The sequence below is a fragment of the Pseudomonas sp. Irchel s3f10 genome (assembly GCF_900187515.1).
Lineage (GTDB): Bacteria > Pseudomonadota > Gammaproteobacteria > Pseudomonadales > Pseudomonadaceae > Aquipseudomonas > Aquipseudomonas tensinigenes.
The window spans coordinates 1-111,981 of record NZ_FYDZ01000003.1 but is presented as its reverse complement, the minus strand read 5'-3'; the positions used below and the strand labels follow the sequence as shown (position 1 = coordinate 111,981).

General features: G+C 59.5%; 110 protein-coding genes (1 of these 110 only partly in view). 50 read left to right on the top strand and 60 right to left on the bottom strand.

Annotated features, from left to right (window positions below; translation table 11 throughout):
• On the top strand, positions 1 to 658 hold the 3' portion of the coding sequence (locus tag CKW17_RS09670; protein ID WP_008084359.1) for a lysophospholipid acyltransferase. 230 nt of this gene lie to the left of the window's left edge; only the last 658 of its 888 coding nucleotides appear in the window; the start codon falls outside the window, past its left edge; the stop codon is at positions 656 to 658.
• Between the two features lie 73 nt (positions 659 to 731).
• Positions 732 to 971 carry a PilZ domain-containing protein gene (locus CKW17_RS09665; RefSeq protein ID WP_095119686.1) on the top strand — a complete coding sequence of 80 codons (240 nt, stop codon included), beginning with the start codon at positions 732 to 734 and terminating at the stop codon, positions 969 to 971.
• 1 nt (position 972) lies between these two features.
• Here the strand turns inward: CKW17_RS09665 and CKW17_RS09660 are convergent, their stop codons facing one another.
• The 5 genes from CKW17_RS09660 to def all read right to left on the bottom strand — a co-directional run bounded on the left by CKW17_RS09660 (position 973) and on the right by def (position 5,668).
• Positions 973 to 1,287: a tetratricopeptide repeat protein gene (locus CKW17_RS09660; RefSeq protein ID WP_095119685.1), complete on the bottom strand. Its 315-nt coding sequence runs from the start codon at positions 1,285 to 1,287 to the stop codon at positions 973 to 975.
• A 150-nt stretch (positions 1,288 to 1,437) separates the two neighbouring features.
• Positions 1,438 to 2,814, bottom strand: a complete 1,377-nt coding sequence (gene trkA, locus CKW17_RS09655; RefSeq protein ID WP_095119684.1) for a Trk system potassium transporter TrkA — start codon at positions 2,812 to 2,814, stop codon at positions 1,438 to 1,440.
• Between the two features lie 22 nt (positions 2,815 to 2,836).
• The gene (gene rsmB, locus CKW17_RS09650) at positions 2,837 to 4,147 is read right to left on the bottom strand and encodes a 16S rRNA (cytosine(967)-C(5))-methyltransferase RsmB (RefSeq protein ID WP_095119683.1); all 1,311 of its coding nucleotides are present in this window, start codon (positions 4,145 to 4,147) and stop codon (positions 2,837 to 2,839) included.
• Complete coding sequence (gene fmt / locus CKW17_RS09645) at positions 4,144 to 5,103, bottom strand: methionyl-tRNA formyltransferase (protein WP_095119682.1); 960 nt, start codon at positions 5,101 to 5,103, stop codon at positions 4,144 to 4,146. The genes rsmB and fmt overlap by 4 nt, the downstream gene beginning before the upstream one ends.
• A 58-nt stretch (positions 5,104 to 5,161) precedes the next feature.
• Complete coding sequence (def, locus tag CKW17_RS09640; protein ID WP_038359594.1) at positions 5,162 to 5,668, bottom strand: peptide deformylase; 507 nt, start codon at positions 5,666 to 5,668, stop codon at positions 5,162 to 5,164.
• Between the two features lie 160 nt (positions 5,669 to 5,828).
• Here def and CKW17_RS09635 point away from each other — a divergent pair, with 160 nt between their 5' ends.
• From CKW17_RS09635 to CKW17_RS09600, 8 genes are all read left to right on the top strand, one after another.
• Positions 5,829 to 6,854 (top strand): LysM peptidoglycan-binding domain-containing protein, encoded by a 1,026-nt coding sequence (locus CKW17_RS09635; RefSeq protein WP_095119681.1) that lies wholly within the window; start codon positions 5,829 to 5,831, stop codon positions 6,852 to 6,854.
• A gap of 80 nt (positions 6,855 to 6,934) precedes the next feature.
• Positions 6,935 to 8,035 (top strand): DNA-processing protein DprA, encoded by a 1,101-nt coding sequence (dprA, locus tag CKW17_RS09630; protein ID WP_095119680.1) that lies wholly within the window; start codon positions 6,935 to 6,937, stop codon positions 8,033 to 8,035.
• 55 nt (positions 8,036 to 8,090) lie between these two features.
• On the top strand, positions 8,091 to 8,648 hold the full coding sequence (locus CKW17_RS09625; RefSeq protein WP_095119679.1) for an L-threonylcarbamoyladenylate synthase: 558 nt from the start codon (positions 8,091 to 8,093) through the stop codon (positions 8,646 to 8,648).
• Between the two features lie 272 nt (positions 8,649 to 8,920).
• Positions 8,921 to 9,589 carry a hypothetical protein gene (locus tag CKW17_RS09620; RefSeq protein WP_095119678.1) on the top strand — a complete coding sequence of 223 codons (669 nt, stop codon included), beginning with the start codon at positions 8,921 to 8,923 and terminating at the stop codon, positions 9,587 to 9,589.
• On the top strand, positions 9,567 to 10,301 hold the full coding sequence (locus CKW17_RS09615; RefSeq protein ID WP_095119677.1) for an iron-containing redox enzyme family protein: 735 nt from the start codon (positions 9,567 to 9,569) through the stop codon (positions 10,299 to 10,301). The genes CKW17_RS09620 and CKW17_RS09615 overlap by 23 nt, the downstream gene beginning before the upstream one ends.
• A gap of 42 nt (positions 10,302 to 10,343) precedes the next feature.
• Complete coding sequence (locus tag CKW17_RS09610) at positions 10,344 to 11,438, top strand: DUF3419 family protein (protein ID WP_256586218.1); 1,095 nt, start codon at positions 10,344 to 10,346, stop codon at positions 11,436 to 11,438.
• Positions 11,435 to 12,703, top strand: a complete 1,269-nt coding sequence (locus tag CKW17_RS09605; RefSeq protein ID WP_095119675.1) for an aminotransferase class I/II-fold pyridoxal phosphate-dependent enzyme — start codon at positions 11,435 to 11,437, stop codon at positions 12,701 to 12,703. Before CKW17_RS09610 ends, CKW17_RS09605 begins: the two co-directional genes overlap by 4 nt.
• Entirely contained in the window at positions 12,693 to 14,015 is a 1,323-nt protein-coding gene (locus CKW17_RS09600) for a phenylacetate--CoA ligase family protein (RefSeq protein WP_256586217.1), read from the top strand. Before CKW17_RS09605 ends, CKW17_RS09600 begins: the two co-directional genes overlap by 11 nt.
• Positions 14,016 to 14,049: 34 nt before the next feature.
• Here CKW17_RS09600 and CKW17_RS09595 read toward each other — a convergent pair whose 3' ends face one another.
• Positions 14,050 to 15,027: an NADPH:quinone reductase gene (locus CKW17_RS09595; RefSeq protein WP_095119674.1), complete on the bottom strand. Its 978-nt coding sequence runs from the start codon at positions 15,025 to 15,027 to the stop codon at positions 14,050 to 14,052.
• A gap of 150 nt (positions 15,028 to 15,177) precedes the next feature.
• Here CKW17_RS09595 and hemF point away from each other — a divergent pair, with 150 nt between their 5' ends.
• Complete coding sequence (gene hemF / locus CKW17_RS09590; protein ID WP_095119673.1) at positions 15,178 to 16,092, top strand: oxygen-dependent coproporphyrinogen oxidase; 915 nt, start codon at positions 15,178 to 15,180, stop codon at positions 16,090 to 16,092.
• 9 nt (positions 16,093 to 16,101) lie between these two features.
• The gene (gene aroE / locus CKW17_RS09585; RefSeq protein WP_095119672.1) at positions 16,102 to 16,923 is read left to right on the top strand and encodes a shikimate dehydrogenase; all 822 of its coding nucleotides are present in this window, start codon (positions 16,102 to 16,104) and stop codon (positions 16,921 to 16,923) included.
• A gap of 115 nt (positions 16,924 to 17,038) precedes the next feature.
• On the opposite strand, the gene CKW17_RS09580 is transcribed toward aroE, so the two are convergent.
• The 3 genes from CKW17_RS09580 to betC form a co-directional block, all read right to left on the bottom strand.
• Positions 17,039 to 18,607 (bottom strand): SulP family inorganic anion transporter, encoded by a 1,569-nt coding sequence (locus CKW17_RS09580; RefSeq protein ID WP_095119671.1) that lies wholly within the window; start codon positions 18,605 to 18,607, stop codon positions 17,039 to 17,041.
• Positions 18,608 to 18,863: 256 nt separating this feature from the next.
• On the bottom strand, positions 18,864 to 19,784 hold the full coding sequence (gene choX / locus CKW17_RS09575; protein WP_095119670.1) for a choline ABC transporter substrate-binding protein: 921 nt from the start codon (positions 19,782 to 19,784) through the stop codon (positions 18,864 to 18,866).
• 16 nt (positions 19,785 to 19,800) lie between these two features.
• Entirely contained in the window at positions 19,801 to 21,315 is a 1,515-nt protein-coding gene (gene betC / locus CKW17_RS09570) for a choline-sulfatase (RefSeq protein ID WP_095119669.1), read from the bottom strand.
• A 114-nt stretch (positions 21,316 to 21,429) separates the two neighbouring features.
• On the opposite strand from betC, the gene CKW17_RS09565 reads away from it, so the two are divergent.
• Positions 21,430 to 22,380, top strand: coding sequence for a LysR family transcriptional regulator (locus tag CKW17_RS09565; RefSeq protein WP_095119668.1), 951 nt, complete (start codon positions 21,430 to 21,432; stop codon positions 22,378 to 22,380).
• 77 nt (positions 22,381 to 22,457) lie between these two features.
• Here CKW17_RS09565 and CKW17_RS09560 read toward each other — a convergent pair whose 3' ends face one another.
• On the bottom strand, positions 22,458 to 23,123 hold the full coding sequence (locus CKW17_RS09560; protein WP_095119667.1) for an NAD(P)-dependent oxidoreductase: 666 nt from the start codon (positions 23,121 to 23,123) through the stop codon (positions 22,458 to 22,460).
• 82 nt (positions 23,124 to 23,205) lie between these two features.
• On the opposite strand from CKW17_RS09560, the gene CKW17_RS09555 reads away from it, so the two are divergent.
• Positions 23,206 to 23,532 carry a DOPA 4,5-dioxygenase family protein gene (locus CKW17_RS09555; protein ID WP_095119666.1) on the top strand — a complete coding sequence of 109 codons (327 nt, stop codon included), beginning with the start codon at positions 23,206 to 23,208 and terminating at the stop codon, positions 23,530 to 23,532.
• On the opposite strand, the gene CKW17_RS09550 is transcribed toward CKW17_RS09555, so the two are convergent.
• Positions 23,533 to 23,934, bottom strand: coding sequence for a GFA family protein (locus CKW17_RS09550; protein ID WP_095119665.1), 402 nt, complete (start codon positions 23,932 to 23,934; stop codon positions 23,533 to 23,535).
• 321 nt (positions 23,935 to 24,255) lie between these two features.
• Between CKW17_RS09550 and CKW17_RS09545 the strand changes: the two genes are divergently transcribed.
• From CKW17_RS09545 to CKW17_RS09505, 9 genes are all read left to right on the top strand, one after another.
• Positions 24,256 to 25,563, top strand: coding sequence for a CitMHS family transporter (locus CKW17_RS09545; RefSeq protein WP_095119664.1), 1,308 nt, complete (start codon positions 24,256 to 24,258; stop codon positions 25,561 to 25,563).
• A gap of 85 nt (positions 25,564 to 25,648) precedes the next feature.
• Positions 25,649 to 26,416, top strand: coding sequence for a TerC family protein (locus CKW17_RS09540; protein ID WP_095119663.1), 768 nt, complete (start codon positions 25,649 to 25,651; stop codon positions 26,414 to 26,416).
• A gap of 305 nt (positions 26,417 to 26,721) precedes the next feature.
• A complete protein-coding gene (locus CKW17_RS09535; protein ID WP_095119662.1) occupies positions 26,722 to 28,380 on the top strand; it encodes a Na/Pi cotransporter family protein in 1,659 nt (552 codons plus the stop codon).
• A 166-nt stretch (positions 28,381 to 28,546) separates the two neighbouring features.
• On the top strand, positions 28,547 to 29,938 hold the full coding sequence (locus tag CKW17_RS09530) for a pitrilysin family protein (RefSeq protein WP_095119661.1): 1,392 nt from the start codon (positions 28,547 to 28,549) through the stop codon (positions 29,936 to 29,938).
• A 191-nt stretch (positions 29,939 to 30,129) separates the two neighbouring features.
• Positions 30,130 to 31,158 (top strand): DUF5924 family protein, encoded by a 1,029-nt coding sequence (locus tag CKW17_RS09525; protein ID WP_095119660.1) that lies wholly within the window; start codon positions 30,130 to 30,132, stop codon positions 31,156 to 31,158.
• Positions 31,159 to 31,212: 54 nt separating this feature from the next.
• Entirely contained in the window at positions 31,213 to 32,361 is a 1,149-nt protein-coding gene (locus tag CKW17_RS09520; RefSeq protein WP_095119659.1) for an ABC transporter permease, read from the top strand.
• On the top strand, positions 32,358 to 33,161 hold the full coding sequence (locus tag CKW17_RS09515) for an ABC transporter ATP-binding protein (RefSeq protein ID WP_095119658.1): 804 nt from the start codon (positions 32,358 to 32,360) through the stop codon (positions 33,159 to 33,161). Before CKW17_RS09520 ends, CKW17_RS09515 begins: the two co-directional genes overlap by 4 nt.
• 1 nt (position 33,162) lies before the next feature.
• Complete coding sequence (locus CKW17_RS09510; protein ID WP_016986431.1) at positions 33,163 to 34,101, top strand: MlaD family protein; 939 nt, start codon at positions 33,163 to 33,165, stop codon at positions 34,099 to 34,101.
• Positions 34,098 to 34,724 carry an ABC-type transport auxiliary lipoprotein family protein gene (locus CKW17_RS09505; protein WP_095119657.1) on the top strand — a complete coding sequence of 209 codons (627 nt, stop codon included), beginning with the start codon at positions 34,098 to 34,100 and terminating at the stop codon, positions 34,722 to 34,724. Before CKW17_RS09510 ends, CKW17_RS09505 begins: the two co-directional genes overlap by 4 nt.
• 120 nt (positions 34,725 to 34,844) lie before the next feature.
• Here CKW17_RS09505 and CKW17_RS09495 read toward each other — a convergent pair whose 3' ends face one another.
• From CKW17_RS09495 to CKW17_RS09475, 5 genes are all read right to left on the bottom strand, one after another.
• Entirely contained in the window at positions 34,845 to 36,074 is a 1,230-nt protein-coding gene (locus CKW17_RS09495) for a nucleoside recognition domain-containing protein (RefSeq protein WP_007911793.1), read from the bottom strand.
• Between the two features lie 198 nt (positions 36,075 to 36,272).
• Positions 36,273 to 37,604, bottom strand: coding sequence for a glutamate/aspartate:proton symporter GltP (gene gltP / locus CKW17_RS09490; RefSeq protein WP_095119655.1), 1,332 nt, complete (start codon positions 37,602 to 37,604; stop codon positions 36,273 to 36,275).
• 701 nt (positions 37,605 to 38,305) lie between these two features.
• Complete coding sequence (locus CKW17_RS09485) at positions 38,306 to 38,770, bottom strand: inhibitor of vertebrate lysozyme family protein (protein WP_095119654.1); 465 nt, start codon at positions 38,768 to 38,770, stop codon at positions 38,306 to 38,308.
• Positions 38,771 to 38,772: 2 nt separating this feature from the next.
• Positions 38,773 to 38,937, bottom strand: coding sequence for a DUF1328 domain-containing protein (locus tag CKW17_RS09480; protein ID WP_003177151.1), 165 nt, complete (start codon positions 38,935 to 38,937; stop codon positions 38,773 to 38,775).
• Positions 38,938 to 39,009: 72 nt separating this feature from the next.
• Positions 39,010 to 39,294 (bottom strand): hypothetical protein, encoded by a 285-nt coding sequence (locus CKW17_RS09475; protein ID WP_095119653.1) that lies wholly within the window; start codon positions 39,292 to 39,294, stop codon positions 39,010 to 39,012.
• Positions 39,295 to 39,721: 427 nt separating this feature from the next.
• Between CKW17_RS09475 and algB the strand changes: the two genes are divergently transcribed.
• Positions 39,722 to 41,068 carry a sigma-54-dependent response regulator transcription factor AlgB gene (gene algB, locus CKW17_RS09470; protein ID WP_025112294.1) on the top strand — a complete coding sequence of 449 codons (1,347 nt, stop codon included), beginning with the start codon at positions 39,722 to 39,724 and terminating at the stop codon, positions 41,066 to 41,068.
• A 10-nt stretch (positions 41,069 to 41,078) separates the two neighbouring features.
• Complete coding sequence (locus CKW17_RS09465) at positions 41,079 to 42,869, top strand: ATP-binding protein (RefSeq protein ID WP_095119652.1); 1,791 nt, start codon at positions 41,079 to 41,081, stop codon at positions 42,867 to 42,869.
• Here the strand turns inward: CKW17_RS09465 and CKW17_RS09460 are convergent.
• The 7 genes from CKW17_RS09460 to CKW17_RS09430 all read right to left on the bottom strand — a co-directional run bounded on the left by CKW17_RS09460 (position 42,866) and on the right by CKW17_RS09430 (position 50,170).
• Positions 42,866 to 44,479, bottom strand: a complete 1,614-nt coding sequence (locus CKW17_RS09460) for an EAL domain-containing protein (RefSeq protein WP_095119651.1) — start codon at positions 44,477 to 44,479, stop codon at positions 42,866 to 42,868. The genes CKW17_RS09465 and CKW17_RS09460 overlap by 4 nt on opposite strands.
• 76 nt (positions 44,480 to 44,555) lie before the next feature.
• Complete coding sequence (locus tag CKW17_RS09455) at positions 44,556 to 45,338, bottom strand: N-acetylmuramoyl-L-alanine amidase (protein WP_095119650.1); 783 nt, start codon at positions 45,336 to 45,338, stop codon at positions 44,556 to 44,558.
• A 101-nt stretch (positions 45,339 to 45,439) separates the two neighbouring features.
• Positions 45,440 to 47,506 (bottom strand): diguanylate cyclase, encoded by a 2,067-nt coding sequence (locus CKW17_RS09450; RefSeq protein WP_095119649.1) that lies wholly within the window; start codon positions 47,504 to 47,506, stop codon positions 45,440 to 45,442.
• The gene (locus CKW17_RS09445; protein WP_095119648.1) at positions 47,503 to 48,381 is read right to left on the bottom strand and encodes an endonuclease/exonuclease/phosphatase family protein; all 879 of its coding nucleotides are present in this window, start codon (positions 48,379 to 48,381) and stop codon (positions 47,503 to 47,505) included. Before CKW17_RS09445 ends, CKW17_RS09450 begins: the two co-directional genes overlap by 4 nt.
• A gap of 14 nt (positions 48,382 to 48,395) precedes the next feature.
• Positions 48,396 to 49,037, bottom strand: a complete 642-nt coding sequence (locus CKW17_RS09440) for a thiol:disulfide interchange protein DsbA/DsbL (protein ID WP_095119647.1) — start codon at positions 49,035 to 49,037, stop codon at positions 48,396 to 48,398.
• A gap of 187 nt (positions 49,038 to 49,224) precedes the next feature.
• Positions 49,225 to 49,836 (bottom strand): cytochrome c, encoded by a 612-nt coding sequence (locus CKW17_RS09435; RefSeq protein WP_095119646.1) that lies wholly within the window; start codon positions 49,834 to 49,836, stop codon positions 49,225 to 49,227.
• A 43-nt stretch (positions 49,837 to 49,879) separates the two neighbouring features.
• On the bottom strand, positions 49,880 to 50,170 hold the full coding sequence (locus tag CKW17_RS09430) for a cytochrome c5 family protein (RefSeq protein WP_038365005.1): 291 nt from the start codon (positions 50,168 to 50,170) through the stop codon (positions 49,880 to 49,882).
• A gap of 191 nt (positions 50,171 to 50,361) precedes the next feature.
• Here CKW17_RS09430 and yihA point away from each other — a divergent pair, with 191 nt between their 5' ends.
• A complete protein-coding gene (gene yihA, locus CKW17_RS09425; RefSeq protein ID WP_008081236.1) occupies positions 50,362 to 51,006 on the top strand; it encodes a ribosome biogenesis GTP-binding protein YihA/YsxC in 645 nt (214 codons plus the stop codon).
• A gap of 423 nt (positions 51,007 to 51,429) precedes the next feature.
• Here yihA and polA read toward each other — a convergent pair whose 3' ends face one another.
• On the bottom strand, positions 51,430 to 54,234 hold the full coding sequence (gene polA, locus CKW17_RS09420; RefSeq protein ID WP_095119645.1) for a DNA polymerase I: 2,805 nt from the start codon (positions 54,232 to 54,234) through the stop codon (positions 51,430 to 51,432).
• 74 nt (positions 54,235 to 54,308) lie between these two features.
• Here polA and CKW17_RS09415 point away from each other — a divergent pair, with 74 nt between their 5' ends.
• Entirely contained in the window at positions 54,309 to 54,605 is a 297-nt protein-coding gene (locus CKW17_RS09415) for a DUF2782 domain-containing protein (protein ID WP_095119644.1), read from the top strand.
• 61 nt (positions 54,606 to 54,666) lie between these two features.
• Complete coding sequence (locus CKW17_RS09410) at positions 54,667 to 55,620, top strand: homoserine kinase (protein WP_034152241.1); 954 nt, start codon at positions 54,667 to 54,669, stop codon at positions 55,618 to 55,620.
• 91 nt (positions 55,621 to 55,711) lie between these two features.
• Here the strand turns inward: CKW17_RS09410 and CKW17_RS09405 are convergent, their stop codons facing one another.
• Positions 55,712 to 56,641 (bottom strand): zinc ABC transporter substrate-binding protein ZnuA, encoded by a 930-nt coding sequence (locus CKW17_RS09405; RefSeq protein ID WP_095119643.1) that lies wholly within the window; start codon positions 56,639 to 56,641, stop codon positions 55,712 to 55,714.
• A 57-nt stretch (positions 56,642 to 56,698) separates the two neighbouring features.
• Here CKW17_RS09405 and CKW17_RS09400 point away from each other — a divergent pair, with 57 nt between their 5' ends.
• Genes CKW17_RS09400 through CKW17_RS09385 form a run of 4 tightly spaced genes read left to right on the top strand, consistent with a single transcriptional unit; the run spans position 56,699 to position 59,498 of the window.
• Complete coding sequence (locus CKW17_RS09400; protein ID WP_007911760.1) at positions 56,699 to 57,181, top strand: Fur family transcriptional regulator; 483 nt, start codon at positions 56,699 to 56,701, stop codon at positions 57,179 to 57,181.
• The gene (gene znuC / locus CKW17_RS09395; RefSeq protein WP_007911759.1) at positions 57,181 to 57,966 is read left to right on the top strand and encodes a zinc ABC transporter ATP-binding protein ZnuC; all 786 of its coding nucleotides are present in this window, start codon (positions 57,181 to 57,183) and stop codon (positions 57,964 to 57,966) included. Before CKW17_RS09400 ends, znuC begins: the two co-directional genes overlap by 1 nt.
• The gene (znuB, locus tag CKW17_RS09390; RefSeq protein ID WP_007911758.1) at positions 57,959 to 58,747 is read left to right on the top strand and encodes a zinc ABC transporter permease subunit ZnuB; all 789 of its coding nucleotides are present in this window, start codon (positions 57,959 to 57,961) and stop codon (positions 58,745 to 58,747) included. The genes znuC and znuB overlap by 8 nt, the downstream gene beginning before the upstream one ends.
• A 37-nt stretch (positions 58,748 to 58,784) precedes the next feature.
• Complete coding sequence (locus CKW17_RS09385) at positions 58,785 to 59,498, top strand: PA5502 family lipoprotein (RefSeq protein ID WP_095119642.1); 714 nt, start codon at positions 58,785 to 58,787, stop codon at positions 59,496 to 59,498.
• A gap of 82 nt (positions 59,499 to 59,580) precedes the next feature.
• On the opposite strand, the gene katE is transcribed toward CKW17_RS09385, so the two are convergent.
• On the bottom strand, positions 59,581 to 61,722 hold the full coding sequence (gene katE, locus CKW17_RS09380; protein ID WP_095119898.1) for a catalase HPII: 2,142 nt from the start codon (positions 61,720 to 61,722) through the stop codon (positions 59,581 to 59,583).
• 260 nt (positions 61,723 to 61,982) lie between these two features.
• Here katE and CKW17_RS09375 point away from each other — a divergent pair, with 260 nt between their 5' ends.
• The 3 genes from CKW17_RS09375 to CKW17_RS09365 all read left to right on the top strand — a co-directional run bounded on the left by CKW17_RS09375 (position 61,983) and on the right by CKW17_RS09365 (position 64,512).
• The gene (locus tag CKW17_RS09375; protein WP_095119641.1) at positions 61,983 to 62,990 is read left to right on the top strand and encodes a methionine ABC transporter ATP-binding protein; all 1,008 of its coding nucleotides are present in this window, start codon (positions 61,983 to 61,985) and stop codon (positions 62,988 to 62,990) included.
• A complete protein-coding gene (locus tag CKW17_RS09370) occupies positions 62,990 to 63,664 on the top strand; it encodes a methionine ABC transporter permease (RefSeq protein WP_016986455.1) in 675 nt (224 codons plus the stop codon). The genes CKW17_RS09375 and CKW17_RS09370 overlap by 1 nt, the downstream gene beginning before the upstream one ends.
• Positions 63,665 to 63,741: 77 nt before the next feature.
• Complete coding sequence (locus CKW17_RS09365; protein ID WP_095119640.1) at positions 63,742 to 64,512, top strand: MetQ/NlpA family ABC transporter substrate-binding protein; 771 nt, start codon at positions 63,742 to 63,744, stop codon at positions 64,510 to 64,512.
• A 325-nt stretch (positions 64,513 to 64,837) separates the two neighbouring features.
• On the opposite strand, the gene CKW17_RS09360 is transcribed toward CKW17_RS09365, so the two are convergent.
• The 5 genes from CKW17_RS09360 to CKW17_RS09340 are packed head-to-tail and all read right to left on the bottom strand — an operon-like array spanning position 64,838 to position 68,746.
• Positions 64,838 to 65,473: an SCO family protein gene (locus tag CKW17_RS09360; protein ID WP_008081211.1), complete on the bottom strand. Its 636-nt coding sequence runs from the start codon at positions 65,471 to 65,473 to the stop codon at positions 64,838 to 64,840.
• On the bottom strand, positions 65,470 to 66,369 hold the full coding sequence (cyoE, locus tag CKW17_RS09355) for a heme o synthase (RefSeq protein ID WP_077575206.1): 900 nt from the start codon (positions 66,367 to 66,369) through the stop codon (positions 65,470 to 65,472). The genes CKW17_RS09360 and cyoE overlap by 4 nt, the downstream gene beginning before the upstream one ends.
• Positions 66,357 to 67,436, bottom strand: a complete 1,080-nt coding sequence (locus tag CKW17_RS09350) for a heme A synthase (protein WP_095119639.1) — start codon at positions 67,434 to 67,436, stop codon at positions 66,357 to 66,359. The genes cyoE and CKW17_RS09350 overlap by 13 nt, the downstream gene beginning before the upstream one ends.
• Positions 67,437 to 67,446: 10 nt before the next feature.
• Positions 67,447 to 68,040: a hypothetical protein gene (locus tag CKW17_RS09345; RefSeq protein ID WP_095119897.1), complete on the bottom strand. Its 594-nt coding sequence runs from the start codon at positions 68,038 to 68,040 to the stop codon at positions 67,447 to 67,449.
• Entirely contained in the window at positions 68,006 to 68,746 is a 741-nt protein-coding gene (locus tag CKW17_RS09340; RefSeq protein ID WP_095119638.1) for an SURF1 family protein, read from the bottom strand. Before CKW17_RS09340 ends, CKW17_RS09345 begins: the two co-directional genes overlap by 35 nt.
• A gap of 71 nt (positions 68,747 to 68,817) precedes the next feature.
• Between CKW17_RS09340 and CKW17_RS09335 the strand changes: the two genes are divergently transcribed.
• Positions 68,818 to 69,021 (top strand): twin transmembrane helix small protein, encoded by a 204-nt coding sequence (locus CKW17_RS09335; RefSeq protein WP_034152251.1) that lies wholly within the window; start codon positions 68,818 to 68,820, stop codon positions 69,019 to 69,021.
• Between the two features lie 55 nt (positions 69,022 to 69,076).
• Here the strand turns inward: CKW17_RS09335 and CKW17_RS09330 are convergent, their stop codons facing one another.
• The 4 genes from CKW17_RS09330 to coxB form a co-directional block, all read right to left on the bottom strand.
• On the bottom strand, positions 69,077 to 69,964 hold the full coding sequence (locus CKW17_RS09330) for a cytochrome c oxidase subunit 3 (protein ID WP_095119637.1): 888 nt from the start codon (positions 69,962 to 69,964) through the stop codon (positions 69,077 to 69,079).
• 25 nt (positions 69,965 to 69,989) lie between these two features.
• Positions 69,990 to 70,541, bottom strand: a complete 552-nt coding sequence (locus CKW17_RS09325; protein ID WP_095119636.1) for a cytochrome c oxidase assembly protein — start codon at positions 70,539 to 70,541, stop codon at positions 69,990 to 69,992.
• 117 nt (positions 70,542 to 70,658) lie between these two features.
• Positions 70,659 to 72,245 (bottom strand): cytochrome c oxidase subunit I, encoded by a 1,587-nt coding sequence (gene ctaD, locus CKW17_RS09320; RefSeq protein WP_095119635.1) that lies wholly within the window; start codon positions 72,243 to 72,245, stop codon positions 70,659 to 70,661.
• Between the two features lie 82 nt (positions 72,246 to 72,327).
• A complete protein-coding gene (coxB, locus tag CKW17_RS09315; RefSeq protein WP_095119634.1) occupies positions 72,328 to 73,455 on the bottom strand; it encodes a cytochrome c oxidase subunit II in 1,128 nt (375 codons plus the stop codon).
• 369 nt (positions 73,456 to 73,824) lie between these two features.
• Between coxB and CKW17_RS09310 the strand changes: the two genes are divergently transcribed.
• Positions 73,825 to 74,475: a hypothetical protein gene (locus CKW17_RS09310; protein WP_095119633.1), complete on the top strand. Its 651-nt coding sequence runs from the start codon at positions 73,825 to 73,827 to the stop codon at positions 74,473 to 74,475.
• A 129-nt stretch (positions 74,476 to 74,604) separates the two neighbouring features.
• On the opposite strand, the gene CKW17_RS09305 is transcribed toward CKW17_RS09310, so the two are convergent.
• Both CKW17_RS09305 and CKW17_RS09300 read right to left on the bottom strand, forming a co-directional pair.
• Positions 74,605 to 76,131 (bottom strand): SulP family inorganic anion transporter, encoded by a 1,527-nt coding sequence (locus CKW17_RS09305; RefSeq protein ID WP_016983437.1) that lies wholly within the window; start codon positions 76,129 to 76,131, stop codon positions 74,605 to 74,607.
• A 90-nt stretch (positions 76,132 to 76,221) separates the two neighbouring features.
• A complete protein-coding gene (locus tag CKW17_RS09300; RefSeq protein WP_007911720.1) occupies positions 76,222 to 76,950 on the bottom strand; it encodes a carbonic anhydrase in 729 nt (242 codons plus the stop codon).
• Between the two features lie 473 nt (positions 76,951 to 77,423).
• On the opposite strand from CKW17_RS09300, the gene CKW17_RS09295 reads away from it, so the two are divergent.
• Positions 77,424 to 77,753 carry a hypothetical protein gene (locus CKW17_RS09295; protein WP_016983438.1) on the top strand — a complete coding sequence of 110 codons (330 nt, stop codon included), beginning with the start codon at positions 77,424 to 77,426 and terminating at the stop codon, positions 77,751 to 77,753.
• 102 nt (positions 77,754 to 77,855) lie between these two features.
• On the opposite strand, the gene CKW17_RS09290 is transcribed toward CKW17_RS09295, so the two are convergent.
• The 4 genes from CKW17_RS09290 to CKW17_RS09275 form a co-directional block, all read right to left on the bottom strand.
• A complete protein-coding gene (locus CKW17_RS09290) occupies positions 77,856 to 78,914 on the bottom strand; it encodes a PA0069 family radical SAM protein (protein ID WP_095119632.1) in 1,059 nt (352 codons plus the stop codon).
• 74 nt (positions 78,915 to 78,988) lie between these two features.
• Entirely contained in the window at positions 78,989 to 80,290 is a 1,302-nt protein-coding gene (locus CKW17_RS09285; protein ID WP_095119631.1) for a cytochrome c, read from the bottom strand.
• 12 nt (positions 80,291 to 80,302) lie between these two features.
• A complete protein-coding gene (locus CKW17_RS09280; protein ID WP_095119630.1) occupies positions 80,303 to 82,087 on the bottom strand; it encodes a GMC family oxidoreductase in 1,785 nt (594 codons plus the stop codon).
• 2 nt (positions 82,088 to 82,089) lie between these two features.
• Positions 82,090 to 82,836 carry a gluconate 2-dehydrogenase subunit 3 family protein gene (locus CKW17_RS09275; protein WP_095119629.1) on the bottom strand — a complete coding sequence of 249 codons (747 nt, stop codon included), beginning with the start codon at positions 82,834 to 82,836 and terminating at the stop codon, positions 82,090 to 82,092.
• A gap of 302 nt (positions 82,837 to 83,138) precedes the next feature.
• Here CKW17_RS09275 and CKW17_RS09270 point away from each other — a divergent pair, with 302 nt between their 5' ends.
• Positions 83,139 to 83,783 carry a dual specificity protein phosphatase family protein gene (locus CKW17_RS09270; RefSeq protein ID WP_095119628.1) on the top strand — a complete coding sequence of 215 codons (645 nt, stop codon included), beginning with the start codon at positions 83,139 to 83,141 and terminating at the stop codon, positions 83,781 to 83,783.
• Here the strand turns inward: CKW17_RS09270 and CKW17_RS09265 are convergent.
• The 3 genes from CKW17_RS09265 to prlC form a co-directional block, all read right to left on the bottom strand.
• Positions 83,770 to 85,815 carry a M3 family metallopeptidase gene (locus CKW17_RS09265; RefSeq protein WP_095119627.1) on the bottom strand — a complete coding sequence of 682 codons (2,046 nt, stop codon included), beginning with the start codon at positions 85,813 to 85,815 and terminating at the stop codon, positions 83,770 to 83,772. The genes CKW17_RS09270 and CKW17_RS09265 overlap by 14 nt on opposite strands.
• A 111-nt stretch (positions 85,816 to 85,926) precedes the next feature.
• Positions 85,927 to 86,217 (bottom strand): YheV family putative zinc ribbon protein, encoded by a 291-nt coding sequence (locus CKW17_RS09260; protein WP_016983445.1) that lies wholly within the window; start codon positions 86,215 to 86,217, stop codon positions 85,927 to 85,929.
• The gene (gene prlC / locus CKW17_RS09255; RefSeq protein WP_095119626.1) at positions 86,214 to 88,265 is read right to left on the bottom strand and encodes an oligopeptidase A; all 2,052 of its coding nucleotides are present in this window, start codon (positions 88,263 to 88,265) and stop codon (positions 86,214 to 86,216) included. Before prlC ends, CKW17_RS09260 begins: the two co-directional genes overlap by 4 nt.
• Before the next feature lie 88 nt (positions 88,266 to 88,353).
• Between prlC and CKW17_RS09250 the strand changes: the two genes are divergently transcribed.
• Both CKW17_RS09250 and CKW17_RS09245 read left to right on the top strand, forming a co-directional pair.
• Positions 88,354 to 88,899 (top strand): gamma carbonic anhydrase family protein, encoded by a 546-nt coding sequence (locus CKW17_RS09250; protein ID WP_095119625.1) that lies wholly within the window; start codon positions 88,354 to 88,356, stop codon positions 88,897 to 88,899.
• A gap of 29 nt (positions 88,900 to 88,928) precedes the next feature.
• Entirely contained in the window at positions 88,929 to 89,579 is a 651-nt protein-coding gene (locus CKW17_RS09245; RefSeq protein ID WP_095119624.1) for an HAD family hydrolase, read from the top strand.
• Between the two features lie 93 nt (positions 89,580 to 89,672).
• On the opposite strand, the gene CKW17_RS09240 is transcribed toward CKW17_RS09245, so the two are convergent.
• On the bottom strand, positions 89,673 to 90,755 hold the full coding sequence (locus tag CKW17_RS09240) for an aminopeptidase (RefSeq protein WP_095119623.1): 1,083 nt from the start codon (positions 90,753 to 90,755) through the stop codon (positions 89,673 to 89,675).
• Positions 90,756 to 90,814: 59 nt separating this feature from the next.
• Between CKW17_RS09240 and CKW17_RS09235 the strand changes: the two genes are divergently transcribed.
• Both CKW17_RS09235 and CKW17_RS09230 read left to right on the top strand, forming a co-directional pair.
• Positions 90,815 to 91,237 (top strand): hypothetical protein, encoded by a 423-nt coding sequence (locus CKW17_RS09235; protein WP_095119622.1) that lies wholly within the window; start codon positions 90,815 to 90,817, stop codon positions 91,235 to 91,237.
• Between the two features lie 40 nt (positions 91,238 to 91,277).
• Positions 91,278 to 91,697, top strand: a complete 420-nt coding sequence (locus CKW17_RS09230) for a hypothetical protein (RefSeq protein WP_095119621.1) — start codon at positions 91,278 to 91,280, stop codon at positions 91,695 to 91,697.
• Between the two features lie 6 nt (positions 91,698 to 91,703).
• Here the strand turns inward: CKW17_RS09230 and CKW17_RS09225 are convergent, their stop codons facing one another.
• Both CKW17_RS09225 and CKW17_RS09220 read right to left on the bottom strand, forming a co-directional pair.
• Positions 91,704 to 91,937 (bottom strand): DUF1161 domain-containing protein, encoded by a 234-nt coding sequence (locus tag CKW17_RS09225; RefSeq protein WP_095119620.1) that lies wholly within the window; start codon positions 91,935 to 91,937, stop codon positions 91,704 to 91,706.
• Positions 91,938 to 92,196: 259 nt separating this feature from the next.
• Entirely contained in the window at positions 92,197 to 92,628 is a 432-nt protein-coding gene (locus CKW17_RS09220; RefSeq protein WP_095119619.1) for an OsmC family protein, read from the bottom strand.
• Between the two features lie 241 nt (positions 92,629 to 92,869).
• On the opposite strand from CKW17_RS09220, the gene CKW17_RS09215 reads away from it, so the two are divergent.
• Positions 92,870 to 93,871, top strand: coding sequence for an LLM class flavin-dependent oxidoreductase (locus CKW17_RS09215; protein ID WP_034152274.1), 1,002 nt, complete (start codon positions 92,870 to 92,872; stop codon positions 93,869 to 93,871).
• 246 nt (positions 93,872 to 94,117) lie between these two features.
• Here CKW17_RS09215 and CKW17_RS09210 read toward each other — a convergent pair whose 3' ends face one another.
• Both CKW17_RS09210 and CKW17_RS09205 read right to left on the bottom strand, forming a co-directional pair.
• The gene (locus CKW17_RS09210; RefSeq protein WP_095119618.1) at positions 94,118 to 94,342 is read right to left on the bottom strand and encodes a DUF1161 domain-containing protein; all 225 of its coding nucleotides are present in this window, start codon (positions 94,340 to 94,342) and stop codon (positions 94,118 to 94,120) included.
• A 127-nt stretch (positions 94,343 to 94,469) separates the two neighbouring features.
• Positions 94,470 to 94,685, bottom strand: coding sequence for a dodecin (locus tag CKW17_RS09205; protein WP_016985551.1), 216 nt, complete (start codon positions 94,683 to 94,685; stop codon positions 94,470 to 94,472).
• Between the two features lie 157 nt (positions 94,686 to 94,842).
• On the opposite strand from CKW17_RS09205, the gene CKW17_RS09200 reads away from it, so the two are divergent.
• Complete coding sequence (locus CKW17_RS09200; RefSeq protein ID WP_007911686.1) at positions 94,843 to 95,169, top strand: YqjD family protein; 327 nt, start codon at positions 94,843 to 94,845, stop codon at positions 95,167 to 95,169.
• On the opposite strand, the gene CKW17_RS09195 is transcribed toward CKW17_RS09200, so the two are convergent.
• Positions 95,142 to 96,059, bottom strand: a complete 918-nt coding sequence (locus CKW17_RS09195) for a LysR family transcriptional regulator (protein WP_095119617.1) — start codon at positions 96,057 to 96,059, stop codon at positions 95,142 to 95,144. The genes CKW17_RS09200 and CKW17_RS09195 overlap by 28 nt on opposite strands.
• A gap of 114 nt (positions 96,060 to 96,173) precedes the next feature.
• On the opposite strand from CKW17_RS09195, the gene trpB reads away from it, so the two are divergent.
• The 3 genes from trpB to CKW17_RS09180 all read left to right on the top strand — a co-directional run bounded on the left by trpB (position 96,174) and on the right by CKW17_RS09180 (position 98,811).
• A complete protein-coding gene (gene trpB / locus CKW17_RS09190) occupies positions 96,174 to 97,421 on the top strand; it encodes a tryptophan synthase subunit beta (protein ID WP_095119616.1) in 1,248 nt (415 codons plus the stop codon).
• The gene (gene trpA, locus CKW17_RS09185) at positions 97,421 to 98,233 is read left to right on the top strand and encodes a tryptophan synthase subunit alpha (protein WP_095119615.1); all 813 of its coding nucleotides are present in this window, start codon (positions 97,421 to 97,423) and stop codon (positions 98,231 to 98,233) included. The genes trpB and trpA overlap by 1 nt, the downstream gene beginning before the upstream one ends.
• 122 nt (positions 98,234 to 98,355) lie before the next feature.
• Complete coding sequence (locus tag CKW17_RS09180; protein WP_095119614.1) at positions 98,356 to 98,811, top strand: anti-virulence regulator CigR family protein; 456 nt, start codon at positions 98,356 to 98,358, stop codon at positions 98,809 to 98,811.
• Between the two features lie 47 nt (positions 98,812 to 98,858).
• Here the strand turns inward: CKW17_RS09180 and CKW17_RS09175 are convergent, their stop codons facing one another.
• The 10 genes from CKW17_RS09175 to CKW17_RS09130 all read right to left on the bottom strand — a co-directional run bounded on the left by CKW17_RS09175 (position 98,859) and on the right by CKW17_RS09130 (position 108,770).
• On the bottom strand, positions 98,859 to 100,820 hold the full coding sequence (locus tag CKW17_RS09175; RefSeq protein WP_095119613.1) for a DUF4105 domain-containing protein: 1,962 nt from the start codon (positions 100,818 to 100,820) through the stop codon (positions 98,859 to 98,861).
• Complete coding sequence (locus CKW17_RS09170; protein ID WP_095119612.1) at positions 100,817 to 101,137, bottom strand: DUF2388 domain-containing protein; 321 nt, start codon at positions 101,135 to 101,137, stop codon at positions 100,817 to 100,819. Before CKW17_RS09170 ends, CKW17_RS09175 begins: the two co-directional genes overlap by 4 nt.
• Positions 101,138 to 101,180: 43 nt before the next feature.
• Positions 101,181 to 101,498 (bottom strand): DUF2388 domain-containing protein, encoded by a 318-nt coding sequence (locus CKW17_RS09165; protein ID WP_095119611.1) that lies wholly within the window; start codon positions 101,496 to 101,498, stop codon positions 101,181 to 101,183.
• Between the two features lie 107 nt (positions 101,499 to 101,605).
• Positions 101,606 to 101,923, bottom strand: a complete 318-nt coding sequence (locus CKW17_RS09160; RefSeq protein WP_007911658.1) for a DUF2388 domain-containing protein — start codon at positions 101,921 to 101,923, stop codon at positions 101,606 to 101,608.
• Between the two features lie 375 nt (positions 101,924 to 102,298).
• A complete protein-coding gene (locus tag CKW17_RS09155; protein WP_007911656.1) occupies positions 102,299 to 102,514 on the bottom strand; it encodes a DUF1127 domain-containing protein in 216 nt (71 codons plus the stop codon).
• A 322-nt stretch (positions 102,515 to 102,836) separates the two neighbouring features.
• Positions 102,837 to 104,330 (bottom strand): acetyl-CoA hydrolase/transferase family protein, encoded by a 1,494-nt coding sequence (locus tag CKW17_RS09150; RefSeq protein ID WP_095119610.1) that lies wholly within the window; start codon positions 104,328 to 104,330, stop codon positions 102,837 to 102,839.
• A gap of 215 nt (positions 104,331 to 104,545) precedes the next feature.
• Entirely contained in the window at positions 104,546 to 105,979 is a 1,434-nt protein-coding gene (locus tag CKW17_RS09145; protein ID WP_007911651.1) for an NAD(P)(+) transhydrogenase (Re/Si-specific) subunit beta, read from the bottom strand.
• On the bottom strand, positions 105,979 to 106,299 hold the full coding sequence (locus CKW17_RS09140) for an NAD(P) transhydrogenase subunit alpha (protein WP_003187417.1): 321 nt from the start codon (positions 106,297 to 106,299) through the stop codon (positions 105,979 to 105,981). The genes CKW17_RS09145 and CKW17_RS09140 overlap by 1 nt, the downstream gene beginning before the upstream one ends.
• A gap of 15 nt (positions 106,300 to 106,314) precedes the next feature.
• Positions 106,315 to 107,436 (bottom strand): Re/Si-specific NAD(P)(+) transhydrogenase subunit alpha, encoded by a 1,122-nt coding sequence (locus tag CKW17_RS09135; protein ID WP_095119609.1) that lies wholly within the window; start codon positions 107,434 to 107,436, stop codon positions 106,315 to 106,317.
• 434 nt (positions 107,437 to 107,870) lie between these two features.
• Positions 107,871 to 108,770: a LysR family transcriptional regulator gene (locus tag CKW17_RS09130; RefSeq protein ID WP_095119896.1), complete on the bottom strand. Its 900-nt coding sequence runs from the start codon at positions 108,768 to 108,770 to the stop codon at positions 107,871 to 107,873.
• Between the two features lie 158 nt (positions 108,771 to 108,928).
• Here CKW17_RS09130 and CKW17_RS09125 point away from each other — a divergent pair, with 158 nt between their 5' ends.
• Complete coding sequence (locus CKW17_RS09125; protein ID WP_007953903.1) at positions 108,929 to 110,110, top strand: acyl-CoA dehydrogenase; 1,182 nt, start codon at positions 108,929 to 108,931, stop codon at positions 110,108 to 110,110.
• 13 nt (positions 110,111 to 110,123) lie between these two features.
• Positions 110,124 to 111,344 (top strand): CaiB/BaiF CoA-transferase family protein, encoded by a 1,221-nt coding sequence (locus tag CKW17_RS09120; protein WP_095119608.1) that lies wholly within the window; start codon positions 110,124 to 110,126, stop codon positions 111,342 to 111,344.
• Positions 111,345 to 111,981 lie beyond the last annotated feature (637 nt).

Sequence of the window (111,981 nt, the reverse complement as noted above, 5' to 3'; positions counted from 1 at the left end):
GACCGAAAGCGCCTGCGCGTGGATCTGGCCGGCGCAGCGTTCGATCGATCTGGTGCGCGAAGTCGAGGGTCTCGATGTGCTGAAAGATGCCTTGGCCTCGGGCAAAGGCGTGGTCGGCATCACCAGCCACTTGGGCAACTGGGAAGTGCTCAACCACTTCTATTGCAGCCAGTGCAAACCGATCATTTTCTACCGTCCGCCGAAGCTCAAGGCTGTGGACGAATTGCTGCGCAAACAGCGCGTGCAACTGGGCAACAAAGTCGCTGCTTCCACCAAGGAAGGCATCCTCAGTGTCATTAAGGAAGTGCGCAAGGGTGGTGCAGTGGGCATTCCCGCTGACCCGGAACCGGCCGAATCTGCCGGGATCTTCGTGCCGTTCTTCGCCACGCAGGCGCTGACCAGCAAATTCGTGCCGAACATGTTGGCGGGTGGCAAAGCCGTAGGCGTGTTCCTCCACGCGCTGCGCCTGCCCGACGGTTCCGGCTACAAAGTGATCCTCGAAGCGGCGCCGGAAGCCATGTACAGCACCGATACCGCCGAATCCTGCGCGGCCATGAGCAAAGTGGTCGAGCGTTATGTCGCGGCGTATCCGAGCCAGTACATGTGGAGCATGAAGCGCTTCAAGAAACGTCCGCCGGGCGAAGAGCGCTGGTACTGAGCTGATTGGCATGATCTGTGGATAACCCCACTGGTGAGGTTATCCACAACCGTTCATCAAAGGGCGCAAGAAGATGTCCGAACAACGCAAATCCTTCCGCATCAAGATCACCCACGACAGCTTCGGCGAATGCCTCGGACAGACGCGCAACCTGTCGCCTACCGGGGTGTTTGTGCAGCATCCGGTTTTGGCTTCTTTGCCCAAAGGTGCAGTGGTTTACGGCCAGGTGCAGGGGTTACCCACAGGCGCGCCACGGGTGCGCATGGAAGTGGTGACAGTGAATGCCGAAGGCATCGGTCTTCGTTACCTTTGATTCACTGCGCCTGACGATCCAGTTTCTTTAGAAACACCGTCATTTCCTTTTCGGCCTGCTTGTCGCCATGGGCCCGGGCCGCTTCCAGACCTTGTTCCCACGCTTGCCGCGCGGCGACGTGATCGCCCAGCGCCAGATGCGCCTTGCCCAATAGTTTCCATGCCGCCGAATACTTCGGATCAAAACCGACACAGCGCTGGAAATGCTCGGCAGCCTTGGCGTTTTCGCCCAGATCCAGATAACCCTTGCCCAGGCCGAAGCGCAGCAGAGAGTTATCCACACCCTTGGCGAGCATTTTTTCCAGGGATTCGAGCATGGGAGATTCCTTGAATGAGGTGTGTCAGGGATGAGTCTTGCTATGGGATACCGCTATCGCGAGCAGGCTCACTCCTACAGGGGAACGCATTCCAAATGTAGGAGTGAGCCTGCTCGCGATGACGCCAGTCTGATCCCCCGATAATCCGGATCAGAAGAAGCTCAACCCCACATGAAACAGCTTCTCCACATCGCGAATATGCTTTTTATCCACAAGGAACAGAATCACGTGGTCGCCCGCTTCGATCACCGTGTCATCGTGGGCGATGATCACTTGTTCATTGCGGATCACCGCACCAATCGTGGTGCCGGGCGGCAGGCCGATCTTCTCGATTGGTTTGCCGATCACCTTGCTCGACTTCGCATCACCGTGGGCAATCGCCTCGATGGCTTCCGCCGCACCGCGACGCAATGAATGCACGCTGACGATATCGCCACGGCGCACGTGGGCCAGCAGCGTGCCGATGGTCGCCAGTTGCGGGCTGATGGCGATGTCGATGTCGCCGCCCTGGATCAGATCAACATAGGCCGGGTTGTTGATGATCGTCATGACCTTCTTCGCCCCCAGCCGTTTGGCCAGCAACGACGACATGATGTTGGCTTCGTCATCGTTGGTCAGCGCGAGAAAAATGTCGGCGTCGGCGATGTTCTCTTCCAGCAGCAGATCACGGTCAGAGGCGCTGCCCTGCAGCACCACGGTGCTGTCGAGGGTGTCGGAGAGATAACGGCAGCGCGCCGGACTCATCTCGATGATCTTCACCTGATAGCGGCTTTCGATGGCTTCCGCCAGACGCTCGCCGATCTGCCCGCCGCCAGCAATGACGATGCGTTTGTAGGTTTCATCGAGACGGCGCATTTCGCTCATCACCGCGCGAATATTCTCACGGGCAGCGATGAAGAAAACTTCGTCATCGGCCTCGATCACCGTGTCGCCCTGGGGCAGGATTGGCCGGTCGCGGCGGAAAATCGCTGCCACGCGGGTCTCGACATTCGGCATGTGCTCACGCAACTGGCGCAGTTGCTGACCCACCAGCGGACCGCCGTAATAGGCGCGCACCGCCACCAGTTGCGCCGCGCCTTCAGCGAAGTCGATCACCTGCAAGGCGCCCGGATGCTGGATCAGGCGCTTGATGTAGTTGGTCACCACTTGCTCGGGGCTGATCAGCACGTCGACCGGAATCGCTTCGTTCTGGAACAACTGTTCTTCGCGATGGAGGTAAGACGCTTCGCGTACCCGGGCGATTTTGGTCGGGGTATGGAACAGGGTGTGGGCCACCTGGCAGGCGACCATGTTGGTCTCGTCGCTGTTGGTCACCGCCACCAGCATGTCGGCGTCGTCGGCGCCGGCCTGACGCAGCACCGACGGCAGCGAGCCACGGCCCTGCACGGTACGAATATCGAGGCGATCGCCGAGGTCGCGCAGGCGCTCGCCGTCGGTGTCGACCACCGTAATGTCATTGGCCTCGCTGGCCAAATGCTCGGCCAGCGAACCGCCGACCTGTCCCGCACCGAGGATGATGATTTTCATCCAGTCACTCCGTTGAATCCGTTTAGCCGCGCGCGGCAGCGATCTTGATCAGCTTGGCGTAGTAGAACCCGTCATGGCCGCCCTGCTGGGCCAGCAATTGGCGACCATGGGGCTGTTTGATTCCGGCCGTGGTGGCCAGATCCAGTTCACGGGCGCCCGGCGTACGCTCGAGGAATGCGGCGATGACTTCGGTGTTCTCGGTCGGCAGCGTCGAGCAGGTGGCGTAGAGCAGGATGCCGCCGACTTCGAGAGTTTTCCACATGGCGTCGAGCAGCTCGCCTTGCAATTGCGCGAGGGCAACGATGTCGTCCGGTTGACGCGTCAGCTTGATGTCTGGATGGCGGCGAATCACGCCAGTGGCCGAGCATGGCGCGTCAAGCAGGATGCGCTGGAATGGCTTGCCGTCCCACCATTTCTCGGTGTCGCGACCGTCGGCGGCGATCAGTTCGGCATTCAGACCAAGGCGTTCTAGGTTTTCCTTAACGCGCACCAGACGCTTGGCTTCCAGATCCACCGCGACTACGCCGGCCAGTGCCGGTTCGGCTTCGAGGATGTGGCAGGTCTTGCCGCCGGGGGCGCAGCAAGCGTCGAGCACGCGTTGGCCCGGCGCCAGATCGAGCAAGTCGGCGGCCAGTTGCGCCGCTTCGTCCTGCACGCTGATCCAGCCTTCGGCGAACCCCGGCAGGCTGCGCACATCGGCAGCGGCTTCAAGGATGATGCCGTCGCGGCTGTACACACATGGCGTTGCGGCAATTCCAGCCTCAGTCAGCAGAGCGAGATAGGCGTCGCGGCTGTGATGACGGCGATTGACCCGCAGGATCATCGGCGGATGCGCATTGTTCGCCTCGCAAATCGCTTCCCACTGTTCCGGCCAGAAAGCTTTCAGGGATTTTTGCAGCCAGCGCGGGTGAGCGGTGCGCACCACCGGATCACGTTCCAGTTCGGCGAAAATCGTTTCGCTTTCGCGCTGGGCATTGCGCAACACGGCGTTGAGCAGGCCTTTGGCCCACGGCTTTTTCAGCTTCTCGGCGCAACCGACGGTTTCGCCGATGGCGGCGTGGGCCGGCACGCGGGTGTAGAGCAATTGGTAGAGACCGACCAGCAGCAACGCTTCGACATCGGCGTCGGCAGCTTTGAACGGTTTCTGCAGCAGTTTCTCGGCCAATGCCGAAAGACGTGGCTGCCAGCGCGCGGTGCCGAAGGCCAGATCCTGAGTGAAACCGCGATCGCGATCCTCGACCTTGTCCAGTTGCGTCGGCAGTGAGCTGTTCAACGAGGCTTTGCCGCTGAGCACGGCGGCGAGTGCCTTGGCGGCGGCCAGACGCGGGTTCATTGCGCGTCCACCGCCGCGCCGAGCACGGTACCGACGGCAAATTTCTCACGGCGGCTGTTGAACAGGTCGCTGAAATTCAACGCCTTGCCGCCGGGCAATTGCAGGCGGGTCAGACACAGCGCCTGTTCACCGCACGCGACGATCAGGCCGTCCTTGCTGGCGCTGAGGATTTCACCCGGCGCGCCGCTCCCTTCGGCAATGGTCGCCGCCAGGACTTTCAGCGCTTCACCGCTGAGGGTGCTGTGGGTGATCGGCCATGGATTGAAGGCGCGCACAAGGCGTTCCAGCTCAACCGCCGGACGGCTCCAGTCGATGCGTGCTTCGTCTTTGTTGAGTTTGTGCGCGTAGGTGGCGAGTTCGTCGTTCTGTATTTCGCCCTCCAGCGTGCCTGCGGCCAGACCAGCAATCGCTTGCACCACGGCCGGCGGACCCATCTCGGCGAGACGGTCGTGCAGTGTGCCACCAGTGTCTTCAGCGCTGATCGGGGTGACGACCTTGAGCAGCATCGGCCCGGTGTCGAGGCCAGCCTCCATGCGCATCACGGTGACGCCGCTTTCCGCATCACCGTGTTCCACGGCGCGCTGGATCGGCGCCGCACCGCGCCAGCGTGGCAGCAACGAGGCATGGCTGTTGATGCAGCCCAAGCGCGGAATATCCAGCACCACTTGCGGCAGGATCAGGCCGTAGGCGACCACCACCAGCAAGTCCGGTTTCAGCGCGGCCAGTTCAGCCTGGGCATCGGCGTTGCGCAAAGTCGGCGGTTGCAACACCTGGATATTATTTTCCAGGGCGAGCTGTTTGACCGGGCTCGGCATCAGTTTCTGCCCGCGACCGGCCGGACGATCCGGTTGGGTGTAGACCGCAACGATCTCGTAAGGGCTGTTCAGCAGGGCCTTGAGGTGTTCGGCGGCGAATTCCGGGGTGCCGGCAAAAACGATGCGCAGTGGCTCAGTCATGAAGGGCGTCTCTTGAAAAGAAAAAGGCTTGCCGCAGCAAGCCTTTGAAGGAGGGGCATCAAGCGTTCTGGCGGTGCTGCTTTTCCAGTTTCTTCTTGATCCGGTCGCGTTTGAGCGTGGACAGGTAATCGACGAACAATTTGCCGTTGAGGTGGTCGCATTCGTGCTGGATGCACACCGCGAGCAGGCCTTCGGCGATCAGTTCATAGGGCTTGCCGTCGCGGTCCAGCGCCTTGATCTTGACCTTTTGCGGGCGATCGACGTTTTCGTAGAAACCCGGTACCGACAGGCAGCCTTCCTGGTATTGGTCCATTTCTTCGGTCAGCGATTCGAACTCGGGGTTGATGAACACCCGCGGTTCGGTGCGGTCTTCGGAAAGGTCCATCACGACGATACGTTTGTGCACGTTGACCTGGGTCGCGGCAAGGCCGATGCCCGGCGCTTCATACATTGTTTCAAACATGTCATCGACCAACTGACGCACTTCGTCGTCCACTACAGCCACAGGCTTGGCGATAGTGCGCAGACGCGGGTCCGGGAATTCGAGGATGTTTAAAATGGCCATAGGCTTTGATTGCTGCACACGTTGAGTAAAGTCGGGCGATGGCCTGGCAGGTCCGAAGATGCAGGCTACCGTTGTGAAGCGTAGCTTGTGCATTTTGCACAAGCGAGCCACGGGGGCTCTGACGGTTCACGCGAATGCACATGATAAAGGGATTCACTGCATGAGGAAAACACTACTCGCCCTGCTGCTGTTGGCTTCGGCCGGCGTGGCACAAGGGCAAGTGCAACTCAGGGATGGTTTTCCACAGCAATACACGGTGGTTTCGGGGGATACGCTCTGGGACATTTCCGGCAAATACCTGCGCGAGCCCTGGCAGTGGCCACAACTGTGGCGGGCCAATCCGCAAATCGAAAACCCCAACCTGATCTATCCCGGCGACACGCTGACCCTCAGTTATGTCGATGGCCAGCCACGTCTGACCCTCAATCGCGGCGAGTCGCGCGGCACCATCAAGCTCTCGCCACGGATCCGCACCAGCCCGGTGGCCGAGGCAATTCCGAGCATTCCACTGAAATCGATCAACAGCTTTCTGCTGAGCAACCGCATCGTCGACAAGGCCGAAGATTTCGACAAGGCGCCGTACATCGTCGCCGGCGATGCTGAACGCGTGCTCAGCGGCACCGGTGACCGAATTTTCGCTCGCGGCCATTTTGATCCGGAGCAGCCGGCCTATGGGATCTTCCGTCAGGGCAAGGTCTACACCGATCCGCAGACCAAGGAGTTTCTCGGGATCAACGCCGATGACATTGGCGGCGGTGAAATCGTCGCCACCGAAGGCGACGTCGCCACGCTCGCCCTGCAACGCACCACGCAGGAAGTGCGCCTCGGCGACCGTCTGTTCAGTGGCGAAGAGCGTTCGATCAATTCGACCTTCATGCCCAGTGCGCCAACGACCAACATCAACGGCGTGATCATCGATGTGCCGCGCGGCGTCACCCAGATTGGCGTGATGGACGTGGTCACCCTGAATAAGGGCAAGCGCGACGGTCTGGCCGAAGGCAACGTGCTGGTGGTGATGAAAACCGGCGAAACCGTGCGTGACCGCATCACCGGCCAGCCACTGAAGATTCCCGATGAACGCGCCGGGTTGCTGATGGTGTTCCGCACTTACGACAAACTCAGTTACGGCCTCGTCCTTAACGCTTCACGCTCGCTGGCGGTGCTCGACAAGGTGCGAAATCCGTAAGCTTGCTTCACAAGTTACTAACAGAGTTATCCACAGCTTGTTCCGAATGGTTCGGGGCTTATAACGATCAAGGATGATCCATCATGTTGCCAGTCTGTACGCCAGTTTCCCCGGCGGAACTGGAAGCGCGTCTGCGCCTGCACCGCTTGCCGGATGTCGGCCCGAAACGCTTTGCCAAATTGCTCGAAGCCTTTGGCTCGGCGTCCAAAGCCATCAGCGCGCCGGCCAGCGCCTGGCGTTCGCTGGGGTTGCCGGCAACGTGCGCCGAAGCGCGGCGCTGTCCCGAGGTTCGCGACGGCGCCAGCCATGCAATGCGCTGGCTAGAGCGCCCGGAGCATCATTTGCTGATGTGGGACCAAGCGAATTACCCGGCGTTGCTGGCGCAGATTCCCGATCCGCCACCACTATTGTTCGTTGCCGGTGATCCGTTGATTCTGGAAAAACCGCAACTGGCGATGGTCGGCAGTCGCCGCGCCTCGCGTCCGGGGATGGACACGGCGGCGGCGTTTTCCCGCAGCCTCGCCGGGGCCGGTTTTGTCATCGTCAGCGGTCTGGCATTGGGCATCGATGCCGCTGCGCATCAAGCGGCGCTGGATGTCGGCGGGCTGACTGTCGGTGTGCTTGGCACGGGACTGGAAAATTTTTATCCACAGCGCAACCGCCGCTTGGCTGACGCGATGATTGCGTCCGGCAGCGCGGTGCTTTCCGAGTTCCCGCTGGACGCCGGGCCAACGGCGAGCAACTTCCCGCGGCGTAACCGCATCATCAGCGGTTTGTCACTTGGCGTCCTGGTGGTCGAGGCGAGTGTCGCCAGTGGTTCACTGATCACCGCGCGGTTGGCGGCAGAACAGGGGCGCGAGGTTTATGCCATTCCCGGTTCGATTCATCATCCCGGTGCGCGCGGTTGCCATCAGTTGATCCGCGACGGCGCGGTGCTGGTGGAAACCATTGAACATATCCTCGAAGCCCTGCGCGGTTGGCAGCATTTACCATTATCTACAGACACGGCGACAGTCGATCACCCATTGCTCTCCCTGCTCCACGCCGCGCCGCACACTAGCGAAGCGCTGGCCGGCAGCAGTGGCTGGGCGTTGCCCAAAGTGTTGGCGGCGCTCACCGAACTGGAAATGGACGGCCGTGCGGTCTGCGAAAACGGCCGCTGGTTGGCCAGGACACGCTAGGTTTTACAAAGAAGATCGGTAAACTGCGCGAAACCTGATTGCGGAGAGTTTTTTCATGGTCAACAGTTGGCGTGTGCAACAAGCCGCACGAGAGATTCGCGCCGGGGCGGTGATTGCCTATCCAACCGAAGCCGTCTGGGGGCTGGGTTGCGACCCGTGGAACGAAGAAGCAGTGGATCGTCTGTTGGCGATCAAGAATCGTTCGGTGGACAAGGGCCTGATTCTGGTCGCCGACAACATTCGCCAGTTTGACTTCCTGTTCGAAGACTTCCCGCAAGAGTGGATCGACCGCATGGCCAGCACCTGGCCGGGACCGAACACCTGGCTGGTGCCGCATCAGAATCTGTTGCCGGAATGGGTTACCGGGGTGCACGACACCGTGGCGTTGCGGGTCAGCGATCATCCGCAGGTGCGCGATCTGTGCTCGATGGTCGGACCGCTGATTTCAACGTCGGCCAATCCGCAGGGGCGCCCGGCGGCTCGCACGCGTTTGCGGGTTGAGCAATATTTCCGTGGGCAGGTGGATCTTGTGCTGGGCGGCAGTCTTGGCGGACGGAAAAACCCCAGTGTCATCCGCGATCTTGCCTCCGGTAGGATCATCCGTCCCGACTGACCCGATATCTTCCTGATTGGCTTGCGAACTCCTCGACTGTGTTGGCGAGGAGTTTTTCGCCTGCGTGAGATTTGTCCTTTGACTTGTTGTGGAACTTAAACAGTCTGTTGTTTATATGGGCTCTTCGTGTGTCAGATAAATCTATAAGTTAAAATTTTCAGTAACTTTTCCCACGTCATTATCAGAAGTCGCGCAGTGGCGATATTTCTAAAAGCATCCATTATTTCAATGCGCTCAGAAAACTTCGATAAGTTAACGTCTGCGGAGAAGGAATGGATACTACGAACTTACAGCTCAAGGATTATCTGCAGGGGCTTCAAGAGAAATTAATCAGGCAGCACTCTGAATATCGTATCGCTACTCTTGATGCGGGATCAGATGCCCGCGAGTTTGAAAGATTCATCGGGCGGCAGTTTCGTCTGCGATTAAAGCATTACATGCTGACGTCCAGAGCCCGGGCACTTGAAGCAAAGCTGGCGATTTCATCGCGCAGTACGCATTTTCTGCTGTACCAGCGCGAGCAACTGACGGCAGTTTTGCGAGTGACCCCTTCGCCGTTCGAATGGGCTTCATTGACACACCAGTACGTCTCGCCGACCGTGGCGCTGGCGCGGCATGTCGAGTTCAGTCGTCTGATCACACATTCGCAACAACACCGGCCCGTGCCGATCAATGCACTGCTTGCCGCCGCCACTGAATGGGCGATCGATCGCGGATACCAAGGCGTTACCGCCTTGTGCAGATCGCCACAACGGCGGCTGTTCCAGCGTTTTGGCCTGACCCCGATCACCTCTGACTCGCTTCATATCGAACATCGCGCTCGCGGCGATTACTGGCTGCTGTCTGCGCAATGGCGGCAAATCCTCACAGCGCTTCAACAACCCTTTCCCATGAACGCCAACTACCCGGAGAGTCGCGATGAATGCATCCATCAGTTTTGAACAACAGTTGATTCTGCTCGATCAGCGAATCGAAAAGACATGGGCCGATATTCTGGATAATTCCCGGCTGGTCAAGGCCATCCGCGAGGGCAGTGTCTCCAAAGCGTTATATGCGATCTATATGATCGAGACGTTTCATTACACCGCGCACAATGCGCGGAATCAGGGGCTGGTCGGTGTAAGGCATGCCGATAACCCTGTTTATGCAAAGTTCTGTTTTGAACATGCTGCGCAAGAAGTCGGTCATGAAAAAATGGCTTTGCATGATGTCATGAGCCTGGGATTGAAAAATGAAACCTTTGATATACCGTCGGCACTTGCAGAAACTGAAGTACTGATCGCTTACTTGTACTGGATTTCTTTCACCGGTAATCCGTTACAACGACTGGGATACAGCTACTGGGCGGAAAACGCCTATCACTTCATCACGCCACTGATAAACCAGCTGAGTGAAACACTGGCGCTGAAACCTGCACAACTTACGTTTTTCATCGCTCATTCAGATATCGATGTCGAGCACTTCAACGAAATCAAAATCATCCTGCAGCGTACCTGCAAGCGCCAGGCTGACTGGGATGCCATCGCCAGCGTGATGGAAACCAGTCTGCGCCTGACCGGCAATATGCTTGAGGCCGTTTATAAGCAATACGAAGCCTGGCAAAGCGGCGATGCGCCCCGCTACGAATTCCTCCATGCCCTGGATAACTCATGACGTCTTCACATGCATTTTCAAAATGGGCAGGGGGAGGTCGAGATGGCTGATTACTTCGAGCGGTTGAACTACTCGCTCGGGGATGAAGACACGGCGCTCGAGTACGCGCTTCTTCCTCAGCATGCCAGGCATGTGGTGGGCGTTGCCGGTTGTGGTGGTCGGCTTCTGCCATTGCTGGCCCGCAGTCCGGCCCGCATGACCTGCGTTGATATCAGTGCGCCGCAACTGGCTTTTACCCGCTTGCGTTTCGCCCTGCTGGAGCAGACCGATCACGAGTCATTCATGGACTTCATGGGTTTCCTGTCGGGGGCCTCTGCGAAACGGCGCCAGTCCATTTTTCGCCATCTGGACCTGCCTCCGCCGGATCGCCGCTGGCTGGCGGATTTGTTTCATTCTCGTCACTGGGGGGCACCGGTGTACATGGGGGCTTTCGAGCAGACTTTGCAGCGGCTGGCAAAGATCAACGGACTGTTCACCGGCAAAGCGGGCCGGGCGATTTTCCAGTGCTGCGACCTCGGTGAGCAATCGGCTTATTACCAACGACACTTCCCCCAAAAGCGCTGGAAGGCCGTGATTGCATTGTTGGGTAATGCAGCGGTGCTCAATTCGCTGCTGTACCGGGGGGCATTTCCTCGCAACAACCTGGGGATCCGTTCCCGTGAGGTGTATCTGGGTATTTTCCATACCTTGTTTACCACTCAAGTGGTGCGCGACAGCTTTTTCCTGCAAATGCTGTTCTTCGGTGAACTGCGGTATCCGCAAGGCTTGCCGCTTGAGTGTGATCCGCAGATATTCCAGCGGGCTCGCAAGGCACTCCAGGGGTGCGAGTTGGCCGTGGTTCAGGGCGACATTTTCGACTGCGTTGCCGCGTGCAGGGATGTCGATTTTGCCTCGCTTTCCGACGTGCCTTCATTCCTGCCCCCGGCGATTGGCACCCGTGTCCTGCAGCGAATTCAGCCTGCCTTGGGCAAACATGCGCTGACGGTCATTCGTGGCCATTTGCATGTGGTCAGGCCCGATTGCAATGGCTTCTGCGACGTTACCGCGCAGTTTCAGGACGCAATCGCACGTGAAAAAACCCAACTCTGGCGAGTACAGGTCTACCGCCAGACCTCACCTGTGCAGGTATTTCGATGAATACACCTCATCCGACCGTCAATTGGGTCAAGAACCGCGTTCGCCAGGCCCGTGACGATCAGCAGCAATTATTCGATGCCGGCCTCAATGGCCTGAAGTTGGTAAAGCGCGAGGGCAAGGTCATCGAGTTGGGCAATGGCGAGCGGTTGACCGAGTTTCTCTCATGTTCCTATCTGGGACTTGAGAGCGATCCCCGTCTGATTCAAGGCGCAGTGCAAGCCGTCGAGTCTTTCGGTGTGCAATTCGCGGCCGCCCGCACCCGAGCGCTACTGCCGCCGATGCGTGAACTTGATGAGCAGTTGAACCGCATATTCCAGGGGCATACGGTGACCTTCAATTCTGTGGGCAGTGCCCATCTCGGTTGTTTGCCGCTATTGGGCTCCGGCGAGTTGCCGTCGTATCCCTTGCGGCGTGGGCCAGGCTGGATCGTTGACCGCGCCGCTCATGCCTCGATGCAAGTGCTGCAAGGCATTCTGTGGCAGTTCGGCCCCGTGCAGCGCTGCGATTGCAGTGATCTTCAGCAAGTCGAAGACGCTTGTTCCACCGCTGTTGCTGCCGGCAATACGCCCATTATTCTGACTGACAGCATTGGCTCGATGCGGGGGCTTTATCCCGTTAATCGATTGCTGCAACTGGCTGAGCGCTTTGAGGGTTATCTGTATGCGGATGACGCTCACGGCACTTCGATTCATGGCGCGGTCGGAGGCGGCTATGCCCTTGTTGATGCCACTGAGCCGTTGCGCGCCCGTTTGATCCTGCTGTCGTCATTGTCCAAGGCCTTCGGTGCAACCGGCGGTGCGATTACCGTGCTGACAGCGGCCGATGCCGAGATGATTCGGCGCCATGCGTCGACTTATACCTTCGGTGGGCCGCTGTCCATGGGCGGTGTCGGCGCGGCAGTCGCCTCGGCCAGGATCCATCTTTCTGCACAACTGGGCCGGTTGCAGGCATCGCTATGGCGAAATGTGGCGGTCATTGACGATCTGCTCGGGCCGGTACTGGGCAACCATCAGATTGCTTCACCGATACGTTTCGTCCGGGTCGGCGCCGAGCGTGACGCCATCAACCTGGCGTTGCACCTGCGTCGGCAAGCCATCGCGGTCACCACCGCGTTGTTTCCGGTGGTGGCAAAAGGCGAAGCGATCCTGCGGCTGGCCATCAGCGCGAATCATAGCCATGTCCAGTTGGAACATCTGGCCAGCGCCGTCAACGACGGTTTTGCTGAGTTAGGTATTCGTCAGGGAGAGCCGCGTCATGCGCGTTGACCCGATGATGCATGCCGGTTCGACGGCTGTTCTCGCTGCCGCAACAGAGGCCTTCGCGCTTAAATTGGCCCATGCGCGGTCACTGTCATGGTTCTGCGCATTGTGTCCGCAGATGCGGCACGTTCGGACCGCAGAGGATTTGCACCGGTTGCCGATCCTGGCCGTGGAGGACGCACAGGGCGGATTGCTGTTTACGCACCTCGGCGAGGCATCGCACCGTGCGGCGGGCGGTGGGCTGACCCTGACTTCGGGTGGCAGCACCGGTAACTGCAAACACATCACCCATTCCTGGGCATTCAACGACAGCATCGTGCCCTTGGGCGCGAGGGTGTTTGGTACGACCGATGACCCTCCTCGTGTCGTCATCAATTGCCTGACGCCCGGCGAAATGCAGGGCGCCTTCCAATACGCGGCGGGCATCGTCCGGCATATTGGCGCGCGCCTGCTGCCTGCAGGCGCGCTGATGGGTATTCAACGCATAGCCCGGTTGATTCACTCACAAGTGGTCGATGCATTGATCTGTACCCCTTCATTTGCGGCGGCATTATTCAATCATGCCGATGTCGATGAGGCGCAGTTGAGCAGTCTGAGATGGCTTTATTACATTGGAGAACCCTGCCACCAGCCTCTACGCGAGCAACTGGCCCGGGACTGGCCGGCCTTGAGCATACGGTCATTGGGCTATAGCTCGACGGAGACAGGGCCGATCGGCTTCCAGTGCGCGCACCTCGAACATGGTTTCTATCATCTGCATGCGGACGCCATGCTGCTGGAAGTGGTGGATCCCGTCAGCCTGCGAGCGGTGGCCGACGGTGAAACCGGCGAGTTTCTGCTGACGCCTTTGCTGCCCGATCACGCGCCGTTGCTGCGATATCGCATTGGCGACCGTGGACGAATCCTGGGCGGGCAATCAGATTGTGCCTGTGGCAGTGCTCTGCCAATACTGGAGCTGCAGGGGCGAGTCGAAACCTCGATCAAACTGGGCGGTGCGATCATCACTCAACGCCAGGTTCTTTGTATCCTCGAAGAGGCGTTGCCCGAACTGCACGCTTCGGATGTGCAGGTGCAAATTGATCGCCAGGCCAACGGTGCGCATCTGCATTTGCTCATCGATCAGGAGCGATTACCGGCCGGTGCAGAACGCGTTATCGAAGAGGCTTTACACAATGAGGCGCAGGCGAACGCATTGCTCGGATTGCCCGGTGTGCTGGGCTTGCAGGTGCGGCGTCTGGCTCGTGGTGACTTTGAAACCACCGTGGCTGGCAAAACGCCGTTCTTTGTTGAGGTGCGAGGCGCCCCGGCCAAGTCATGAAGCCTGGCCGGGGGCTTCGTCTGCAGGCTACCTGTCAGGGTTGCAGGACGGTAGAGCCGGTGGTGCGCCGCGCCGACAGTTCGGTTTGCGCCTTCGCCGCATCAGCCAGTGAATAACGCTGGCTGATGTCCACCTTCAGCTTGCCGCTGATGATCATCTCGAACAGTTCATCGGCCATTCGCTGCAGGTTCTCGGCATTGTTGGCATAAGTCGCCAACGTCGGCCGGGTCACGTAAAGCGAACCCTTGGCGGCCAGAATGCCCAGATTCACGCCGTCTATCGCACCGGAGGCATTGCCGAAACTCACGACCAGGCCGCGTGGCGAAACGCTGTCGAGTGATGTCAGCCACGTGTCCTTGCCGACACCGTCATAGACCACCGGGACTTTCTTGCCATCAGTCAACTCCAGCACGCGTTGCGCAACATTTTCGTGGCTGTAATCGATGGTCGCCCAGGCGCCATTGGCTTTGGCCAGTTCGGCTTTCTCTTTGGAACTGACGGTGCCGATCAGCTTCACGCCCAACGCCTTGGCCCACTGACAGGCCAGCGAACCGACACCACCGGCCGCCGCGTGGAACAGAATGGTTTCGCCACCCTTGAGTTCATAGGTCTGGCGCAACAGATATTGCACGGTCAGGCCTTTGAGCATGACCCCGGCAGCGGTTTCGAAACTGATTTCGTCGGGCAGGTGCACCAGATTGTCCTGGGGCAAAACGTGAAACTCGCTGTAAGCGCCCAATGGGCCGCTGCCATAGGCCACTCGATCGCCGACCTTGAACCGGGTGACGTCGCTGCCCACGGCATCGACGATGCCTGCACCCTCAGCTCCTAGGCCGGATGGCAAGGCGGGCGGCGCATACAGACCGCTGCGGTAATAGGTGTCGATGAAGTTCAGGCCGATGGCCTTGTTGGCCACGCGCACTTGATTCGGGCCGGGCGCGGCGGGTTCGTAGTCAACATATTCGAGTACTTCGGGACCGCCGTGGGCGCGGAACTGGATACGCTTTGCCATCTGCCTGCTCTCCTTGGGTCTTTTGTAAGCCCCCTATCCAACTCCCATGCTTGATCTTCGTCAACTGCGGCGCGTCGTTATGCGGTGGTATGCTACGCGCCCATTTGCGTCGCCCGTCTGCCGGGGCGCCGCCCGATTCAAGGTGAAGCCATGACGACCCGCACCGACGCCGTAAAGGCCTATCTGCTCGATCTGCAAGACCGCATCTGCGCTGTCCTCGAAACCGAAGACGGCGGCACGCGCTTCGTCGAAGACGCCTGGACCCGGCCCGCCGGCGGTGGCGGTCGTACCCGCGTGATCGAGAACGGCACAGTGATCGAAAAGGGCGGCGTCAACTTTTCCCATGTGTTTGGCAGCGGTTTGCCGCCTTCGGCCAGCGCCCATCGCCCGGAATTGGCCGGTCGCGGTTTTGAAGCCCTCGGCGTGTCGCTGGTCATTCACCCGCACAACCCGCATGTGCCGACGTCCCACGCCAACGTACGGTTTTTCATCGCCGAGAAGGAAGGTGAAGAGCCGGTCTGGTGGTTCGGCGGCGGCTTCGACCTGACCCCGTATTACGGCAACGAAGAAGACTGCATCCACTGGCACCGCGTCGCCGAGCAGGCCTGTGCGCCGTTCGGGGCGGACGTCTACCCGCGCTATAAAGCCTGGTGCGACACCTACTTCCACATCAAGCATCGCCACGAGCCGCGCGGTATCGGCGGTCTGTTCTTCGATGACCTGAACGAGTGGGACTTCGACACCAGCTTCGCCTTCATGCGCGCCATCGGCGACGCTTACATCGACGCCTACCTGCCGATCGTGCAGCGCCGTAAAAACGCTGCCTTCACCGCGCAGCAGCGTGAGTTCCAGGAATTCCGCCGTGGTCGTTACGTCGAGTTCAACCTGGTTTATGACCGTGGCACGCTGTTCGGCCTGCAATCGGGCGGGCGTACCGAGTCGATCCTGATGTCGCTGCCGCCGCAAGTGCGCTGGGGCTATGACTGGAAGGCCGAGCCTGGCAGCGAAGAAGCGCGCCTGACCGAGTACTTTCTGCAAGACCGCGACTGGCTGGCCGAGGCCTGAGGACATCCGATGGATCGTTACGTCGTTTTCGGCAACCCGATCGGCCACAGCAAATCGCCGATGATTCACAAGCTGTTCGCTGATCAGACTGGTCAGAGCCTCGACTACAGCACCTTGCTGGCGCCGCTTGATGATTTCGCTGGCTGCGCCACGGCGTTTTTCCAGGAAGGTCGCGGCGCCAACGTTACCGTGCCGTTCAAGGAAGACGCTTACCGTTTGGCCAATAGCCTGACTGCTCGTGCGCAGCGTGCTGGTGCGGTGAATACCTTGAGCAAACTCGCCGACGGTTCGCTGCTCGGTGACAACACCGACGGCGCCGGGCTGGTGCGTGATCTGACGGTGAATGCCGGGTTCAGCCTGACCGGCAAACGCATCCTATTGCTGGGGGCTGGCGGTGCAGTGCGTGGGGCGCTCGAACCGTTGCTGGCCGAGAAACCCGCATCGGTGATCATCGCCAATCGCACGGTGGACAAGGCTGAGTTGCTGGCGGAGTTGTTCTGCGACCTCGGGCCGGTGTCGGCCAGTGGTTTCGACTGGTTGCGTGAGCCGGTGGACGTGATCATCAACGCCACATCGGCGAGCCTGACCGGCGACGTGCCGCCGATTGCGCCGAGCCTGATCGAGCCGGGCAAGACCCTGTGCTACGACATGATGTATGGCAAGGAACCGACGGCGTTCTGCCGCTGGGCCAGCGAGAATGGCGCGGCGGTGGCGATGGATGGCTTGGGGATGCTTGCTGAGCAGGCGGCTGAGGCATTTTACCTGTGGCGCGGCGTACGCCCGGACACGGCGCCAGTATTAGCCGAACTGCGCCGCCAGTTGGCGCAGTAATCCCCTGTAGGAGTGAGCCTGCTCGCGATAGCGGAGTGTCAGATAAAATCTCATCGACTGACACTCCGCTATCGCGAGCAGGCTCACTCCTACAGGGTTATGCGGTGCTATCGGATCAATCCTCAAACCGGATCGGGCACTTCTCCGGCCCTTCAAGCTTGCGCAACTCCTCCACCACCTGCGGCCGCGCCCGGCGCAAGGTCAGGCTGCGATTCTGGCTCAGCAGGCGGCGCGCCTCCTGATGCAGCATCTCCACCCCTGAATAGTCGATGAAGTTGATCTGCTGCGCCTCGATCACCACCCGCGCACCGTGCATGCGTTGCAATCTCACCTGCAGATAATGACTGGCGCCGAAAAAGATCGAACCACCGACGCGCAAAATATCGTCCTCGCCATCGCGCCAATGCTGCACGCGCGGTTGCGAGGTGCGCTTGAGATAGAAGAACAGCGAGGCCAGCACACCGGCATAAATCGCCGTCTGCAACTCCAGCAGCAACGTCGCCAGACACGTCAGGGCCATGACCACGAACTCGGCGCGGCTAACCCGCAACAAGGCACGAATGCCGCGGTGATCCACCAGTCCCCAGGCAATCAGCAGAATGCTCCCGGCCATCGCCGGGATCGGAATGTGCGCGATCAGCCCGGCGCCAAATATCGCGAACAGCGCGACCCAGATCGCCGAAAACACCCCGGCCAGTGGCGAGCAGGCACCTGCCTCATAACTCAATCCCGAGCGAGTAAACGAGCCTGCCGACAACGATCCGGAAAAGAACGCCCCGACAATATTCGACAAGCCCTGCGCGCGGACTTCCTGATTGGCATCGAGCAACTGTTGCGAGCGCGCCGAAATAGAGCGGGCAATCGACAGACTGGTGACCAGTCCAAGCATGCCCACCGCCACAGCGCTCGGCAGCAGGCGCAAGATCAAATCAAGATCCAGCGGCAACGCACTGAACGGCGGTAACCGCCCGACAAACGCGCTGACCAGATGCACATGGCCGAACATCGCCGGCCACAGCCACACCAGCAGGCTGGCCAAAGCGAGGGTTATCAACAGCGTCGGCCAGCGCGGCAGCAATTGTTTCAACACCACACCGACAACCACCGTCGCCACACCGAGTACCAACGAAGGTTTATCCACAGCCCTGAGGTGATGCAGCAGATCCATCAGACTCGCCAGCGCCGTGGCTTTGGCCGGCAACTCCAGCCCCAACAGATTCGGCAACTGCCCGATGGCGATCACCACCGCCGCGCCAAGGGTGAACCCCAGCACCACCGAATGCGAAACGAAATTCACCAGCGCACCGAAGCGCAGCAGGCCGAGCAGCCATTGGAAAATTCCGGCAAGCAAGGTCAGCAACAAGATCAGCGTGATGTAGTCCTGCGACGCCGGGACCGCTAAGGGACTGACGCTGGCAAACAGCACGATCGAAATGGCTGCCGTCGGGCCGCAGATCAAATGCCACGACGAACCCCACAGACAGGCAATCAGCACCGGGATGATTGCGGCATAGAGGCCATATTCAGGTGGCAGACCGGCGATCAGCGCGTAGGCGATCGACTGGGGTAACGCGAGAATCGCACCGCTGAGGCCGACGATCAGATCCCGTCCGACGCTGGCGCGGGTTTGCCGCGGTAGCCAGGTGAGGAAGGGTAAGAGAGAGTGGCGGCTGGGGAAGGCCATGGGTCCTCGCGGTTGGGGTTTTGTTCAAGGTTATCAGGGTGTCTGGGGAAAGGCCCCTCACCCTAGCCCTCTCCCGGAGGGAGAGGGGACTGATCGAGGTGTTTGTCAGAGATTCATCAACCTGCGATTTCAAAGTTGAACGCAAGTTTTGAATGCAACAAATATCGGCTCCCTTTCCCCCTCGCCCCCCTGGGGGAGAGGGCTGGGGTGAGGGGGCAAAAATCTCAAGCCGAGCAAAATTCAAAAAAACCCACAATCAAAGCTTCGCCTTCACCGCCGCCAACGCATCCTTGCCATCCACGGTCTTCACCCCATCCAGCCACTTATCCAGCACCGCTGGGTTCGCCTTGATCCACGCCTTCGCCGCCTCGGCATTGGTGACCTTCTTATTCACCACCTCAGCCATGATGCTGTTCTCCATCTCCTGCGTGAACGACAGATTGCTCAGCAACTTACCCACATTCGGACACGCCTCGGCATACCCTTTACGCGTTAGCGTAAACACGCTGCCGGTGTCGCCAAAGTACTTCTCGCCGCCCTTGAGGTAATGCATCTTCAACTGCACGTTCATCGGGTGCGGAGTCCAGCCGAGGAAGGTGACGAATTTCTGCTTCTTCACCGCTCGCGACACTTCCGCCAGCATCGCCTGTTCGCTGGACTCGATCAGCTTCCATTGGCCCATGTCGAAGTCGTTCTTCTTGATGATCTCCTGCAGCGAGATGTTTGCCGGCGCGCCCGAGCCGATGCCGTAGATCTTCTTGTCGAATTTGTCCGCGTATTTGTTCAGGTCGGCAAAGTTATGCACACCCGCGTCCCACACGTAGTCCGGCACGGCGAGGGTGAACTCGGTACCGTCGAGATTTTTCGCCAGTTGCGTGACATCGCCGGGGGCGACGAACTTGTCATAGAAGCCCTGCTGCGCTGGCATCCAGTTGCCGAGGAATACATCCACCTGGCCATCCTTCAACCCGCCAAAGGTAATCGGCACTGCGAGGGTGTCGACCTTGGCCTTATAGCCCATGCCGTCCAGCAGAAACCCGGTGATCGCATTGGTTGCGGCGATGTCGCTCCAGCCCGGATCGGCCATCTTCACCGTGTCGCAACTCTGCTCGGCGAAGGCCGAAGCGCTGCTCAACGCGATCAGGCCAACCGTCACTACTGTGGATAACTTGCGCATGGACTTCCCCTTAACGTTATTGGTTTTGGCAGGGTTGTGGATAACGTGCTTTGCGCTCCAGATCATCGAGATCGATGTGGTTGCGCATGTACTGCTGACTGGCGTCCACCAGCGGCTGGTGATCCCAGCTCTTCAGCTTGCCGATGGTTAACGCGTCGGCAACAAAACGCCGACGGCGCTGGCTGGCACGGACTTGCCGGTGAATCGCCGGAATGTCCCATTTGGCCCGCGCTTCGGCGAGAAAGTCGTCGAACAGCTGGCGATGCTGCGGCGATTGGCTGAGTTCTTCCAGTTCGCGCGGATCGTTGTCTACATCGAAGAGTAGGCAGGGGTCGCTTTCACTGTAGATAAATTTATAGGCGCCGCGACGGATCATCATCAGCGGGCTGACGGTGCCTTCGGCCATGTATTCGCCGAACACTTCGTCATGACCGCCCTGCCCTTGCAGATGCGAGACCAGTGAGCGGCCATCCAGCGGCAAGCCGGGTTCCAGCGTGCCGCCGGCCAGTTCAACGAAGGTTGGCAACAGGTCAGCGGTCGATACCGCAGCGCTGACACGCCCGGCAGCGAATTGTCCCGGAGCACTTATCAACAGGGGCACACGGGCTGCCATTTCGTACCAGTGCATTTTGTACCAGAGGCCCTTCTCGCCGAGCATGTCGCCGTGGTCGCCGGAAAAGACGATGATGGTGTCATCGATCAGTCCGGTTTCTTCGAGGGTTTGCAGAAGTTTGCCGACGTTGGCGTCGATATAGCTGCAGGCACCGAAGTACGCCCGGCGCGCATCGCGAATCTTATCCACAGGCAGTGGTTTATCCCACAGGTCGTAAACCTTGAGCAGGCGCTGCGAGTGTGGATCGAGTTCGTGTTGATCCGGGGTTGTAGGCAACGGGATATCGGCATCGTCGTACAAATCCCAGAACGGCTTGGGAATTGTGTACGGATCGTGTGGGTGAGTCATTGATACGGTCAGGCAGAACGGCTGATCGCCCTCCTCGCGAATGTGATCGAACAGGTATTGCTGCGCCTTGAACACCACCTCTTCATCAAAATCGAGTTGGTTGGTACGCACACACGGACCGGCCTGCAACACTGAAGACATGTTGTGATACCAGCTCGGGCGCACGTCCGGTTCGTCCCAGTTCACCGCCCAACCGTAATCGGCCGGGTAGATATCGCTAGTCAGGCGTTCTTCGTAGCCGTGCAACTGATCGGGACCACAGAAATGCATTTTGCCCGACAGCGCTGTGCGGTAACCGAGGCGGCGCAGGTAATGGGCGTAAGTCGGCACATCGGCGGGGAAATCGGCAGCATTGTCATAGGCGCCGATCTTGCTCGGCAACTGGCCACTGACTAGGGTAAAACGCGACGGCGCGCACAACGGGCTGTTGCAGTAAGCGGCGTCGAACACCACGCCTTCGGCGGCGAGGCGGGAAAGATTCGGCAGTTTGATTGGCGATGGGCCGTAGAACGGCAACATTGGCGCGGCCATCTGATCGGCCATGATGAAAAGAATATTCTTGCGCTTCATGTGATCGCGGCATTCCATAGTGAATATTTATGCGACATTGCTGCGATCGAGCATGGAGCCCATGCTGAATCCGGTAAAGCCCGTGCCAGACAATGACTAGGATAAGCACAGCTTATGTATGAAGCCTTGGGTGATCTGTCGCTCGACCTGCTCCGCGCCTTCGAAGCGGCGGCTCGGCAGCGCAGTTTTACTGCTGCCGCGGTTGAGCTTGGCACCACACAACCGGCAATCAGTCAGCAGATCAAACGGCTGGAAGAACAGCTTGGCACGCGCCTGTTTGACCGAATCTACCGAGGCATCGAACTAACGGAAGTCGGCGTGATCCTGTTCGAGCAAGTTGCCTTGGGTTTGCAGAATATCGACGCAGGATTAAGTGCGATCAGCGCACAACAGCAGCATGAGGTGCTGCAGGTCGCCACCGACTTCGCCTTCGCGGCGTATTGGCTGATGCCGCGTCTGCATCGCTTCCACGAAGCCAATCCGCAGGTCGATGTCAGCCTGGTGACCAGCGAACGCAACCACAACATGCTGCGCACCGACATCGACGTGGCGATCCTGTTTGGCGATGGGCGTTTTAAACAGGGTGAAAGCCATTGGCTGTTCAGCGAAGAAGTGTTCCCGGTGTGCAGTCCGCAGTTGCTCAAGGATCGCGCCCTGCCCCTGCCTGCTCAGGCGTTACTGGAGTTTCCTTTGTTGCACCTGCGCGGGGAAAACAGCAGCAACTGGTTTGACTGGAGTGGTCTGTTCCGTGAACTCGGTATCAATACACCGCCGGCTCCGGGGCAATTGCGCTTCGACAATTACACGCTGTTGATTCAAGCGGCGATTGGCGGCCAAGGCGTGGCGATCGGTTGGCGCCACCTTGTGGATAACTTGCTGACGCAAGGTCTGTTGTGTCGCCCGATTGCTGAAACGACGCTGTCGCGGTTGGGTTATTACGTGGTGCTGCCGCAACGCAAACGTCGGGGCGCGCTGATTCAGCAGTTTGTCGATTGGTTGATGGCGGAACAGGCGAGCAGTGCTGAGTCGCTTAATGGACTCGCACTGCCTTCGATCGCGGTTTGAAAGTCAAAAGATCGCAGCCTGCGGCAGCTCCTACATCTGGAGCGCGGTCCCCTGTAGCTGCCGAAGGCTGCGATCTTTTACGAACCTGCAGCCGCCACGAAATTCACATGCTGACCCACATGCAGATTCAACCGCAGCTCATCAGCAATCCCCACCGCCACGCGGTTCAAACGCTCCAGCGGTTCGGCCAGACCCGGTTCGAGATTGCCGCCAACCTGACTGAAATGCTCAATGGTCAGCCCGGCCACGCCGTGCGGTGCATTGACCAGCGTCCAGTGCAGCGGGCTGCTTTGCACGGCTTCTAGAATTTCTTCGGCGGCATGGCGTTGCAGGCGATCATCGACATCCGGCTCATCGAGCACGGCAAAATCCCCCACCAGAAACAGTCGCGAAACATTGGCCGCTTGCAGGCCATCGACCAACGCGTCGACGGCCAACACCTGCTCGACCGGGCCGAGCACGACCGAGCGTTCCACATGATCGCTGCTGAACGGCAAGCCCGGCGCATCCAGTAAACAGATGACCGCCGAGCTGCCGGCCACACTCTGATTGACCCGCTCCAGATCGAACAGATCGCCCGTTTTGGTGCGCAAGCCAGGACGCGGCGCCAGTGCGGTCAAATCGTCGAGAATGGCAATGACTTCATGCTGACGGCGCAGCAATTCAGCCATCAACGCGCTGCCCAGGCTACTCATGGCACCATAGAGCACCACTTTTACCGCCGGGGTTTCGGCATTTTTCATGGCTGATCCCTTTTGTTATCCCTTGTATGGCGTGTGACATACGGGCAACGCCGAGGGTTCGAACCGATTCAGAGGCTTTCAGATGCAAGCGATCAAGGGTTACCACGCCCACGTCTATTTCGACGCCGGCACCATCGATCAGGCGCGCGCGTTGTGTGAGCAAGCCGCGCAGTTGTTTCCATTGAAAATCGGCCGCGTCCACGAACGCCCGGTCGGCCCGCATCCGGACTGGAGCTGCCAATTGGCCTTCGGCCCGGAGCTGATCGCCGATGTACTGCCGTGGCTGGCGCTCAATCGCCAAGGCCTGGTGGTATTCCTGCACCCGGACACCGGCAATGATTTGCTCGACCACACTGAGCATGCGATCTGGATGGGTGCGATCAGGCCGCTGAATCTGTCTGTTTTTTGATCACAGCGTTTCTTCGGCTTCGCCCGGCAGATGCTCGTCCAGATGTAGCCAAGGTAATTGGCTGTCCGTCCAGATGTGTCGCTCGGCGGGTGCCTGCTCTGGATGATCAAGTGTGGCGATGGTCACGTCGATGCTTTCAGGGCTGAGCAACGTCACCAACGCCAGTTGCGCGCCGCACCGCGGGCAGAAGTACCGCGCGCAACTGTCGGATGAGTCATAACGCGCCGGCGTAGCGGCCAGCCATTGAAAATTCGCCGTCGGCACGGTGATCCACGTCGTGACGATTCCACCGCTGACCTTGCGGCAAATCGAACAATGGCAATGGGCGATATCCTGCAACGCCCCGCTGAACTGATAACGAATGTGTCCGCAATGGCAGCCGCCGCTGTGCAATTCGCCCATCTCGAAGCTCCCCCTTCCCGTGTTTATTGACTTTAGATCGCATCCGACGACCGGTTGACCGTTCATTCAAAGCTTTCTGCAGCGAAAGGTAGCTGAAAGCTTCCCGGATTAGGATCGCCTCACTTCCGGCAACAGACCGGTTGGCCAATGCGTGTGATACCTCGCACGAACGGCCCAATTAACAACAACAATGGTGATTCTGATGTCCTCTGTAGCCCGCCTCCTCGCTTCAACTCCGCCCGTACGTCTCGTGCTTCCCGTTCTGCGCTGATCCACCCGATCCGCTCATTTAACTAGCCGCGCTACGCCTGGAGTATTCCCATGCTGACTTTCCTTGGCTTCGCCATGGTCATCACGTTCATGTTCCTGATCATGACCAAGCGCCTGTCCGCGCTGATCGCTCTGATCATCATCCCGATTGTCTTCGCGCTGTTCGGGGGTTTTGCACCGAAGATCGGTCCGATGATGCTCGAAGGCATCACCAAGCTCGCGCCGACTGGCGTGATGCTGATGTTCGCCATTCTCTATTTCGCCTTGATGATCGACTCCGGCCTGTTCGACCCGGCCGTGCGCAAGATCCTCAAACTGGTCAAGGGCGACCCGCTGAAGGTTTCGGTCGGCACCGCCGTACTGGCGCTCGTCGTTTCCCTCGATGGTGACGGCGCGACCACTTACATGATCTGCGTGGCCGCCATGCTGCCGCTGTACAGCCGCATCGGCATGAGCCCGCGGATCATGGCCGGCCTGATCATCCTCGCCGGTGGCGTGATGAACATGACCCCGTGGGGCGGCCCGACTGCCCGCGCCGCCAGTGCGCTGCATGTCGACCCGTCAGATATCTTCGTGCCGATGATCCCGGCGATGGCGGCGGGTGTTTTGGCGATCCTGGTCATCGCCTACTTTTACGGTAAGCGTGAGCGTGCGCGTCTGGGTGAGCTGCATCTGGTTGGCGATGATGTCGATCACAGCGAAATCAGCGTGTCGCAGTTTCCGGATGCTCGCCGTCCGAAACTGATCTGGTTCAACGGCGCCCTGACCTTCGGCCTGATGTGCACGCTGATCGCCGGCCTGCTGCCATTGCCGGTGTTGTTCATGGTCGCGTTCAGTATTGCCATGATCGTCAACTACCCTTGCCTGCAGATGCAGAAGGATCGCGTCGCCGCTCACGCCGGTAGCGTGCTGGCAGTGGTCGGGCTGATCTTTGCGGCGGGTATCTTCACCGGTATCCTGTCCGGCACCGGCATGGTCGATGCGATGTCGAAGAGCCTGTTGGCAGTGATTCCGGATTTCCTCGGCCCGTACCTGGCCGTGATCACGGCGCTGGTGAGCATGCCGTTCACCTTCTTCATGTCCAACGATGCGTTCTACTATGGCGTGTTGCCGGTGTTGGCCGAAGCCGCCAGCCACTATGGGATCACCGCAGTGGAAATGGCCCGTGCCTCGATCGTCGGTCAGCCCGTCCACTTGCTGAGCCCGTTGGTGCCATCGACGTATCTGTTGGTGGCCCTGGCCGGCATTGATTTTGGTGACCACCAGCGTTTCACCCTGAAATGGGCGATCCTGGTGTGTATCTGCATTCTGATTGCTGCACTGCTGTTGGGGACTTTCCCGGTGTTCAGTACTCTATAAGCCCAAGACTCACCGTTTCGGGTCCTGGCTTCGCGGTTTGAAGCCCGGACCTTTTTCGGTTTAACAATCGCTCAAAGGAATACACATGGAATGGCTGACCAACCCCGAAATCTGGGTTGCCTTCTTCACCCTGACCGCCCTGGAAATCGTCCTCGGCATCGATAACATCATCATGATTTCGATCCTGGTCAGCCGCATGCCCAAGCACATGCAGCAGCGCACCCGGATCTTCGGTCTTGGCCTGGCCATGATCACGCGCATCCTGTTGCTGCTGTCGATCACTTGGGTCATGCGCCTCACCGCTGACCTGTTCGAAGTGTTCGGCCAAGGCATTTCCGGTCGCGACCTGATCCTGTTCTTCGGTGGTCTGTTCCTGCTGTGGAAGAGCTCGCAAGAGATGTACCACGCGCTGGAAGGCGAAGACGAAAGCGACGACACGCCTGGCGGCAAGGGTGGCAACTTCCTCTACACCATCATCCAGATCGCGATCATCGACATCGTCTTCTCGCTGGATTCGGTGATCACTGCCGTGGGCATGGTTTCCCACGTGCCAGTGATGGTCGCGGCGATTGTCGTGGCAGTGCTGGTGATGATGCTGGCCTCGGGCAAGATCAGCGAGTTCATCGACAAGCACCCGTCGCTGAAGATGCTGGCGCTGTCGTTCCTGCTGGTGGTCGGTACCGTGCTGATTGCCGAATCGTTCGACGTGCATGTGCCGAAAGGCTACGTCTACTTCGCCATGGCGTTCTCGCTGGCGGTTGAGGCGATCAACATCAAGCTGCGCGGCGCAATGGCCAAGAAGCGACAGCAGCAAGACCCGGTGAAACTGCGCAAGGACATTCCGGGCCAGTAACCCGGTAGTCCAGACGCCACACCCCTTGTAGGAGTGAGCCTGCTCGCGATAGCGGTCTGTCAGTCAACATCAATGTTGAGGCTGATGGCCCTATCGCGAGCAGGCTCACTCCTACATTTGTTTGTGGTGGATTCAGGTGGGTGTATGAAGCGCTTTTCATGACACTTTTGTTTCAATCCACACTTTAGCTGTGCAATGCTGGCGCCCAGACCGTTAGCCAACTACAGCTTAAGTATCAAAAACGTAGAAACCGCGCGGTACCGTCCACTTGCCCCTCTGGGGCGCTGCTACTACAGGGGGTTTGTATGCTCACCCTGCTCAATCTGCTTTCCGCCGTCGCCCTGCTGATCTGGGGCACGCACATCGTTCGAACCGGCATCCTGCGGGTGTACGGCACCAACCTGCGCCATGTGATTGGCCAGAACATGTCCAAGCGCTGGCTGGCCTTTGTCGCCGGCATCGTCGTTACCGCGATGGTGCAGAGCAGCAATGCCACGGCCATGCTCGTTACCTCTTTCGTCGGCCAGGGCCTGATGGCGCTGACCCCGGCGCTGGCGACCATGCTCGGCGCCGACGTCGGTACCGCGCTGATGGCGCGGGTGCTGACGTTTGACTTGTCGTGGCTGTCGCCGCTGCTGATTTTTCTCGGGGTGATTTTCTTTCTTTCGCGCAAACAGACGCGCCTCGGGCAGATGGGCCGGGTCAGCATCGGTCTGGGGCTGATCATTCTCGCGCTGCAATTGATCGTCGAGGCCGCTGCGCCGATCACCCATGCCCAAGGTGTGAAGGTGATTTTCGCTTCGCTGACCGGCGACATCCTCCTCGACGCCTTGGTCGGCGCGCTGTTCGCGATGATTTCCTATTCCAGCCTAGCCGCCGTGCTGCTCACCGCGACGCTGGCCGGTGCTGCGGTCATCAGTTTGCCGGTGGCAATTGGTCTGGTGATCGGCGCCAACATCGGCAGCGGCATTCTCGCCTTTATGAGCACCAGCATGCAGAACGCCGCTGGCCGACAAGTGGCGCTGGGCAGTCTGCTGTACAAACTGATCGGCCTGCTGCTGATCATCCCGGTGCTCGACCCGCTGGTGCACTGGATCGACAGCCTCGATTTCAGCCCGCAGGAAATGGTCATCGGCTTCCACTTGCTCTACAACACCGCGCGCTGCCTGATTCTGCTGCCAAGCGTCGGCCCGATGGCACGCCTGTGTGCTTGGCTGCTGCCGGAGCGACCCGAAGTTAATGGCACCGCCAAACCGCGTCACCTCGACGCGACGGCGCTGGTGACGCCGAGTCTGGCGCTGGCCAACGCCGCGCGGGAAACCCTGCGCATGGGCGATCTGCTCGACAACATGCTTGATGCGACGCTCGATGTGTTGCGCGGCAAGCAGACCGCCGTCACCCAGGAAATGCGTCGGCTGACCGATGACGTCGAAGCGCTGTACAGCGCAATCAAGCTGTACCTGGCGCAAATGCCCCGCGAAGACCTCGGCGAACACGACAGCCGGCGCTGGGCCGAGATCATTGAACTGGCGATCAACCTGAAACTGGCCAGCGACCTGATCGAACGCATGCTGCGCAAGATTCAGCAGCAGAAGACTTCGCAGCGCCGCTCCTTTTCCGAAGAAGGCCTGGAGGATCTGGCCGGATTGCAGCAGCAACTGATTTCCAACCTGCGTCTGGGCCTCTCGGTATTCCTCAGCGGCGACCGCGAAAGTGCCCGGCAGTTGCTGCGCGAGAAACGCCGCTTTCGCGCGCAGGAACGCCGGTTGGCCCACGCGCATGTCAGCCGTTTGCAACGCAAGATCGTGCAGAGTATCGAGACCAGTTCGCTGCACCTGGAGTTGATTGCCGACATGAAACGCCTGAATTCGCTGTTTTGCGGCAGTGCGTATGTGGTGCTGGAAACGGCGGATACCGGGGCGCTGGCGGCGGATGATATTGCCGATATAACGCATTCGCCTTGAACGTCTGGGGCTGGGTTTAGTCAGTTACATTGATTCAGCCTTCAGGCCGCTATCGCGAGCAGGCTCACTCCTACAGGAGGAGCATTCCAATGTAGGAGTGAGCCTGCTCGCGATGGGGCCCTGACTGACGACACGGATCTCCAAATCAGCCGTATGGAAGCCTGTTATGCGTTGCCTGTTGTTCGCCTGTCTGTTGCTCGGTTCCCTGCCCTCCTTCGCCCTGGATCGTTTTCAGGTCGAAGGCTATGCGCTGCCCAACGGTTTGCAACTGATGCTCAAGCCCGGCACCGAACGTGGGCACGTGGCGATCCGGCTGGTGGTCGGCGTCGGCCTTGATGATTTCGATTGCGATGACAAGGAGCTGCCGCACCTGCTTGAACACTTGCTGTTCAGCGGCATCGATGCCACTGGCGAAGGCGGCCTGGAAGAACGCATGCAAGCGCTGGGCGGTGACTGGAATGCGTTCACCAGTAATGCCGACACCACGTTCGTCATTGAAGCGCCGGCGAAAAATCAGCGCAAAGTCCTCGACCTGCTGCTCGCTCTGCTCACACAAACGCGTATTGACGACAACGCCATCAACGCGGCCAAACGCGTGGTCGAACGCGAGGACGGCGGCCATTACACCCGTCTGCAACGCTTTCTCGATCGTCAGGATATCGGCCACACCGCGAGCAATCAGCTCGCCGTCGAACTGGGCCTGAAATGCCCGCAACGCGCCGAAGTCGGTCACCTGACTCAGGAACAGTTGGAGAAGGTGCGCAAGGCCTGGTACGCGCCGAACAACATGACCCTGATCGTCGTTGGCGAACTCGACAAATTGCTGCCGGCTTACCTGGAACGCACCTGGGGCGCACTCGAAGCGGTTGAGCCGAGCGAGCACCGTACACTGCCGGACATCAGCACTAGCGCCGCTCATGAGCGCACCCTCACCCGTGGCTTTATCGGCGACAGCGCCAAGTTGCACTGGCTGGTGCCGGAACCAGTGATCGATGATCAGTACGACCAGACCTTCGACATTCTCAAGGATTACCTCGACTGGGCGTTGTACCGACAGATCCGCCTCAACCACGGTTTGTCCTACGGGCCGTGGGCTGAGCGTGAGGTGTTTGGCGGTGTCGGTTTCATGAGCCTGAATGCCGATCTCGATCGCGATGATGTCGACGAGGCCATTCAAGTGCTGGAAGACCTCAAGGCCGACCTACTGAAAAACGGTCTCGACCCGGACACCTTTGCGCGGATCAAACAGGCCTCGATCGCCCATCAGGCGTGGGCGGTACAGGGCAACAGCGCGATGGCGGATTATTACTGGAGCGCCCTTGCTGATTACCAGGACGGTCGCTTTGCCAACCCCGCGCGCGAGCTGCAAGGAGTGACGCTGGAAGCGGCGAACAAGGCCATGCGCGAGTTGCTGCTGCAACCGGGGTATTTGCGGATCGAGAAGCCGTTGATCAGTGATGATCAGGTGTTGTGGCTGAGTGCGGGTGGCTTGGGCTTGGTGTTGTTGATCCTGATCGGCTGGCGTTTGCACCGCCGCCGCAAACCCGCCGAACACTGACCCTGTAGGAGTGAGCCTGCTCGCGATAGCTGTCTACCAGACGAAGAGAGGGTGACTGAACGACCGCTATCGCGAGCAGGCTCACTCCTACAGGGGAATGCGTTGGCTTTAAGTGACCGGCAGCCTCGCCACAACGCCCGGCGGGCGCTACTCTGTCGAGGTTTTTTCCTATCCAGTCGTGAACCGCCCAAATGCCGAAAATACAGCTCCTGATCCAGCGCCTTCTCGAACTGATGAAGCGCTATCCCGGGGTTATTGCGCTTGGCGGTTTCATCTCCGGAGTCGGCAGTTTCATCATGGTCGATCGTCAGCAAGGGCTGGCGAGCTGGATCACCGTGATCATGCTGCTCAGTTGGATCTGGCTGATGCTGGAAAACACCCTCACCGGCCTCTTCACCCGCGTGTTCAAACGCGAGATACCCCAGCCACTGCTGCGTTATGCGACGCAGATGATCCATCAGGAAAGCCTGTTTTTTGTCCTGCCGTTTTTCTTCATCACCACGACCTGGAACAGCGGCCAGTTGTTCTTCACCGGCCTGCTCAGCGTCGCGGCGCTGATCTCGATCGTCGATCCGCTCTATTACAAATGGCTGGCGCCACGGCGCTGGGCGTTTCTCGCGCTGCACACCCTGACCCTGTTCGCCGCCCTGCTCACCGCGTTGCCGGTGATCATGCACCTGACCACGGCGCAGAGCTTCAAGTGGGCGCTGGGCATTGCCGTGCTGCTGTCGTTCCCGAGTCTGGCGTCGATCTTCCCGATCCGCACGCTGCGCAATGCCTTGGCGATCCTGTGCATTACCGTTGGTATTGGCGGCGTCGGTTGGGCGCTGCGCTCGTGGGTGCCGCCGGCGACGCTGTGGATGACCGACGTCGCGATCAGCACGCAAATGCAGGACCGCACCCCCGGCGCCAGCCTCGACACGGTCAGTGCCGAGCAGATTCGTGGCGATGGCCTCTACGCCTACACCGCAATCAACGCGCCGCGCGGGCTCGATGAGCGGATCTATCACGTCTGGCAATTCAACGGCAAAGAGGTCGACCGTATCGCCCTCGACATCCACGGCGGGCGCAAGGAAGGCTACCGTGCCTGGACGCACAAGCAGAACTTCCCCGGCAACCCGGCGGGCAAATGGCAGGTGCGCGTGCTGACCGAGGATGGCCAGTTGATCGGCGTACTGCGCTTCGAAATCACAGACAGCACAGCGATCAAAGAAAAGTAATCCGGTTCGTGCTATTACGTTAGTTCGCATAAAGGCCGAACAAGCACGGAGCTTATGACCAGCAGCTCGATCAGCGGTAATGCCCAACTGGACACGTCGATCAGCCCTGCCCGCTTGCGGGTCACCGGGGACTGGACGCTTGCCCATTACGCCGAGCTCAAGCAACTGAGCGAAAAGCTCCACGGCCAGTACGACGCCAACACCCCGATCGACCTCAACAGCCTCGGCGCCCTCGACACGGCTGGTGCGTCGCTGCTGGTCGAACTGCTCGGTTCCGAACGCCTCGGCAAATCCGCCGAACACCCCGATTGCACCCTGACCTCCGCCGACCGCGCGCTGCTGCAAACCGTGTATTGCTCGATGACCGATTTCTGCGTTCCGATCAAGGAACCGGAAATCAGCGTCAGCGTGCAGTTGCTGACGCGCATCGGCCGCGCGGTCGACACGGTCTGGCAGGACACCCTGCAACTGCTCGGTTTTGTCGGCCTGATCATGGAAACCATTGCTCGCAGCCTGTTTCGGCCCAAGCGCTGGCGCATCACCCCAATGATTGCGCACATCGAGCAGACCGGCCTCGACGCCGCGCCGATCGTGGCGTTGCTGACTTTTCTGGTCGGCGCGGTGGTGGCGTTTCTCGGCGCCACGGTGCTGGCCAGTTTCGGCGCGACGATTTTTACCGTGGACCTGGTCGGGTTCTCGTTCCTGCGCGAATTCGGTGTGCTGCTCACGGCAATCCTCATGGCCGGGCGCACCGCCAGTGCCTTCACCGCGCAAATCGGCTCGATGAAGGCCAACGAAGAAATCGATGCGATCCGCACATTGGGCCTCGACCCGATGGAGCTGCTGGTAGTGCCGCGTGTGCTGGCAATGTTGGTGGCGCTGCCGATGTTGACGTTTCTGGCGATGCTTTGCGGGATCATTGGTGGCGGCGTGGTCTGCGCGGTATCGCTGGATATCTCGCCGGCGATGTTCCTGACGCTGCTGCAGTCGGACATCGGCGTGCAGCACTTTCTGGTCGGCTTGGTGAAGGCGCCGATCTTCGCCTTCATCATTGCCGCGATTGGTTGCCTGGAAGGCTTCAAGGTCAGCGGCAGTGCCGAGTCGGTCGGTGCCCACACCACGTCCGCCGTGGTCCAATCGATTTTCGTGGTGATCGTGCTCGACGCGGTGGCCGCGCTGTTCTTCATGGAGATGGGCTGGTGAGTCGTCTACCCCGCGCGCCCTCGGAGGCGGTGATCGAAGTCCGTGGCCTGTGCAATCGCTTCGGCACCCAGAGCGTGCACGAGAACCTCGATCTGGATTTGTACAAAGGCGAAATCCTCGCCGTGGTCGGCGGCTCCGGCAGTGGCAAATCGGTGCTGTTGCGCAGCATTGTCGGACTGCGCCGGCCCAGCGAAGGCATGGTCAAAGTGTTCGGCAAAAACCTGCCAAGCCTGTCCGAGCATGAGCGCTCACTGGTTGAGCGGCGCTTCGGTGTGCTGTTCCAGAAAGGCGCGCTGTTCTCCTCGCTGACCGTCACCGAGAACGTCGCCCTGCCCCTTATCGAACATGCGGGCCTCAGCCGCAACGATGCCGAGCACCTGGCGGCAGTGAAACTGGCGTTGGCCGGATTACCGCTGTCGGCGGCGGACAAATACCCGGCGTCGCTGTCCGGCGGCATGATCAAGCGTGCTGCGCTGGCGCGGGCCTTGGCGCTGGATCCGGATATTCTGTTTCTCGACGAGCCGACTGCCGGCCTCGATCCGATTGGCGCGGCGCAGTTCGATCAACTGATTCTGACCCTGCGCGATGCACTCGGCCTTAGCGTGTTTCTGGTGACCCACGACCTCGACACGCTCTACACCATCACCGACCGCGTGGCGGTGCTGGCGCAGAAAAAAGTGCTGGTCGCCGGTCCCATCGACGTGGTCTCGGAAACCGACGACGCGTGGATTCACGAATACTTCCACGGCCCGCGCGGCCGCTCGGCGCTGGACGCCGCCAAATTGCTCAACGAGGTCTGACATGGAAACCCGAGCGCATCATGTATTGATCGGCTTGTTCACCGTGATAGTGGTGGCAGGCGCCCTGCTCTTCGGTCTGTTCCTGGCCAAGTCCAGCGTCGACACCGAGTTCAAGGATTACGAGATTGTCTTCAGCGAGGCGGTCAGCGGCCTGTCCAAGGGCAGCCCGGTGCAATACAGCGGGATCAAGGTCGGCGACGTGATCAACCTGCGCCTTGATCCAAAGGATCCGCGGCGGGTGCTGGCGCGGATTCGCCTGGCCGGTGACACACCGGTCAAGGAAGACACCCAGGCCAAACTGGCGCTGGCCGGGATTACGGGGACGTCGATCATCCAGCTCAGCGGCGGCACGCCCGAGAGCCCGAAACTGCGTGGGCATGACGGTAATCTGCCGACCATCGTGGCATCGCCCTCGCCTATTTCGCGCTTGCTCAATGACTCCAACGATTTGATGACCGGCATCACCGCGCTGCTGCAGAACGCCAATCAGATGTTCTCTGCCGAGAACGTCGAGCGTGTGAGCAAGACCCTCGCCCATCTGGAGCAAACCACCGGGACGATCAACGATCAGCGCGGCGACATCAAACAGGCCATGCAGCAACTGGCGACCGTCGGTAAACAGGCCGGCAGCATGCTCGAACAGACGTCGCTGCTGATGCGCAACGCCAACGGTTTGATCAACGACCAGGGCAAACAGGCACTGGGCAGCGCCGAGCAAGCGATGAAGTCGCTGGAACAAAGCACCACCACCATCAGCACTTTGCTGAGCAAAAACGAAAACTCCCTCGACAACGGCATGCAGGGTCTCAATGGCCTGGCCCCGGCGATCCGCGAACTGCGTGAGACGCTGACCTCGCTGCGCGCCATTTCCCAACGCCTTGAGGCCAACCCCAGCGGTTATCTGCTGGGCCGTGACAAGAACAAGGAATTCACGCCATGAAGCTGACTCGACTCGCCCTCTTCGCTGCTGGTTTTTCCTTGATCAGTGCCTGCTCGATTCTGCCCAAGTCCGAGCCGTCGGATGTCTATCGCCTGCCGACTGCCCAGGCGCCCGCCCCGACCATTTCACCGGCGACTCAGTCGTGGTCGCTGCGGCTGAACAAGCTGCAGGCCAGTGAAGCGTTGAACCGGCCGACGATTGCGGTGATTCCACAAGGTGACGTGATCAGCAGCTACAAGGGCTCGCGCTGGAGCGATCCGGCACCGGTGCTGGTGCGTAATCGTTTGCTCGACGGCTTTCAGCGCGATGGCCGGGTGACGCTGCTCAGTACCGATGACAGCAACTTTGCTGCGGATCTGGAATTGGGCGGGAATTTGCAGGCGTTTCAGACTGAATATCAGGGCACGCAGGCCAGCGTTGTGGTGCGGGTTGATGCGTTGCTCGTGCGCGGTTATGACCAGCGGATTCTGGCCAGCCGCCGCTTTGAAGAGCGTCAGCTGTTGAGTGATGTTCAGGTGCCGGCGGTGGTCAACGGGTTTGGTCAGGCCAGTGATCGACTGACCGCGAAAGTCGTCGCCTGGGCCGTCGACCAGGGTCAGAAACTAGCCCCCCCGACCCCCTGACTCACCACAAATCCCCTGTAGGAGTGAGCCTGCTCGCGATAGCGGACTGACAGTCACCGATGATGGCGACTGATAAACCGCTATCGCGAGCAGGCTCACTCCTACAGTTTTGATCTGTGGTTAGCCGAAGAACCAGTAGCAGACGAAGATCGCACCCACGACACCGGCAAACTCCGCCAGCAACGCACACCCCACCGCATGCCGCGCCCGCTGAATCCCCACCGCGCCGAAATACACCGCCAGCACATAGAACGTGGTCTCGGTACTGCCCTGAATCGTCGCCGCGACCAGCGCCGGGAAGCTGTCGACGCCCGAGGTCTTCATCGTCTCGATCAACATCGCCCGCGCCGCACTGCCGGAGAACGGTTTGACCATCGCCGTCGGCAACGCATCGACAAACCGCGTGTCCCAACCGGCCCACTCGACCAGATGGCGAATACCGTCCAGACCAAAGTCCAGCGCCCCGGAGGCACGCAGTACGCCAACCGCACAAAGCATCGCCACTAGATACGGCAGCAGATTCTTCGCCACGTCGAAGCCTTCTTTGGCGCCTTCGACAAACGCCTCGTAGACCTTCACTTTCTTTAACGCGCCGATCAGCAAGAACAGCATGATCAACCCGAACAGCGTGAGATTGCCGAGGATCGACGACAATCCCGCCAAAGCCGTCGCCGAAAGCGTGCCGAGCAGCGCCATAAAGCCACCGAGAATCAGCGCGCCGGGAATCAGATACGCCAACACCACCGGATCCCAGATCCGCAGTCGCTGCATGAACGCCACCGAGAGGAAGCCGACGATCGTCGAGCAACTGGTCGCCAGCAGGATCGGCAGGAACACCAGCGTCGGATCCGGCGCGCCTTGCTGGGCGCGGTACATGAAGATCGTCACCGGCAGTAGCGTCAGGGAGGAGGCGTTGAGCACCAGGAAGAGGATTTGCGCGTTACTGGCGATGGTGGCACTGGGATTGAGCTCTTGCAGCGCCTTCATGGCTTTCAGGCCGATCGGCGTGGCGGCGTTGTCCAGACCGAGGCCGTTGGCGGCGAAGTTCAAAGTGATCAGGCCAAGGGCAGGGTGACCGGCCGGAACTTCCGGCATCAGCCGCAGGAACAGCGGGCCGAGCACCTTGGCCAGCCATTCGACGATCCCGGCCTTCTCGGCAATGCGCAGGAAGCCCAGCCACAGGGTGAGGGTGCCGAACAGCAGCACCATGACCTCGACCGAGAGCTTGGCCATGGCGAAAATGCTTTCCACCATCGCCGCAAAGATCCCGGCGTTGCCGCCGATCAGCCACTGCGCCAGCGCCGATACGGCTGCCACGATGAAGAAGCCAAGCCACAGGCCATTAAGCATCAGTCAAATCCCCCGAAGAATGCGGCGAATGATAACGGGGTCGCCAGAAACGACAAACCCCGGATTTCTCCGGGGTTCGTATGGCTGACTCGGTCCCCTGTAGGAGTGAGCCTGCTCGCGATCGCGGTGTATCAGACAACAGAGATGTTGAATGTACAGCCCTCATCGCGAGCAGGCTCACTCCTACAGGGATTTGTGTCAGTTCTTGGAGATTTCGCCTGCTGGCAGTTTTTCCTTGCTGCGCCAGTGCGGCAGGGAGTTCCAGTAGCGCTGGCCCTTGGCGTCGTCGTACATGCCTTCCCAGCGTGCGATAACCAAAACGGCCAGGGCGTTACCAATCACGTTCAGAGCGGTACGCGCCATGTCCATGATGCGGTCGACACCGGCGATGAACGCCAGGCCTTCCAGCGGAATACCCACGCTGCCCAGAGTGGCCAGCAGCACCACGAAGGACACACCCGGTACACCGGCGATGCCTTTGGAGGTGACCATCAGGGTCAGGACCAGCAGCAATTGCTGGCTGATCGACAGGTCGATGCCATACAGCTGAGCAATGAAGATCGCGGCGATCGACTGGTACAGGGTCGAACCGTCGAGGTTGAACGAATAACCGGTCGGCACGACGAAGCTGCAGATGGCTTTCGGTGCGCCGTAGGCTTCCATCTTCTCGATCACGCGCGGCAGTACGGTTTCCGAAGAAGCGGTGGAGTAGGCCAGCACCAGCTCATCCTTGAAGATGCGCATCAGCTTGATCACCGAGAAACCGAACAGCTTGGCGATCAGGCCCAGTACCACGAAGGCGAAGAAGGCGATGGCGACGTAAACCAGGATCACCAGTTTCGCCAGCGGCAGCAGCGAGGCGAAGCCGAAGTTGGCGACGGTCACCGCGATCAGCGCGAATACGCCGATCGGCGCGTAGTTCATGATCATGTGGGTGACTTTGAACATGCTTTCCGAGACGCCCTGGAACATCTTCACCAGCGGCTCGCGCAGGTCCGACTGCAGGCTCGACAGGCCGAGACCGAACAGCACGGAGAAGAAGATGATCGGCAGCATTTCGCCGCGGGCCATGGCCGCGAAGATGTTCGACGGGATCAGGTTGAGGATGGTCTCGATGAACGCGTGTTCATGCTGTACTTCGGCGGCAGTCGCCTGGTACTTGGAAATGTCCACCGTACCCAAGGTGCTCATGTCGATGCCGGTACCTGGATGGAACAGGTTGGCCAATACCAGACCGACGACGATGGCGATGGTGGTGACGATTTCGAAATAGATGATCGTCTTCAGGCCGATACGCCCGAGCTTTTTGGCGTCGCCCACGCCGGCGATGCCGACGATCAGGGACGAGATGACGATCGGAATCACGATCATCTTGATCAGACGGATAAAGATATCGCCTGCCGGTTGCAGGACGTTGCTGATCCACCAGGCCTTCTCGGCACTGAAGTGGTTGAGCAACGCACCAATTGCAATACCCAAAACCAGACCGATGAGGATCTGCCAGGCGAGGCTAATTTTTGCCTTCTTCATTATCTTTACCCTTACTTGCGTTTGACTCAGGCACATGCAGGAACTGGAACGCTCTTGGCGGAAAAGTCTGTGCATCTGCCTCCGTATAAGGTGCCCCGAAGCGCGTATTTACAGCTCTTCGGCAGGCGAAAAAAGGCGCAACTATTCCGATGCAAGGTTGCGCCGTCTAATGCCGTAAACGCCTACCCTATGCCGAATCGGCATGAGCTTTTTTTAATGAAACTGGCGTCCCAACCGGTTCGATTGTGACATTTCGGCCGGCATAAGTGCCGTGAACCGGTCATCACAGCGAAGGTTGGTTGTTTTTTGAACAAGAAAAATCGACTAAAAACTTAGGAAAAAGCCTACGTTGGAAGACTAGAAGTCCTACTGTTTAAACGGTTTTTTTGTCGATATACGGTCGCCAGGAAACACCGCGTAATGTTTTCGCGCGCAGTGTCAGCGATAAAAGGAACGAGCTGGACGCTCTGGATCAACGTTTTATCTGATTGAAAGCTCAGCGCAAGTCCGTCGAACCACTGTGGGTCGGCGAACCTGCGGCGCAGCTTTTACCCTGACCCGGCCCTTGCGCAGGCACTCCTTGTACCCGTAGGTCACTCCGACCCTGTAACAGTCAGAACGTCCCGGCCCCTTGGTCATGCGCCTGCCTTCCTCAGGTGGGCGCAATGGAAAGCAGCAGGGCTGCTGCCTTCATGTTCGAATCAGTACCACTTCGGATCTTTCTTCAGGGTTTCCATCAAAAGATCCTGCATGCCTTGGTCGGGTTTACCGAGGAAGCGGTAGGTGGCATGTCGCGTTGGCGACTTGTCGGCCGGCAATCCTTCGGGCACATCGACGAGCATGGCGTAAGCATCTTTCTTGTCGAAACTGAAGGCGACGATCAAGCGGTGGTTGAGGCACTTGTCTGCGGATTCGCAGAGCGGGCCGACCAGATACTGGTCGCCATCTTCAGTCACGGCATTCATCTGCTGGTCAGGCGTGCCGGTCAGGTTCATCACCCATTCCGGCAGGCGTTCTTCCTTCTTCACCACGCCTTCCCAGGTTTCGCGGTATTGCGGGTCGGAACTCAGGAGTTCGTTGACCCGCGTCTGGCCGTCATTGGCCGCCATCGCCATGGCACTGCCGCCCAGAAGCAGGGCGGCTGCCAGTGTCTTTAACGCACTCATCGTTAACCTCGGCCGCGACGGCCAAAGAAGAAGGAAGCGATGAACATCACCAGGAACACGACAAAGAGAATCTTGGCGATACCCGTGGCGGTGCCCGCGATACCACCGAAGCCCAGTACTGCAGCGATGATGGCAATGATCAAGAATGTAATTGCCCAGCTCAACATGGTGATTCTCCTTACTTCTCTATTTAGGGGTGTTGCGTGTTCCGGCGCTGCGCGCCCGAATTCGGTTGTTCTTTAGAAAACCCAGCGCTCTTCACGTGGCAGTTGATCCAGCGGCTGCGCCTGATCGACATCCATCATGCGCATCGAAGCGCTCTCGGCCTGGCTGCTGCTGACGGCGCTGAAGTGCGATTGCGTGCTGTGCTGGATCGAGATCAGCGGCTCAACTTTCTGGCTGTTTTCCCAGCGCAGGTATTGCTGACAGGCGATCAGGGTGATCAACAGCGCCAATACGCCAAACAGACCTTGCTGGATATGCAGTGGCGAGATACGCACTTGGGCGGCACGTTGGCGAGTCATCCTGGGTTCCTCACTCTTATTCGGTTAGGGCAATTCATTTCTGCCCGGGCTGAATGAGGTATTGCAGCCTGCATGCCAGTTTTTTAGTTGAAAAATATCCAATAAAATCAATAGGTTATGCGTATGCGGAAAATCGTTTGCGACGCATCCTGCACGATGGGTCTTCTGGGATCGTGCGCAATGCACGATTTTTTCGTAGGAGATTTCAATCTTATGGAATTGAGAGCAGGGCGCAGATGTCAGAAAAGTACGCAGGGAATGCCCTGCAAATCGGCATTTGTTTAAAAAACCAACAAAATCAACGTATTGGCTGTAAAGGCAGGAGAGAGCTACCCTCCTATGGCTGGCATCGTTCAGAATCAACCATGCAACTTGCCCGATTTTTCCGGGACTAACCCAAGATCAATCACTATGGAGCGTAGGAAAAATGGAATCTGCCACTGAGCATCAAGGCCGCATTCTGCTGGTGGACGACGAATCCGCCATCCTGCGTACTTTCCGTTATTGCCTCGAAGACGAAGGCTATACGGTCGCCACTGCCAATAGCGCAGCCCAGGCTGATGCCTTACTGCAACGGCAGGTTTTCGACTTGTGCTTCCTTGATCTGCGTCTGGGCGAAGACAACGGCCTCGACGTGCTGGCGCAGATGCGCATTCAGGCGCCGTGGATGCGCGTGGTGATTGTCACCGCGCATTCGGCCGTGGATACCGCCGTCGATGCGATCCAGGCGGGCGCCGCCGACTATCTGGTCAAACCGTGCAGCCCGGATCAGTTGCGTCTGGCCACCGCCAAGCAACTGGAAGTGCGCCAACTGTCGGCGCGTCTTGAAGCGCTTGAAGGCGAGATACGCAAACCCAAGGACGGCCTCGATTCCCACAGCCCGGCGATGAAGGTCGTACTGGAAACGGCTCGCCAGGTTGCCAGCACCGACGCCAACATTCTGATCCTCGGCGAGTCCGGCACCGGTAAAGGTGAGCTGGCCCGGGCGATTCATGGCTGGAGCAAACGCGAGAAGAAATCCTGCGTGACCATCAACTGCCCGTCGCTGACGGCGGAATTGATGGAAAGCGAGCTTTTCGGTCACAGTCGCGGCGCGTTCACCGGGGCCAGCGAAAGTACGTTGGGCCGGGTCAATCAAGCGGACGGCGGTACGCTGTTTCTCGACGAGATCGGCGATTTTCCCCTGACTTTGCAACCAAAGTTGCTGCGTTTCATTCAAGACAAGGAATACGAACGGGTAGGGGATCCGGTGACCCGTCGCGCTGACGTACGTATTTTGGCGGCGACCAACCTCAATCTCGAAGACATGGTTCGTGACGGGCGTTTCCGTGAGGATTTGCTCTATCGCCTGAACGTCATCACCCTGCACTTGCCGCCACTGCGCGAACGTGCCGAGGACATTCTCACCCTGGCCGACCGTTTCCTCGCGCGCTTCGTCAAGGAATATGCACGTCCGGCGCGCGGCTTCAGCGACGAGGCCCGTGAAGCGCTGCTCGGTTACCGCTGGCCGGGCAATATTCGTGAGCTGCGCAACGTGGTCGAGCGGGCGAGCATCATCTGCCCGCAGGAGCGCGTGGAAATCAGCCATCTCGGCATGGCCGAGCAACCGGCCAACAACGCGCCACGAGTGGGCGCGGCGTTGAGTCTGGATGAGCTGGAGAAAGCTCACATCGGTGCAGTTCTGGCCACCGCCGGAACCCTGGACCAAGCAGCCAAAACCCTGGGCATTGACGCCTCGACCCTGTATCGCAAGCGCAAGCAGTACAACCTGTGAGTGCCGGGCGATGAAACTGGCGATGAAGTTGCGGACCCGGTTGTTTCTGAGTATCTCCGCACTGATCACCGTGGCCTTGCTCGGGCTGTTGCTTGGGCTGGTCAGCGTGATGCAGATGGCCGGAACGCAAGAAGCTTTGGTGCGCAGCAACTTCGTCACTTTGGATCTGGGGCTCAAGTTGCGGCAGACGCTGGGTGATCAACTGATCATCATGCTCGCGGAAAAGCCCGATCCCGTGGCGTTCGAAGCGTCGAAGAAGCATTACTTCGAGTTGCTGGACCAAGGCATCGCCCAAGAGCAAGAGGGCGATGGCCGGCTATATGGCTTCAGTCGGGCAAAAGCGGATTATCTGAGCTTTCTGGAAGCATTCGATTTGTCGCGTGACCCGGCCGGCTCCATAAGCAGCAGCGCTGACTTCAGGGAGCGCTTCAACACGCTGCGCAACGGACTGATCACCGAGCACAAGCATGCACTGGACAACATCAACGCGGTACAGAGTGAGGCGCGTGACCGAGCCTTGTTGATTGCGGGTCTGCTGGGATTTGTCGGATTGGCGGTGCTGATCATCGGTTTCATCACGGCTCACGGCATTGCCCGGCGTTTTGGCGCGCCGATCGAGGCTCTGGCGAAAGCGGCGGACAATATCGGCCAAGGCAATTTTGAAGTAACCCTGCCGATTTCTTCGGCGATGGAGATGAATCTGCTGACCAAACGCTTCGGCCTGATGGCCGAGGCACTGCGCGAGCATCAGGCGACCAATGTCGACGAATTGCTCGCCGGTCAGCAACGCTTGCAGGCGGTGCTCGACAGTATCGATGACGGTTTGCTGATGATCGACCGACAAGGGCATCTGGAGCACCTCAATCCGGTCGCCCAGCGACAATTGGGCTGGGAGGATGATCGTCTCGGCCAGGGGCTGGGCACGGCGCTGGAACGCCCAGAGCTGGATGCGCAGCTGCAACTGGTGCTGCGTGGCGGCACGCTGGAGCGGGCGCCGGAAGATTTGAGTATCGAGGTCGACGGCGAATCACGCTTGCTGACCTACAGCCTGACCCCGGTCAGTCACACCCAAGGTCATATCCTCGGCGCGGTGATGGTGTTGCACGACGTCACCGAGCAGCGCGCCTTCGAACGGGTACGCAGTGAATTCGTCTTGCGCGCCTCCCATGAACTGCGCACGCCGGTCACCGGCATGCACATGGCGTTCGGTTTGTTCCGCGAACGGGCGAAGTTTCCAGCGGAGTCGCGCGAGGCTGATCTGCTCGACACTGTGAACGAGGAAATGCAGCGCCTGATGCAGTTGATCAATGACCTGCTCAACTTCTCGCGTTATCAGAACGGCCTGCAGAAACTCACGCTGGCGCCGTGCTCCATCGAAGATTTGCTCGAGCAGGCGCAATTGCGCTTTGCCGATTCGGCGGCGGCCAAGGGCATCGCCCTGAATGTCGAAGTGCAGGGGCCGCTGCCACGTTTGCAGGCCGATCAGGCGCAACTCGATCGCGTGCTCGACAACCTGATCGATAACGCGCTGCGTCATACCGCCCGCGACGGTCAGATCCGTTTACAGGCGCGTCGACATGGCGAGCGGGTGATCATCAGCGTCGAGGACAATGGCGAAGGCATTGCCTACGGCCAGCAAGGCCGAATCTTCGAGCCGTTCGTGCAGGTCGGCCGCAAAAAGGGCGGTGCCGGGCTTGGTCTGGCGCTGTGCAAGGAAATCGTCCAGCTGCATGGCGGACGTATGGGGGTTTATTCGCGGCCGGGGCAGGGCACGCAGTTCTATATGGCGCTCGCCGTTTAGGCTTCGTCGTCCATGCGCCTTCCCGCGAGGCGTCGGCCACGGGTGATCAACTCAATGAATTGCACCGCGCTCAGCGCATGGGCGAACAACCAGCCCTGACCGAACTTCACGCCTTCGCTGCTGAGCAATTGCGCTTGTGATTCCAGCTCGATGCCTTCGGCAATCACTTTCAGATCCAGCGCCTGGGCCATGTGAATGATGTGCGGGGCGACGCCGCTGCTCGCCGCGTCATGGCCCAGTGCATCAATGAACGCCTTGTCGATTTTCAGGCAATCGACCGGCAAGGTCTGCAGGTAGGCGAGGCTGCAATAGCCGGTGCCGAAGTCATCAATCAGCACTTGATGGCCGACATCGCGCAAGGCTTGCAGGTTTTCCCGCGCCACTACCACATCAATCAAGCCTCGTTCGGTAACCTCGAAGGCAATCTGCCGCGCGGCGACTCGATGCAATGTGAGCAAGCGCGCCATGACCAGACCGATGCGCGGCACCATCACGTCGCAGGCTGCGAGGTTGACCGAGATATACAGCTGCGGGTTGGCGCGCAGCAATTGGCCCAATTGCTCCAGCAGACGCTGCAGGACGAAATCGGTCATCTGGCGAATCTGCCCGGTGTTCTCCGCCATGGGGATAAACAGGTCGGGACTGGTCAGCGTGCCGTCCGGGCGGCGCCAACGCAGCAGGGCTTCGGCGCCGACGCAGTTGCGGCTGTCGAGATCGAAGATCGGCTGATAGAGCACCTGCAGCTCGCCCCGACGAATGGCGCCATTAAGTTCGGCGTCCATCGACTGGCGCTGGCGCACCAGCAGGAACACAAAGAACCCTAGGAATGCGCCGAGCAATAGACAGGCCGGAACCATCCACCACCAGATCGCAGGGATGTGCATGCCGGTGCGCGGCGTGATCAGCACCAGTTGATATTCCGGGTTGTTGGTGGGCATGCGGTAGATCAGCCGAGTCTGAGTGACCTGTAATGACTCGCGGCTTTTCGGTGGCCAATGTTCGGTCGGTGGCCAGGCCTGCGCCGTACCGAGGACCGGGATCGCCCGGGTGCCGTGATCGAGCACCACCAAAAGGCTGCTGCCGGGCGACAGATCGACCATGTCGGTCAGATGCCCGCGTGACGTGGCCACACGAAAATTGCCGCGTCCGAGCATCAGCGCGGCGCGGTTTTCATCGGGTTCGGTGGTGGTGTTCAGCCAATAGCTGTAAGTCGGCCCTTTGATATCCGGCGCCCGCACTACCGACACGCCTTCCTGACGCGGACGGTTGGAGCAGATCCGTGACGCGTCCATGTAAGCCGCTTCGTAGACGAAGCGATAGTTGAAGGTGACTTGCTGCAGGGTCGCGATCATTTCATCGTCACAACTGCGCAATGGCTGCGCTTCGAGATCGTCGAGACTTTCACGCAACTGGCCGAACAATTGTTCGAGGCGGGCGAGGAAACGTTCGCCTTGCGCGTTCATTTCCTGACTTTCGCTTTGCTCGACCTGTCGCATTGCCACGAACATTCCGCCGGCGATCAGCAGGCTGGCACTGAGGACAGCCGCGATCATCGCCAAAAACCAGGGGCGATAAAACCAGCTACGCAGCGTCTCTCGGGTAGCAACCATTATGGAATATCCGAAGAATTACCAATGAGTTATAGCTGCTGATTGCGATTTCGCCCTGACCGTCGGGCGGGCGTCATTATTTTGTCTGGTTCAGTACCAGCAACAGCGCTGCTGTTTGCGCATCCGGCGTGCCATCGAAGCGCGAAGGCCGGAAGTGCATCTGGAAGGCGGCGAGGACGTGGCGCGTCGCAACGTCCAGTTCGCCGGTTTGCGGCGTGTCATAACCCAAGTGCGCCAGTTGTGCCTGGAACCAGCTGATGCTCGGCAGTTCGCTGCTGTTGAACAGCGCTTGCTGGCGCGCCACGGCTTGTTCATTTGGCCACAGGCCGAAACCCTCCGCGGCCAGGCGTTTCCACGGAAACAACGGCCCGGGATCAAGCTTGCGCAGCGGCGCGATGTCGCTATGGCCGATGATGTGCGGCGGGCTGATGCCGTTGCGTTTGCTGATGTCCTTGAGCAGTACGATCAGCGATTGAATCTGCGCTTCGCTGTACGGATACCACAGCCGTCCGGTCGGCGTGTCCTTGAACCCCGGATTGACGATTTCAATGCCGATCGAGCTGGAGTTGAGCCAGGTGCGGCCCTGCCATTGGCTCTCGCCGGCGTGCCAGGCGCGCTGGTTTTCGTCCATCAGCTTGTAGATGGTGCCGCTCTTGTCGTCGCCGATCAGGTAATGGCTGCTGACTTCGCCGTGGGTCAGCAATTGCAGCGAGCGCTCCAGCGAGGCCGACGTGTAATGCACGACCACAAACTGAATGCGGCTGTCGTAATTGGCCGAAGGATGGCTGGTGTTGTAGCGCGGGCCGCTGGCACAACCGGCCAGAACGAGCAGCGAAGCGAGGAGGGCAAAGAATTTCATGGCAGAAGGCAGTACACGCAAGACAGTAATGCAACAGTGTAACGTACTGCCTTGCGTCTCGACGGTCAGTGGGCGGATTTAAACAAAATGGAACAAATTGCTCAGCCCAGCTCGACCCGGTTGCGTCCTGCATTTTTAGCGCGGTAAAGCGCCTGATCGGCTCTTTTCAGCACCAGATCGCTGTGTTCTCCGGCACGGAATGTCGCCAGCCCCATGGAAATGGTGATGGTCACCCGCTCGCCCTTGAAGTGGAACGGGCACGCTTCGATCGCTGCGCGCAGGGTTTCCAGCAGCTTGGCGCCGAGTGCGGGCGGCGTCGCCGGCATCAACAGAACGAACTCCTCACCACCAAAACGGGCAATGAAGTCGGAGCCGCGCAGGCGTTTGCGTAGCACGGTGGCAATGATCTTCAGCACCTTGTCGCCAGCGAGGTGGCCGTAGTTGTCGTTGATGCGTTTGAAGTGATCCAGATCGAGCATCGCCAGGCTCAGGGTGTTGCCGTGCTGTTGCCACTGCTTGATTTCATGCTCGAGGCGTTCGCTCCACGCGGCGCGATTGGGCAGGCCGGTGAGTGGGTCTATAAGGGCTTTCTGCCGCTGTACTTCAAGATGTTCGCGGAAACCCTGGGCTTCCTGCTCCATATGTGCCACGCGTTCGGACAGGCTTTTCAGCCGCGTGGCGACTTCTTGCTCGCGGGCATCGCGCTGTTTCTGGTGCTGGTCCATGGTGCCGAGCAGGCCTTCGAGATGGTTCTCCAGCACTTGCTTGAGGTCATCCAGATCTGCAGCTTCCTGCACGCTGGTCTGCAAGCCGTCGACCTGCTCACGGATTTGCGTGTCCATCGCTCGCGCTGCCGAGCTGTTATCGGCGTGACCTTCACTGGCCGCTTGCAGGTTGCTCTGGAACGCTTCGAGGCGTTCGTTGAGCTGTTGCAGATAGGCTTCGAATTCGTGCTGACCGCTGTCAGTGATCGCCAGCATCAACGTGGCGAGATCGTCGAGGATCGGGATCAGTTCGTACCAGTTCAAGCCGTGCTTGAGCCGTTCACGCATCGCTTCGGCTTGCGGGCGGTGACGTTCGGGCAGGGTCAGGTCGTCGAGCAGCCCGATCAGGGTGTCTTCGATGTGCTTGGCCACGGAGCTGTAGGACGGCTCTGGAGTGTCCGGCAGGGCGAACAGGATGTCGTGCTCGGGCTGCTCCGGGTCGATGGCCGCCAGTGCCTGAGCAATCGGTTCGGGCAGGGGCAGGCTGTCGAGGATCAGCGGTGTCGGGTCGCCGGGGTGGATCAATTCGTCGGGGTTGAAGCTGGAGACCGTGACTGGTGTCGGCGTGACACTCGGCGCCATGGCAACTTCAGGTTCGGCCTGCGCTGCTTCAGCGGCAACGGGCGCTGTTTCGCTGGCGAGGGGTGGTTGAAACGCAACCACGTCAGGTTCCGGCTGAGGTTCCGAGAGCGGTGGGGGAATCTCAGTCGCGGGCTCGAGTTGTTTGATCACGGGGGCGGTGATGACCGGCCCTGCAACAGCGGCAGTCTGCAAGGGCGCTGGTTCTGGCTCGGCTTCTGATGCGACAGGCGCTTGCGCATCACGTGGTGCCGGAGTTGGTGCGGGTGCTTCTGCGCTCGGGGCTGGCGCTTCTTCGCTGTCACGGCTACCAAACAAGCGCTGCAACAATCCTGGGCGTCCCGGTTCGGCTGGCGTTTCCAGCTGACTCAAAGCCTTGCCCTGCAAGCCGCTGAGCTCACTTAACAGCAATGGCATTTCCCGCGCCGAACCGACGCGGCCATCCAGTTGTTTGGCGAATTTCTTCAGTGGCTGAGCGACTTCACGCGGCAACGGCAAAGCCTGCAACTGGGTGACCAGCGACGTCAGCGCGGTACTGACCTGATCGATACGGGTTTCGCGGCGCTGCTCGGAATCGAGCACGGCTTTTTCCAGGCGCGGCAGCAGGGCGGCCAAGCCAGCGTCCATGTCGTCGGTGCGCACTACGTCGCGCATCTCCTTCATGCACTGATCAACGACTTTATCGGTGCCTTCAGCCGCCAATGTGCTGCGCACCAGACCGCGACGCAGCAAATCGAGCCTGGCGGCCCAGCGGCGTTCGAGTTTGTCCTGCTGTTCGATGCTTTTGAGGTACTTCTCTTTCCAGCGCTGGGCGTCGTCGCTCATTCAGGGGTTCCGCGAGGGGCAGGACTCAACGCGGGCAATGCATCGGCCGTGAGCGAACCCGGCAGACGAATCTCTACCGCGACCGGCAGGTGATCGGAAATCGGTTGTGCCAGCACTTCGACCTTTTCCAGGGTCAGGGTCGGGCTGAGCAAAATATGATCAAGACAACGCTGAGGGCGCCAGCTGGGGAATGTCGCTTCCACCTGCGGGGCCAGCAGGCCGAGATCGCGTAACGGTGAATGTTGTAGCAGATCGCTGGCATGGGTGTTCATGTCGCCCATCAACACTTGGTGTTTGTAACCGCCAATCAGCTCACGAATATAGGCCAGTTGCAGGCTGCGGGTTCGCGCGCCAAGGGCCAGGTGCATCATTACCACCACCAGCGCTTCGGGGCCTTCGCCGAAACGCAGAAGGATCGCGCCGCGACCTTTCGGGCCGGGCAGCGGGTGATCTTCGATCGCCGACGGTTTCAGGCGACTGAGCACACCATTGCTGTGCTGAGCGAGTCGACCGAGGTTGCGATTGAGTTGTTGGTACCAGTAGGGGAAGGCGCCGAGATGGGCCAAGTGCTCAACCTGATTGACGTAGCCTGAACGCAGGCTGCCGCCATCGGCTTCCTGCAGCGCGACCAGATCGAAGTCGCCGAGCAAGTCGCCGATCTTTTGCAGATTGCCTGAGCGTCCGGTGTGCGGCAGCAGATGCTGCCAGCTGCGGGTCAGGTAATGTCGATAACGCTCGGTGCTGATGCCGACCTGGATATTGAAACTGAGCAAGCGCAGACGCTGGTCTGCGGGCAGGCCCGTGGACTCCAGGTGATGCTCGTTGACCTGCGGATCATGCAGGCCAACGATGCGCTCCGACTTCCAGCGGCGCATGGCAGTTGCCGCGCTTAGTTGGCAGCAGCCTTGGTTGCCGCTCGCTCTTTGGCGACCAGTTGGTCAGCCAGTTGCAGCGCTTGCTCGGCACCACCGGCGGAGCCGATGTCGAAGCGGTATTTGCCGTTGACGATCATGGTTGGCACGCCAGTGATTTCATACTTCTTGGCAAGTTCGCGAGCTTTTACGATCTGACCTTTGATGGCGAACGAGTCGAAGGTGGCGAGGAACTTGTCCTTGTCCACGCCTTGGGTGGCGAGGAAGTCAGCCATGTCGTTCTTGTCGGTCAGCTTCTTGTGTTGTTTCTGGATTGCTTCGAAAACGGCGTTGTGAACCTTGTGCTCGACACCCATCGCTTCCAGGGTCAGGAACATTTGACCGTGAGCGTCCCACGGGCCGCCGAACATGGCCGGGATACGCACGAAGTTGACGTCTTTGGGCAGTTTTTCAACCCATGGGTTGATCACCGGCTCAAACGCGTAGCAATGCGGGCAGCCATACCAGAACAGCTCGACCACTTCGATCTTGCCAGGCTCTGCAACCGGCACCGGGTTGGCCAGTTCCACGTAAGGGGCGGCAGGTGCTTCGGCGGCTTGAGCGGTCACACCGAACAGGCTGGCAGCGACGAGGGCGGCGCTGATGATCAGATTACGCATGCTTTACTCCTGGACAATTTGGGTCGCCTCGCGCGACCTGTTTTCAGACAGATCCTGGCGGGCATGAGTTCTGTAGTGTAACGGCAGCGGCCACAAAAAAGGGCGGCCAAAGCCACCCTTTTTATACTTGCTGCGACGGATTAATCGAGCGTTAACGTTGCGCGAGATCTATCGCTGCCAAATGCGCTTAGTGCAGACCTTGAATGTAGCTGGAGACTGCTGCGATATCTTCGTCGCTCAGGCGCTTGGCGATGGTCTGCATGGTCATGGTGTCGCCGTCGTTGGTACGACCGCCTTCTTCCTTGCGGAAATCGGTCAGTTGCTTGGCGATGTATTGAGCGTGTTGGCCACCCAGATGCGGGAAACCGGCAGCGGCGTTGCCGGCGCCGTTCGGCGAGTGGCAGCCGGTGCAGGCTGGCAGGCCCTTGGCGAGGTTGCCGCCACGGAACAGCGCTTCACCGCGCGCGACGATCTTCGGATCGGCGGCGCCGACGCTGCCTTTCTGGCTGGCGAAGTAGGCGGCGATGTCGGCCAGGTCCTGATCGCTCAGGTTGGTCAGCAGGCCGGTCATTTCCAGAACGGTGCGCTTGCCCGACTTGATGTCCTGCAGTTGCTTGGTCAGGTAGCGTTCACCTTGACCGGCCAGTTTCGGAAAGTTTGGCGCCATGCTGTTGCCGTCCGGGCCATGGCAGGCTCCGCAAACGGCGGCTTTTGCCTGGCCCGCTGCGGCATCACCGGCAGCATGGGCGAAACCTGAGATTCCCACGGTCAACAGCAGACTCACGATCAATTTGTTCATCAGCTAATCCAACTACGGCTAAGGGTTAAGTTATGGACCGGGTTTACTCGCTCATCCAAAGGATGATGGCTTGGTAATCCTCGGCACTGCAGTCCATGCACAAACCACGCGGCGGCATCGCCTTGAAACCCTGGGTCACGTGTTGCACCAGCGTCCCCATACCTTTCGCCAATCTCGGCGTCCAAGCTTCCTGATCGCCTCTTTTGGGCGCCATGGGTAGTTGGCCGGAATGACAGGCACCACAAACACGGTTGTACACAGCTTCCGGATCCTGTGTAGCCTGTGCGCTGTAAAGCGGCATCAAGACTCCGGCAGCCAGCAGCCATTTCGTCATAAAACGACCTTTTCAGGGTTGAGAGCGTTCTGCGTTCTAATGCGCAATCAAGGTCTGTCGCTCTCGTGAACTTCATCCTACGCTGGGACAAAGCACACACAAAATCTGCGGCATTATATACTGGCGTCACTGAAACGGAAGCGACACCGCGTTCCGCGCCCAATCCCGGCGCCGCCCACATCGGAAATCCCATGCAACTCAAGAATCCCATCCTCGGCCTGTGCCAACAGTCCACGTTCATGCTCAGTGCCGCCAAAGTCGATCAATGCCCTGACGACGAAGGCTTCGAAGTGGCGTTTGCCGGTCGTTCCAACGCCGGCAAATCCAGCGCGCTGAACACTTTGACTCACGCCAGCCTGGCGCGTACCTCGAAAACTCCGGGTCGCACACAGCTGTTGAACTTCTTCAAGCTAGACGAAGATCGCCGTCTGGTCGACCTGCCGGGCTACGGTTACGCAAAAGTACCGATCCCGCTGAAGATGCACTGGCAGCGTCACCTTGAGGCGTACCTCGGTGGCCGCGAGAGTTTGAAGGGTTTGATTCTGATGATGGACATCCGTCATCCAATGACCGACTTCGACCTGCTGATGCTCGACTGGGCCGTTGCCGCCGGCATGCCGATGCACATCCTGCTGACCAAGGCCGACAAGCTCACCTATGGCGCAGCCAAGAACACCCTGCTCAAAGTGCAGTCGGAAATCCGCAAGGGCTGGGGCGATCTGGTGACCATCCAGCTGTTCTCCGCGCCAAAACGCATGGGCCTGGAAGAGGCCTACACTGTACTGGCCGGCTGGATGGAACTGGCAGACAAAGGCGCCGAGGCGGCAGCCGAGTAATCGGGATATGGAAATTTGTTTGTAGTGTGCTCAGGCAAGGCGAAAGCACGGTGAAAAGCGGCCGGGGTCGCGCTCGACTTTAGGGGACCTAAATGAGCATTTGAGCTGTGCTTTCAACGCAGCATGAGCGCGCTACAGACAAATTTCGGGCAAAAAAAGCCCCGGATTTCATTGGGGAGGGAGAAATTCCGGGGTTTAAGTTCCGAACCGCTAGGGCGGGGTTCAGATATCTGCCAACACTTAACACAACATAGGAGCATCGAAGGGCTTCACCAGCCATTCAGTATCTCTGAGTGGTGTCCTTCCAGATTAGTTCAGATTTTTTTCAAAAAGCTTTGGAATAATCCCAAGCGCTTTTCGAAATAAGCAGGTTTTACCGGCGTTGCCGCGACAACAGGTCGCGGCAAACCGTGTTCAAAAGGCTCAGTGAGCCTCATCCCAATTGTTGCCCACACCCACTTCGACCAGCAGCGGCACATCCAGCTTCGCCGCTTCGCTCATGTGCACGCGGATTTCGGCGCTGACCTGCTCGACCAGATCCTCGCGAACCTCCAGCACCAGTTCATCGTGCACCTGCAGGATGACTTTGGCGTCCAGCCCGGATGTCGCCAGCCAGTTATCCACAGCCACCATGGCTTTCTTGATGATGTCCGCGGCCGTGCCTTGCATCGGCGCGTTGATCGCTGTGCGCTCGGCGGCAGCACGTTCCTGCGGCTTGTTCGAGTTGATTTCCGGCAGGTACAGACGACGACCGAAGAACGTCTCGACATAACCCTGATCCGCTGCCTGCGCGCGGGTGCGATCCATGTATTCGCGAACCCCCGGATAACGGGCGAAGTAGGTGTCGATGTAAGCCTTGGCGGTTTTGGTGTCGACGCCGATGTCCTTGCCGAGCTTCTGCGCGCCCATGCCGTAGATCAGGCCGAAGTTGATCGCCTTGGCGCCACGGCGCTGGTCGGAGGTCACTTCGTTGAGCTCAACCTTGAACACTTCGGCTGCGGTCGCGGTATGCACGTCCAGGTTGTTGCGGAAGGCATTCATCAGGCCTTCGTCCTTGGACAGGTGCGCCATGATCCGCAGCTCGATCTGCGAATAGTCCGCCGCCAGCAATTTATAGCCCTTCGGCGCGACGAATGCCTGACGGATGCGTCGACCTTCAGCGGTGCGTACCGGGATGTTCTGCAGGTTCGGATCGCTAGATGACAAGCGCCCGGTCGACGCCACAGCCTGGTGATAAGAAGTGTGAATACGCCCGGTGCGCGGGTTGATCTGCTCCGGCAGGCGATCGGTGTAGGTGCTTTTCAGCTTGCTCATCGAACGGTGCTCCATCAGCACCTTCGGCAAGCGGTGATCGTCTTCAGCGAGTTTCGCCAACACTTCTTCAGCAGTGGACGGCTGACCTTTGGCGGTCTTCTTCAGCACTGGCAGGCCGAGTTTCTCGTAGAGAATCACGCCCAGTTGCTTCGGCGAGCCAAGATTGAATTCTTCCCCGGCGATCTCGAACGCTTCGCGCTCCAGCGCGACCATTTTGTTGCCCAACTCGATGCTCTGGATGCCGAGCAGCTCAGCGTCGACAAACGCGCCTTGGCGTTCGATGCGCGCCAGCACTGGTACCAGTGGAATCTCGATGTCGGTCAGCACGCTGGCCAGGCTCGGGATGGCGCTGAGCTTTTCGAACAAAGTCTGGTGCAGCCGCAGAGTGATGTCGGCATCTTCAGCGGCGTACGGCCCGGCCTGTTCCAGCGCGATCTGGTCGAAGGTCAGCTGCTTGGCGCCTTTGCCGGCGATGTCCTGAAAGCTCACGGTGGTGTGGTCCAGGTACTTCTGCGCGAGGCTGTCCATGTCGTGACGGGTGGCGGTGGAGTTGAGTACGTAAGACTCAAGCATCGTGTCGAAGGCGATACCGCGCACGTTGATGCCTTGGTTCTGATCGCCGCCGATGGCGCAGTTGGCCAAAATGTTCATGTCGAACTTGGCGTGCTGGCCGACCTTCAGCTTGCTTGGGTCTTCGAGAATCGGCTTGAGTGCGCGCAGCACGGTGTCGCGATCCAGCTGTTCCGGCACGCCGATGTAGGAGTGGGTCAGCGGGATATACGCGGCTTCGTTGGCCTGCACGGCGAACGACAGGCCGACCAGTTGCGCCTGTTGCGCGTCGATGCCGGTGGTTTCGGTGTCGAAGGCGAACAGCTTGGCGTTGTTCAACTTTTCCAGCCAGACGTCGAAGCGCGCCTGATCGAGGATCGTCTCGTATGCCGCTTCGGTCGGAGCAGCGGGAGTTTCGATATCTGGCGCGCTGAACAAATCGCCGGCCGGTGCAGGTTCGCTGGCTGCGCTCAGTTCCAGACGTTTGGCGTCGCGATCCAGATCATTGATCCAGCTTTTGAATTCGAGCAGCGAGTACAGCTCGTAGAGCTTGGCCGGGTCTTCCGCGCCCATTTGCAGGTCGTCGAGTTCGACGTCCAGCGGCACGTCGACCTTGATGGTCGCCAGTTGATAGGAGAGGAACGCCATCTCCTTGTGCTCTTCGAGCTTGGCCGGCAGGGTTTTCGCGCCGCGAATCGGCAGGGTCGGGACGATGTCGAGATTGGCGTACAACTCGGTGAGGCCGCCATTGACCCCGACCAGCAGGCCGGACGCAGTCTTCGGGCCGATGCCCGGAACGCCCGGAATGTTGTCGGACGAATCGCCCATCAGCGCCAGATAATCGATGATCTGCTCCGGTGCGACGCCGAATTTCTCCTTCACGCCTTCCACGTCCATCGAACTACCGGACATGGTGTTGACCAAGGTAATGTGGCCATCGACCAGTTGCGCCATGTCCTTGTCGCCGGTGGAGATCACCACCGGACGATCCGCCGCCGCGCTGCTGCGGGCGAGGGTGCCGATCACGTCGTCGGCCTCGACGCCTTCCACGCACAGCAGCGGGAAACCAAGAGCTATCACGCTCTGGTGCAGCGGCTCGATCTGCACGCGCATGTCGTCGGGCATGCTTGGGCGGTTGGCTTTGTATTCGGCGTACATCTCATCGCGAAATGTCCCGCCCTTGGCGTCGAACACCACGGCGAACGGGCTGTCCGGGTACTGCTTGCGCAGACTCTTGAGCATGTTCAGCACGCCTTTGACCGCACCGGTCGGCAGGCCTTTGGAGGTGGTCAGTGGTGGGAGTGCGTGAAAGGCGCGGTACAGGTAAGACGAACCGTCCACCAGGACGAGGGGGGCTTGGCTCATGAGCAGGATCAACCTTTTCGGCGGGTCCGGCGCTAGAATAGCGGGACCGTTGACGACAAAGGGACAAGGTTATCATGCGTACGTTAAATCGCTTGCTGCTGGTCGGTCTGATTGCTGCCTCACCGTTGGCCGCGATGGCGGCGGATGATCCGCCCGCTTCGGAGCCGGAAGTTACGATCAACACGCACACGGAAGGTGACAAGGTCATCCAGGAATACAGTCGCAGTGGCTTCGTCTATGCGATCAAGGTCACGCCAAAGGGTGGCAAACCGTATTTCCTGGTGCGCGCTGATGGTACAGACGCGAACTACATTCGCTCCGACCAGCCGGATATGCTGATTCCGTCGTGGGAAATCTTTACCTGGAAGTAAGATTCCCGACTTTTAATCGGCGTCGCCTGACCGCGACGCCTGAACTGAGCAGTTTTTAACCATGTCTGTGTTCACTCCCCTGGCTCGGCCCGAGCTGGAAACCTTTCTCGCCCCTTACGGGCTTGGCCGTCTGCTTGATTTCCAGGGGATCGCCGCCGGCAGCGAAAACACCAACTTCTTTATCAGTCTGGAGCAGGGCGAGTTCGTCCTGACCCTGGTCGAGCGCGGCCCGGTGCAGGAGATGCCGTTCTTCATCGACCTGCTCGACGTGCTCCACGAAGCCGACTTGCCGGTGCCGTACGCGTTGCGCACCACTGATGGCGTGGCGCTGCGTGAGCTGAAAGGCAAGCCGGCGCTGCTGCAGCCGCGTCTGTCCGGCAAGCACATCAAGGTCGCCAATGCTCAGCATTGCGCGCAGGTCGGCGAGTTGCAGGCGCATCTGCACCTGGCGACCCAGGGCGAGCGCATGATCAAGCGCAAGACCGACCGTGGCCTGGACTGGATGCTGGAGGAGGGCACGGAGTTTCTTTCGCACCTGAGCGATGAACCGCGTGCGCTGCTGCAAAAGGCGTTGGACGAGATTACCGAGCGCAAAGACAAGATTCTTGCGCTGCCTCGCGCCAACATCCACGCCGACCTGTTCCGCGACAACGCGATGTTCGAAGGCACGCACCTGACCGGGCTGATCGACTTTTACAACGCCTGCTCGGGGCCGATGCTGTATGACGTGGCGATTGCCTTGAACGACTGGTGTTCGGACGAGGACGGTCTGATTGATGGCCCGCGTGCCCGAGCATTCCTTGGCGCCTATGCGGCGCTGCGCCCGTTCACGGCGGCGGAGGCTGAGTTGTGGCCGACGATGCTGCGCGTGGCCTGTGTACGGTTCTGGCTGTCGCGGTTGATCGCGGCGGAGCAGTTCGCCGGGCAGGACGTGTTGATTCACGATCCGAAAGAGTTTGAGCAGCGTTTGGCGCAGCGGCAGCAGGTTCACACACCGCTACCTTTCGCCCTTTAAGATCAAAAGATCGCAGCCTTCGGCAGCTCCTACATGGGATTGATGTACACCCTGTAGGAGCTGCCGAAGGCTGCGATCTTTTTCTATGGGGTTACAGAGATTCCAGGCATCCCGCCAGATCGTTACCTAACTTTTCCAGCACCTGCTCATAACCCTGAGCCGTCGCCGGGGTGTACCCGCCCAATGCATCCAGCTCAGCCAGTTTCACCGGCAGCCCGGCCACCAGCGTCTCCGCCAGACGCGGCCGCAATGGCGGTTCACTGAACACACAAGTCTTGCCCACTTCCTGCAATCGCTTGCGCATCGCCGCGACATGCTGCGCACCCGGTTGCACTTCGGCGGCCACGCTGAACACCCCGGCATGCTTCAGGCCGTAAGCCTCTTCAAAGTAATCAAACGCCTCGTGAAAGACGAAATACGGCTTGCCTTCAACACTGGCCAGACGCTTCTTCAAACGCTGATCCAGCGCATCCAGACGCTCATCAAACGCCTTGGCGTTGCTCTGATAGCGCTCGGCATTGGCCGGATCTGCGGCGCTCAAGTCTGCGGCCATTTTGTCGGCGATTACCCGCGCATTGACCGGCGATAGCCACAAATGCGCATCCAGCGAGCCCGGACGGTGATCGTGATCATGCTCGTCAGCCTCTTCGGCGTGGGAATGGCTGTCTTCAGCAAAACGCCGCAGTTTCATCCCCGGCAGATCCTGCACGGCGACGCTTGGCAGCGTACGACCGCTGAGCACGCGCGGCAGGAAACCTTCCATGTCCGGGCCGATCCAGTAGAGCAGATCCACCGATTGCACCTTCCGTACGTCGGATGGGCGCAGGGCGTAATTGTGTGGCGACGCGCCCGGCGGCAGCAGCACTTCGGGAATCGCCACGCCGTCCTGCACGGCCGCTGCAATCAGCTGCAACGGTTTGATGCTGGTGAGGACTTTGACCTCGGCCTGAGCCGAACCGATCAGCAGAAAACTGGCGACAAAAGCCACAAAAACAGAAAAAAGTCGGGACACGATGACCACTCAAGGAGGCGAGAACGGGTAACATAATAACGTCTCTATCAAAACTCGTCGCCGCCCATGCCTATTACACCGATCGCCAGCCGTCCCCACGACCACTCACATTGCGTGCACAGCGCTTTGTCCGAGGCCGATACCTTGTGCGCCCAGAAAGGCTTGCGCCTGACCGCGTTGCGCCGCCGGGTGCTGGAACTGGTGTGGCAGAGCCACAAGCCGCTGGGCGCCTACGACATTCTCGCTGTACTCAGCGAGCAGGACGGCCGCCGCGCCGCGCCGCCGACCGTGTACCGTGCGCTGGATTTCCTTCTGGAAAACGGCCTGGTGCACCGCATCTCCTCGCTCAACGCCTTCGTTGGCTGCGTGCACCCGGAACACGCGCATCAGGGCCAGTTCCTGATTTGCCGCGATTGCCACGCTGCCATCGAACTTGAGCAAAAAGTGATCAGCGACGCGATCATCAACAGCGCCAAAGATGTCGGTTTCATCGTCGAAGCGCAGACCGTCGAAGTCGTCGGCCTGTGCTCCGGTTGCCAGGGGGCTTGATGAGCAACGCGCTGATCCGTCTGGAACAGGTCGCCGTCACGTTTGCCGGGCAGGCTGTGCTGGACAACATCGAGCTGAGCGTCGAGCCGGGGCAGATCGTCACCCTGATCGGCCCCAACGGCGCCGGCAAGACTACGCTGGTGCGCGCCGTGCTCGGACTGTTGAAACCGGACAGCGGCAGCGTCTGGCGCAAGCCGAAACTGCGAGTCGGCTACATGCCGCAAAAACTCCATGTCGATCCGACCCTGCCACTTTCGGTGCTGCGCTTTCTGCGCCTGGTGCCGGGCGTTGATCGTCCCCGTGCGCTGGCCGCGTTGAAGGAAGTCGGTGCCGAACACGTCATCGACAGCCCGGTGCAAAGCGTTTCCGGCGGCGAAATGCAGCGTGTGTTGCTGGCTCGGGCGTTGCTGCGCGAACCTGAACTGTTGGTGCTGGATGAGCCAGTGCAAGGCGTCGACGTCGCCGGCCAGGCCGAGTTGTACAGCCTGATCACCCGTCTGCGCGATCGCCATGGTTGCGGCGTGTTGATGGTGTCCCACGATTTGCATCTGGTGATGAGCACTACCGACCAGGTGGTCTGCCTCAACCGTCACGTCTGCTGCTCCGGGCATCCCGAGCAGGTCAGCGGCGATCCGGCGTTTGTCGAGCTGTTCGGCAAGAACGCGCAAAGCCTAGCGGTCTATCACCACCATCACGACCACGCTCACGACCTGCACGGTTCGGTGGTCAAAGGGCCGGTTATTGGCCAACCTCACGTTCACGGAGACAACTGCAAGCATGGCTGATTTTCTGTTGTATGCCCTGCTTGCAGGTCTGGCGTTGGCGATCGTTGCAGGTCCGCTGGGTTCGTTCGTGGTCTGGCGGCGCATGGCCTATTTCGGCGATACCCTGTCCCACGCCGCGCTGCTTGGTGTGGCGCTGGGCTTTTTGCTGGATGTCAGTCCGACGGTCGCGGTGACCGTAGGCTGTCTGTTGCTGGCGGTGCTGCTGGTCACGTTGCAACAGCGTCAACCGCTGGCGTCTGACACGCTTTTGGGAATTCTCGCACCGAGCACGCTCTCTCTCGGCTTGGTGGTACTAAGCTTCATGCATGAAGTGCGGATCGACCTGATGGCCTATCTGTTCGGCGACCTGCTGGCGATCAGCCCGACTGATCTGGCGTGGATCCTCGGCGGCAGCGCGGCGGTGCTAGTGTTGCTGGTAACGCTGTGGCGGCCATTGCTGGCGATCACTGTGCACGAAGAGTTGGCCAAGGTCGAAGGCCTGCCGGTCGCAGGTCTGCGCATGGCGCTGATGCTGTTGATCGCGGTGGTGATCGCGGTGGCGATGAAAATCGTCGGTGTGTTGCTGATTACCTCGCTGTTGATCATCCCGGCGGCTGCGGCACAGCGTCACGCCCGTTCGCCGGAGCAGATGGCGCTGGGCGCGAGCCTGCTGGGCATGCTCGCGGTGTGTGGCGGGCTGGCCTTGTCGTGGTTCAAGGACACCCCGGCCGGGCCGTCAATCGTTGTGACGGCGGCCGCACTGTTTCTGCTGAGTTTTGTTCTGCCCCGTCGCGGGGTGTAGACTTGGCCGCTTTTTGCGCAAATAGAGAGTCGCAGGAATGAAGCCGTTCGCCTCCCGTTATCTGCTCCTTGTCGCATTTTCAGTGCTGCTGGGCGCCTGCCAAAGTACCCCGCCGGTGGCTGAAGTCCCCGATGCGCGGGCTACGGCCATCGCACAGCTGGAGCAAAGCCTGGCCAGCAGCGAACTGGCCACTGCCGAAGATCAGTTGGCCGCTTTGCAGAAAGAAACTCCCAATGATCAATCCCTTGAGCAATACCAGCGGCAATTGGCCGAAGCGTATCTGCGTCGCAGCCAGATCGTGTTGCAGAAGGGTGATGTGAATGCCGCCGCTACGGCGCTGAGCCGTGCCCGCGTGCTGATGCCGAAAGCGCCGGCGCTGACCGGGGGCGTCAACGGTGCGATTACTGAAGCGCGGAAGGCTGAGCTGGAGAAGGCTGAAGCAGCGCTGCTGGCTGCTGAGGCCAAGCCGAAAGCCAAGGTGATCGATCCGACCGCCGAGAGCACCACGGTTGCGCTGAACATCACCGATAGCCACAAACTTCGCCGCCAACTGGATGCGATCGCCGCCGATGTGGTGAATTATGAGTGTGGGGTGACGATTCAGGCACCGCGGACGAATGATTATCCTTGGTTGTCGACGTTGCTGACCAAGCGGGTCAAGAAGCTCAACCCGGATTTTGATCTGAAAATCGAGAAGCAGATCGTGCGCACGGTGCCGGCGCAGATGGTTTTGAGTCCGCGTAAACCGTAAAAAGATCGCAGCCTGCGGCAGCTCCTACATGGGATTGAGGTACACCCTGTAGGAGCTGCCGAAGGCTGCGATCTTTTGCTTTTTAAGCTGGAATCGCTTTAGCCTTAGGCTCACGAGCCCAAACCCGATGCTGCCCAATCGCAGCAAAGAACGGCTTGGTCAGCGCCGGTACATCCTTGCCTTGCAACAACCCGGCATCCGCTTCCAGTTTCAGCAGATCCTGCAATTGCTTGGCATCACCCTGCAACGCAATCGCCTTCAAATGCTTGTAAGCCTCCAGCACGTAGTGCAACGCCACGCCGTCACCGCTCAACGCTTTGACCGACGCCGCGCCGCCCGGCACAAACACCGCATCGAAAATCACCGACGGCATGCCTTCCATGGACGCATCCACAGGCAACATTTTGCCGTCTGCGGTTTTCACCGGCGCCGAAGTCGGGCCGAGCAATTTCGCGTGCGCACCTTCCGCCGCCAATGCCTTCTTCATCGCATCAATCGCCGCACCATCGACGCCGTTAGCAGCAAGAATCGCCACTTTGCGGGTTTTAATGTTCTCTGGCAGCAGATTCGCTTGGCTCAGCGCTGGCGAGTGATCGAACGACACCTTGCGCGCATCCACCGTGCCTTTGGTAGGCGCAGGCAGACCCAGGTTGGCCGCGACACGTTTGGCCAGTTCCAGATCAATGTTGGCCAGAATCTCGTTCACCTCGCGCGCGCGGATGAACTCGCGTTCAACCTTGCCCAGCTCGAAGCTATAGGCCGCGATGATGTGCTCCTTCTCGTGGTCGCTCATGCTGTTGAAGAACAACGTTGCCTGAGAGAAGTGATCGCTGAACGACTCGCTGCGCTGGCGGATCTTGTTCGCGTCGATGCGCTCTGGATAACTTTCAAAACCACCGTCCTGCGCGGCAGGCGGGGTTTCTTTCGGCCAGCCGCCATCAATCGAGTTCGGCTCGTAGGAAGCACGGCCCTTGTCGATCACCGTGCGGTGTTGCGCATCGCGCTGACCATTGTGGAACGGCGCCACCGGGCGGTTGATCGGCAGCTCATGAAAATTCGGCCCGCCGAGTCGGCTGATCTGCGTATCGGTGTAGGAAAACAGCCGGCCTTGCAGCAGCGGGTCATTGGAGAAGTCGATGCCCGGCACGATGTGGCCAGGGCAGAAGGCAACCTGCTCGGTCTCGGCAAAGAAGTTGTCCGGGTTACGGTTCAAGGTCATTTTGCCCAGCGGCGTGATCGGCACGATTTCTTCGGGGATCAGCTTGGTCGGGTCGAGGATGTCGAAATCGAAGTCGTGCTCGTTTTCCTCCTCGATGATCTGCACGCCGAGTTCCCATTCCGGGTAATCGCCCATCTCGATCGCTTCCCAGAGGTCGCGACGGTGGTAGTCGGTGTCTTTACCGGCGAGCTTCTGCGCCTCGTCCCAGACCAGCGAGCAAGTACCCGCAGTAGGGCGCCAGTGGAATTTGACGAAGCGCGATTTGCCTTCGGCGTTGATCAACCGGAAGGTGTGCACACCGAAGCCCTGCATGCTGCGCAGACTTTTCGGGATCGCGCGGTCGGACATCGCCCAGATGACCATATGCGCCGATTCCGGCACCAGCGAGACGAAGTCCCAGAACGTATCGTGGGCCGAGCCGCCGGTAGGGATTTCATTGTGCGGCTCGGGTTTCACCGCGTGGACGAAGTCGGGAAACTTGATCGCGTCCTGAATGAAAAACACTGGCATGTTGTTGCCGACCAGGTCGAAGTTGCCTTCATCAGTGAAGAACTTCACCGCGAAACCGCGCACGTCACGCACGGTGTCGCCGGAACCACGTGGGCCCTGCACCGTGGAAAAGCGCACGAATACCGGGGTCTTTTTCCCCGGATCCTGTAGGAAACCGGCCTTGGTCAGCTCCGAATGGTTCTCGTACGCCTGAAAGAAGCCATGCGCGCCGGTGCCGCGCGCGTGAACGATGCGTTCCGGGATCCGCTCATGGTCAAAATGCGTGATCTTTTCCCGCATGATGAAGTCTTCAAGCAGCGACGGCCCGCGCGGCCCGGCCTTGAGGGTGTTCTGGTTGTCGGCGATCTTCACACCCTGGTTGGTGCGCAGGGCCTGGCCGGTGGCGTCGGAGCGAAACTTTTCCAGGCTGTCGAGTTTGGCGTTGGTGTTGGCGCGATCCGGGGTATCGGTACCGGCCATCTGGCTTTTATCGGTCGTAGGCTTCTTGCTCATCAGTCGTAAACTCCTCGGTTGACCCCGATGCTCGCCGGGGACTCTTGAGTGGTTCCCGGGCACGGCACCCAGGGTTTTCAAGTCGCTTACTTAGTGACTGATGGGCTGCTTTGGACGTTCCTTTTTTATGACCTTTGATCTTGTTATTGCCAAATCGAAGGTTAATTGCGAAATAAATGCTAAGAACCTCTATACGGACAGGCTAAAATGCGCGCCCGGCTAACCGCTGATCCTTTTCTAACGCGCCCCACAAGGTTCGCTACGTGATCGAGTTTCAAAACGTCCACAAGACTTACCGCGTCGCCGGTAAGGACATTCCCGCGCTGCATCCGACCAGTCTCGCCATCGAGAACGGGCAGGTGTTCGGCCTCATCGGCCATTCCGGCGCGGGCAAAAGTACCCTGCTGCGTCTGATCAATCGCCTGGAAGACTCCAGCGGCGGCAAGATCATCGTCGACGGCGAAGAAGTCACCGCGCTGGACGCCAACGGCCTGCGCCGTTTCCGTCAGCAAGTCGGGATGATCTTCCAGCACTTCAACCTGCTCGCCTCCAAGACCGTGGCCGACAACGTTGCGTTGCCGCTTACCTTGGCCGGCGAACTGTCGGGCAGCGAGATCGACAAGCGTGTCGCCGAGTTGCTGGCGCGGGTCGGTCTGTCTGACCACGCCAAGAAGTATCCGGCGCAATTGTCCGGCGGCCAGAAGCAGCGCGTCGGCATTGCCCGCGCCCTGGCGACCAAGCCGAAGATTCTGCTGTGCGACGAGGCCACCAGTGCCCTCGACCCGCAGACCACGGCCTCGGTCCTGCAACTGCTGGCCGAGATCAACCGCGAGCTGAAACTGACCATCGTCCTGATCACCCACGAGATGGATGTGATCCGTCGCGTCTGCGATCAAGTGGCGGTGATGGATGCCGGCGTGATCGTCGAGCAAGGTTCGGTGGCCGATGTGTTCCTGCATCCGAAGCACCCGACCACCAAGCGTTTCGTCCAGGAAAGCGAGCAGATCGACGAAAGCGAGCAGCGTGATGACTTTGCTCACGTGCCGGGGCGCATCGTGCGTCTGACTTTCCAGGGCGAAGCGACCTACGCGCCGCTGCTCGGTACCGTCGCCCGGGAAACCGGGGTCGACTACAGCATCCTCGCCGGTCGTATCGACCGCATCAAAGACATTCCGTACGGGCAATTGACCCTCGCCGTCACCGGTGGCGACATGGAAGCGGCGTTCGCCCGCTTCACCGCCGCTGACGTTCACATGGAGGTATTGCGCTAATGGAAGACCTGATCAGTTTCTTCACCAATATCGACTGGTACGAAATCTGGCTGGCCACCGGCGACACCATGCTGATGCTCGGTGGTTCGCTGCTGTTCACCGTGTTGCTCGGCTTGCCGCTGGGCGTGTTGCTGTTCCTCTGCAGCCCGCGTCAGTTGCTGGAAAACCGTGGCCTCTACGCGTTCATGTCGCTGGCGGTGAACATCCTGCGTTCGCTGCCGTTCATTATTCTGTTGATCGTGATGATCCCGTTCACCGTGCTGATCACCGGCACCTCGCTGGGCGTGGCCGGTGCGATCCCGCCGTTGGTAGTCGGTGCCACACCGTTCTTCGCGCGTCTGGTGGAAACCGCGCTGCGTGAAGTCGATCGCGGCATCATCGAAGCGACCCAGTCGATGGGCGCGACCACGCGGCAGATCATCATGAACGCCCTGCTGCCGGAAGCCCGTCCGGGCATCTTCGCAGCGATTACGGTGACGGCGATTACACTGGTGTCCTACACGGCAATGGCCGGTGTGGTCGGTGCCGGTGGTCTGGGTGACCTGGCCATCCGTTTCGGTTACCAGCGTTTCCAGACTGACGTGATGATCGTCACCGTAGTGTTGCTGTTGATTCTGGTGCAGGTGTTGCAAATGGTAGGCGATCGACTGGTTGTGCATTTCTCGCGCAAATAAACTGGTCTGGTCATTAAGAGATGAGCCGGCCATTCGCTGGCAGGCGCCAGACGGGCGCCTCATAAGGAGTTAGCTGAATGAAAAAACTGATCGCTGCTTTTGCTGCCGTTGCAGCATTCTCGGCCCACGCCGAAACCCTGACCGTTGCCGCCACTCCGGTGCCGCACGCGGAAATCCTCGAGTTCGTGAAGCCGGCACTGGCCAAAGAAGGCGTGGATCTGAAGGTCAAGGTCTTCACCGACTACATTCAGCCGAACGTACAGGTCGCCGAAAAGCGTCTGGACGCCAACTTCTTCCAGCACCAGCCGTACCTCGATGAGTTCAACAAGGCCAAGGGCACCAGTCTGGTTGCCGTGACCGGTGTGCACTTGGAGCCACTGGGCGCTTACTCGAGCAAGCTCAAGGATCTGAAGGATCTGCCAAGCGGCGCCAACGTGGTGATCCCGAACGACGCCACCAACGGCGGCCGTGCGCTGTTGCTGCTGGCCAAGGCTGGCGTGATCACGCTGAAGGATCCGACCAACATCCTGTCGACCGTCAAAGACATCGCGACCAACCCGAAAGACCTGAAAATCCGTGAACTGGAAGCCGCGACCATCCCGCGCGTGCTGACCCAGGTCGATCTGGCGCTGATCAACACCAACTACGCGCTGGAAGCCAAGCTCGATCCGTCCAAGGATGCGCTGGTGATTGAAGGTAATGACTCGCCGTACGTGAACATCCTTGTGTCCCGCCCGGACAACAAGGACAGCGACGCGATGAAGAAACTCGCTGCTGCGCTGCACAGCCCGGAAGTGAAGAAATTCATTACCGAGAAGTACAAAGGCGCGGTATTACCGGCGTTCTGATTTGGGTTGCTGCAATGAAAAAGGGGACGCTATGAGCGTCCCCTTTTTTGTGTCTGGTGTTTGGCTTTGAACCTGCTGTGAAGCTTCCCCTCACCCCAGCCCTCTCCCGGAGGGAGAGGGGGCCGACCGAGGTGTCTTGCGTCATGCATCGACCTGAAAGATCCAGTCGATTATGGATTCGGCACTGCACATCGGCCTGAACGATCTTGGCGATTATGGATTCAGCACAGCGCTTACAGGTCGGCGTATTTCGTCAGCATCCCCCAATCAGTCCCCTCTCCCTCTGGGAGAGGGCTAGGGTGAGGGGCTTTTCGCTCTTCAGCTTTTATTTGCGGTTAAGCATGACCGGCAGCTGCGCAACCAGTTTGGCATTATTCAACGGCGCCCGAATAAACCCCCGCTGCGTCCCGTCCGGGCCGATCACCGCGAGATTACCGCTGTGATCCACCGTGTAATTCGGCTTACTGGTATCCGCCGGAATAAACGGAATACTCACCGCGTTCGCCACCTTCTGCAGCTCTTCAATCGAAGTCGGCGTCAGGCCAATGAACTGCGGATCAAAGTAGCCCAGATACTGCTTCAACTGCTTCGGGTTATCGCGGTTCGGGTCAACGCTGACGAGGACGATCTGCAACTTGTCCACAGCGTCTTTGGGCAATTCACTCTTGATCTGCCGCAACTGCGCCAATGTGGTCGGGCAGATGTCCGGGCAGAAGGTGTAGCCGAAGAACAGCAGGCTCCACTTACCTTTCAGCTCATTGATCGCGACCGGTTTGCCGTCCTGATCGGTCATCGTCACGTCCGGCAGGTTGCGGCTCTGCGGCAGCAGGATAATGCCGGCGTCGATCAGCGCGGTCGGGTCGCCCTGGCCCTTGCCGCTCAGCACTTTGTTGACGGTCAGGCCGAGGATCAGCGCGATCACGGCGACGAGGATGAAGACGGTTTTCTGGGTTCGAGTCATAGGTTCAACAGTAAGTAATGGTCTACGAGCAGGGCGATGAACAGCAGAAACAAGTACCAAATAGAGTACTTGAAGGTGTTGATCGCCGCGTGCGGCCGAGTGCCACGGTACAGCACCACGGCCCATTGCAGAAACCTTGCGCCCAGGGCGAGGGCGCAAATCAGGTAGAGCATGCCGCTCATGTGAATCACGTACGGCAGCAGACTCACCGCCAGCAGCGCAAACGTGTACAGCAGAATGTGCACCTTGGTGTAGTGCTCGCCGTGGGTGACCGGCAGCATCGGGATATCAGCCTTGGCGTATTCCTCTTTGCGATGAATCGCCAGCGCCCAGAAGTGCGGCGGCGTCCAGGCGAAGATGATCAGCACCAATAACAATGGTTCGGCGCTGACATGGCCGGTGGCGGCGGTCCAGCCGAGCAGCGGCGGTGCGGCGCCGGCGAGGCCACCGATGACAATGTTCTGCGGCGTCGCGCGTTTGAGGAAACCGGTGTAGATCACCGCATAACCGAGCAGCGAAGCCAGAGTCAGCCACGCCGTTAGCGGATTGGTGAAGGTCAGCAACAAGGCCTGACCGAGCAGCGCCAGCACCAGTGCAAACGTCAGTGCCGCCGCCGGCGAAACCCGGCCCTCGGCCAATGGCCGTTTGTGCGTGCGCGCCATCACCGCATCGATGCGCCGATCGACCACATGATTGACCGCCGCCGCGCCGCCGGCACACAACGCAATCCCCAGATTGCCGAACACCAGCACCGTCCACGGCACCCCGGCGCGAGTCGCGAGGAACATGCCGACCAGCGAGGTGATCAGCATCAGCACCACGACTTTCGGTTTGGTCAGTTCCAGATAATCACGCCAGATCGCCTGATGCGGACGTTCGCCAATCAGAATCGCCACGGCGTTTCTCCTTTAATAGTGATGGGCGCGGCCGCGTGTTTGCGCGGGCTCAGACGCCAGCGTGCGAGCACCGGTTGTTTGACCCGAACGAGACTGGTGCGCGCGTGGTAATTGACCAGCACCATGGTCAGCAACAGCGCCGCACCGCCAGCGTTATGCGCGACCGCCACTGGCAGCGGCAGATGGAACAACACGTTGCTGATGCCGAGGGTGATTTGTGCGGTGAGTGCGATCAGTACCAGACCGGCCAGCCGCGTCATGCCGACCACTTTCAATTGCCAGGCGAGACCGAGCAGCACCAGCGTCACCAGCAACGCGCCGATCCGGTGGGTCAGGTGAATCGCCGTGCGCGCATCGCTGTCGAGTTGTCCGCCCAAGTAATTCGGGCCGATGTGTTGAGTCAGGTGAAAACCATTGGCGAAATCCGCTGGCGGCAACCATTGCCCGTGGCAGGTCGGAAAATCGATGCACGCCACCGCCGCGTAGTTGGAGCTGACCCAGCCACCCAGCGCGATCTGGCCGATCACTAGCAACAATCCCGCCGTCGCCCAATACTGCAAACGCTTGGGCACGGACAGCGCCGGCAGCACGCCGGACAATCGCAACGTCAGCAAAAACAACAGACTCAACGTCGCAAACCCGCCGAGCAAATGCCCGGTGACCACCTGCGGCCAGAGTTTCAGCGTCACCGTCCACATGCCGAACGCCGCTTGCGCGAACACCACCGCCAGCAGAAACAGCGGCAGCTTCAACGGCTGCCCCGGATGACGCCGATTGACCCACGCGCGCCCGGCCAGAATCGAAATGAGCAGGCCAAGGGTGCCAGCGAAATAGCGGTGAATCATCTCGTTCCAGCCCTTGTGCGCCTCCACCGGCGAGTCGGGGTAATGCAGTTCGGCATGGGCCAGTTGCGCTTCGCTTTTCGGCACGCTGATAAAGCCGTAGCAGCCCGGCCAGTCCGGACAGCCGAGGCCGGCGTGGGTCAGGCGCGTATAGGCGCCGAGCAGCACCACAATCAGTGCCAGCAGGGTGGCAAACAGCGCGAGGCGAAATCCAGGTTTGGCCATGACGATGCCCTTATCCGATGTTCGACAGTTTCAGCAGGTGCCGCAGGTCGTTGAGCAGATCCTTGCCTTTCACATTCGGCTCGTAACGCAGCACGAGGTTGCCGTGCGGATCGATGATCCACAGCTGCGGCGTGGCTTTGTCGCCAGTGGTTTTGCTGAACACACCAGCGTCCAGCGGATAGCGTTGCAATTGTGGATATTCACGGGTCAGCTTGGCTTCGTAATCGGCGCTCACCGGTTGCGCCACGGCGAGGGCATGGCTGGCGCGGCCAGCCTCGCGACCGAGGCCGATCTGGATCTGCCGCGCCAGATACACCAGTTGCTGGCAATCCACCGCGCAATCCTTCGGCGCGGTGACCAGCATCTGCCAGCGTTGTTCATCGGCTTGCACGCCGAGGTCGGCGCGGGTCTGGCCGTTGCCGATCAGTTCGCCGTGATAGCTGCGACCCTCCGGCACCCAGAACTGCAATTTGTACATGCCGGTGGCGAGCAGCATCGGGCCGACCACGCCGAGCACAATCAGCAATAACTGAATGCGCCCGCGACGGCGGCTGGCGGCAGGTTTCGCCTCAGACATGCTGGGTGGATTCATGGCCGTTCCCATGGTGTTTCTCCTTTGCGTTGTGCAAGCCCAAATAGACGTAGAGGCCGAGCAGGGCGGTGGCCATGGCGAACCACTGCACGGCGTAACCGAGGTGTTTTTCCGGGCCCATGGTGACCACCGGCCAATCGGCCTCGTAGCTGGCCGGGCCGGGTTCGACGCGTAATTCGTAGGCGAAGCCGTCGCGCTCGAGGGTTTGCCACAGCTTGGTGGGCTCGACGGCAGTGATGGTTTGCGGCCAGGTGTTGCTGACCGGATCGGCGTGCAACTGGAAAGTGGCGCCGGGGGCGACGTAGACCCAGGCGTCGATATTCAGCGCATCGGCAGGTGTGGAAAATTGTGGCGGCACGCGGCGATCCGGCCACGGCAACCAGCCGCGATTGACCAGCAGCCACAAACCGCTGCGTTGGTCCTGAAACGGTTGCAGCAGCTCGACGCCGACCTTGCCGTTTCGCTGACGGTTATCCAGCAGCAAGCTGTGCGCGGCATCGAACTGGCCGTGCAGATGCACACGGCGATAGGCCGGATCGGCGCTGCTCAGTAACTCGCTGCTGGCCATCGGTTCGGCGGCGCGGCGTTCGGCGTAACTGGCGAGCAGGGCGGTTTTCTCGGCGCCACGGCTCAATTGCCAGAAACCCAACGACACCAGCAGCGGCAGCAACAAGGCAACCACCACGGTCGGAATCACGCCCGGACGAAAGCGCTTCATGGCCGCGCCACAAAGTCAGTCGTTGCGATCGCTATACTCAACTGCATCGCCTGTCCCCCGGAGTTCTTCCCATGCTCAAAACAGCGATCGTCCTGATGCTGATTGCCACGGTGATCAGCCTGTTCAGCGGCCTGTTTTTCCTGGTCAAGGACGACAGCAGCTCCAATCGTCTGGTCATCGCCTTGAGTGTTCGGGTGGCATTGGCCGCAGTCACCGTCGGCTTGATCGCCTGGGGCTTTTACAGCGGCCAACTGGTGTCCCACGTGACGTGGTAGCTACGAGCTTTTAGCCTCTAGCTGCAAGCTTGAAACTTGCGGCTTGCAGCTGTTGTTAGAGCACATAAACGAAGATAAACAGGCCGATCCACACCACGTCGACGAAGTGCCAATACCAGCTCGCCGCTTCGAAACCGAACTGGTGCTCGTTGTCGAAATGGCCCTTCATGATGCGCATCAGCATCACAAACAGAATGATCGTGCCGATGGTCACGTGGGCGCCGTGGAATCCGGTGAGCATGAAGAACGTCGCGCCATAAATGCCCGAACCGAGGGTCAGGCCCAGCTCGTGATAGGCGTGAATGTATTCCTCAGCCTGGAAACCGAGAAACGCGCAGCCCAGCAACACGGTGATCGCCAGCCAGATTTTCAGCGCGCCGCGATGGCCCTTCTTCAAGGCATGGTGGGCAATGGTGATGGTCACGCTGGAGCTGACCAGCAGGATCGTGTTGATCAGCGGCAGGCCCCACGGGCTGATGATGTCTTTCGGTGGCGGGAACAGTTTCGGATCAGGCGTGTGCAGCAGCGGCCAGGTGAACTGGAAATTCGGCCAGAGCATGTGGGCGATGCCTTTGGTACCTTCACCGCCGAGCGCCGGCCCAGAGATGTGTCGCACGTAAAACAGCGCACCGAAGAAGGCGATGAAGAACATCACCTCGGAGAAGATGAACCAACTCATGCCCCAGCGGAACGAGCGATCCAGCTGCGCGCTGTAGAGTCCCGCGCGGCTTTCCTTGATCACCGTGCCGAACCAGCCGAACAGCATGTACGCCACCAGCAGGCCGCCGATGAAAAAGATCAGCGGACCGTGGGATTCCGGGCGCGCGGCCTTCAGATCGTTGAACCAGGTGGCCAGGCCGTACACGGTGACGAGCATCCCGACCGTGGCAATGATCGGCCATTTGCTCTGGGCCGGAACGAAATAGTGCTCATGAGTTGCCATTTATTGTTCTCCTTATCGGGCACGCTCAACCGCCAGTGTTTGCAGCCACCGGCGGATGTCGGGCGGTGATATCGAACAGCGTGTAGGACAGCGTCAGGTGCTTCACATCCTTGGGCATGTCGCGGTCAACAATGAAGCGCACCGGCATCTCGATCTGCTGACCGGGCTGCAGCACCTGCTGGGTAAAACAAAAGCATTCGGTCTTGTGGAAATACGCCGCCGCGTTGCTCGGCGCGATACTCGGCACGGCTTGCGCACTCATCGGCTTGTCGGTGGGGTTGCGCGCGATGAAAATCATCTCGTTGACCGCGCCGGGGTTGGCGGTGAGTTCGTCGTGCTTGGGATAGAAATCCCATGGCATATCGGCGTTGTTGGTCGACAGAAACTGCACGCGCACCTCGCGCGAAGTGTCGACCACCTGTTCACCCTCGTACTGCCCGGCAGTCTTGCCGTTGATGCCGAAGGCCTTGCACATCACGTCGTAGATCGGCACCAGGGCAAAACCGAAGACGAACATCGCCACCACCACCCCGAGCAGGCGGGTGACGAGTTTTTTCATCGAGATCGAGTCAGCCATGATTTCATGCCTCCCCACTAAACCCTGTAGGAGTGAGCCTGCTCGCGATGGGTCCACCGCGGTGTGCCTGACACACCGCCATCGCGAGCAGGCTCACTCCTACAAAAGCCAAGCGTTTCATTTCACTTCCGGCGGTGTGGTGAAGGTGTGATACGGCGCCGGTGACGGCACGCTCCACTCCAGACCTTCCGCGCCATCCCAAGGCTTGGCCGGTGCAGGCTCGCCACCCCGAATGGTCTTGATCACGATGAACAGGAAGAAGATCTGCGTGGCACCGAACATGAACGCGCCAATCGACGAGACCATGTTGAAGTCGGCGAACTGCAGGTTGTAGTCCGGGATCCGTCGCGGCATCCCCGCCAGTCCCACGAAGTGCATCGGGAAGAAGGTCAGGTTCATGCCGACGAACGACAGCCAGAAATGCAGCTTGCCGAGGGTTTCGTCGTACATGTGCCCGGTCCATTTCGGCAACCAGTAATAGGCCGAGGCGAAGATCCCGAAGATCGCCCCCGGCACCAGCACATAGTGGAAGTGCGCGACCACAAAGTAGGTGTCCTGATACTGGAAGTCCGCCGGGGCGATGGCCAGCATCAGCCCGGAGAAACCGCCGATGGAAAACAGGATCACGAATGCCACCGCGAACAGCATCGGCGTCTCGAAGGTCATCGAGCCTTGCCACATGGTGCTGGCCCAGTTGAACACCTTCACTCCGGTCGGCACCGCGATGAGCATGGTCGCGTACATGAAGAACAGCTCGCCCACCAACGGAATGCCGACCACGAACATGTGGTGCGCCCAGACGATGAACGACAGGAACGCGATGCTCGCCGTGGCGTAGACCATCGAGGTGTAGCCGAACAGCGGTTTGCGCGCGAAGGTCGGGATGATCTGGCTGACCGCGCCGAACGCCGGCAGGATCATGATGTACACCTCAGGGTGGCCGAAGAACCAGAACACATGCTGGAACAGCACCGGGTCACCGCCACCGGCAGCGCTGAAGAAACTGGTGCCGAAGTGGATGTCCATCAGCATCATCGTCACGCACCCGGCCAATACCGGCATCACCGCGATCAGCAGGAATGCGGTGATCAGCCAGGTCCAGACGAACAGCGGCATTTTCATCAGGGTCATGCCGGGGGCGCGCAGGTTGAGAATGGTCGCGATCACGTTGATCGCGCCCATGATCGAACTGATCCCCATCAGGTGGATGGCAAAGATGAAGAAGGTCACGCTTTCCGGCGCGTAAGTGGTCGACAGTGGTGCGTAAAAGGTCCAGCCGAAGTTCGGCCCGCCACCGGGGCTGAACAGGGTCGAGACCAGCAGCAGAAACGCCGCCGGCAGCAGCCAGAAGCTGAAGTTGTTCATCCGTGGCAGGGCCATGTCTGGCGCGCCGACCATCAGCGGGATCATCCAGTTGGCGAGGCCGACGAACGCCGGCATCACCGCGCCGAAGACCATCACCAGACCGTGCATGGTGGTCATCTGGTTGAAGAAGGCCGGCTCGACGATCTGCAAACCGGGCTGGAACAGCTCGGCACGGATCACCATGGCAAACGAGCCGCCAAGCAGGAACATCAGGAACGCAAACCACAGGTACAGCGTGCCGATGTCCTTGTGGTTGGTGGTCAGTACCCAGCGCATCAGGCCTTTGGCGGGGCCGTGGGCGTGGTCGGCATGACCGTGGTCATCGATGACAGCGCTCATGGCCGGTCTCCTTTACGTGAGTGGGCGGGGCGGGCCGGGGCGTGGTGCCCCGGCCGGTTCACGAGGTACGCGATAGACCGGCTCATTTGCTTTCCGCCTGTTTCAGCTCCAGCACTTCTTTTGGCGTGACCATGTCGCCCTTGTTGTTGCCCCAGGCGTTACGTTCGTAGGTCACGACCGCTGCGATATCGACTTCCGACAGCTGTTTGCCGAACGCCGCCATGGCGGTGCCGGGTTTGCCGTGGAAGACAATGCTCAAGTGATCCTTGATCGGGCCGGTGGCAATTTTCGAGCCCTTGAGCGCCGGGAACATCGGCGGCAGGCCCTGGCCTTCGGCCTGGTGACAGGCAACGCAGGTGGTGTGATACACCTTGTCGCCGCGCTCCTTGAGTTCGTCGAGGGTCCAATCCTTGCTGGTCAGCTCTTTAAGCTGCGCGGCCTCGGCCTTGCGCTCGGCGAGCCACTTGTCGTAATCGGCCTTGTCCTTGACCTCGACCACGATCGGCATAAAGCCGTGATCCTTGCCGCACAGTTCGGCGCACTGGCCACGGTAGAGGCCGGGCTTGTCGACACGTGTCCAGGCTTCATTGACGAACCCCGGAATAGCATCGCGTTTCACCGCGAAGGCCGGCACCCACCAAGAGTGGATCACGTCGGCGGAGGTCACGAGGAAGCGCACCTTGGCCCCGGTCGGCAGCACCAATGGCTTGTCGACCTCAAGCAAGTAGTGCTCGCCCTTGGCTTCCTTGTTGTGGATCTGTTCGGCGGGGGTGGCCAGGTTGCTGAAGAACTCGACGTCCTGGCCCAGGTATTTGTAGTGCCACTTCCACTGATAACCGGTGACCTGGATATCGATGTCCGGCTCACTGGTGTCGTACATCTTGATCAGGGTGGCAGTCGCCGGTACGGCCATGGCCACCAGAATCAGCAGCGGCACGACGGTCCACATGATTTCGACGCCGGTGCTTTCGTGGAATTTTGCGGCGACCTGCCCGGTAGAACGGCGGTGCACCATCATCGACCAGAACATGGCGCCGAAGACGATGATCCCGATCACCACACAGATCCAGAAAATGGTCATGTGCAGGTCGAATACTGCGTGACTGATTTCAGTCGCTCCAGGCGCCATATTCACAGTCCAGGCGGCGTTGGCCTGGCTGAAAATCGACCACAACAGGAGGCCCATCCAGACGTGTGGATGTCGCATCATTGCGGGTTCCCCTTATCGTTCTTGTTATCCCGCCGGCTTTCGCCTGCGGCAAGGGAGCGGCTGCATCAGACTACGAACTTGAATCGCCGGGCCTTGCTGCGGGTGCAGTCGGGCGTCATCAGCTAACTCCATTCACTGGCGAGTATAGACAGCGACTGAGAATTGCAATGTGAGGACGTAAATCAACTGAAACAGCCGGGACTTGCGTTCAAGGGCACGAATGGAGAAGGATGCAGACGAGTGGTGGCAAACCGATATAACGCAGGTGCATCAAGGATGAAATAATTATGACAAATGCGTCTTAGCATTTTTCGTAAGCCAGCTAAGTTATGTCTTCCCTATTTCATTGCCTTGTTTCCTGGAGTTTTCATGAACACCGCCGCATTGCGCGAGCAGATCCAAAAAGCCCAACAACACGAAAAAGAAACCGGCCTGCTGACCCGTCAGCTGGAAAGCAAGCTGCCTCATTTACACCCGGCGATCCAATTGCCGGAAGCCGACGCCAATGGTGTGCTGACGCGTTTTGTCGCCGCCTATATCGATGAAGTGCCAGACCTGCTGGATGCAGCCAATGAAGTTGCCAGGGAAGCGGGAATCGAATCGCAGATCAAACCGGTGCTGAAAATCGCTGAGCAGTATTTCCTCCAGCCGCCAGCCATCATGGCCGGGCACGTTGGCCTGGACAGCTTGCTCGACGAAGCCTATCTGGCGCACCGTTTTGTCGAAGAGGTCAACGACCTGTACATCAAGCATTTCGGCCAGCCACTGATCCCCTTGGACATGACGGTCGCCAACTTGATTGCTCACCAATTGATCGGTGAGGAATTTGCCAACCAACTGGACGAAGCGGTGCATCACGCCATCGACGAGATGCTCAACGACGAGAGTTTTGCCCTGGAATCGGTAGAGGTCTACCGCGAAAAACTCAGCAGCCCGGACACCGGCGCCGCGTGGAAACGCTGGCCGTGCATGGGCCGCCGACTGGGTGTGGGCCTGGAGCTGGATCAGCCTGCTGCCTGAGTTCACACGATCCAATGTAGGAGTGAGCCTGCTCGCGATGGCGATAGATCAATCAACATCTCTGTTGACTGACCCACCGCCATCGCGAGCAGGCTCACTCCTACAGGGTTTATGTTCAGGCGGGAAAATTTAGCCGGCCGCACCGATACCTGTTGTTGTGCGAATCCGCCCCTCAAGCCTGCGCTTCAACCCGCGCGACTCAATCAACAGCTTCGAGCCCTTCGCCGCATTCGCCCGGCCCCACTCTTCCAGCAACTCCAGACACGAATGGTCGATGTAGCTCAGGTTATTGAGCGGCACATGCACCGTCGTCCCCTGCGGAATACTGCCCAGCACTTGCGTCAGCGCCGGCACCTTGAGAAATGTCGCCGCGCCGACCAGACGCAACTCCATCTCACCGTCCTGCGGCAGATCGATCAGGCTGATCTTCAACCGCGAAGCCTTGAACGCCAGTTTCAACATCGTCAGACCGAAACCGATCAACACGCCCGTCAGCAGGTCGGTGAAGATGATCGCCAGCGCCGTCGCGGCATAGGTGAACATCGGCATGCGCCCATAACGTCCCAGGCCTCGAAACGCTTTGAGATCGACCAGTTTGAACCCGGTGTAAACCAGCACACCGGCCAGACTCGCCACCGGAATGCTTTGCAGCACACTCGACAGCAGCAACACGAACGCCAGCAGCCACAGGCCATGGAAGATCGTCGAATAACGCGTGGTCGCGCCGGCCTGGACGTTGGCCGAACTGCGCACGATCACCCCGGTCATCGGCAGCGCGCCGAGCAGACCGCAGAGCATGTTGCCGACACCTTGCGCCGACAGTTCGCGGTCGAAATCCGAACGCACGCCGCTGTGCATGCGATCCACCGCTGCGGCAGACAACAACGTTTCCGCGCTGGCGATAAACGCCACCGCAAACGCAGCAATCAGCAGAGTCGGATCGGCAAGGCTAAGCAGGTCCGCAGGTTTCAGCCAATCGATGGCCTCCGCCAGATTCGCCGGTACTTCAACGCGTTTCACCTGCAACGCCAGCAGCAGACTTGCCCCGGTCGCGAGACCGACACCGAGCAATGCGCCCGGAACGAAGCGCAACGAATGCGGGCGAAATTTCTCCCAGAGCCACATCACTGCAATCGTCGACAGCCCGAGCAACCCGGCCTGCCAGCCGAACGACGGCAAGGCCTGCGCCACCGCCGCCGGGAACGCCGTAAGGTTATCCAGGCCAGAAGGCTTCGGTGACGCATCGAGCATCACATGCACCTGCGACAGCACAATCAACACGCCAATCCCCGCCAGCATGCCGTAGACCACCGCTGGCGCCGTGACCCGAAACCAGCAACCGAGCTTCAAGCGCCCGGCGACCAGTTGCAGGAAACCGGCGAGCAGCAGAATCGGCCCGAGCATCTCGATGCCGTGCTGGCGCACCAGTTCAAAGACCAACACCGCCAGACCCGCCGCCGGCCCGCTGACCTGCAACGGCGAACCCGCCAGCCAACCGACCACCAGACCGCCGATGATCCCGGTGATCAAACCCTTGGCCGGTGGCAACCCTGACGCAATCGCGATACCCATGCACAGCGGCAACGCGACCAGAAACACAACCACTGAAGCGAGCAACTCCCGTGGCAACACCGCTTTCAATTGAGCCGCACGCATGGCGATTCTCCCGAAGTTTTCTTCAGGCATGGCTTCGCCGAACCGCTGAAACAGCGGCCGGCGTCAAACCACACAGATGTTTAGGAAGATTTAGAAGCGCGCTTTGGGCGTCGCCACCGGAATCGGATGGCTACCGTCGAGCGGCAGGAAACGGCCCTGATCCGCGTCGTAAGCTTTGATTTCGCTGGTTTCGATGTCGTAGACCCAGCCATGGATGAACAAATGACCGTTCGCCATGCGCGAGGCTACCGAAGGATGGGTACGCAAGTGCTGCAATTGGGCGATGACGTTTTCCTCGGTGAGGATCGGCATGCTTTCTTTTTCGTCGGCGCAGTTACAGTTTTCATGCACCATGGTTTTCGCGACTTCAGCGTGGCGCAGCCAGGCTTTGACCGTCGGCATTTTTTCCAGGCTGTCCGGATTGAGCACTGCACGCATGGCGCCGCAATCGGAGTGGCCGCAGATAATGATGTGCTGCACGCCGAGCGCCAGTACCGCGTATTCGATCGCGGTGGAAACGCCGCCGTTCATCTGCCCGTAAGGCGGCACGACGTTGCCGACGTTACGGGTCACGAACAGATCGCCGGGTGAGCTGTGGGTAATCAGCTCGGGGACGATGCGCGAGTCGGCGCAGGTGATGAACATCGCCTTGGGCGCCTGGGCCGTGGCGAGTTTCTTGAAGAGTTCTTCCTGCTGTGGGAAGACCTCATGATGAAAATGCAAAAAGCCGTCTACGATCTGGCGCAGCGCTGCATCGGCGGATTCCGCTTCAGGGGTTTGCGCCGACGCAGCCAACGGCTGTTTATCCTTGTCACTCATGATTCATCCTCTTTGGCGGATTAGGGGAGTCATTCCCATGTATTCCGGTATGAAGCCAGTGGCTGTTTAAAACATCCGGGTCATCCCGACCCGTCAGTCACTCGATGAACAAGGTAGCCGCCGAAACTTAACTCAAACTGAATCAGACGCTCTAGAACGTGTGTTCCAGGTCACAAAAAACGTGACTGGGTGTTTTCCGCGGAAGGATTCCAACCCCTCAACCATAGGCCAATTGTCGCTAAATCAAAGACATCTGGCGACCCGGCGGACAGAAGGCGGATCAACAATCCCTGCGTGCGCGTGCGTATGCCCGTTCCGTCCGGTGCAGGTATGGTCCGATCTGTTCAAGAGGTCAGGCAACAAGACTCCTTGCGATACATATTTTACGAAACAGATGTCCGATGGTTTTTTAGCAATCGGCTCGTAATATGAGGGCTGCCATGATGGCAAATCAGATAAAAATGGAGTTTTAAATGACAAGTATTGCGCGTGGAAAAAGTATTCGAGGCATCTTCCTCGATCGCACAGTGATTGAGGGTTTACACGCTAACGGTTCAAGATCTGACATTTTGATTACGATGCAATTGGCGACCAAACAAGAGCATCGCGACCCGCTCACTAATGAAGTGACGGAGACGCTGGTAGATTCCAGGATAGTAGGGGCCATCTCGCGCAATCGCGGTAGAACGTTTAACGTTGCACCTGTCGCAAGCGACATCGACGGCGACGGCGATATTGATTCTCAAGACACAGCGAAACTGGCAGCCCTGGCCAAGGCGTATAACAGTATTATCAAGCCCTGAGTCAGCGCCGAGGTCAGCGTGAACTTTCATGTTGGCCTCGGCTTTGAAGTTTCATTCCTTCCTTTCGATTGGTGCGTTGACTCAGCGCTTAGCCAGTTGCTCTTAGATCAATGCCATCTGGCGACCCGGCGGACAGAAGGCCGTGCAATCGAGGTTGTAGCCTTCGCGATGATTCATGCCAAGACGCTTTATGGCTTTGGCAAATCGCTGCGCGAGCAGGTCGGAGAATACCCCTTCACCACGCATCCGCGCACCGAAACGGCTGTCGTAGAGCTCGCCGCCACGGCTCTGGCGGATCAGGCTCAGCACATGCGCGGCACGTTGCGGATAGTGCGCTGCCAGCCATTCTTCAAACAGTGGCGCCACTTCCAGCGGCAGACGCAACATCATGTAGGCAGCGCTTTGCGCACCGGCGGCGTGGGCTTCGGTGAGCAGGTTTTCGATTTCGCTGTCGTTGATCATCGGGATCATCGGCGAACACAGCACGCCCACCGGAATGCCGGCCTCGCGCATCACCCGAATGGCTCGCAACCGCGCTTTGGGCGCGGCGGCACGCGGTTCCAGGATGCGTTTGAGCTCGTCATCCAGCGTGGTCAGGCTGATCATCACGGCTACCAGCCGTTGCTCTGCCAACCGAGTGAGCAGGTCGAGGTCGCGCAGGATCAGCGAACCCTTGGTGACGATGGTCACGGGATGTCGATAACGCAGCAGCACTTCGAGGGTCTGGCGGGTGATTTTGTGTTCGCGCTCGATCGGCTGATATGGATCGGTGTTGGAACCCAGATTGATCGGCGCGCATTGATAGCCTTTTTTCCCGAGCTGTTCTTCCAGCACTTGGGCGGCGTTGGTCTTGGCGATCAGTTTCGTTTCGAAATCCAGCCCCGGTGACATGTCCCAATAGGCGTGGCTGGGCCGCGCATAACAATAGATGCAGCCGTGTTCGCAGCCTCGATAGGGGTTGATCGAACGGTCGAAAGGCAGATCCGGTGAAGTGTTGCGGGTAATGATGGTTTTGGCGGTTTCGATCATCACTTCAGTACCTTGCGTCAGCGGCACTTCCTGAAACCAGCCGTCATCCTCGGCTACCGAACGGTTCGGTGCGAAGCGGTTGTGCGGGTTGGTCGCGGTGCCGCGACCGCGAGGTGGCAATGGAGTAGACATGAAAACGCCCCGATACTGTATATGCACACAGTATCGGGGCGTTGCGCGTCTGGCTAGTGCCGTCGGGCGACTGGTCAGTTGTGTTGCGTCACCTGACCGAGGTCATCGCTGGAGGTGTGTTTCATATCTTCCTTGCGCAGTTCGGCGACATCGGCGGTACTCACTGGCGTGCCTTTGTTGCCCCAACTGCCGCGGATGAAACTCACCACATCCGCCACTTCCTGATCCGACAGGCGCCAGGCGAAACCCGGCATGGTGAAGGTCGAAGGCGCAGTGTGCGTCGCTGGCAGCGTACCGCCCTTGAGCACGATATGGATCAGCGAAGTCGGATCGTCCGATTGCAGCACCGGATTGCCCGCCAGCGCCGGGAACACGCGGGTGTAGCCGTGGCCGTCGGTGCGATGGCACGCCGCGCAGTTGTCGATGTACACGGCCGCTCCGCGCTGGCTGTCGTCACCATTCCACAGGGCTTTGGCGGCTTTCTCATCGTACTGATGCGGTTGATCGTTCGGATCAGTGGCCGGCAGCGATTTGAGGTAGCGGGCAATCGCTGTCAGGTCGGCATCGGTCATGTATTGCATGCTGTGGGTGACCACATCGCTCATCCCGCCGAACACCGCGCTGCGGTCGCTGCGCCCGGTCTTGAGGAATTGCACCAGTTGCTCCTCGCTCCAACTGCCGAGGCCATCCTTGTGATCGCCGCGCAGGCTTTTGGCGATCCAGCCTTCCAACGGCGCGCTGCCTGCGAGAAAGTTACTGCCATCGGCCGCGCTCAAGGATTTTTCCTGCATGGTCAGCGCGCGCGGTGTGTGACAGGCACCGCAATGGCCCAGGCCTTCGACCAGATAGGCGCCACGGTTGATGACGGCGTCGTCACCGGTCGCCTTGTAGTCCTCGACCTTCGGCGCAAACATCCAGCGCCAGCCCATCAGCGGCCAGCGCATGCTCAACGGCCACGGGATGTCGCTGGCCTTGTTCTCCTGCGCGACCGGTGCGACGCCGTGCATGAAGTACGCGTACAGCGCTTGCATGTCGGTTTCGCTGACACGGGCATAGGACGGATACGGCATCGCCGGGTACAAGGTACTACCGTTTTTGGCGACGCCATGGCGCACGGCCTGATCGAAGTCTTCGAAGCTGTATTCACCGACGCCGGTTTTATCCGGGGTGATGTTGGTCGAGTAGATCGTGCCGATCGGCGTTTCCATCGGCAGACCACCGGCGAACGGTTTGCCGTTCTTGGCGGTGTGGCACGCCACGCAGTCACCGGCGCGGGCAAGGTATTCGCCTTGTTTGATCAAAGCTTGATCAACGTCGGCCGCATGGATCGAGGCACTGCCGAGCAGCGCCAAAGTCGCGATAACGAGATTTTTCATGGTCGTCGCTCCTTAAGCCTGAACCAGCGGGCCGGGGTTTTTCAGGTACTGCTCGCGGATCGCCTTCGCCGACCAATAGGTCAGTGCGGCAACCAGTCCGGTCGGGTTGTAGCCAAGACCCTGCGGGAACGCCGAGGCGCCCGGAACGAAGACGTTGTGCACGTCCCAACTCTGCAGGTAGCGGTTCAGCGCACTCTTCTTCGGATCGGTGCCCATGATCGCGCCACCGTTAAGGTGGGTGGTCTGGTAAGACGCGGTGTTGAAGTGGTCACCGACTTTCTTGCCGATCACCGCAATCGCTTTCGGCCCCATCGCTTCAGCGACCTTGCCCATTTTCTCGACCATGAAGCGGTTCATCTTGATGTCGTTTTCCTGCCAGTCGAAGGTCATCCGCAGCAGTGGCAAGCCGTAGGCATCGCGGTACACCGGATCGAGATCGAGGTAGTTGCCCCGGTAGGACTGATGCGCGCCGTGGGCGTCCATCGACACCTGATGGGTGTAGTAATCGGCGGTCGCGCGTTTCCAGTCACGGCCCCAGGCCGGCGTGCCCGGCGGGTTCGAGGTGCCGGCAATCGGCCGGCTGCCGGCCTGGTTGACCCACATCGGCGAGCCGCCGACGAAGCCGTGCGGGCCGTGGTCGAAATTGTCGGCGTTGAAATCGTCCAGCGCCACGCCGTTACCGCCGGCGCCGATGAAGTTGTTGGTGTGGGTGTCCTTGTCGAAGAACGCCTTGATGGTCGCCATGTTCTGGTAGGCAAAGTTACGCCCGACCACGCCTTCGCCGCTGATCGGGTCGTATGGCTTGCCGATGCCGGACAGCAGCATCAGACGCACGTTGTGCAACTGGAAGGCGCCGAGGATCACCAGATCCGCCGGTTGCTCGATCTCGCGACCCTGGCCGTCGATGTAGGTCACGCCGGTGGCTTTGGATTTCGTGCTGTCGAGGTTGACGCGCAGTACGTGCGAGTTAGGCCGCAGCTCGAAATTCGGCAGCGGTTTGAGCGCCGGCAGAATGTTCACGTTCGGCGAAGCCTTGGAGTACATGTAGCAAACATAACCGCTGCAGAAACCGCAGAAGTTGCACGGACCCATTTGCGCGCCGTAGGGATTGGTGTACGGCCCTGAAGTATTCGCGGATGGCAGGTTGTAGGGTTTGTAACCGACTTCTGTCGCCGCTTTGCCGAACAGCTGTGCGGACACCGTGTTCTTCTGCGCCTCCAGCGGGAACGGGTTGGAGCGGTCCGGCGCGTATGGGTTGCCACCCTTGCCTTGGCCGACCAGTTGGCCCTTCACCGTCCAGGCCTGGCCCGAGGTGCCGAAGACTTTTTCGGCGAAATCGAAGAACGGCTCCAGTTCTTCATAGCTGACGCCGAAGTCCTGGATGGTCATGTCCTTGGGGATAAAGCTTTTGCCGTAGCGCTCTTCGTAGTGGCTGCGCATGCGCAACTCGATCGGATCGACCCGGAAGTGCACACCCGACCAGTGCAGGCCGGCACCGCCGACGCCATTGCCCGGCAGGAACGCGCCCAACTGGCGGTTCGGCAGGGCGATGTCGTTGACGCTGTGACGTATGGTGACGGTCTCTTTGGAGATGTCCTGAAAGAGTTTTTTGCGCACGCTGTAGGTGAGTTCGTCGATCACCTGCGGATAGTTGCCGTCGGGGTAGGTGTCCTGCATCGGCCCGCGCTCCAGCGCCAGCACGTTGAGACCCGCTTCGGTCAATTCCTTGGCCATGATCGCGCCGGTCCAGCCAAAACCGACGATGACTGCGTCAACCTTCTTCATTACCGTTGCCATGCTTACGCCCTCTCGCCGCGAATCGAAACTGCCGGGAAGGGGTATTGCTCGTTACGTTCCACCCAATCCATGAAATCGGCGCGGGCGCCGGGGAAGCCGATCATGGTCCAGCCGACCATGCCTTTGTTGCCGCCGTGGATCGGGTCGCAGAAGAACCCTTCCTTGGTGTTTTGCAGCAGCAGATTGAAGAAAATCTTTGCCGGAACCGCGTCGAATTGCGGCTTGCCTGCTTCAAGTTGCTTGAGCAAATCGTCTCGGGTAGCGCTGTCTTGCTCAGCAAATACTTTACCGTTGAGGGATTTTGCCCACTGATCCGTGGCGGCGATGCCGAGGCGATAGATCTCTTTGGGTACCAGTTTGCTCTGCCAGCCCATCTCGGGAGCGGCGTCAGTATTGAACGGGCCCTGCATGTACCAAAGGGCACCGGCGGCGTACGGCGTGTTCATCTGGCGGTCGATGTATTCCGGTACACCGGCTTCGAGCGCACCCGGGCCTTGGGCATCGTTGGGGATCAACTGCGCGACGGCGGCATTGATGAACGCCCATTCCTCAGCGGTGAAATAGCTCGGTTGGTAAGCGCTGGCATCAGTGCGCACCGATTGCGGCGCGGGCGCAGCAGGTGCGGTTTCAGGTGCCGCTTGCAGGACGCTGCTGCCCAGACCGGTACCGGCCAAAGTGACCACCGGAATCAGGGTCAGGGATTTGCGCAAAAACTCACGCCGCGGGTTGTCTCGATCTTCATCAGACATGGGGTGCACCTCATCAGGCATTAGGAGACAGCCGCTTCTGCGAGCGGCTTGAGGAATTTTCGTCGAGACGGATCCGGTCTGACCCGGAGAAAGGGGACGCGTCTGCAACATGATGTGACAAATGGTAGCAGGCTAAGCTTCCGGATAAACCGATTCAGCGGAAAAAACACCGGTTTTCTTTACGGCAGTGCTGGAAAGCGTGCGGATTCACGTTTCTTTGACAGGCGCCTCACAGGGCTTTGACCGCCCGACGCCGAAGCTGTGTTTCTCCTCATCATGAATCCCGACACGGTCACCCCAGCATGTCCCGAGTGCGTTTTTTCCCGGCTTTGTGTTTATCGTTTTTAGCGCTGTTGCCCTCGATAGCAGTCCAGGCGCAGACGGCATCGACGGTTCGCCCGACTGAGTGGGCGCAACCGGTCGAAGTGCAATACAACCTGTTCCAGATGTCGCCGACGCTCTATCGCAGCGCATTGCCGGATGACGGCGCGATGCCGTTGCTGAAAAATCTCAAGGTCGCCACGGTGATCAACTTTCTACCGGAAGCAGACAGCAACTGGTTGTCCGACTCCGGCATCAATCAAGTGCAGTTGCCCTATCGCACCAGTCACGTTGACGACGCCGATGTACTCAAGACCCTGCGTGCGATTCAGACTGCAGAGGCCAGCGGCCCGGTGCTGATGCATTGCAAGCACGGTTCTGACCGCACCGGGTTGATGGCGGCGATGTATCGCGTTGTGGTGCAGGGCTGGAGCAAAGAAGACGCCTTGAGCGAGATGACCCAGGGCGGCTTTGGTGAAAGCGGGCATTTTCGCGAGAGCGTGCGCTACATGATGCAGGCCGATGTCGACAAGCTGCGCACCGCGCTGGCTAATGGCGATTGCAGCACCAGCGCGTTCGCGACCTGCTCGATGAAGAGCTGGTTTCAGACGGTCAATCTGAAGTAACCGCAGGTGTCGCCGCTGCAAACAGTTGTGCATTGACCGGCTCGCCAAGAAACGCATGTGCCGAGTTCAGCAATGAGCGGGAATCGCCGGGCGAGAAGAACGCCTCGCGAAAATCCCGTCCCGTCTGGGGGGCGAACAGGCCTTCGCGTTGAAACCGTTTGAACACTTCGCTAGCCAGTACGCCTGACCATTTGTAGGCATAGACTGATGCCTCATAGCCGGTCGCCAGGTAGTCAAATCCATAGGCGAAGCGGTAATAGCCCGACATTTGCAGGTGCGGGTTCTCGCGTTGCACGTCCTCGAATATTTGCTCGATGCTGCGACCATCGCCATGGCTGCGATGTAACTGCAGATCAAATGATGCTGACATCAACAGCATGGCAGTTGTCCGGCTGGTGTGAGCACCAATGGCCGTCAGGGCTGTGTTGACTCGCGCCAACGTCAACCGCTCGCCGCTCTGATAATGAGCTCCCAGCCACACCAGAAACTCGGGTGACAGGCACCAGTGTTCGAACAGCTGCCCGGCGAACTCGGCCGTATCGCGGCCCAACTGGGATATCCCCGACAGGTTGCGATGGGGCGAGCGCGTCAGAACATGTTGCAAGCAGTGGCCGAACTCGTGGAACAGCACCCGCAGATTTTCGTGGGAGAGCAGGCAAGGATGCTCGTCTGTGGCGGCGGGAAAGTTGCTGTAAAGGCGGGCAATCGGCAGTGATGGGCGTCCTTCGGCATTGACCCGGCGGATGCGCAAGGCGCTGGTGAACGCGTAATCGGCAGCATCGTCGCGGTGATAAGGGTCGATGTAGATATGCCCGATCACTTGCCCGTGTTCGCGCACCTCCAATAGCCGAATGCTTTCATGCCAGTGCTCGGCAGACGTCTGTTCGATGATATCGACACCGAACATCCGCTCGCTGAACTGACAGAGCCGGCGCAACGTACCCTCGAGCGGAAAATACTGACGCAGGCCCTTGAGTGCACCGTTCAATTGTTGGAGGCGTAACTGCTCGGCGAGAAAGTCTTCATCCCATGGCTGTACTGGCGCAATCCCCTGTGTCAGCGCGAATGCGTTCAGAGCCTGGGCGTCGCGCAGCAAGGCTGGCGTGTTCAACGCGGCTTGCTGGCGGACAAAGGTGCCGACTTGCTCAGGCGAGGTGGCCATGCGGTTTTCAAGGCGAAACTGGACGAAATTCTCGTACCCCAGCAATCTGGCTTTCTCGTGACGCAAGGCGACCAGCAACGTCAGCACCGGATCATTGTCGGCTTTGTCCGGCTGCCGGCCGCGATCGGATGCCCGGGTGAACCACGCAGTGAAATACTCTTCCCGCAGTGCCCTGTTTTGCCCATGAGTCATGATCTGCCGATAAGTGTTCTGATCCAGCGTGAGTCGCCAGCCGTCGTGTCCTGCCTCTTTGGCATTGAGCGCCAGGCGCGCCTTCACCGCAGCAGACAAACCGTCGAGCTGCGTGACGTCGTCGATGCGTTTGTGCCATGCGGCGCTGGCCTGCTCCAGATTGCTCAGGAACAGTTGTTCCAGACGCCGGATATCGCGGTTCAGGCGGGCAAGTTTTTGCTGTTGCGCAGTTGGCAGCTCAATCCCGGACAAGCGGAACTTGCGCAGAATCTTCGCCAGCGAGGCTTGGCGCTGACCATCGAAACTTGCTGCGATCGAGCTGTTGGCTAGCCGTTGGTAAGTACGATACAACGCCAGATTGGCGGCCTTTTCGGCCCTGTATCGGTCCGCGGTGAGGCTGCACAAGGCGCTTTCCCTGAGCCAATCGACGTCGTCGACTTTGACCGTCGAGAGTATCTCGATGATGCCCATGGCTTCATCCAGACGAGCATCGGCCTCATCGACGGCCACCACCAGATCGTCCCAGCCCGGATGCTCGGTCTGGCTGGCGATTACTTGGGCAATGATCCGGCGGTTATCGGCAACGATCACGTTGATTGCCGGCCCCAGATGCTCGGCGCGTATCGCCGACCACGGTGGCAGGGTCCAGTGTTGTAACAGCGGATTGGTGTCAGGCATGGCGTCTTCCTTGAGGCGTGGCTGAAAGTGCCAGCCTAGGGAGAAAACGCAGGGGAAGGGCGGTACATAGTTACCACCCTCCACCAGCAAGTGGTGGAAGGTGGCAGTGGCTCAGTGTTGCTCGTCAGGCTTTTTTTTCAATTTCGGATTGGGGAAGAACTGCACCGCCTGGACGGTCTTGTCCGCCGTCGGCTTGAGCGCGCTGGTGTTGACTCGCGTGCCCAACTCCTTGGGAACCGACAGGCCTTGTTCGTTCAGCGTATCCGAATAACCGCAGGCCACACATTCACGGTGCGGCACGCTGTCCTCGTTCCACATCATCAACTTGTCCGGCTCGCTGCATGCCGGGCACACAGCCCCGGCGATAAAGCGTTTCTTGGTAATCACAGGCCCCTCACTCATGCTGCCGCGTCCTCACTCAGGCCGCTGTGGCGCAACAGTGCGTCAATCGATGGCTCACGGCCACGGAAGTCGACGAACAGCACCATCGGCGCCTGCGAACCGCCGCGCGCCAGAATCGCTTCGCGGAAGGCACGACCGGTTTCAGCGTTGAGCACGCCGTCTTCTTCGAACTTCGAGAAGGCATCGGCCGACAGCACTTCTGCCCACTTGTAGCTGTAGTAACCCGCCGCATAACCGCCGGCGAAGATGTGCGCGAAGCTGTTGGGGAAGCGGTTGTAGGCCGGTGGACGCATCACCGACACCTCGTCACGCACGCCCTCGAGCACTTGCAGCGGACTGCGGCCGTCACCGTGGGTGGCGTGCAGTTCGAAGTCGAACAGCGAGAACTCGAGCTGACGGACCATCATCAGGCCGGACTGGAAATTCTTCGCCGCGAGCATTTTTTCCAGCAGGTCCTGCGGCAGCGGCTCGCCGCTTTCGTAGTGACCGGAAATCAGCGCGAGACCTTCCGGCTCCCAGCACCAGTTTTCCATGAACTGGCTCGGCAGCTCGACTGCGTCCCACGCCACGCCGTTGATCCCGGAAACACCAGCGTGATCCACGCGAGTCAGCAGGTGATGCAGGCCATGGCCGAATTCGTGGAACAGCGTGGTCACTTCATCGTGGGTCAGCAGCGCAGGCTTGCCGCTGTCGGCCGGGGTGAAGTTGCACACCAGATTGGCCACCGGGCTTTGCAGCACGCCGTCGACGGTACGACGACGGTCGCGCGCGCCGTCCATCCACGCACCGCCTCGCTTGTTGGCGCGGGCATAGAGGTCGAAGAAGAAGCGGCCGACGTGCTGACCGTTTTCCTTGATTTCGAACAGGCGCACGTCCGGGTGCCAGGTGTCGAAGCCTTTCTGCTCGGCGATTTCGATGCCGTACAGGCGCTGCACGATGGCGAACAGACCGCCCAGCACTTTGTCGATCGGGAAGTAGGCGCGCAGGGTTTCCTGGGCGACGCTGTAGCGTTGTTCACGCAGCTTTTCGCCGTAGAAACCACTGTCCCAGCTTTGCAGATCGGCGCAGCCCTGTTCGGCGGCGTAGGCGCGCAACTGTTGCAGATCCTGCGCGGCGAACGGTTTGCTGCGCTTGGCCAGATCGCGCAGGAAGCTCAGTACCTGATCGCTGGACTCGGCCATTTTCGTGGCCAGGCTCAGTTCGGAGAAGCTGGCAAAACCCAGCAACTTGGCCAGTTCCTGGCGCAGGTCGAGGATCTCCTCCATCACCGGGCCGTTGTCGTTCTGACCGGCGTTCGGGCCTTGATCCGAAGCGCGGGTGCAGTAGGCGGCGTAGACTTCTTCACGCAGCGCACGATCTTGCGCGTAGGTCATCACCGCGTAGTAACTAGGGAATTCCAGGGTGATCAGCCAGCCGTCGAGGCCTTTGGCCTGTGCGGCGGCAGCCATTTGCGCCTTGGCCGAATCGGTCAGGCCGGCGAGGGCGGCCTCTTCGGTGACATGCTTGGTCCACGCCTGAGTGGCGTCGAGCAGTTGATTGGAAAAGCGGCTGCCCAGCTCGGACAGTTTGCTTTGCACTTCGGCGTAGCGCTTCTGTTCGGCTTCCGGCAGGTCGATACCCGACAGACGGAAGTCACGCAGGGCGTGTTCCAGAATAGTCTTTTGCGCCACGTCGAAAGTGGCGGCTTCCGGGCTGTTGGCCAGCGCTTCATAAGCCTGGAACAGTTCGCGGTTCTGGCCCATCTCGGTGGAGTAGGCGCTCAGGGCTGGCAGGCACGACTCGTAGGCTTCACGCAGCTCGGCACTGTTGCACACGGCGTTGAGGTGGCTGACCGGGCTCCAGGCAGCGCCGAGGCGATCGTTAAGTTCGTCCATCGCCAGAACCAGGCCGGCCCAGGTCGGGTTCTGGCCTTGGCTCTTGAGGATGTCGGCGATGGCGGCGCGGTTGTCGGCCAGGATCGTTTCGATGGCGGGCAAGACGTGTTCGGCACGGATCGTGGAGAACGGTGGCAGGTCGTAGGACTGCAGCAGAGGGTTGTTCACGCTCACGGTTGGCACCTTGGCTGGGGAAACATTGCCCCATCTTAATTACAATCGGCATTCACCGCAGCTATCGGCGACAGAGAGAGAAATTATCGTGTCCGTTCGCAAGTACCAGAATCACACCCCTAGCCTGAGCAAAGGCGCGTTTGTCGACGCCTCGGCGGTGGTAATCGGCGACGTCGAAATCGGTGAAGACAGCTCCGTCTGGCCGCTGACCGTGATCCGTGGCGACATGCACCGCATCCGCATCGGTGCGCGCACTAGCGTCCAGGACGGCTGCGTATTGCACATCACCCACGCCGGCCCGTTCAACCCGGACGGCTTCCCGCTGCTGATCGGCGACGACGTGACCATCGCCCACAAAGTCATGCTGCATGGTTGCACCGTCGGTAGCCGCGTATTGATCGGCATGGGCAGCATCGTCATGGACGGCGCAGTGGTTGAAGACGACGTGATCATCGGCGCCGGCAGCCTGGTGCCGCCGGGCAAGCGTCTGCAAAGTGGCTTCCTTTATGTGGGTAGCCCGGTGAAACAGGTGCGTGCGTTGAGCGACAAGGAAAGAGCTTTCTTCACTTACAGCGCCGCCAACTACGTGAAGCTCAAGGATCTGCACTTGGCCGAAGGCTACGACACACTCTGAATCGTATTTGCGACTGCCCAGGAATTCTCATGCATTACCAAACCATACTGTTCGACCTTGATGGCACCCTGACCGACCCGCGTGAGGGCATCACCCGTTCCATCCAGTTCGCCCTCGCCAAGCTCGGTATCGATGAGCCTGATCTGACCAAACTCGAGCACTTCATCGGCCCGCCGTTGTTGCAGGCATTTATGCAGTTCTATGAGTTTGACGAGGCCAAGGCGTGGCAGGCGGTGAATTTCTATCGTGAGCGCTTCAAGGTCACTGGTCTGTATGAGAACCGCGTGTTTGATGGTGTCACGCCTTTACTGGAAACCCTCAGCGGGCAGGGGCGGCAGCTGTATATCGCCACTTCGAAGCCGTGGGAATTTGCCCGCGAGATTGCCCGGCACTTCGACTTCGCCCGGCACTTCAAGGTGATTTACGGCAGCGAGCTGGATGGCACGCGAACCAACAAGGTTGAGCTGATTGCGCACTTGATGGCTGAAGAACGGCTGGACCCGGCGAATACGCTGATGATCGGCGATCGTAAGCATGACCTGATCGGTGCGCGCAGTAATGGGCTGGATGCGGCGGCGGTCGGTTATGGCTTTGGCAGTTTTGAAGAGTTGAGCGCCGAGGCACCGGCTTATCACTTTGAAACGCTGGACGAGTTGCATCAGGCCTTTTTGCAGCGCTGATTAGATTGCAATCGCGAGCAGGCTCACTCCTACATTTGGAACGCATTCCCCTGTAGGAGTGAGCCTGCTCGCGATGACTTACTCCCAATCAACTCAACCGTTTGGATCTGCCAACATTTTCAAAGCCGCCTTACGCTCAGCCCCCGGCAACCGACCCAACCGCTCCACCTCCGCATAAAACCTCAGCCAATCCCCCCCAACCTGCCTGAACAACGCCGCAAACGCCGGCACCCACTGGTCATACAGCCCAAACGGCAATAACCGCGCATTGTTCAACGGCGCATTCACCCAAGCGTCATAACGCTTGTCCCCGGCCCACTGACTGTCCCTCATCAGCCGATAATCGCGGCGAAACTGCTCGAACTCGGCCGCTTTGCGTTCGCGCATCTGATCGATTGGCAACGGCTGCGCATACAGTTTCTCCAAGCGTGAACGCACACCCAGCACCAACTCGATAAACTGATCCCGCTGCTGCAACCGCGATTCGGTATCCGCCGGCAACCCGCGAAACGCCCGCCACTGCCGCGTGCCTTCCTGTTCGACGAACGTGGCGAAGGACTCGTTGAACTCGGTGTCGTCCTTCACATAGAAGCGCTGATGCGCCAGTTCATGAAAGATCAGCGTGGCCAGGCGCTCATCGCCCCAGCCCATCATCGAGTTAAGGATCGGATCGTTGAACCAGCCCAGCGTCGAGTAAGCCTCAACGCCGCCGATCGACACGTCCATGCCTTGCAAGCGCTGAATCGCCGCTTCACCGCGCGCAGCGCTCTGGCTGTAGTAACCGCGATAGGCCACGCAACCGGCAATCGGGAAGCAATGGTTCTGTGGCGTCAGGGAAAACTCCTGAGTGGCGAACACATTCCACACCACATACGGTCGATGGATGTCGGCGTACAGGCGATAGCTTTGGTTATCCGGCAAGTGCAGATGCTCGCTGGCAAAGGCGCGGGCCTTCTGCGATTGAGCCAAGTGCGCGCGCAGTGTCGCGTCGCGGTTCGGGTCGTTGATCACCTTTTCCACAGGCTCGCGCGCCTGCAGCAATTGCAACTGACCGCTGGCCAACTGAGCGTAATAGCTGACGCTGGCGCAACCGTTGAGCAACAAAAACAACACACCCGGAAACAAAACCCGAAAAACGCGATCAAGTAACCCAAGGCTTGGAAACGGCCTGATCAAAATAAGAAATCCCCCGGAGAGTCTGCTCGCAAGACTATCCCGCCTTAAGGAGCACTGCTATGCGCATGTTGATGCTGTCAGGAAGCCTGCTGACGCTGGCCGGTTGTGCCGGATTCGGAATGCCCGACCCTGATCCCTCGCAAGCCTGGATCGACCTTGATGCCCGGCAACAGGACACGGCGCTGCAAGCGCTGCAGGTTGATACTCAGGCGACCGCCGACAAACGCTATTTTGAAGTACAGCCCGGCAGCCATGAATTGAAAGTGCGTTATCAATTTCCGGTGGAGGCGACCAATATCGGTCCCGACGCTGAGCCGCTGTGGCGCGATTGCCAGTTGAGTGTGAAATTCAAGGATTTCAATGCCGGTCAGCGATACCAGTTACAGGCCGGCAGTATCGGCTTTCGACCATGGGCCAAGCTTTATGACGAGCAGCGCAAAGTGGTAGGTCAGGGCACACCGGCAGGCTGTCAGCGCACCTGATCGGCGCTATGCTGAGTATTCGGATCCGTGGATATTGATCATGCGCCAGTTGCTGTTGTTGCTCGTTGCCAGTTTTGTGGCTGGTTGTCAGACACCGTTGCCCCCGGTCGATCCGCAGATGGCCTGGGTCGATTTTTCGACGCCGACACCCGGCGGTAAAGTGCTGATGGCCGAGCGTCTCGACAAACAACGACTGAATGACGGGCGCTACTTTCAGGTCACCCCCGGCAGCCACGAATTACGCGTGCGGTTCGATTTCGAAGTGTTTGGTGGTGGCGGCAGCTTGATGAACGGCCCGGTGGAGCGGCTGTGCTACCTGTACATCCGCTATGACCATTTCGAGGCCGGGCAGCGTTATGTGCTGGAGGGGCGTTCGCTGGGGTTCACTCCGAGTGCCCGGCTCTACAATGCCAAGCGCGAAGTCGTTGCCGAGGATTACGACTACGACTGCATTATCTGAGGCGACTTAGCGATCGTTCTTTTGATAGATAATCTTCTTTGTGCCGTTTTCACACGAGCCAACGACCATATTCTGGTCATGGACCTCGTCGTTGGTGACAACTTCCAGTGTGTACGATGTCACGCCCTGAGCCTGGATCTTGGCCTCGATTTCGGCTTTGAGTTCTTCGCAGGGTTTCGGTGCTGCGAACGCTGAGCCTGTCAGCGCGAGACCGATAACTGCCAAAGCAAAACGTTTCATGAGTGAAGCTCCCTGAGGCAGCGCGCACGGGCGTGCGCTGAAGCTGCTGTCATTGATTCGACCATACTTTTACAGCGAGGGTTCTGACTTCGCTCACAAGTTGTGCTGAAGGTTTCAAACCTTGGTTGATCTGCAGATGGCTATCGCGAGCAGGCTCACTCCTACAGGGGATCTTCGTCGCTCACAATAATTGTGTCCGCTGGAGATCAACTGTAGGAGTGAGCCTGCTCGCGATAGCGTCAGACCGGTCAGCGTCGAACTAGCTGACCAGCGAAGCGTCTAGCGTAATCTTCGCATTAAGTACCTTGGACACCGGGCACCCTTCCTTGGCCTTGTTGCTCAGCTCTTCGAACTGCGCCTGCGTCGCCCCCGGGATTTTCGCCTTGAGAATCAGCTTCACCGCGGTGATCGCGAAGCCGCCGTCAACCTGATCGAGGGTCACTTCCGCATTGGTATCAATGCTGTCGGCCTTCAGGCCCGCATCGCCCAGAATCATCGAAAACGCCATGGAAAAACAACCGGCATGCGCCGCGCCGATCAGTTCTTCCGGGTTGGTGCCCTTGCCGCCTTCGAAGCGCGCCTTGAAACCGTAAGGTGCTTCTCTGAGGACCCCGGTTTCGGTGGAGATCGAGCCAATGCCGGTTTTCAGATCGCCTGCCCAATGTGCGGATGCTTTCTTCACGATAGCCATGTCTTCCTCCTCGTCTCTGGCGCGGAAACGCCGCGTCGTCGTGGTTTTTGCTTGCAAGGCTTCTGAGGATAGACGCCGGAACAAAGTTCAGCCCGGCTGAATCGTTGACTTTTTTAGTAGGAAATTTCATCGCTGCTATTGAAACTCGGGTATATGCCCTCATTGCACAAAACACGCTTATGGATTTGGCAGGTTTTCGTTCGTGAGAAAAACCTGCCTCCTCACTCGGAGACGCAGGTTTATGAAGCAACTGTCCGACGTAAAATTTTCCACCCTCGATCTGGTGCCGGTGCGCGAGAACGGTAGCCCGGCGCAGTCGCTGCGCAACTCACTGGATCTGGCTCAGCATGTCGAGAAATTCGGCTACACGCGGTTCTGGGTAGCGGAACACCACAACATGGACGGCATCGCCAGTTCCGCCACGTCTGTTTTGCTCGGTTATCTGGCAGGTGGTACATCGACCATTCGCGTCGGCTCCGGCGGCGTGATGCTACCCAACCATGCGCCGCTGGTGATTGCCGAGCAGTTCGGCACGCTGGAAAGCCTATATCCGGGTCGGATCGACCTCGGCCTGGGCCGCGCACCCGGTTCCGATCAGATGACGGCTCGGGCGTTGCGCCGTGAACGCTCCGGCAGCGCCGATGATTTCCCCGAAGATGTCGCCGAACTGGTGCGCTACCTCGGCCCGCGTACCCCGGATCAGCGCGTGATTGCCATGCCGGGCACCGGCACCAACGTGCCGATCTGGTTGCTGGGTTCCAGCCTGTTCAGTGCGCAACTGGCCGGTGAGCGCGGTTTGCCCTACGCCTTTGCCTCGCATTTCGCCCCGCGCTTCATGCATGAAGCGATCCGCGTTTATCGCAATCACTTCAAGCCGTCGGCGGTGCTCGACAAGCCGTACGTGATGCTCGGTGTGCCGCTGGTGGCGGCAGATACCGATGAACAAGCCGATTACCTGGCGACTTCGGTGTACCAGCGCATTCTTGCTTTGATGCGTGGGCAGAGTCTGGTGCAGCGTCCGCCGGTGAAAACCATGGACGGCCTGTGGCTACCGCATGAGCGTGAGGCGGTGGGCGATTTCCTCGGTCTGGCGATGGTCGGCAGCCCGCAGAAGATTCGCGCCAAGCTGGAAGTGCTGGTTGAGCAGACGCAGGCGGATGAGCTGATTTTTACCAGTGATCTGTATGAGCATGCTGATCGTGTGCATTCGTACGAATTGTTGGCGCAGGTCATGAAGGGCTGAAAGGCGCCCTCACCCTAACCCTCTCCCGGAGGGAGAGGGGACTGACCGGGTTGAATGTTCGAGGTACGCCGACCTGAAAAATCCAGTCGTACTCAGGTTCTGATACAACCCACGATCTGCCCCTCTCCCCCTCGCCCCCTTGGGGGAGAGGGCTGGGGTGAGGGGGATCAATCTCAAACACACCACAAATCTTTCAGACACAAAAAAGCCGACGCCTTCACGTCGGCTTTTGCATTTCAGTCACGATCAACCGCGCTTGTAGACGATTTCCTTGGCGCCGCCTTCGCAGGTGCCGACGACTTTGCCGTCAGACGCTGCACCCTTATCAACAATCTCCAGCGAATACCCGGAAACGCCCTTGGCATCCAGCTTCGCCGCAATCTCGCTTTTCAGCTCTTCACATGGCTTGCCGGCAGCAAACGCACCACCCGCAAGGCTCAACAAACCTACTGCCAACATGAACTTCTTCATCGGTCGCACTCCCTGGTCGGATTGAAAGAGGCGGGCATCGAGCGTTCACTCGATGCACTCACCCTGTAGCGCTTTGCCATTCCTATGGCACTCGGCCAGCGCGCAAGTTCAGAAGACTAGACCAAACTCAGCTGCTGGCAATCTTGAAGCCGACTTTCAATGTCACCTGAAAGTGCGCTGCCTTGCCGTCCTTGATATGGCCACGGGTCTCGGTCACTTCAAACCATTCCAGGTTGCGAATGGTCTTGTTTGCTTCAGCAATTGCGTTGTTGATGGCGTCTTCGATGCTGCTGGTCGACGAACCGACCAGCTCGACTTTCTTGTACGTGTGATGGTCACTCATGGCGATCTCCTTGGCGTGTGGAATTGAGACTAGCAGTGAATCTGCACTGTTGATTTCGGTGGCTTTGCGCGGGCGAAGTTCAGATTTTCTGCACTTTCTCAAACCGCTGAAGTCCCAACCAACACACGCCACTCATCACCAATGCAGGAGAGCCACCATGGCCAACACCTCTTTACGTAAAGCCTCGTTGCAAAGCATGGAAGCCGAGATCGAGAGTCTGCTCAAATCGTTGGAAAGCTTGAAGGACGACGCTTCGGACGAGTCGCGCAAGACCCTCAAGGCGCTGAAAAGCAATGCCGAAAGCGCGCTGAAACATTCGCGTCACCTGCTCAGCGATGCCTATGAAGAAGTCAAAGTGAAAACCCGCGAAACCGGGATCGCCACCCGTGATTACGCCCAGGAGCATCCGTGGACGACGGCCGGTGTTGCAGTCGGTGCGATCGGTCTGCTCGCGGCTTACTTGCTGTTCAAGCGCGGCGAGTGATCGCTCTGGCGCAGCTCGTTCTTGAGCCATTGCGCCAGTTGCCGGGCGCGCCCGTCTGCGGCGCGCTTGGGTAGCCACAACGCCAGTTGCGCCGGGGTTTCACAGAAACCCCATGGCGCAACCAGGCGACCAGCCTTCAAGTCTTCCGTCACCAGCGGCTCCGGCGCGATGGCCACGCCCAGACCTGCGACGGCTGCTTCCAGCAAATAATACAAATGCTCGAAACCTTGTCCCAATTTCAACGCTTTTGCGTCGAGTGCGTTTTGCTGCGCCCAGCTTGGCCAGGCTTGTGGACGGGAAGTAGTGTGCAGCAGCGGTTCATCAAGCAATTCTGAGGCTGGCGCGCTTTGCAGGCGTTGGTAACCGTTGAACAATGGGCTCATGACCGGGCCGATGCGTTCTGCGGCCAGTTCATAGACCTGCATGTCCGCAGGCCATGGTGGCTCGGTGAAGAGCAGCAAGGCATCCAGTCCCGGACGTCGTGGATCGAGATCGCCTTCACCCGCCGACAGGTGCAGCCGCAAATCCGGCAGATCGGCATTCAATCGCCCCAAACGCGGAATAAACCAGCGCGCTAACAGACTTCCGGAGCAACCCAAGACGAACGGTGCATCGGCGGTACTCTGCGTAAGCTCGGCGCAAACACTGCGCAAGCGGTCAAACGCCTCGCCACTTGCATCGCGTAACCGCATGCCGGCATCTGTGAGTTTCAAGCCGCGTCCATCCTTGACGAACAGACTGACGCCCAGGTGTTCTTCCAGCACCTTGAGCTGCCGACTGACCGCGCCATGGGTGACGTGAAGCTGTTCGGCGGCCTGGCTGACGCTGTTCAATCGGGCCGTGGCTTCGAACGCGCGCAAGGCGTTCAGCGGAGGAAGGTCGTGGCTCATGATATCTGTGAGTTTTCCTGACAGGTTGTGGCGATCTTATCGGTTTTCAGTCTGGAAGGTCAGGGGTAGAGTGGTCGTCATTGTCTTTTGACCCGAATTCACCTGGAGCGACTCATGACCCAGACTTCGAACACCTCTGATCTGCGTAGCGGCCCGGACGATAACGGCCTGTTCGGCTCGTTCGGTGGCCGCTACGTGGCGGAAACCCTGATGCCGTTGATCCTCGATCTGGCCCGCGAATACGAAGCGGCCAAGGAAGATCCGGCATTCAAAGAGGAATTGGCCTACTTCCAGCGTGACTACGTCGGACGTCCGAGCCCGCTGTATTTCGCTGAACGTCTGACCGAGTTCTGCGGCGGCGCGAAAATTTATCTCAAGCGCGAAGAGCTCAACCACACCGGCGCGCACAAGATCAACAACTGCATCGGCCAGATCCTGCTGGCGCGGCGCATGGGCAAAAAACGCATCATCGCCGAGACCGGTGCCGGCATGCACGGCGTGGCCACCGCCACCGTGGCCGCACGTTTCGGCCTGGATTGCGTGATCTACATGGGCACCACTGACATCGAACGTCAGCAAGCCAACGTCTTCCGCATGAAGCTGCTGGGCGCTGAAGTGATTCCAGTGGTTGCCGGCACCGGCACTCTGAAAGACGCGATGAACGAAGCCCTGCGTGACTGGGTGACCAACGTCGACAACACCTTCTACCTGATCGGCACCGTGGCCGGCCCGCACCCTTACCCAGCAATGGTTCGCGACTTCCAGGCCGTAATCGGCAAGGAAACCCGCGATCAGTTGCAGGCTCAAGAAGGCCGTCTGCCGGACAGCCTGGTGGCGTGCATCGGTGGCGGTTCCAACGCGATGGGCCTGTTCCACCCGTTCCTCGACGACAAAAGCGTTGAAATCATCGGTGTTGAAGCCGCCGGTTACGGCATCGAAACCGGCAAGCACGCGGCGAGCCTCAATGGCGGCGTTCCGGGCGTGTTGCACGGCAATCGTACTTTCTTGCTGCAGGACGACGATGGCCAGATCATCGACGCCCACTCGATCTCCGCTGGCCTCGATTACCCCGGCATTGGTCCTGAGCACGCGTGGTTGCATGACATCGGCCGCGTTCAATACACCTCGGTGACCGACGACGAAGCCCTCGACGCGTTCCACAAATGCTGCCGCCTCGAAGGGATTATTCCTGCCCTGGAAAGCGCTCACGCTCTGGCCGAAGTGTTCAAACGCGCACCTAAGCTGCCGAAGGATCACCTGATGGTGGTCAACCTGTCGGGCCGTGGCGACAAAGACATGCAGACCGTCATGCACCATATGGAAAACTCTCAACAAGAGCCATCCAAGCAGGAGAAACACTGATGAGCCGCCTGCAAACCCGTTTTGCCGACCTCAAGGAACAGAACCGCGCCGCGCTGGTGACCTTTGTCACCGCCGGTGATCCGGACTACGACACCTCGCTGGCGATCCTCAAAGGTTTGCCGGGGGCGGGCGCCGACGTGATCGAGCTGGGCATGCCGTTTACCGACCCGATGGCCGACGGCCCGGCGATTCAACTGGCGAACATCCGCGCCTTGGGCGCCAAGCAGAACCTGGCGAAAACCCTGCAAATGGTTCGCGAATTCCGTGAAGGCAACAGCGATACGCCGCTGGTGCTGATGGGCTACTTCAACCCGATCCACATGTATGGCGTCGAGCGCTTCATCGCCGATGCGAAAGAGGCCGGCGTCGATGGTCTGATCGTGGTCGACATGCCGCCTGAGCACAACGCTGAGCTGTGCGATCCGGCGCAGGCTGCCGGTCTGGACTTTATCCGTCTGACCACGCCGACCACCGACGATGCACGCCTGCCGAAAGTGCTCAATGGCAGTTCCGGTTTCGTTTACTACGTGTCGGTCGCCGGTGTGACCGGTGCTGGCGCTGCAACGCTGGAACACGTTGAAGAGGCGGTGACCCGTCTGCGTCGGCATACCGATCTGCCGATCAGCATCGGTTTTGGTATCCGTACACCGGAGCAAGCGGCGGCCATTGCGCGTCTGGCCGACGGTGTTGTGGTGGGCTCGGCATTGATCGATCACATCGCCAATGCGACCACGCCTGCTCAAGCCGTCGACGGCGTGTTGGGCCTGTGCTCGGCACTGTCGGAAGGCGTGCGTAAGGCCCGTGTCAGCTGAAGGTAAAGTTCCTGATACAGAGGAATTAGCACCTCAAAGCACAGACTAATCCAGCAAGACCGAGGGCTTCAGAACATCGTTCTGAAGCCCTTTTTGCTGTTTGTGCTGTGAGGAAAGATTTGATGAAAATGCCGAAACGTCTGATGGCCGGACTGGGCGCGCTGATGATCAGCGCGACGCCGCTGCTGGCCAGCGCTGATCAGCGCGACGATCACGACCACGGCGGCCCGCAGCAGGGCCATTACGATAACCGTGGCGACAATCACGGTGATGAACACCGTGGTCCGCAAAATGATCATCGAGGTGGCCCGCCACCGCGCGACTTTGGTCCGGTGCGTCAGACCATTCGTGACAATCATGGCTACTTTGTACGCGGTGCACCGCTGCCGCCGGGGATTCATCTGGAGCGTGGCCGGCCGTTGCCGCATGGGTATTACGGTGAACGTCTGGACGGTCGCGCGTTGGGTCGTTTGCCGGTGTATCCGGGTTATGAATGGCGTCGGGCGGGGGGCGACATTGTGCTGATCGCGATGGGCACCGGGATCGTCTACGAAATTCTCGATGGCGTTTTGTATTGATCCGCAGGCAATAAAAAAGACCGCAGCCAATGGCTGCGGTCTTTTTTTCAGGGCAGCTCCAGTCCGCCGGAGGCCTTGTGCAGTTTGCGCAGATGCGCGCCAATCTGCTTCACATTCTCCTCACTGGCCGCAATCTCCGCGGCCCGCTTCGGCTCCAGCAACTTGCGTACTTCGGCGTCCAGATCACCGGACAGTGCCAGCAGCTTCTTCTGCCGCTGGCTGCTCTCCGCTTCGAGTCGACTGAACTCGGTCGGCTGCGGCAATCCGTAACCCTTGGAATCGAGCAATTCTGCCGGACGGCTAAGGAACCCGCTGTTGGCGAGAATTTCCTGCAAGGTCGCGTTGGCCTTGTCCATGCCGCCGTTTTCCAGCTCGCGCGCACCGAGGTAACGCTGCTTGACCTCGTCTTGTGCCAGCAGCAATTGGCGGCGATAACTCGCCTGCTCCAGCAACAACAACGCGGCGCTGGTGCGCAGATCCGCACGCTCGAACCACTCACGCCGTTCTTCGGCTGTCAGCGAAAGCCATTCTTCAACGGTGTTCTGCTTGATCGGTAATTGCTTCTTCAGCACATCGAACATCGCCTGATAGCGATCGCGGAACGAGTCGAAGCGGTAACCCAGACGCAACGCTTCTTTCGGATCATCCAATACGCTGGTATCGGCGAGGCCGCGTCCCTTGAGCACTTCCAGCAAACCGTTGGGCATGATGCTGTCGAGGCCGATGAGCTGCGCGTTGTTGCTGCCGCTGCGCAACAGTTTCAAACCTTCCACTGCACAGTTGTTGGAGAGGAAGAAGTAGTTGCCGTCATAGCTCCAGTGCATCTCGGCCGCATGCTCGACTACGCCTTCGATCTCGTCGCGTGACAGGTTCAGCGGCACGGAAGCGAGGCTGCGCAGTTCGGTCTTGGTGTATTCGTCGATGACCTGCGCAAGCGGCAGCACGAACAGCCGCGACGGGTATTTGCCGACCAGTCCGTCCCAGCTCGACAGCTGCACGTCACCGACAAAGGCGCGGTAGGACAACACCAGATGCTGGTCCAGATCGAGTCGGCAATCCGGCCCGCGCGGGCGGCCCGGCGCGCAAATCACCAGACGCAACATGCTGTGGCCCCAGCGGCTGACCCAGTTCTGATTGGCCTCGGCCAGCAGATAGTCGACGGCGTAGACCCGTTCCGGATCGACCTGCCCCAAGGGTTGCTTGGCGAAGTCGTTGCCGGCATTGAGGAAGGAGAAGGTTTTGCTGCAGGCGTCCTTGGCCGGAGGAGCCCAGCCGAAGTGCTCCTGGTAATAGCGATACAGCGCCGGGCGGCGGCAGGCGTAGCTCGGGTCGAGGAGGAAATACTCCATGTTGACCGCGACGAACTCCTTGGGGCTGGAGATTTCGTACAGGTCCGGGCTGCGCGCGATTTGCCGGTTGTGTTGTTCGCGTTCACCACGACGACCGACGTATTGCTGCCAACCGGCGAGGTCGAGCAGGCGCGGATCATCGCTGAGGGTGAAGCGCCGGCCGTTCTGGCCACGGCATTCATCGGGGATGCCGATCAGCCCGGCGCTGTTGAACCGTCGAGTGCAACGCTGGATCAGCGTGCGCTCGGCACTCGGCCACAGGCGCGCGCGATCATAAATATGGGTGATTTCATGCAGCACCGTGGCGAGCAGTTCCTGACGCACAGTGCCGTGGGGGCGATTGGTTTTTTCTTTGGCCGCACTACCGTCAGTCAGGCTGGCGAGCAGTTTGCGATTCAGGTCGAGTTCGGCGACCAGGGTGGCTTGGCCATAGGCGTTGCTCGGCATGTCGTCGGTCCAGCCGACATCGATGCGCCGATCCAGCCGCTCGATAAAGCTCGGCGGCAGCTTTTGCATCGCCTCATCGATCAGCGCCTGGCTGGCCTGTTGTTGGGCGGGGCTCAGGCCGTCGGTCTTGAGCCGCAGTTGCAGGCCGGCGTGGGCGCTGTTGCCAAGCAGCAACAACGCCCCGGCCAGCAGCCAGGTGCCGAGTGACTTCACAGTGCGAGGATGGCTTCGGCGAGAACCTGATCACTGGCGTCGCGCGCTTCCGGCACGCGAGTGCGCAAGGTATTGAACGCGGCTTCCAGGTGTGCGCCACGGATATCGCCATTGGACGCTACGAAACTGGCAGCGTCGTCGTGGGCTTCGCGGATGATTTTCGAATCGCGAATCGACGTGGTGGTGTCGGAAGTGAAATCGATGGTGCGCTGGGAGGCACGAACGATGATGTTACTGGTGGCTACCAGGGTGTGCGCCTGGGCCACGTCGGCCAACAAAAACAGGCCAAGGGCGGCAGCAATCAGCGGGCTACGCATGGAACGACTCCGAAGGGGCAAGGATAACGGGGATACGGGATAACTATTGGACGAGAATTGCCTCTGCCAGTTCAAGGTCGCTGACATGAAGTTTCGGCCGGGTTTTGCGCAGGTAATGCAGCGCGGATTCCAGACGAGCACCTCGCCATTCACCGTCACTGGCAACAAATGCGGCCGCGTCATCATGGGCGGCGAGCAGCAGTTTACGGTCGAAAGGCGCGGAAGACACCATGCTGGTGGCGTAACCACTGACGACGGTGCCTTGGGTCGACGCGTTGAAAGCATCAAAGGCATTGACCGGCGTCGTCCAGCAGGCGGTGAACAATACGGAGGGAATCAGTAGATTTGGAAGAAAGCGCATCGGACTCGGTAATTTTTGGTGAGCCCAAAGGCTAGCGCAATGCCCGGGCCAGAGCCAGCGCCGAAACATCGGGACACGACGGGCGTGTCCCGATTGGTACCTGGCGCTTAGATCGTCAGGATGGCCTGAGCCAGTTGTGCGTCTGTGGCTTGCAGCTGTGGCGCCTGGTGACGGATGTGATCCAGCGCGCTTTCCAGTTTCACCCCACGGATTTCGCCTTCGCTGGCCACGAAGCTGGCAGCGTCGTCGCGGGCGGCAAGAACAATCTTGTCGTCTCGGAACGACGAGGTGACGTCGGATGTAGCGTCGGACGAGGACTTCAGAGCGCCGACAACGGCGTCGGTGGTCACGATGAAGCTGGTGGCGCTGGCGTTGGCGGCCACGGCCAGCAGGGCGGCGGCGCTGAGCAAACGAAGACGGGACATGATGTAACTCCTGTGGATAAACCGTAGAGAGAGGTGGCTCGGTATCTGAGGAGTCAGACGCCAGTGACACAGCATTCGCCACGTTCTGCATGGATATTAGGCGCAGAACCCGATACCTAACCAGCATCCAGACGAAAAACTGTAGGAGCTGCCGAAGGCTGCGATCTTTTGCTTTGGATTTTCAAGATCAAAAGATCGCAGCCTTCGGCAGCTCCTACAATTGTAATGGTCTTATTTCGAATAATGTAAACTGTACTGGTATGGCTTTTTAAGAGCCCAAAACGACAAAACCCGTCGTGGTTTCCCACGACGGGTTTTGCTTGTTCAATTCGGGTTGCTGGCGGTGGGTCTAACGACCAGAGCCAGCGACGCTACTTAGCGCCAGAACGGCTTGCTCAGCTCTTCGTAGCGTTGTGCTTCGCTGATACCGGCGTCAGCCAGCAAACGCGAATCCAGACGAGCCAGTTGATGGCGGCTGGAGATGCGGCGCTGCCACAGCATCAGGTTGGCGATAACGCGCAGAGGCAGGGAAGCCTGGGTGTTTACAGCTTTGTCTTCGAAGAACAGTTCGGAACTGAGTGTACGTTCCATGGTTGACATCCTTCCGCTTGTGGCGGGATCAGGTAGTGGTTTGACTGGTGCCCATGATCCTCTCGTTTGCCAAGTCTCTCTAGATACAGTTCAACTGTATTGTGAGTGACCAGTTAACTGTTTAAAGATGGTGTACGGGTCAAAAATGCGCAAACTGTACCTGTCAGCACTAAATCGGTGCATTTCTGCTCGAATCACTCGGAAAGGTAGGCAAAGTCTGTAGGAAATGACCAGTACAGCAGTACAGTTTTTGTCGGGGAGGGAGGCTTGAGAAAGTCCGCCGACGCAAACTGTGTTTGCGTCGGCGGTTTATCTGTGTGGATCAGACCGCGAGCATGCGCCCGGTTTCTTCCAGGTTGATGTGCCAGCTCAACGCTTCACGCAGGATGTGCGGGGTGTGGCCACCGATTGCACAGGCCTTCGTGAAGTAATCATTCAGCGCCTGACGGAAGTCCGGGTGCACACAGTTATCGATGATCACTCGTGCACGCTCCCGTGGCGCCAGGCCGCGAAGGTCCGCCAGGCCCACCTCGGTCACCAGAATGTCGACGTCATGCTCGGTATGGTCAACGTGGCTGACCATCGGCACCACGCTGGAAATCGCGCCGCCCTTGGCGATTGACTTGGTCACGAACACCGCCAGATGCGCGTTGCGCGCGAAGTCACCGGAACCGCCGATGCCGTTCATCATCCGCGTGCCGCAGACGTGGGTGGAGTTGACGTTGCCGTAAATGTCGAACTCCAGCGCCGTGTTGATGCCGATGATGCCCAACCGACGAACCACTTCCGGGTGGTTGGAGATCTCCTGCGGCCGCAGCACCAGTTTGTCCTTGTACTTCTCCAGATTGCCGAACACGTCGCTGTTGCGGCGTTCCGACAGGGTGATCGAGCTGCCCGACGCAAAGCTCAGCTTGCCGGCGTCGATCAGATCGAAGGTCGAATCCTGCAGCACTTCGGAGTACATGGTCAGGTCTTCAAACGGCGAATCGATCAGACCGCACATCACCGCGTTGGCAATGTTGCCGATCCCCGCCTGCAACGGGCCGAGCTTGTTGGTCATGCGCCCGGCGTCGACTTCCTGCTTGAAGAAGGTTATCAGGTGATCGGCGATGGCGTTGGTGTCGACGTCTGGCGACGACACGGTAGACGGCGAGTCCGCCTGCTGGGTGATAACGATGGCGACGATCTTCTCCGGCGGAATCGGAATCGCCGTGCTACCGATGCGGTCGTCGACTTTCACCAGCGGGATCGGCGTGCGCGTCGGGCGGTACGTCGGGATATAGATGTCGTGCAGGCCTTCGAGGTTGGCGTTGTGCGCCAGATTGATCTCGACGATCACCTGTTTGGCGAAAATCGCGAAGCTCGCCGAGTTGCCCACTGAAGTGGTCGGCACGATGTGGCCTTGCTCGGTGATGGCTACAGCTTCGATGACCGCAATGTCCGGCAGCTTCAGTTGCTGGTTGCGCAGTTGCTCGACGGTTTCCGACAGATGCTGGTCGATGAACATGACTTGGCCGGCGTTGATGGCTTTGCGCAAGGTGCTGTCGACCTGGAATGGCATGCGTCGTGACAGCACGCCGGCCTCAGTCAATTGCTTGTCGAGGTCGTTGCCCAGACTGGCGCCGGTCATCAGGCTGATCTTCAGCGGCGTGACCTTGGCACGCTCGGCCAGTGCGTGAGGGACAGCCTTGGCTTCGCCGGCGCGGGTGAAACCGCTCATGCCGACGGTCATGCCATCCTCAATCAGAGCAGCAGCGTCGGCGGCGCTCATCACTTTATCCAACAACGAAGGCAGGCGAATACGGTCACGGTACATGGATTATTATCTCGGGCAACGAGTAGCAGGATGCGCAGTCTAGTGAATTTGACGGGCGCCTGTCCCGCTACCAAGGTCGCAAACGAGGCGTCTATTTAGCGGGTTTGAAGTAAAACACCGTTACTGGATCTGCAACAACGTGGCAAATTGTCCGACGTTTTGCGCAAACAAAAACGCCCCGACGAGTCGGGGCGTTCGCTATTGCAGCGCGGGTATTACTCGACCGCTTTGACCATGTCTTCGATGACTTTCTTCGCGTCGCCGAACACCATCATGGTCTTGTCCAGGTAGAACAGTTCGTTGTCCAAACCGGCATAGCCGCTGGCCATCGAGCGCTTGTTGACGATGATGGTCTTGGCCTTGAACGCCTCGAGAATCGGCATGCCGGCAATCGGCGACTTCGGATCGTTCTTCGCGGCCGGGTTGACCACGTCGTTCGCGCCGAGCACCAGCACCACGTCGGCCTGGCCGAACTCGGAGTTGATGTCTTCCATCTCGAACACCTGATCGTAAGGCACTTCGGCCTCGGCGAGCAGAACGTTCATGTGTCCCGGCATACGGCCGGCAACCGGGTGGATCGCATACTTCACGGTCACGCCACGGTGAGTCAGCTTCTCGGTCAATTCCTTCAGCGCATGCTGCGCACGCGCTACTGCCAAGCCGTAACCCGGCACGATGATCACGGTGTCGGCGTTGGTCAGCAGGAAAGTCGCGTCATCAGCCGAACCGGATTTCACTGGACGGGCTTCTTTCGCACCGGCAGGACCTGCATCGGCCGTATTGCCGAAACCACCGAGCAGTACATTAAAGAAGGAGCGGTTCATCGCCTTGCACATGATGTACGAGAGGATCGCACCGCTCGAACCCACCAGGGAACCGGCAATGATCAGCATCGAGTTGTTCAGCGAGAAGCCAATACCCGCCGCCGCCCAGCCCGAGTAGCTATTGAGCATCGACACCACAACTGGCATGTCGGCGCCGCCGATCGGGATGATGATCAGCACACCCATCACGAACGCCAGCGCCAGCATCAGCGCGAACGCAGTGAGGTTGCCGGTGAACATGAAGGTCAGGCCCAGTGCCAACGTCGCCAGACCCAGCACTGCGTTGAGCTTGTGCTGCCCGGCAAATTGTACCGGTGCGCCTTGAAACAGGCGGAACTTGTACTTGCCCGACAGCTTGCCGAACGCAATCACCGAACCGGAGAAGGTGATTGCACCGATGGCGGCGCCGAGGAACAGCTCCAGACGGTTGCCAGCCGGAATCGAGTCGCCCAGCTGTTTAACGATACCCAGCGATTGCGGCTCAACAACTGCGGCGATCGCGATGAACACCGCTGCCAGACCGATCATGCTGTGCATGAAGGCGACCAGTTCCGGCATCTTGGTCATTTCAACGCGTTTGGCCATGATCGAACCGGCGGTGCCGCCGACCAGCAGACCGACGATGACGTAACCGATGCCGGCAGTGGCCAGCTCAGCCCCGAGTTTATAGATGAGGCCGACAGTGGTCAGGATCGCCAACGCCATGCCGAGCATGCCGAACAGGTTGCCGCGCCGCGAAGTAGTCGGGTGCGACAGGCCTTTGAGGGCCTGGATAAAACAGATCGACGCGATCAGGTAGAGCGTCGTGACGAGATTCATGCTCATTACTTCGGCGCCTCTTCTTTTACTTTCGGGGCTTTCTTCTTGAACATCTCAAGCATGCGGCGGGTGACCAGGAAGCCACCGAACACGTTGACCGCAGCCAGTGCCACGGCGAGGGTGCCCATGGTTTTGCCCAGCGGCGTGACGGTCAGTGCGGCGGCAAGCATGGCGCCGACGATCACGATCGCCGAAATGGCGTTGGTGACCGCCATCAATGGCGTGTGCAGCGCAGGTGTAACGTTCCAGACCACGTGGTAACCGACATAAATCGCCAGCACGAAGATGATCAGGTTGTAGATACCGGGGGAGATAAGCTCTTCCATCGTCTGAATCCCTGCTTAGGCGTTTTTGCGGATGACTTGGCCGTCGCGGCACATCAGGCACGCGGCGACGATATCGTCTTCGAGGTTGACGTCGAACTGGCCTTCTTTGGTGAACACCAGCTTGAGGAAGTCCAGCAGGTTGCGCGCGTACAGTGCCGAGGCGTCTGCAGCGACTTCACCGGCCAGATTGGTCGGGCCGCAAATGGTCACGCCATTCTCGATCACGACCTGATCAGCCACGGTCAGCGGGCAGTTGCCACCCTGAGCAGCGGCGAGGTCGATGACCACCGAACCCGGTTTCATCTGCGCCACCGTCTCCGCGCTCAACAGCGTCGGTGCCTTGCGGCCCGGAATCAACGCGGTGGTGATGACGATGTCAGCCTGCTTCGCGCGCTCGTGCACGGCCTGCGCCTGACGCTGCATCCAGCTCGCCGGCATTGGCCGCGCGTAACCACCGACACCGACGGCGCATTCGCGCTCTTCATCGGTCTCGTACGGCACGTCGACGAACTTGGCGCCGAGGGATTCGATCTGCTCTTTCACCGCCGGACGTACGTCAGACGCTTCGATCACCGCACCCAGACGTTTCGCCGTGGCAATCGCCTGCAACCCGGCCACACCGGCGCCGAGAATCAGCACGCGCGCCGCTTTCACGGTGCCCGCAGCCGTCATCAGCATCGGCATGAAGCGTGGGTAGTGGTGAGCGGCCAGCAACACAGCCTTATAGCCGGCAATGTTCGCCTGCGATGACAAAACATCGAGACTCTGCGCGCGCGAGGTGCGCGGCGCCGCTTCGAGGGCGAACGCGGTAATCCCGCACTCGGCCATCTTCGCGATGGTTTCGTTGTTGAACGGGTTGAGCATGCCGACCAGCACCGTACCGCGCTTGATCAGCGTCAGTTCGGCATCGCTCGGGGCGACCACTTTGAGAATCAGCTCGGCGCCAAACGCGTCATTGGCACTGCCAATGGTTGCGCCTGCCGCTTCATAGGCACTGTCGACCACACTGGCTTTTACGCCGGCGCCGGTTTGCACAGTGACCTTATGGCCTTGGCTGATCAGCTTTTTAATGGTTTCCGGGGTTGCAGCAACCCGTGTTTCACCGGTCTGGGTTTCGAGAGGAACACCAATGTGCACGTCAAATCTCCTGCGTGATCTTATTGAGTAAACCCATGCACTACGGATGGTGCGACTGGGGCGGCCGATCAGCACGATCCCGCCAAATCAGGGCGGGGCGCGGCATTTTGCAGGCGAACTTTATGCCCTTCAAGGGATTATGACTGGTGACGGAAAATTAACTACAAGTCATGCCGTGACCGAATGTCGCAGATGGCCAGCTGAATCCCTTGCAGGCCGTGCCTTGCAAGGATTCTGGCCGATTATGGAAAAATTTCTCATCGGTGACGTGAATAGGCATCAATGCGTCGCCGATGGAGGCTCAAAGCCACGTCGTCAGGCGCTTGTGGGACGTCTGTACGACTTTCGGATACAGTCTGTTGAATTGCGACAATTAGTTATATCTGTAGGGCTTTGCATTTCCTGACTACGGGGTTAATTATCTTTGTAAGCCTTTATCCTTCTAGGTTGTAGCTCTGCGCCTGGTTTACCAACCAGTCACGAAATGCCCTGAGTGATGCTGATTCGACCTTTCGCTCCGGAATCATCAAGTAATAGGCCTTGATGCTGGAGAGGGCCTGCGGGTTGGCAATCACCAGACGCTTCTCTGCAAGTTCGCGCTGAATCAGGAACGGTGGAATCAGCGCGATCCCCATGTCGTGCATGGCCGCTTGGGCGAGCATGGAGAATAGCTCGTAGCGGGGACCTGTCATGTCGCGGGGGATATTCAGGTGTTGCGAGTTGAACCATTGGCGCCAGGCGTAGGGGCGGGTGGTCTGCTGCAAAAGCGGTAGCTCGGCAATCTCGTCGGCTGTCAGATGAGTCTTGTCACCGAGTAGGGCCGGGCTGCACACCGGCATCGGATTCTCGCCCATCAGTCTGTGGGATTCGGTACCCGACCAGTCGGCATCGCCAAAGTAGATCGCAGCATCGAACTCGGTATCGGCAAACAGGAAAGGGCGGGTGCGGTTGGTCAGGTTGACGGTGACTTCCGGGTGTTTGAGTTGGAAATCCTTGAGTCGCGGTAGCAGCCATTGCGTGCCAAAGGTTGGCACCACCGCCAGTTCGATCACGTTGGTGCCTTGCTGGCCCATCACTGAAAGCGTGTCGCGCTCAACCGCATCGAGTTGCGTGGCGACTCGGCGGCTGTAGGAAAGTCCCGCCTCGGTCAGTTTCACGCCCCGCCGCGAGCGTCGGAACAGTTCCACACTGAGGAACTCTTCAAGGCTGGCAATCTGTCGGCAAATCGCGCCCTGGGTGAGGGAAAGTTCTTCAGCGGCGCGGGTAAAGCTCTCGTGACGCGCGGCGGCCTCGAAACTGATCAGTGCTGTGGTGCTGGGGATCTTCCTGCGCATGTACATCAACCTCACTAATGCGCCGCATAAAAGGCATTTCGCGACGTTTCGGAGTGAGAAATTAGCACAACAGAATGCGAAATCCTCGTTTGCCGCGACGGCGAACCGCGCCTAGGATCAATGCCACGTTAATTCACCCGATTTGCGAGGACACACTCATGGGCGGTAAAGCTAGCTTCAACTGGATCGATCCCCTGCTGCTGGATCAACAGCTCACCGAAGAAGAGCGCATGATCCGCGACACCGCCGAGCAGTTCGCTCAACAGAGCCTCGCTCCGCGTGTTCTTGAAGCCTTCCGTCATGAGAAAACTGACCCGGCGATCTTTCGCGAGATGGGCGAAGTCGGCCTGTTGGGCGCGACCATCCCTGAACAGTACGGTGGCAGCGGCCTCAACTATGTCAGCTATGGTCTGATTGCCCGTGAAGTCGAGCGGGTCGATTCCGGCTACCGCTCGATGATGAGCGTGCAGTCGTCGCTGGTAATGGTGCCGATCAATGAATTCGGTACCGAAGCACAGAAACAGAAATACCTGCCGAAGCTGGCTTCCGGTGAATGGATCGGCTGCTTCGGCCTGACCGAGCCAAACCACGGTTCCGATCCGGGCGCGATGATTACCCGTGCACGTAAAGTCGACGGCGGCTACAGCCTGACCGGCGCGAAGATGTGGATCACCAACAGCCCGATCGCTGATGTGTTCGTGGTCTGGGCCAAAGACGATGCTGGCGACATTCGCGGTTTTGTATTGGAGAAAGGCTGGAAAGGCCTGAGTGCTCCGGCCATCCACGGTAAGGTTGGCCTCCGTGCCTCGATCACCGGCGAAATCGTTATGGATAACGTGTTCGTGCCGGAAGAGAACATCTTCCCGGACGTGCGCGGTCTGAAAGGCCCGTTCACCTGCCTCAACTCCGCACGCTATGGCATCTCTTGGGGCGCACTGGGCGCTGCCGAGTTTTGCTGGCACACCGCCCGCCAGTACACCCTGGATCGTCAGCAGTTCGGTCGCCCATTGGCCGCTACACAGTTGATCCAGAAGAAACTGGCCGACATGCAGACCGAAATCACTTTGGCGCTGCAAGGTTGTCTGCGTCTGGGTCGCATGAAGGATGAAGGTACCGCGGCTGTCGAAATCACCTCGATCATGAAACGCAACTCGTGCGGCAAGTCGTTGGATATCGCTCGTATGGCGCGCGACATGCTCGGCGGTAACGGCATTTCCGATGAGTTCGGTGTTGCCCGCCATTTGGTCAACCTTGAAGTGGTGAATACCTATGAAGGCACTCACGACGTCCACGCGCTGATCCTCGGGCGTGCGCAAACTGGTCTGCAGGCGTTCTATTAATAGGAGAGCGACCATGGGCGCGCTGTCGTATCTGCGGGTACTGGATTTATCGCGAGTGTTGGCCGGGCCGTGGGCCGGGCAGATCCTCGCCGACCTTGGCGCCGAGGTGATCAAGGTCGAGCGTCCCGGCAATGGTGACGACACTCGCGCCTGGGGGCCGCCCTTCCTTAAAGACGCTTATGGCGAGAATACGTCGGAAGCGGCTTATTACCTGTCGGCGAACCGCAACAAACAATCGGTGACTATCGACTTCACCCGCCCCGAGGGGCAGAGGCTGGTACGCGAACTGGCGATGAAGTCGGACATCCTCATAGAGAACTTCAAGGTGGGTGGTCTGGCGGCTTATGGGCTGGACTATGAGTCACTGAGGGCGATCAATCCGAACCTGATCTATTGCTCGATTACTGGCTTTGGTCAGACTGGGCCGTATGCCAAACGCGCCGGCTACGACTTCATGATCCAGGGGTTGGGTGGACTGATGAGTCTCACCGGTCGGCCTGAGGGTGATGAGGGGGCCGGGCCGGTGAAGGTCGGTGTGGCGTTGACGGACATTCTTACCGGGTTGTATTCGACGGTAGCGATTCTGGCTGCGCTGGCCCATCGTGATCACGATGGCGGTGGACAGCACATTGATATGGCTTTGCTGGATGTACAGGTTGCGTGTCTGGCTAACCAGGCGATGAATTATTTGACCACGGGCAATGCACCTAAACGTCTGGGTAATGCGCATCCGAACATCGTGCCTTATCAGGACTTTCCTACGGCTGACGGCGATTTCATTCTTACCGTGGGTAATGACGGGCAGTTCCGCAAGTTTGCCGAAGTGGCGGGGCAGCCGCAGTGGGCTGATGATCCACGCTTTGCTACCAATAAGCTGCGAGTGGCGAACCGGGCGGTACTGATTCCTTTGATTCGTCAGGCGACGGTGTTCAAGACTACCGCTGAATGGGTGGCTCAACTGGAGCAGGCCGGCGTACCGTGCGGGCCGATCAATGATCTGTCGCAGGTGTTCGAGGATCCTCAGGTAAAGGCGCGTGGGCTGGCGATAGAGCTGCCGCATGCGTTGGCGGGGATGGTGCCTCAGGTGGCGAGCCCGATTCGTATGTCGCAGACACCGGTCGAGTATCGTCGTGCGCCTCCTTTGCTAGGTGAGCATACGCTGGATGTTTTACAACGGGTGCTTGGGATGGGGGCTGGTGCAGTGGCCGACTTGAAGGCGGCCGGGGTGTTGTGACCATTCCTTCTATATAGAAGGGTTCTTTCCTCCTATATGGAAGGGGTTGGATGTTTTTTAGCCAATCTGCAAGTGATTGAAAGAAAACTGAAATTAACGGTTGACGGCAGATTTCAGATGTCTATAATTCGCCCCACTTCCGGCGCAGTCGAAACGGAAAACTCCTTGAGATTCAATGAGTTGTGTAGGTTTCGGCAGTGAGTTGCTTCAGTTTATCGAAGCCAAAAGGAAGTTGAAAAAGAGGTGTTGACAGCAGCGTGTAACGCTGTAGAATTCGCCTCCCGCTGACGAGAGATCGGAAGCGCAAGTGGTTGAAGTTGTTGAAGAATTCTTCGAAAGCTTCTGAAAATAATCACTTGACAGCAAATGAGGCTGCTGTAGAATGCGCGCCTCGGTTGAGACGAAAGATCTTAACCAACCGCTCTTTAACAACTGAATCAAGCAATTCGTGTGGGTGCTTGTGGAGTCAGACTGATAGTCAACAAGATTATCAGCATCACAAGTTACTCCGCGAGAAATCAAAGATGTAACCAACGATTGCTGAGCCAAGTTTAGGGTTTCTTAAAAACCCAAAGATGTTTGAACTGAAGAGTTTGATCATGGCTCAGATTGAACGCTGGCGGCAGGCCTAACACAT

Excerpts from the sequence above, each read along its gene's own strand:
- CKW17_RS09170 (WP_095119612.1), bottom strand. The coding sequence starts at position 101,137 with ATGCGTAGCCCGCTGATTGCTGCCGCCCTTGGCCTGTTTTTGTTGGCC.
- CKW17_RS09130 (WP_095119896.1), bottom strand. The coding sequence starts at position 108,770 with ATGCGCAGGAAGATCCCCAGCACCACAGCACTGATCAGTTTCGAGGCC.
- CKW17_RS09455 (WP_095119650.1), bottom strand. The coding sequence starts at position 45,338 with ATGAAATTCTTTGCCCTCCTCGCTTCGCTGCTCGTTCTGGCCGGTTGT.
- CKW17_RS09415 (WP_095119644.1), top strand. The coding sequence starts at position 54,309 with ATGCGTACGTTAAATCGCTTGCTGCTGGTCGGTCTGATTGCTGCCTCA.
- CKW17_RS09480 (WP_003177151.1), bottom strand. The coding sequence starts at position 38,937 with ATGTTGAGCTGGGCAATTACATTCTTGATCATTGCCATCATCGCTGCA.
- CKW17_RS09580 (WP_095119671.1), bottom strand. The coding sequence starts at position 18,607 with ATGGCCTTCCCCAGCCGCCACTCTCTCTTACCCTTCCTCACCTGGCTA.
- CKW17_RS09165 (WP_095119611.1), bottom strand. The coding sequence starts at position 101,498 with ATGCGCTTTCTTCCAAATCTACTGATTCCCTCCGTATTGTTCACCGCC.
- CKW17_RS09445 (WP_095119648.1), bottom strand. The coding sequence starts at position 48,381 with ATGCGCCGCTGGAAGTCGGAGCGCATCGTTGGCCTGCATGATCCGCAG.
- CKW17_RS09505 (WP_095119657.1), top strand. The coding sequence starts at position 34,098 with ATGAAGCTGACTCGACTCGCCCTCTTCGCTGCTGGTTTTTCCTTGATC.
- CKW17_RS09160 (WP_007911658.1), bottom strand. The coding sequence starts at position 101,923 with ATGTCCCGTCTTCGTTTGCTCAGCGCCGCCGCCCTGCTGGCCGTGGCC.
- CKW17_RS09435 (WP_095119646.1), bottom strand. The coding sequence starts at position 49,836 with ATGAACAAATTGATCGTGAGTCTGCTGTTGACCGTGGGAATCTCAGGT.
- CKW17_RS09625 (WP_095119679.1), top strand. The coding sequence starts at position 8,091 with ATGGTCAACAGTTGGCGTGTGCAACAAGCCGCACGAGAGATTCGCGCC.
- CKW17_RS09615 (WP_095119677.1), top strand. The coding sequence starts at position 9,567 with ATGAATGCATCCATCAGTTTTGAACAACAGTTGATTCTGCTCGATCAG.
- CKW17_RS09235 (WP_095119622.1), top strand. The coding sequence starts at position 90,815 with ATGCGCATGTTGATGCTGTCAGGAAGCCTGCTGACGCTGGCCGGTTGT.
- CKW17_RS09225 (WP_095119620.1), bottom strand. The coding sequence starts at position 91,937 with ATGAAACGTTTTGCTTTGGCAGTTATCGGTCTCGCGCTGACAGGCTCA.
- CKW17_RS09265 (WP_095119627.1), bottom strand. The coding sequence starts at position 85,815 with ATGCCTGACACCAATCCGCTGTTACAACACTGGACCCTGCCACCGTGG.
- rsmB (WP_095119683.1), bottom strand. The coding sequence starts at position 4,147 with ATGAACCCGCGTCTGGCCGCCGCCAAGGCACTCGCCGCCGTGCTCAGC.
- CKW17_RS09555 (WP_095119666.1), top strand. The coding sequence starts at position 23,206 with ATGCAAGCGATCAAGGGTTACCACGCCCACGTCTATTTCGACGCCGGC.
- CKW17_RS09270 (WP_095119628.1), top strand. The coding sequence starts at position 83,139 with ATGTCCCGAGTGCGTTTTTTCCCGGCTTTGTGTTTATCGTTTTTAGCG.
- CKW17_RS09465 (WP_095119652.1), top strand. The coding sequence starts at position 41,079 with ATGAAACTGGCGATGAAGTTGCGGACCCGGTTGTTTCTGAGTATCTCC.
- CKW17_RS09495 (WP_007911793.1), bottom strand. The coding sequence starts at position 36,074 with ATGCTTAATGGCCTGTGGCTTGGCTTCTTCATCGTGGCAGCCGTATCG.
- CKW17_RS09350 (WP_095119639.1), bottom strand. The coding sequence starts at position 67,436 with ATGGCCAAACCTGGATTTCGCCTCGCGCTGTTTGCCACCCTGCTGGCA.
- CKW17_RS09520 (WP_095119659.1), top strand. The coding sequence starts at position 31,213 with ATGACCAGCAGCTCGATCAGCGGTAATGCCCAACTGGACACGTCGATC.
- CKW17_RS09335 (WP_034152251.1), top strand. The coding sequence starts at position 68,818 with ATGCTCAAAACAGCGATCGTCCTGATGCTGATTGCCACGGTGATCAGC.
- CKW17_RS09220 (WP_095119619.1), bottom strand. The coding sequence starts at position 92,628 with ATGGCTATCGTGAAGAAAGCATCCGCACATTGGGCAGGCGATCTGAAA.
- CKW17_RS09330 (WP_095119637.1), bottom strand. The coding sequence starts at position 69,964 with ATGGCAACTCATGAGCACTATTTCGTTCCGGCCCAGAGCAAATGGCCG.
- CKW17_RS09400 (WP_007911760.1), top strand. The coding sequence starts at position 56,699 with ATGCCTATTACACCGATCGCCAGCCGTCCCCACGACCACTCACATTGC.
- CKW17_RS09340 (WP_095119638.1), bottom strand. The coding sequence starts at position 68,746 with ATGAAGCGCTTTCGTCCGGGCGTGATTCCGACCGTGGTGGTTGCCTTG.
- CKW17_RS09145 (WP_007911651.1), bottom strand. The coding sequence starts at position 105,979 with ATGAGCATGAATCTCGTCACGACGCTCTACCTGATCGCGTCGATCTGT.
- CKW17_RS09325 (WP_095119636.1), bottom strand. The coding sequence starts at position 70,541 with ATGGCTGACTCGATCTCGATGAAAAAACTCGTCACCCGCCTGCTCGGG.
- CKW17_RS09205 (WP_016985551.1), bottom strand. The coding sequence starts at position 94,685 with ATGAGTGACCATCACACGTACAAGAAAGTCGAGCTGGTCGGTTCGTCG.
- yihA (WP_008081236.1), top strand. The coding sequence starts at position 50,362 with ATGCAACTCAAGAATCCCATCCTCGGCCTGTGCCAACAGTCCACGTTC.
- CKW17_RS09180 (WP_095119614.1), top strand. The coding sequence starts at position 98,356 with ATGAAAATGCCGAAACGTCTGATGGCCGGACTGGGCGCGCTGATGATC.
- CKW17_RS09485 (WP_095119654.1), bottom strand. The coding sequence starts at position 38,770 with ATGAGTGCGTTAAAGACACTGGCAGCCGCCCTGCTTCTGGGCGGCAGT.
- CKW17_RS09155 (WP_007911656.1), bottom strand. The coding sequence starts at position 102,514 with ATGGAACGTACACTCAGTTCCGAACTGTTCTTCGAAGACAAAGCTGTA.
- algB (WP_025112294.1), top strand. The coding sequence starts at position 39,722 with ATGGAATCTGCCACTGAGCATCAAGGCCGCATTCTGCTGGTGGACGAC.
- CKW17_RS09125 (WP_007953903.1), top strand. The coding sequence starts at position 108,929 with ATGGGCGGTAAAGCTAGCTTCAACTGGATCGATCCCCTGCTGCTGGAT.
- CKW17_RS09245 (WP_095119624.1), top strand. The coding sequence starts at position 88,929 with ATGCATTACCAAACCATACTGTTCGACCTTGATGGCACCCTGACCGAC.
- CKW17_RS09450 (WP_095119649.1), bottom strand. The coding sequence starts at position 47,506 with ATGAGCGACGACGCCCAGCGCTGGAAAGAGAAGTACCTCAAAAGCATC.
- CKW17_RS09300 (WP_007911720.1), bottom strand. The coding sequence starts at position 76,950 with ATGAGTGACAAGGATAAACAGCCGTTGGCTGCGTCGGCGCAAACCCCT.
- CKW17_RS09530 (WP_095119661.1), top strand. The coding sequence starts at position 28,547 with ATGCGTTGCCTGTTGTTCGCCTGTCTGTTGCTCGGTTCCCTGCCCTCC.
- polA (WP_095119645.1), bottom strand. The coding sequence starts at position 54,234 with ATGAGCCAAGCCCCCCTCGTCCTGGTGGACGGTTCGTCTTACCTGTAC.
- CKW17_RS09540 (WP_095119663.1), top strand. The coding sequence starts at position 25,649 with ATGGAATGGCTGACCAACCCCGAAATCTGGGTTGCCTTCTTCACCCTG.
- CKW17_RS09475 (WP_095119653.1), bottom strand. The coding sequence starts at position 39,294 with ATGACTCGCCAACGTGCCGCCCAAGTGCGTATCTCGCCACTGCATATC.
- CKW17_RS09230 (WP_095119621.1), top strand. The coding sequence starts at position 91,278 with ATGCGCCAGTTGCTGTTGTTGCTCGTTGCCAGTTTTGTGGCTGGTTGT.
- CKW17_RS09120 (WP_095119608.1), top strand. The coding sequence starts at position 110,124 with ATGGGCGCGCTGTCGTATCTGCGGGTACTGGATTTATCGCGAGTGTTG.
- betC (WP_095119669.1), bottom strand. The coding sequence starts at position 21,315 with ATGAAGCGCAAGAATATTCTTTTCATCATGGCCGATCAGATGGCCGCG.
- CKW17_RS09510 (WP_016986431.1), top strand. The coding sequence starts at position 33,163 with ATGGAAACCCGAGCGCATCATGTATTGATCGGCTTGTTCACCGTGATA.
- trpB (WP_095119616.1), top strand. The coding sequence starts at position 96,174 with ATGACCCAGACTTCGAACACCTCTGATCTGCGTAGCGGCCCGGACGAT.
- CKW17_RS09260 (WP_016983445.1), bottom strand. The coding sequence starts at position 86,217 with ATGAGTGAGGGGCCTGTGATTACCAAGAAACGCTTTATCGCCGGGGCT.
- CKW17_RS09360 (WP_008081211.1), bottom strand. The coding sequence starts at position 65,473 with ATGACTCGAACCCAGAAAACCGTCTTCATCCTCGTCGCCGTGATCGCG.
- CKW17_RS09460 (WP_095119651.1), bottom strand. The coding sequence starts at position 44,479 with ATGGTTGCTACCCGAGAGACGCTGCGTAGCTGGTTTTATCGCCCCTGG.
- CKW17_RS09150 (WP_095119610.1), bottom strand. The coding sequence starts at position 104,330 with ATGTACCGTGACCGTATTCGCCTGCCTTCGTTGTTGGATAAAGTGATG.
- CKW17_RS09385 (WP_095119642.1), top strand. The coding sequence starts at position 58,785 with ATGAAGCCGTTCGCCTCCCGTTATCTGCTCCTTGTCGCATTTTCAGTG.
- CKW17_RS09430 (WP_038365005.1), bottom strand. The coding sequence starts at position 50,170 with ATGACGAAATGGCTGCTGGCTGCCGGAGTCTTGATGCCGCTTTACAGC.
- CKW17_RS09440 (WP_095119647.1), bottom strand. The coding sequence starts at position 49,037 with ATGCGTAATCTGATCATCAGCGCCGCCCTCGTCGCTGCCAGCCTGTTC.
- CKW17_RS09195 (WP_095119617.1), bottom strand. The coding sequence starts at position 96,059 with ATGAGCCACGACCTTCCTCCGCTGAACGCCTTGCGCGCGTTCGAAGCC.
- CKW17_RS09560 (WP_095119667.1), bottom strand. The coding sequence starts at position 23,123 with ATGAAAAATGCCGAAACCCCGGCGGTAAAAGTGGTGCTCTATGGTGCC.
- CKW17_RS09545 (WP_095119664.1), top strand. The coding sequence starts at position 24,256 with ATGCTGACTTTCCTTGGCTTCGCCATGGTCATCACGTTCATGTTCCTG.
- CKW17_RS09290 (WP_095119632.1), bottom strand. The coding sequence starts at position 78,914 with ATGTCTACTCCATTGCCACCTCGCGGTCGCGGCACCGCGACCAACCCG.
- hemF (WP_095119673.1), top strand. The coding sequence starts at position 15,178 with ATGACGACCCGCACCGACGCCGTAAAGGCCTATCTGCTCGATCTGCAA.
- choX (WP_095119670.1), bottom strand. The coding sequence starts at position 19,784 with ATGCGCAAGTTATCCACAGTAGTGACGGTTGGCCTGATCGCGTTGAGC.
- CKW17_RS09410 (WP_034152241.1), top strand. The coding sequence starts at position 54,667 with ATGTCTGTGTTCACTCCCCTGGCTCGGCCCGAGCTGGAAACCTTTCTC.
- coxB (WP_095119634.1), bottom strand. The coding sequence starts at position 73,455 with ATGATGCGACATCCACACGTCTGGATGGGCCTCCTGTTGTGGTCGATT.
- CKW17_RS09635 (WP_095119681.1), top strand. The coding sequence starts at position 5,829 with ATGAGGAAAACACTACTCGCCCTGCTGCTGTTGGCTTCGGCCGGCGTG.
- CKW17_RS09550 (WP_095119665.1), bottom strand. The coding sequence starts at position 23,934 with ATGGGCGAATTGCACAGCGGCGGCTGCCATTGCGGACACATTCGTTAT.
- CKW17_RS09200 (WP_007911686.1), top strand. The coding sequence starts at position 94,843 with ATGGCCAACACCTCTTTACGTAAAGCCTCGTTGCAAAGCATGGAAGCC.
- CKW17_RS09535 (WP_095119662.1), top strand. The coding sequence starts at position 26,722 with ATGCTCACCCTGCTCAATCTGCTTTCCGCCGTCGCCCTGCTGATCTGG.
- znuB (WP_007911758.1), top strand. The coding sequence starts at position 57,959 with ATGGCTGATTTTCTGTTGTATGCCCTGCTTGCAGGTCTGGCGTTGGCG.
- fmt (WP_095119682.1), bottom strand. The coding sequence starts at position 5,103 with ATGACTGAGCCACTGCGCATCGTTTTTGCCGGCACCCCGGAATTCGCC.
- CKW17_RS09275 (WP_095119629.1), bottom strand. The coding sequence starts at position 82,836 with ATGTCTGATGAAGATCGAGACAACCCGCGGCGTGAGTTTTTGCGCAAA.
- CKW17_RS09285 (WP_095119631.1), bottom strand. The coding sequence starts at position 80,290 with ATGAAAAATCTCGTTATCGCGACTTTGGCGCTGCTCGGCAGTGCCTCG.
- CKW17_RS09595 (WP_095119674.1), bottom strand. The coding sequence starts at position 15,027 with ATGGCAAAGCGTATCCAGTTCCGCGCCCACGGCGGTCCCGAAGTACTC.
- aroE (WP_095119672.1), top strand. The coding sequence starts at position 16,102 with ATGGATCGTTACGTCGTTTTCGGCAACCCGATCGGCCACAGCAAATCG.
- CKW17_RS09210 (WP_095119618.1), bottom strand. The coding sequence starts at position 94,342 with ATGAAGAAGTTCATGTTGGCAGTAGGTTTGTTGAGCCTTGCGGGTGGT.
- CKW17_RS09295 (WP_016983438.1), top strand. The coding sequence starts at position 77,424 with ATGACAAGTATTGCGCGTGGAAAAAGTATTCGAGGCATCTTCCTCGAT.
- CKW17_RS09620 (WP_095119678.1), top strand. The coding sequence starts at position 8,921 with ATGGATACTACGAACTTACAGCTCAAGGATTATCTGCAGGGGCTTCAA.
- CKW17_RS09525 (WP_095119660.1), top strand. The coding sequence starts at position 30,130 with ATGCCGAAAATACAGCTCCTGATCCAGCGCCTTCTCGAACTGATGAAG.
- CKW17_RS09610 (WP_256586218.1), top strand. The coding sequence starts at position 10,344 with ATGGCTGATTACTTCGAGCGGTTGAACTACTCGCTCGGGGATGAAGAC.
- ctaD (WP_095119635.1), bottom strand. The coding sequence starts at position 72,245 with ATGAGCGCTGTCATCGATGACCACGGTCATGCCGACCACGCCCACGGC.
- def (WP_038359594.1), bottom strand. The coding sequence starts at position 5,668 with ATGGCCATTTTAAACATCCTCGAATTCCCGGACCCGCGTCTGCGCACT.
- CKW17_RS09215 (WP_034152274.1), top strand. The coding sequence starts at position 92,870 with ATGAAGCAACTGTCCGACGTAAAATTTTCCACCCTCGATCTGGTGCCG.
- CKW17_RS09565 (WP_095119668.1), top strand. The coding sequence starts at position 21,430 with ATGTATGAAGCCTTGGGTGATCTGTCGCTCGACCTGCTCCGCGCCTTC.
- gltP (WP_095119655.1), bottom strand. The coding sequence starts at position 37,604 with ATGAAGAAGGCAAAAATTAGCCTCGCCTGGCAGATCCTCATCGGTCTG.
- trkA (WP_095119684.1), bottom strand. The coding sequence starts at position 2,814 with ATGAAAATCATCATCCTCGGTGCGGGACAGGTCGGCGGTTCGCTGGCC.
- CKW17_RS09605 (WP_095119675.1), top strand. The coding sequence starts at position 11,435 with ATGAATACACCTCATCCGACCGTCAATTGGGTCAAGAACCGCGTTCGC.
- CKW17_RS09665 (WP_095119686.1), top strand. The coding sequence starts at position 732 with ATGTCCGAACAACGCAAATCCTTCCGCATCAAGATCACCCACGACAGC.
- CKW17_RS09370 (WP_016986455.1), top strand. The coding sequence starts at position 62,990 with ATGGAAGACCTGATCAGTTTCTTCACCAATATCGACTGGTACGAAATC.
- CKW17_RS09280 (WP_095119630.1), bottom strand. The coding sequence starts at position 82,087 with ATGGCAACGGTAATGAAGAAGGTTGACGCAGTCATCGTCGGTTTTGGC.
- CKW17_RS09345 (WP_095119897.1), bottom strand. The coding sequence starts at position 68,040 with ATGGGAACGGCCATGAATCCACCCAGCATGTCTGAGGCGAAACCTGCC.
- CKW17_RS09600 (WP_256586217.1), top strand. The coding sequence starts at position 12,693 with ATGCGCGTTGACCCGATGATGCATGCCGGTTCGACGGCTGTTCTCGCT.
- CKW17_RS09140 (WP_003187417.1), bottom strand. The coding sequence starts at position 106,299 with ATGGAAGAGCTTATCTCCCCCGGTATCTACAACCTGATCATCTTCGTG.
- CKW17_RS09365 (WP_095119640.1), top strand. The coding sequence starts at position 63,742 with ATGAAAAAACTGATCGCTGCTTTTGCTGCCGTTGCAGCATTCTCGGCC.
- znuC (WP_007911759.1), top strand. The coding sequence starts at position 57,181 with ATGAGCAACGCGCTGATCCGTCTGGAACAGGTCGCCGTCACGTTTGCC.
- CKW17_RS09660 (WP_095119685.1), bottom strand. The coding sequence starts at position 1,287 with ATGCTCGAATCCCTGGAAAAAATGCTCGCCAAGGGTGTGGATAACTCT.
- trpA (WP_095119615.1), top strand. The coding sequence starts at position 97,421 with ATGAGCCGCCTGCAAACCCGTTTTGCCGACCTCAAGGAACAGAACCGC.
- CKW17_RS09310 (WP_095119633.1), top strand. The coding sequence starts at position 73,825 with ATGAACACCGCCGCATTGCGCGAGCAGATCCAAAAAGCCCAACAACAC.
- CKW17_RS09305 (WP_016983437.1), bottom strand. The coding sequence starts at position 76,131 with ATGCGTGCGGCTCAATTGAAAGCGGTGTTGCCACGGGAGTTGCTCGCT.